The 104,607-nt window shown below is 40.2% G+C and carries 109 protein-coding genes, 3 tRNA genes, 1 other RNA gene and 3 pseudogenes; 98 read left to right on the top strand and 18 right to left on the bottom strand.

All coding sequences use genetic code 11. The features are described 5' to 3' along the window. The first annotated feature begins 295 nt into the window (after positions 1-295). The 4 genes from PCY14_RS05875 to PCY14_RS05860 all read left to right on the top strand — a co-directional run bounded on the left by PCY14_RS05875 (position 296) and on the right by PCY14_RS05860 (position 3,424). Positions 296-1,672: an amino acid permease gene (locus PCY14_RS05875; protein WP_021145795.1), complete on the top strand. Its 1,377-nt coding sequence runs from the start codon at positions 296-298 to the stop codon at positions 1,670-1,672. Positions 1,673-1,683: 11 nt separating this feature from the next. Then, entirely contained in the window at positions 1,684-2,634 is a 951-nt protein-coding gene (gene mmuM / locus PCY14_RS05870; RefSeq protein ID WP_021152167.1) for a homocysteine S-methyltransferase, read from the top strand. A gap of 111 nt (positions 2,635-2,745) precedes the next feature. Then, positions 2,746-3,000 carry a DUF1912 family protein gene (locus PCY14_RS05865; protein WP_002889075.1) on the top strand — a complete coding sequence of 85 codons (255 nt, stop codon included), beginning with the start codon at positions 2,746-2,748 and terminating at the stop codon, positions 2,998-3,000. A 73-nt stretch (positions 3,001-3,073) separates the two neighbouring features. Beyond that, a complete protein-coding gene (locus tag PCY14_RS05860; protein ID WP_021152166.1) occupies positions 3,074-3,424 on the top strand; it encodes a helix-hairpin-helix domain-containing protein in 351 nt (116 codons plus the stop codon). A gap of 121 nt (positions 3,425-3,545) precedes the next feature. On the opposite strand, the gene plsY is transcribed toward PCY14_RS05860, so the two are convergent. Continuing rightward, positions 3,546-4,187, bottom strand: a complete 642-nt coding sequence (plsY, locus tag PCY14_RS05855) for a glycerol-3-phosphate 1-O-acyltransferase PlsY (RefSeq protein WP_021145792.1) — start codon at positions 4,185-4,187, stop codon at positions 3,546-3,548. Positions 4,188-4,324: 137 nt separating this feature from the next. Here plsY and parE point away from each other — a divergent pair, with 137 nt between their 5' ends. From parE to PCY14_RS05785, 14 genes and pseudogenes are all read left to right on the top strand, one after another. Then, positions 4,325-6,274, top strand: coding sequence for a DNA topoisomerase IV subunit B (parE, locus tag PCY14_RS05850; protein WP_301363247.1), 1,950 nt, complete (start codon positions 4,325-4,327; stop codon positions 6,272-6,274). A gap of 155 nt (positions 6,275-6,429) precedes the next feature. Beyond that, positions 6,430-6,978, top strand: coding sequence for a hypothetical protein (locus PCY14_RS05845; protein ID WP_286643340.1), 549 nt, complete (start codon positions 6,430-6,432; stop codon positions 6,976-6,978). 623 nt (positions 6,979-7,601) lie between these two features. Further along, entirely contained in the window at positions 7,602-10,058 is a 2,457-nt protein-coding gene (gene parC, locus PCY14_RS05840; RefSeq protein WP_301363246.1) for a DNA topoisomerase IV subunit A, read from the top strand. 158 nt (positions 10,059-10,216) lie between these two features. Beyond that, positions 10,217-11,251: pseudogene (locus PCY14_RS05835) on the top strand (branched-chain amino acid aminotransferase); the annotation flags it as partial. Positions 11,252-11,369: 118 nt separating this feature from the next. Next, complete coding sequence (locus PCY14_RS05830) at positions 11,370-11,600, top strand: DUF2969 domain-containing protein (RefSeq protein ID WP_002889065.1); 231 nt, start codon at positions 11,370-11,372, stop codon at positions 11,598-11,600. 62 nt (positions 11,601-11,662) lie between these two features. Further along, positions 11,663-11,743 (top strand) — tRNA-Tyr (locus tag PCY14_RS05825). Between the two features lie 67 nt (positions 11,744-11,810). Next, a tRNA-Gln gene (locus PCY14_RS05820) sits at positions 11,811-11,882 on the top strand. A gap of 120 nt (positions 11,883-12,002) precedes the next feature. After that, positions 12,003-13,205, top strand: a complete 1,203-nt coding sequence (gene rpsA, locus PCY14_RS05815) for a 30S ribosomal protein S1 (RefSeq protein ID WP_002889064.1) — start codon at positions 12,003-12,005, stop codon at positions 13,203-13,205. A gap of 68 nt (positions 13,206-13,273) precedes the next feature. Then, positions 13,274-13,345: transfer RNA gene (locus tag PCY14_RS05810), tRNA-Arg, on the top strand. A 160-nt stretch (positions 13,346-13,505) separates the two neighbouring features. Beyond that, positions 13,506-13,855: a transfer-messenger RNA gene (gene ssrA, locus PCY14_RS05805) on the top strand. A 43-nt stretch (positions 13,856-13,898) separates the two neighbouring features. After that, on the top strand, positions 13,899-14,519 hold the full coding sequence (locus PCY14_RS05800) for a DUF3862 domain-containing protein (RefSeq protein WP_008534087.1): 621 nt from the start codon (positions 13,899-13,901) through the stop codon (positions 14,517-14,519). A 437-nt stretch (positions 14,520-14,956) separates the two neighbouring features. Further along, positions 14,957-15,283 carry a VTT domain-containing protein gene (locus PCY14_RS05795; RefSeq protein WP_239499715.1) on the top strand — a complete coding sequence of 109 codons (327 nt, stop codon included), beginning with the start codon at positions 14,957-14,959 and terminating at the stop codon, positions 15,281-15,283. Continuing rightward, positions 15,261-16,496 (top strand): aminoacyltransferase, encoded by a 1,236-nt coding sequence (locus PCY14_RS05790; RefSeq protein ID WP_060933875.1) that lies wholly within the window; start codon positions 15,261-15,263, stop codon positions 16,494-16,496. Before PCY14_RS05795 ends, PCY14_RS05790 begins: the two co-directional genes overlap by 23 nt. Before the next feature lie 98 nt (positions 16,497-16,594). Next, a complete protein-coding gene (locus PCY14_RS05785) occupies positions 16,595-17,557 on the top strand; it encodes a Gfo/Idh/MocA family protein (protein WP_293936873.1) in 963 nt (320 codons plus the stop codon). A gap of 46 nt (positions 17,558-17,603) precedes the next feature. Here PCY14_RS05785 and PCY14_RS05780 read toward each other — a convergent pair whose 3' ends face one another. From PCY14_RS05780 to PCY14_RS05770, 3 genes are all read right to left on the bottom strand, one after another. After that, the gene (locus tag PCY14_RS05780; protein WP_002889059.1) at positions 17,604-17,906 is read right to left on the bottom strand and encodes a DUF1827 family protein; all 303 of its coding nucleotides are present in this window, start codon (positions 17,904-17,906) and stop codon (positions 17,604-17,606) included. 9 nt (positions 17,907-17,915) lie between these two features. Continuing rightward, positions 17,916-18,374, bottom strand: coding sequence for an NUDIX hydrolase (locus PCY14_RS05775; RefSeq protein WP_002889057.1), 459 nt, complete (start codon positions 18,372-18,374; stop codon positions 17,916-17,918). A 282-nt stretch (positions 18,375-18,656) separates the two neighbouring features. Beyond that, on the bottom strand, positions 18,657-20,927 hold the full coding sequence (locus tag PCY14_RS05770; RefSeq protein WP_042767220.1) for an ATP-dependent Clp protease ATP-binding subunit: 2,271 nt from the start codon (positions 20,925-20,927) through the stop codon (positions 18,657-18,659). Positions 20,928-21,169: 242 nt separating this feature from the next. On the opposite strand from PCY14_RS05770, the gene argF reads away from it, so the two are divergent. From argF to PCY14_RS05650, 24 genes are all read left to right on the top strand, one after another. Beyond that, positions 21,170-22,150 (top strand): ornithine carbamoyltransferase, encoded by a 981-nt coding sequence (gene argF, locus PCY14_RS05765; protein WP_021145782.1) that lies wholly within the window; start codon positions 21,170-21,172, stop codon positions 22,148-22,150. Between the two features lie 68 nt (positions 22,151-22,218). Beyond that, entirely contained in the window at positions 22,219-22,449 is a 231-nt protein-coding gene (locus PCY14_RS05760) for a DUF1797 family protein (protein ID WP_002885970.1), read from the top strand. Positions 22,450-22,663: 214 nt separating this feature from the next. Beyond that, a complete protein-coding gene (locus PCY14_RS05755) occupies positions 22,664-23,344 on the top strand; it encodes an amino acid ABC transporter permease (protein WP_021145781.1) in 681 nt (226 codons plus the stop codon). Continuing rightward, positions 23,344-24,078, top strand: coding sequence for an amino acid ABC transporter ATP-binding protein (locus PCY14_RS05750; protein WP_002889049.1), 735 nt, complete (start codon positions 23,344-23,346; stop codon positions 24,076-24,078). Before PCY14_RS05755 ends, PCY14_RS05750 begins: the two co-directional genes overlap by 1 nt. Positions 24,079-24,238: 160 nt before the next feature. Beyond that, the gene (locus PCY14_RS05745) at positions 24,239-24,715 is read left to right on the top strand and encodes a ferrous iron transport protein A (RefSeq protein WP_021145779.1); all 477 of its coding nucleotides are present in this window, start codon (positions 24,239-24,241) and stop codon (positions 24,713-24,715) included. Further along, a complete protein-coding gene (feoB, locus tag PCY14_RS05740) occupies positions 24,712-26,844 on the top strand; it encodes a ferrous iron transport protein B (RefSeq protein WP_021152156.1) in 2,133 nt (710 codons plus the stop codon). The genes PCY14_RS05745 and feoB overlap by 4 nt, the downstream gene beginning before the upstream one ends. Before the next feature lie 11 nt (positions 26,845-26,855). Beyond that, positions 26,856-26,996 carry a FeoB-associated Cys-rich membrane protein gene (locus PCY14_RS05735; protein WP_021145777.1) on the top strand — a complete coding sequence of 47 codons (141 nt, stop codon included), beginning with the start codon at positions 26,856-26,858 and terminating at the stop codon, positions 26,994-26,996. Positions 26,997-27,143: 147 nt separating this feature from the next. Beyond that, positions 27,144-27,920 carry an alpha/beta hydrolase gene (locus tag PCY14_RS05730; RefSeq protein ID WP_021152155.1) on the top strand — a complete coding sequence of 259 codons (777 nt, stop codon included), beginning with the start codon at positions 27,144-27,146 and terminating at the stop codon, positions 27,918-27,920. 147 nt (positions 27,921-28,067) lie between these two features. Continuing rightward, positions 28,068-28,922 (top strand): bifunctional methylenetetrahydrofolate dehydrogenase/methenyltetrahydrofolate cyclohydrolase, encoded by an 855-nt coding sequence (locus PCY14_RS05725; RefSeq protein ID WP_008534097.1) that lies wholly within the window; start codon positions 28,068-28,070, stop codon positions 28,920-28,922. A gap of 3 nt (positions 28,923-28,925) precedes the next feature. After that, positions 28,926-29,762, top strand: coding sequence for an NAD(P)H-hydrate dehydratase (locus PCY14_RS05720; protein ID WP_293919601.1), 837 nt, complete (start codon positions 28,926-28,928; stop codon positions 29,760-29,762). Between the two features lie 121 nt (positions 29,763-29,883). After that, positions 29,884-31,998: a penicillin-binding protein PBP2B gene (gene pbp2b / locus PCY14_RS05715; RefSeq protein ID WP_021152152.1), complete on the top strand. Its 2,115-nt coding sequence runs from the start codon at positions 29,884-29,886 to the stop codon at positions 31,996-31,998. Positions 31,999-32,137: 139 nt separating this feature from the next. Continuing rightward, positions 32,138-32,734, top strand: a complete 597-nt coding sequence (gene recR, locus PCY14_RS05710; protein WP_008534102.1) for a recombination mediator RecR — start codon at positions 32,138-32,140, stop codon at positions 32,732-32,734. A gap of 372 nt (positions 32,735-33,106) precedes the next feature. Next, positions 33,107-33,604 (top strand): rRNA maturation RNase YbeY, encoded by a 498-nt coding sequence (ybeY, locus tag PCY14_RS05705; protein ID WP_002889029.1) that lies wholly within the window; start codon positions 33,107-33,109, stop codon positions 33,602-33,604. Further along, positions 33,585-33,989: a diacylglycerol kinase family protein gene (locus PCY14_RS05700; protein ID WP_002889028.1), complete on the top strand. Its 405-nt coding sequence runs from the start codon at positions 33,585-33,587 to the stop codon at positions 33,987-33,989. The genes ybeY and PCY14_RS05700 overlap by 20 nt, the downstream gene beginning before the upstream one ends. A 21-nt stretch (positions 33,990-34,010) precedes the next feature. Beyond that, positions 34,011-34,910, top strand: coding sequence for a GTPase Era (era, locus tag PCY14_RS05695; protein ID WP_008534103.1), 900 nt, complete (start codon positions 34,011-34,013; stop codon positions 34,908-34,910). A gap of 46 nt (positions 34,911-34,956) precedes the next feature. Then, positions 34,957-35,778, top strand: a complete 822-nt coding sequence (mutM, locus tag PCY14_RS05690) for a DNA-formamidopyrimidine glycosylase (protein WP_002889023.1) — start codon at positions 34,957-34,959, stop codon at positions 35,776-35,778. Further along, positions 35,775-36,368 (top strand): dephospho-CoA kinase, encoded by a 594-nt coding sequence (gene coaE, locus PCY14_RS05685; RefSeq protein ID WP_037613323.1) that lies wholly within the window; start codon positions 35,775-35,777, stop codon positions 36,366-36,368. Before mutM ends, coaE begins: the two co-directional genes overlap by 4 nt. A 98-nt stretch (positions 36,369-36,466) precedes the next feature. After that, the gene (locus PCY14_RS05680) at positions 36,467-37,642 is read left to right on the top strand and encodes a multidrug efflux MFS transporter (RefSeq protein ID WP_298820647.1); all 1,176 of its coding nucleotides are present in this window, start codon (positions 36,467-36,469) and stop codon (positions 37,640-37,642) included. Then, entirely contained in the window at positions 37,632-37,778 is a 147-nt protein-coding gene (gene rpmG / locus PCY14_RS05675) for a 50S ribosomal protein L33 (protein ID WP_002890443.1), read from the top strand. The genes PCY14_RS05680 and rpmG overlap by 11 nt, the downstream gene beginning before the upstream one ends. A gap of 45 nt (positions 37,779-37,823) precedes the next feature. Continuing rightward, positions 37,824-38,060, top strand: coding sequence for a preprotein translocase subunit SecG (gene secG / locus PCY14_RS05670; protein ID WP_002889016.1), 237 nt, complete (start codon positions 37,824-37,826; stop codon positions 38,058-38,060). Positions 38,061-38,117: 57 nt separating this feature from the next. Further along, a complete protein-coding gene (gene rnr, locus PCY14_RS05665) occupies positions 38,118-40,571 on the top strand; it encodes a ribonuclease R (protein ID WP_021145767.1) in 2,454 nt (817 codons plus the stop codon). Positions 40,572-40,592: 21 nt separating this feature from the next. After that, a complete protein-coding gene (smpB, locus tag PCY14_RS05660; RefSeq protein WP_301363245.1) occupies positions 40,593-41,057 on the top strand; it encodes an SsrA-binding protein SmpB in 465 nt (154 codons plus the stop codon). Between the two features lie 154 nt (positions 41,058-41,211). Beyond that, a complete protein-coding gene (locus PCY14_RS05655) occupies positions 41,212-42,618 on the top strand; it encodes a Cof-type HAD-IIB family hydrolase (RefSeq protein ID WP_301363244.1) in 1,407 nt (468 codons plus the stop codon). Between the two features lies 1 nt (position 42,619). Continuing rightward, positions 42,620-42,988, top strand: a complete 369-nt coding sequence (locus PCY14_RS05650; protein ID WP_008534113.1) for a S1 RNA-binding domain-containing protein — start codon at positions 42,620-42,622, stop codon at positions 42,986-42,988. Positions 42,989-43,086: 98 nt separating this feature from the next. Here PCY14_RS05650 and PCY14_RS05645 read toward each other — a convergent pair whose 3' ends face one another. Next, complete coding sequence (locus PCY14_RS05645; protein WP_301363243.1) at positions 43,087-44,172, bottom strand: Xaa-Pro peptidase family protein; 1,086 nt, start codon at positions 44,170-44,172, stop codon at positions 43,087-43,089. Between the two features lie 312 nt (positions 44,173-44,484). Here PCY14_RS05645 and ccpA point away from each other — a divergent pair, with 312 nt between their 5' ends. Genes ccpA through PCY14_RS05630 form a run of 3 tightly spaced genes read left to right on the top strand, consistent with a single transcriptional unit; the run spans position 44,485 to position 47,738 of the window. Further along, a complete protein-coding gene (ccpA, locus tag PCY14_RS05640) occupies positions 44,485-45,486 on the top strand; it encodes a catabolite control protein A (protein WP_293938651.1) in 1,002 nt (333 codons plus the stop codon). Positions 45,487-45,542: 56 nt separating this feature from the next. Further along, entirely contained in the window at positions 45,543-46,610 is a 1,068-nt protein-coding gene (locus PCY14_RS05635; RefSeq protein ID WP_301363242.1) for an MmcQ/YjbR family DNA-binding protein, read from the top strand. Between the two features lie 12 nt (positions 46,611-46,622). Beyond that, the gene (locus tag PCY14_RS05630; RefSeq protein ID WP_301363241.1) at positions 46,623-47,738 is read left to right on the top strand and encodes a glycerate kinase; all 1,116 of its coding nucleotides are present in this window, start codon (positions 46,623-46,625) and stop codon (positions 47,736-47,738) included. Between the two features lie 31 nt (positions 47,739-47,769). Here the strand turns inward: PCY14_RS05630 and PCY14_RS05625 are convergent, their stop codons facing one another. After that, the gene (locus PCY14_RS05625; RefSeq protein ID WP_021152143.1) at positions 47,770-48,225 is read right to left on the bottom strand and encodes a YueI family protein; all 456 of its coding nucleotides are present in this window, start codon (positions 48,223-48,225) and stop codon (positions 47,770-47,772) included. 206 nt (positions 48,226-48,431) lie between these two features. Between PCY14_RS05625 and eno the strand changes: the two genes are divergently transcribed. After that, positions 48,432-49,730, top strand: a complete 1,299-nt coding sequence (gene eno, locus PCY14_RS05620) for a surface-displayed alpha-enolase (protein ID WP_002889001.1) — start codon at positions 48,432-48,434, stop codon at positions 49,728-49,730. 182 nt (positions 49,731-49,912) lie between these two features. Here eno and PCY14_RS05615 read toward each other — a convergent pair. Together PCY14_RS05615 and PCY14_RS05610 are read right to left on the bottom strand one after the other, a co-directional pair. Then, positions 49,913-50,099 (bottom strand): annotated as a pseudogene (locus PCY14_RS05615) (hypothetical protein). 158 nt (positions 50,100-50,257) lie between these two features. Further along, complete coding sequence (locus PCY14_RS05610) at positions 50,258-52,438, bottom strand: LTA synthase family protein (RefSeq protein ID WP_021145751.1); 2,181 nt, start codon at positions 52,436-52,438, stop codon at positions 50,258-50,260. Between the two features lie 161 nt (positions 52,439-52,599). Here PCY14_RS05610 and PCY14_RS05605 point away from each other — a divergent pair, with 161 nt between their 5' ends. The 12 genes from PCY14_RS05605 (at position 52,600) to PCY14_RS05550 (ending at position 64,128) form a co-directional block, all read left to right on the top strand. Next, a complete protein-coding gene (locus PCY14_RS05605) occupies positions 52,600-53,763 on the top strand; it encodes a class I SAM-dependent rRNA methyltransferase (RefSeq protein ID WP_301363240.1) in 1,164 nt (387 codons plus the stop codon). Next, a complete protein-coding gene (gene aroD / locus PCY14_RS05600) occupies positions 53,760-54,437 on the top strand; it encodes a type I 3-dehydroquinate dehydratase (protein WP_021145748.1) in 678 nt (225 codons plus the stop codon). Before PCY14_RS05605 ends, aroD begins: the two co-directional genes overlap by 4 nt. Beyond that, positions 54,427-55,284, top strand: a complete 858-nt coding sequence (locus tag PCY14_RS05595) for a shikimate dehydrogenase (protein WP_301363239.1) — start codon at positions 54,427-54,429, stop codon at positions 55,282-55,284. The genes aroD and PCY14_RS05595 overlap by 11 nt, the downstream gene beginning before the upstream one ends. Before the next feature lie 12 nt (positions 55,285-55,296). Beyond that, the gene (gene aroB, locus PCY14_RS05590) at positions 55,297-56,364 is read left to right on the top strand and encodes a 3-dehydroquinate synthase (RefSeq protein WP_301363238.1); all 1,068 of its coding nucleotides are present in this window, start codon (positions 55,297-55,299) and stop codon (positions 56,362-56,364) included. After that, positions 56,365-57,531 (top strand): chorismate synthase, encoded by a 1,167-nt coding sequence (gene aroC, locus PCY14_RS05585; protein ID WP_301363237.1) that lies wholly within the window; start codon positions 56,365-56,367, stop codon positions 57,529-57,531. Positions 57,532-57,560: 29 nt separating this feature from the next. Beyond that, entirely contained in the window at positions 57,561-58,667 is a 1,107-nt protein-coding gene (locus tag PCY14_RS05580; protein WP_293911452.1) for a prephenate dehydrogenase, read from the top strand. 9 nt (positions 58,668-58,676) lie between these two features. Continuing rightward, entirely contained in the window at positions 58,677-59,015 is a 339-nt protein-coding gene (locus PCY14_RS05575; RefSeq protein WP_002890462.1) for a YlbF/YmcA family competence regulator, read from the top strand. A 54-nt stretch (positions 59,016-59,069) separates the two neighbouring features. Further along, positions 59,070-60,020 (top strand): L-lactate dehydrogenase, encoded by a 951-nt coding sequence (locus tag PCY14_RS05570; RefSeq protein ID WP_301363236.1) that lies wholly within the window; start codon positions 59,070-59,072, stop codon positions 60,018-60,020. A gap of 80 nt (positions 60,021-60,100) precedes the next feature. Continuing rightward, positions 60,101-61,384 (top strand): 3-phosphoshikimate 1-carboxyvinyltransferase, encoded by a 1,284-nt coding sequence (gene aroA, locus PCY14_RS05565; RefSeq protein ID WP_003093644.1) that lies wholly within the window; start codon positions 60,101-60,103, stop codon positions 61,382-61,384. Then, positions 61,377-61,868: a shikimate kinase gene (locus tag PCY14_RS05560; RefSeq protein WP_145516324.1), complete on the top strand. Its 492-nt coding sequence runs from the start codon at positions 61,377-61,379 to the stop codon at positions 61,866-61,868. Before aroA ends, PCY14_RS05560 begins: the two co-directional genes overlap by 8 nt. Then, complete coding sequence (pheA, locus tag PCY14_RS05555; RefSeq protein ID WP_021145736.1) at positions 61,859-62,683, top strand: prephenate dehydratase; 825 nt, start codon at positions 61,859-61,861, stop codon at positions 62,681-62,683. Before PCY14_RS05560 ends, pheA begins: the two co-directional genes overlap by 10 nt. Before the next feature lie 11 nt (positions 62,684-62,694). Then, entirely contained in the window at positions 62,695-64,128 is a 1,434-nt protein-coding gene (locus PCY14_RS05550; protein ID WP_145516320.1) for an LCP family protein, read from the top strand. A gap of 38 nt (positions 64,129-64,166) precedes the next feature. On the opposite strand, the gene PCY14_RS05545 is transcribed toward PCY14_RS05550, so the two are convergent. From PCY14_RS05545 to PCY14_RS05535, 3 genes are read right to left on the bottom strand one after another with little or no spacing between them, the layout of a single operon-like run. After that, entirely contained in the window at positions 64,167-65,081 is a 915-nt protein-coding gene (locus PCY14_RS05545; RefSeq protein ID WP_145516318.1) for an ethanolamine utilization protein EutJ, read from the bottom strand. Positions 65,082-65,097: 16 nt separating this feature from the next. Next, positions 65,098-66,162: an acyl-CoA dehydrogenase family protein gene (locus PCY14_RS05540; protein ID WP_021144467.1), complete on the bottom strand. Its 1,065-nt coding sequence runs from the start codon at positions 66,160-66,162 to the stop codon at positions 65,098-65,100. 39 nt (positions 66,163-66,201) lie between these two features. Continuing rightward, complete coding sequence (locus PCY14_RS05535) at positions 66,202-66,750, bottom strand: carboxymuconolactone decarboxylase family protein (protein WP_002888987.1); 549 nt, start codon at positions 66,748-66,750, stop codon at positions 66,202-66,204. A gap of 213 nt (positions 66,751-66,963) precedes the next feature. On the opposite strand from PCY14_RS05535, the gene rlmD reads away from it, so the two are divergent. The 6 genes from rlmD (at position 66,964) to PCY14_RS05505 (ending at position 71,082) form a co-directional block, all read left to right on the top strand. Further along, positions 66,964-68,325 carry a 23S rRNA (uracil(1939)-C(5))-methyltransferase RlmD gene (gene rlmD / locus PCY14_RS05530; protein WP_301363235.1) on the top strand — a complete coding sequence of 454 codons (1,362 nt, stop codon included), beginning with the start codon at positions 66,964-66,966 and terminating at the stop codon, positions 68,323-68,325. 275 nt (positions 68,326-68,600) lie between these two features. Then, positions 68,601-69,314, top strand: coding sequence for a pentapeptide repeat-containing protein (locus tag PCY14_RS05525; protein ID WP_197535062.1), 714 nt, complete (start codon positions 68,601-68,603; stop codon positions 69,312-69,314). A gap of 350 nt (positions 69,315-69,664) precedes the next feature. Further along, positions 69,665-70,144: a helix-turn-helix domain-containing protein gene (locus PCY14_RS05520; protein WP_014634157.1), complete on the top strand. Its 480-nt coding sequence runs from the start codon at positions 69,665-69,667 to the stop codon at positions 70,142-70,144. Between the two features lies 1 nt (position 70,145). Beyond that, positions 70,146-70,451 carry a hypothetical protein gene (locus PCY14_RS05515; protein ID WP_014634158.1) on the top strand — a complete coding sequence of 102 codons (306 nt, stop codon included), beginning with the start codon at positions 70,146-70,148 and terminating at the stop codon, positions 70,449-70,451. 67 nt (positions 70,452-70,518) lie between these two features. Beyond that, positions 70,519-70,728, top strand: coding sequence for a hypothetical protein (locus tag PCY14_RS05510; RefSeq protein WP_014634159.1), 210 nt, complete (start codon positions 70,519-70,521; stop codon positions 70,726-70,728). 222 nt (positions 70,729-70,950) lie between these two features. Next, on the top strand, positions 70,951-71,082 hold the full coding sequence (locus PCY14_RS05505) for a hypothetical protein (RefSeq protein WP_014634160.1): 132 nt from the start codon (positions 70,951-70,953) through the stop codon (positions 71,080-71,082). 236 nt (positions 71,083-71,318) lie between these two features. On the opposite strand, the gene PCY14_RS05500 is transcribed toward PCY14_RS05505, so the two are convergent. Next, a complete protein-coding gene (locus tag PCY14_RS05500; protein WP_014634162.1) occupies positions 71,319-71,672 on the bottom strand; it encodes a hypothetical protein in 354 nt (117 codons plus the stop codon). Between the two features lie 695 nt (positions 71,673-72,367). Here PCY14_RS05500 and PCY14_RS05495 point away from each other — a divergent pair. The 4 genes from PCY14_RS05495 to PCY14_RS05480 all read left to right on the top strand — a co-directional run bounded on the left by PCY14_RS05495 (position 72,368) and on the right by PCY14_RS05480 (position 74,664). Next, positions 72,368-72,610, top strand: a complete 243-nt coding sequence (locus PCY14_RS05495) for a hypothetical protein (protein WP_014634163.1) — start codon at positions 72,368-72,370, stop codon at positions 72,608-72,610. A 4-nt stretch (positions 72,611-72,614) separates the two neighbouring features. Further along, positions 72,615-73,232, top strand: a complete 618-nt coding sequence (locus PCY14_RS05490; RefSeq protein ID WP_014634164.1) for an SAP domain-containing protein — start codon at positions 72,615-72,617, stop codon at positions 73,230-73,232. A 205-nt stretch (positions 73,233-73,437) separates the two neighbouring features. After that, positions 73,438-74,211, top strand: a complete 774-nt coding sequence (locus PCY14_RS05485) for an alpha/beta hydrolase (protein ID WP_021145725.1) — start codon at positions 73,438-73,440, stop codon at positions 74,209-74,211. 12 nt (positions 74,212-74,223) lie between these two features. Continuing rightward, on the top strand, positions 74,224-74,664 hold the full coding sequence (locus PCY14_RS05480; RefSeq protein WP_004182871.1) for a GNAT family N-acetyltransferase: 441 nt from the start codon (positions 74,224-74,226) through the stop codon (positions 74,662-74,664). Positions 74,665-75,158: 494 nt separating this feature from the next. Here PCY14_RS05480 and PCY14_RS05475 read toward each other — a convergent pair whose 3' ends face one another. Both PCY14_RS05475 and PCY14_RS05470 read right to left on the bottom strand, forming a co-directional pair. Further along, positions 75,159-76,331: an MFS transporter gene (locus tag PCY14_RS05475; RefSeq protein ID WP_042767014.1), complete on the bottom strand. Its 1,173-nt coding sequence runs from the start codon at positions 76,329-76,331 to the stop codon at positions 75,159-75,161. A gap of 227 nt (positions 76,332-76,558) precedes the next feature. After that, positions 76,559-77,401 (bottom strand): DegV family protein, encoded by an 843-nt coding sequence (locus tag PCY14_RS05470; protein WP_021145723.1) that lies wholly within the window; start codon positions 77,399-77,401, stop codon positions 76,559-76,561. A 125-nt stretch (positions 77,402-77,526) separates the two neighbouring features. Here PCY14_RS05470 and PCY14_RS05465 point away from each other — a divergent pair, with 125 nt between their 5' ends. The 14 genes and pseudogenes from PCY14_RS05465 (at position 77,527) to PCY14_RS05400 (ending at position 88,873) form a co-directional block, all read left to right on the top strand. Then, entirely contained in the window at positions 77,527-78,096 is a 570-nt protein-coding gene (locus tag PCY14_RS05465) for a TetR/AcrR family transcriptional regulator (protein WP_021144459.1), read from the top strand. Between the two features lie 99 nt (positions 78,097-78,195). Further along, entirely contained in the window at positions 78,196-78,768 is a 573-nt protein-coding gene (locus PCY14_RS05460; RefSeq protein ID WP_021145721.1) for an HD domain-containing protein, read from the top strand. A gap of 49 nt (positions 78,769-78,817) precedes the next feature. Continuing rightward, the gene (locus PCY14_RS05455) at positions 78,818-79,642 is read left to right on the top strand and encodes a CPBP family intramembrane glutamic endopeptidase (RefSeq protein WP_021145720.1); all 825 of its coding nucleotides are present in this window, start codon (positions 78,818-78,820) and stop codon (positions 79,640-79,642) included. Between the two features lie 41 nt (positions 79,643-79,683). Further along, a pseudogene (locus PCY14_RS05450) lies at positions 79,684-80,320 on the top strand (copper homeostasis protein CutC). 127 nt (positions 80,321-80,447) lie between these two features. Then, on the top strand, positions 80,448-80,720 hold the full coding sequence (locus PCY14_RS05445; RefSeq protein ID WP_060934179.1) for a hypothetical protein: 273 nt from the start codon (positions 80,448-80,450) through the stop codon (positions 80,718-80,720). Between the two features lie 121 nt (positions 80,721-80,841). After that, on the top strand, positions 80,842-82,071 hold the full coding sequence (locus PCY14_RS05440) for a DUF4767 domain-containing protein (protein WP_301363234.1): 1,230 nt from the start codon (positions 80,842-80,844) through the stop codon (positions 82,069-82,071). Between the two features lie 137 nt (positions 82,072-82,208). After that, entirely contained in the window at positions 82,209-83,048 is an 840-nt protein-coding gene (locus PCY14_RS05435) for a DUF4300 family protein (RefSeq protein WP_145516308.1), read from the top strand. A 67-nt stretch (positions 83,049-83,115) separates the two neighbouring features. Further along, entirely contained in the window at positions 83,116-83,592 is a 477-nt protein-coding gene (gene pezA, locus PCY14_RS05430) for a type II toxin-antitoxin system antitoxin PezA (protein WP_021145714.1), read from the top strand. Then, entirely contained in the window at positions 83,592-84,365 is a 774-nt protein-coding gene (locus PCY14_RS05425; protein ID WP_301363233.1) for a zeta toxin family protein, read from the top strand. Before pezA ends, PCY14_RS05425 begins: the two co-directional genes overlap by 1 nt. A gap of 70 nt (positions 84,366-84,435) precedes the next feature. Then, positions 84,436-85,185, top strand: coding sequence for a CPBP family intramembrane glutamic endopeptidase (locus tag PCY14_RS05420; RefSeq protein ID WP_145516305.1), 750 nt, complete (start codon positions 84,436-84,438; stop codon positions 85,183-85,185). Positions 85,186-85,362: 177 nt separating this feature from the next. Beyond that, positions 85,363-86,406, top strand: a complete 1,044-nt coding sequence (locus PCY14_RS05415; RefSeq protein ID WP_021145710.1) for an iron ABC transporter permease — start codon at positions 85,363-85,365, stop codon at positions 86,404-86,406. A gap of 4 nt (positions 86,407-86,410) precedes the next feature. After that, positions 86,411-87,166 (top strand): ABC transporter ATP-binding protein, encoded by a 756-nt coding sequence (locus PCY14_RS05410; RefSeq protein WP_021145709.1) that lies wholly within the window; start codon positions 86,411-86,413, stop codon positions 87,164-87,166. A gap of 20 nt (positions 87,167-87,186) precedes the next feature. Continuing rightward, positions 87,187-88,203, top strand: coding sequence for an ABC transporter substrate-binding protein (locus tag PCY14_RS05405; protein ID WP_008534189.1), 1,017 nt, complete (start codon positions 87,187-87,189; stop codon positions 88,201-88,203). Next, a complete protein-coding gene (locus PCY14_RS05400; protein ID WP_060934184.1) occupies positions 88,184-88,873 on the top strand; it encodes an alpha/beta hydrolase-fold protein in 690 nt (229 codons plus the stop codon). Before PCY14_RS05405 ends, PCY14_RS05400 begins: the two co-directional genes overlap by 20 nt. 292 nt (positions 88,874-89,165) lie before the next feature. On the opposite strand, the gene PCY14_RS05395 is transcribed toward PCY14_RS05400, so the two are convergent. Both PCY14_RS05395 and PCY14_RS05390 read right to left on the bottom strand, forming a co-directional pair. Further along, positions 89,166-90,047, bottom strand: a complete 882-nt coding sequence (locus PCY14_RS05395; RefSeq protein WP_037603942.1) for a diacylglycerol kinase family protein — start codon at positions 90,045-90,047, stop codon at positions 89,166-89,168. Positions 90,048-90,150: 103 nt separating this feature from the next. Next, on the bottom strand, positions 90,151-91,176 hold the full coding sequence (locus PCY14_RS05390; RefSeq protein ID WP_060934185.1) for a DUF389 domain-containing protein: 1,026 nt from the start codon (positions 91,174-91,176) through the stop codon (positions 90,151-90,153). 703 nt (positions 91,177-91,879) lie between these two features. Between PCY14_RS05390 and PCY14_RS05385 the strand changes: the two genes are divergently transcribed. The 8 genes from PCY14_RS05385 to PCY14_RS05350 all read left to right on the top strand — a co-directional run bounded on the left by PCY14_RS05385 (position 91,880) and on the right by PCY14_RS05350 (position 99,380). Next, positions 91,880-92,119, top strand: a complete 240-nt coding sequence (locus PCY14_RS05385; protein ID WP_002890536.1) for a GlsB/YeaQ/YmgE family stress response membrane protein — start codon at positions 91,880-91,882, stop codon at positions 92,117-92,119. A gap of 256 nt (positions 92,120-92,375) precedes the next feature. Then, positions 92,376-92,579 carry a CsbD family protein gene (locus tag PCY14_RS05380; protein WP_004182825.1) on the top strand — a complete coding sequence of 68 codons (204 nt, stop codon included), beginning with the start codon at positions 92,376-92,378 and terminating at the stop codon, positions 92,577-92,579. A 570-nt stretch (positions 92,580-93,149) separates the two neighbouring features. Then, on the top strand, positions 93,150-94,490 hold the full coding sequence (lpdA, locus tag PCY14_RS05375) for a dihydrolipoyl dehydrogenase (protein ID WP_021145702.1): 1,341 nt from the start codon (positions 93,150-93,152) through the stop codon (positions 94,488-94,490). Positions 94,491-94,595: 105 nt separating this feature from the next. Continuing rightward, a complete protein-coding gene (locus PCY14_RS05370) occupies positions 94,596-95,669 on the top strand; it encodes a thiamine pyrophosphate-dependent dehydrogenase E1 component subunit alpha (protein WP_014634179.1) in 1,074 nt (357 codons plus the stop codon). A 16-nt stretch (positions 95,670-95,685) separates the two neighbouring features. Further along, complete coding sequence (locus tag PCY14_RS05365) at positions 95,686-96,717, top strand: alpha-ketoacid dehydrogenase subunit beta (protein WP_002890539.1); 1,032 nt, start codon at positions 95,686-95,688, stop codon at positions 96,715-96,717. A 10-nt stretch (positions 96,718-96,727) separates the two neighbouring features. Further along, on the top strand, positions 96,728-97,957 hold the full coding sequence (locus tag PCY14_RS05360; protein WP_021145701.1) for a dihydrolipoamide acetyltransferase family protein: 1,230 nt from the start codon (positions 96,728-96,730) through the stop codon (positions 97,955-97,957). A gap of 271 nt (positions 97,958-98,228) precedes the next feature. Beyond that, the gene (locus PCY14_RS05355; protein ID WP_021144443.1) at positions 98,229-98,540 is read left to right on the top strand and encodes a hypothetical protein; all 312 of its coding nucleotides are present in this window, start codon (positions 98,229-98,231) and stop codon (positions 98,538-98,540) included. A gap of 90 nt (positions 98,541-98,630) precedes the next feature. Next, complete coding sequence (locus tag PCY14_RS05350; protein ID WP_021144442.1) at positions 98,631-99,380, top strand: CPBP family intramembrane glutamic endopeptidase; 750 nt, start codon at positions 98,631-98,633, stop codon at positions 99,378-99,380. A 246-nt stretch (positions 99,381-99,626) separates the two neighbouring features. Here the strand turns inward: PCY14_RS05350 and PCY14_RS05345 are convergent, their stop codons facing one another. Then, positions 99,627-99,824 (bottom strand): hypothetical protein, encoded by a 198-nt coding sequence (locus tag PCY14_RS05345; protein WP_021144441.1) that lies wholly within the window; start codon positions 99,822-99,824, stop codon positions 99,627-99,629. A 99-nt stretch (positions 99,825-99,923) separates the two neighbouring features. Beyond that, complete coding sequence (locus PCY14_RS05340; RefSeq protein ID WP_021144440.1) at positions 99,924-100,343, bottom strand: SP_0198 family lipoprotein; 420 nt, start codon at positions 100,341-100,343, stop codon at positions 99,924-99,926. A 186-nt stretch (positions 100,344-100,529) separates the two neighbouring features. Here PCY14_RS05340 and PCY14_RS05335 point away from each other — a divergent pair, with 186 nt between their 5' ends. The 8 genes from PCY14_RS05335 (at position 100,530) to PCY14_RS05300 (ending at position 104,375) form a co-directional block, all read left to right on the top strand. Continuing rightward, positions 100,530-100,922 (top strand): YbgA family protein, encoded by a 393-nt coding sequence (locus PCY14_RS05335; protein ID WP_021145697.1) that lies wholly within the window; start codon positions 100,530-100,532, stop codon positions 100,920-100,922. Further along, positions 100,919-101,281 (top strand): TIGR02328 family protein, encoded by a 363-nt coding sequence (locus PCY14_RS05330; RefSeq protein WP_042767013.1) that lies wholly within the window; start codon positions 100,919-100,921, stop codon positions 101,279-101,281. Before PCY14_RS05335 ends, PCY14_RS05330 begins: the two co-directional genes overlap by 4 nt. A gap of 12 nt (positions 101,282-101,293) precedes the next feature. Next, entirely contained in the window at positions 101,294-101,737 is a 444-nt protein-coding gene (locus PCY14_RS05325) for a hypothetical protein (protein WP_021145695.1), read from the top strand. Next, entirely contained in the window at positions 101,721-102,038 is a 318-nt protein-coding gene (locus PCY14_RS05320) for a hypothetical protein (RefSeq protein ID WP_231087403.1), read from the top strand. The genes PCY14_RS05325 and PCY14_RS05320 overlap by 17 nt, the downstream gene beginning before the upstream one ends. A gap of 117 nt (positions 102,039-102,155) precedes the next feature. Then, complete coding sequence (locus PCY14_RS05315; RefSeq protein WP_231087404.1) at positions 102,156-102,755, top strand: CPBP family intramembrane glutamic endopeptidase; 600 nt, start codon at positions 102,156-102,158, stop codon at positions 102,753-102,755. A gap of 188 nt (positions 102,756-102,943) precedes the next feature. After that, complete coding sequence (locus tag PCY14_RS05310; protein ID WP_021145692.1) at positions 102,944-103,558, top strand: hypothetical protein; 615 nt, start codon at positions 102,944-102,946, stop codon at positions 103,556-103,558. Between the two features lie 143 nt (positions 103,559-103,701). Then, the gene (locus tag PCY14_RS05305; protein WP_060934186.1) at positions 103,702-103,995 is read left to right on the top strand and encodes a helix-turn-helix domain-containing protein; all 294 of its coding nucleotides are present in this window, start codon (positions 103,702-103,704) and stop codon (positions 103,993-103,995) included. 152 nt (positions 103,996-104,147) lie between these two features. Further along, positions 104,148-104,375 (top strand): hypothetical protein, encoded by a 228-nt coding sequence (locus PCY14_RS05300; protein WP_021145691.1) that lies wholly within the window; start codon positions 104,148-104,150, stop codon positions 104,373-104,375. The last annotated feature ends 232 nt before the right edge of the window (positions 104,376-104,607 follow it).

The raw sequence follows: 104,607 nt of genomic DNA, 5'->3' as shown, positions 1-104,607 counted from the left end.
AATTCCGATTAATTCTGTGGTATTCTTAATAAGTCTCATAAGTTCTTCCTAATGATGGTTTGGTTGCTTTTCATTATAGTTCTTATGGGACTTTTTGTCTGCATTCAAAAAGCTCTATAATCTCTATAGTGATTTTACCCACTACAGAAATTATAGAGCCGAATTGTAAGAAGAGCTCGGAGAATTCCGAGTTTTTTTTGTGATAGTTTGTGTCTATCTCTTTGATAGTTTCCACCTATTATCCAAGGAGATGATATTGTGATAAGCTTGTTTTATTACATTTTTGGAGGAATTTATGGAAAACCATAATTATGAAAATGAAGGTCAGTTCCAACGGAAGATGACTTCACGCCACCTCTTTATGCTATCGTTGGGTGGTGTCATTGGTACTGGTCTCTTCTTGAGCTCAGGCTATACGATTGCACAAGCGGGTCCCCTCGGTGCTATCCTATCTTATCTTGTGGGAGCTATCGTTGTTTACTTGGTCATGCTTTCATTGGGGGAGTTAGCAGTAGCTATGCCAGTGACGGGGTCCTTCCACACCTATGCTACTAAGTTTATTAGTCCGGGAACCGGCTTTACAGTAGCCTGGCTTTATTGGATTTGTTGGACGGTTGCCTTGGGAACAGAATTTTTGGGTGCTGCTATGTTGATGCAACGTTGGTTTCCATCAGTTCCGGCTTGGATTTTTGCAGCCTTCTTTGCCTTAGTGATTTTTGGTATTAATGCTTTGAGCGTGAGGTCTTTTGCGGAAGCGGAATCCTTCTTCTCGTCAATAAAAGTCATTGCTATCTTGGTCTTCATCATTCTCGGTCTTGGAGCAATGTTTGGTTTGGTGAGTTTTGATGGTCACCATGAGGCTATTATGTTTAAGCATTTGACGGCTAATGGTCTCTTTCCAAATGGTGGTCTTGCCATTGTGTCAGTCATGTTGGCGGTTAATTATGCCTTTTCGGGAACAGAGTTAATCGGTATTGCAGCTGGTGAGACAGATAATCCTAAAGAGGCTGTTCCACGTGCTATTAAAACGACCATTGGACGCTTGGTTATCTTCTTTGTTTTGACCATTGTGGTCTTGGCTTCGCTTCTTCCCATGAAAGAAGCAGGGGTATCCTCAGCCCCTTTCGTTGATGTTTTTGACAAGATGGGGATTCCATTTGCGGCAGACATCATGAACTTTGTTATCCTGACAGCTATTCTTTCTGCTGGGAATTCGGGACTCTACGCTTCAAGCCGTATGCTTTGGTCTTTGGCCAATGAGGGAATGCTCAATAAAAAGCTAGTGAAAATTAATAAGCATGGTGTTCCAATGACAGCTCTTTTGATTTCCATGGCCGGAGCAGTTTTATCACTCTTTTCAAGTATCTATGCTGCAGATACGGTTTATCTAGCTTTGGTATCAATCGCTGGTTTTGCAGTTGTAGTTGTTTGGCTTTCTATTCCTATGGCACAGCTTAATTTCCGTAAACAGTGGAAGCTAGAACATTCTGAAGACGAACTGGACTATAAAACACCGTTTAATCCTGTCCTTCCTTATATCACAATCGTTCTATTGGCTATTTCTGTGCTTGGGATTGCTTGGGATAGTTCACAACGTGCGGGGCTCTACTTTGGTATTCCCTTCATGATTTTCTGTTACCTTTATCACTACCTTCGCTTTAAAAAATGGTAAGGAGGTCTTTTATGGCTATATTTAAAGATTATTTGGAAAATAAATCCCCCCTCATTCTTCATGGTGCACTAGGAACAGAGATGGAGAGCTTGGGTTATGATATTTCAGGCAAGCTCTGGTCAGCCAAGTACCTTCTTGAAAAGCCAGAAGTTATTCAAGAAATTCACGAAACCTATATAGCTGCTGGGGCTGACTTGATTACCACATCATCTTATCAAGCGACCTTACCGGGCTTGATGGAGGCAGGGCTTACTGAAAGAGAAGCGGAGCAGGTTATTGCCCTAACGGTCCAGTTGGCAAAGGCTGCACGAGATAAGATATGGGCAACCTTGGATGAGACTGAGAAAGCCAAACGCCCCTATCCTTTGATTTCTGGAGATGTTGGTCCTTACGCAGCCTATTTGGCCAATGGTTCTGAGTATACTGGAGATTATGGTCAGGTTACCGTTGAAACACTTAAGGATTTTCATCGCCCTCGAATTCATGTTCTCCTAGATCAGGGTGTCGATTTGTTGGCTTTGGAAACCATTCCTAATCATCTGGAAGCACAAGCCTTGGTTGAGCTTTTGGCTGAAGAATTTCCTGAGGTAGAAGCTTATATCAGTTTTACCATTCAAGTTCCAGATGCCATCAGCGATGGGACTTCTCTAGATGAAATTGCCAAGCTTATTTCTCATTCTGATCAAATCTTGGCAGTGGGAATCAATTGCAGTTCGCCGATTCTTTATGAACAAGCTCTACCTGTTCTCAAGAAGGCAGACAAGGCCCTTATTACTTACCCTAATTCGGGTGAAGTTTATGATGGTGACAGTCAAACTTGGAAACCTAAAGACAAGGATGCCCTCACCCTGCTCGAACATAGTAAAGATTGGCATGCTCATTTTGGGGTTCAGATTTTAGGGGGGTGCTGTCGTACACGTCCAAATGACATCAAGGCCTTATATCAAGAATTTAGAACCTAGTCAAATTTCTAATTATTTGTTATAATATGTGATTGTAAGGCCAAACGGCCTACATACTATCTGTAAAAATAAATCCAGCGTTAAGCTGGTTTTTAAAATGAAGAGGAAAATATGACCTACGAACAAGAATTTCTAAAAGACTTTGAAGCATGGGTTGTTACCCAAGTTAAAGTAAACGAAAAGGCCTTAGCCGCTAGTAAGAAAATTTGGGAAGAAGATGGTGATGAACGTGCCCGTGACGCAAGTTTCCGTTATGAAGCTAAATTAGATGCCTACAATTTCCTAATTGGTAAGTTTACCAATTATCGTGCCGGTAAAGGTTTCCATGATATGCCAGAAGGCTTGTTCGGGGAACGTCACTATTAATAGAAAATGATAAAGAAATGAGCGACGACCTTCTATAGGAAGAAGTCGTCTTTCAAAATGGGAGAAAAAACACATGGCAAAAGTAAAAAATAAAAAGAAGGCTTTTAAACACCGTTTGAAAAAACAAGGACTTTTCAATAATCTGAAAGCCCCTGTTCCACCAGTAGCCCCACAAGCGGTTGCTGAAACGCAGCCAGTTGCTAAAGAGGAAGTGGTCGCTAAAGACCTTAGTCTTGAAGCCTTTTCAGAACTTCCAGAAGTGGAAGGCCTTCGTTCAAACCTTGTAGAGACTCTTTACAATGAAGGTTTGACGTCAGCAGCAGCCTTTGCAGGTGTGACTGAAGAAGAAGTCCTAGCCCTTAAAGGTGTAGGACCTGCAACTGTTAAAAAATTGAAAGAAAATGGTGTCAGCTTTAAAGCCTAATCCTTAAAAAGATCCGAGGTGAAAACTTCGGATCTTTATTGTTTGCCTTATTAGCTATTTTGGTGATTGTCAGAACAGAAAACCACTAGCTTTTTGCTAGTGGTTGATAGATCTGAATTATTTATTTCTTTGGATTTTGTTTGGTTAAATTAAGTCCAAAAGGGACCAAGTTTTCTTGATGCTTGCGAATACGGGCCATATTCTCCGTGTGACGGAAAGTAATCACTAAAGCCATGATGATAAGAACAGCACTAAAGATTGGATCATACCCATCTAGTAAAAAATGGATAGCCGGGAAAGTAGCCAAGGTAATCAGCCCTACAACTGCAGCAGTGACACTTGAAAATGAAATCATGCTGGTTAGATAGAGCGTTAAAGCAAAGACCAAGAGCAGGAAGACGCAGTAGAGGGGGGCAAAACCAAGAAGCACCCCAGCACTTGTTGCAACTGCCTTTCCACCCTTAAAACTAGCGAAGATTGGGAAAACATGTCCAATGATGGCAAAGAAACCAATGATTAGAGGAGATACAGCTGTGACACCCAACCAAACCGGTAGGAGCACTGCCAAAGTCCCCTTAAGCATGTCCACTAAGAAAGTGATTGTGCCAGCCGTCTTACCAAGAACACGGAAGGTATTAGTTGTTCCAGTATTTCCAGATCCGTGCTCCCGAAGATTCGTATGAAAGAAAACTTTTCCAATCCAGAGACCAGTCTGAATGGAACCCAGCAGGTAGGCGATAAGAATTAATAATAAGATTTTCATGAGATAATTATAGCATACAGCTTAGTAATTGACAAAGTTGGTCAGATTTAAGATAAGCTAACAGCTTTCTTGATTTCCTTTGCAAATTCTTCTGAAAACTTATAAAATAATAAGGATGAAAATTTTGGAGGTCACTCTTGGCTAAAAAAGAAATAAATGTAAATAATTATAATGATGATGCCATTCAGGTACTAGAAGGGTTGGATGCGGTTCGCAAGCGCCCTGGAATGTACATTGGCTCAACAGATGGAACAGGACTTCACCACTTAGTTTGGGAGATTGTCGACAATGCGGTCGATGAAGCTCTTTCTGGTTTTGGTGATGTTATCGCTGTTACCCTAAATAAGGATGGTTCCGTTTCTGTTTCTGACTCTGGACGTGGGATGCCGACAGGTATGCATGCCATGGGTAAACCCACAGTTGAAGTTATTTTCACCGTTCTCCACGCGGGTGGTAAATTTGGACAGGGTGGTTATAAGACTTCTGGAGGTCTTCACGGTGTGGGTTCTTCAGTTGTTAATGCGCTGTCTAGTTGGCTTGAGGTAGAAATTACCCGTGACGGTAGTGTCTATCGCCAACGTTTTGAAAATGGTGGTCACCCTGTAACAGGGCTTGAAAAGATTGGTAAAGCGCCTAAGTCTAAGACAGGTACAAAAGTTACTTTCATGCCTGATGCGAGCATCTTTTCAACGACTGACTTCAAATTTAACACCATCTCAGAGCGTCTCAAAGAATCAGCCTTTCTTCTTAAAAATGTCACTATGACATTGACAGACTTGCGTGGCGAAGAGGAAGTTCGTGAAGAATTCCACTATGAAAATGGGGTTCAAGACTTTGTGTCATACCTGAATGAGGACAAGGAAACGTTGACACCAGTTATCTATATTGATGGAGATCAGCAAGAATTTCACTTGGAATTAGCCCTTCAGTATAATGACGGTTACTCTGACAATATCCTTTCCTTTGTCAATAATGTCCGTACTAAGGACGGAGGGACCCACGAAACGGGCTTCAAGTCTGCCATTACCAAGGCCTTTAACGATTATGCCCGTAAGACAGGCCTTCTCAAAGAAAAAGATAAGAACCTTGAAGGGTCAGATTACCGTGAGGGCTTGTCAGCAGTTATCTCGCTCTTGGTTCCTGAAGAACACCTTCAGTTTGAAGGACAAACCAAGGATAAATTGGGATCTCCTTTAGCTCGTCCTATTGTGGATAGCATCGTTTCAGAGCATTTGACCTACTTCCTTATGGAAAATGGAGATTTGGCTTCGAACTTGGTGCGTAAGGCTATCAAGGCCCGTGATGCCCGTGAAGCTGCCAGAAAAGCTCGTGATGCTAGTCGAAATGGCAAGAAAAATAAAAAAGACAAGGGACTCTTGTCAGGGAAATTGACGCCAGCCCAGTCTAAAAATGCTAAGAAAAATGAGCTTTATCTGGTCGAAGGGGATTCTGCCGGCGGTTCAGCCAAACAAGGCCGTGATCGTAAATTTCAGGCCATTCTTCCTCTTCGAGGGAAGGTCCTCAACACTGAGAAAGCCAAAATGGCAGACATTCTCAAAAACGAAGAAATCAATACCATGATTTATACTATCGGTGCAGGAGTTGGAGCTGATTTTAACCTTGATGATATCAACTACGACAAGATTATCATCATGACCGATGCCGATACCGATGGGGCTCACATCCAAACCTTGCTTCTTACTTTCTTCTATCGTTATATGCGTCCACTGGTGGAAGCAGGACACGTTTATATCGCTCTGCCTCCTCTTTACAAGATGTCCAAAGGTAAAGGCAAGAAGGAAGTTGTCGAATACGCTTGGACGGACGGCGAACTTGAAGAACTTCGTCAAAAATTTGGTCGTGGCGCTCTTCTTCAACGTTACAAGGGGCTTGGTGAAATGAATGCTGACCAACTGTGGGAAACAACCATGGATCCAGAGACAAGAACCCTTATCCGAGTGACGATTGACGACCTTGCGCGTGCTGAACGTCGTGTCTCAGTCCTTATGGGAGATAAACCAGCACCACGCCGTCAATGGATTGAAGATAACGTTAAATTTACGCTTGAGGAAAGCGGCGTATTTTAGGTTGCAAGCCAGAAGGGAAAATTATAAGATAGAGTTAGGGAGAGCGCTTACTATCAATAGATACCTGAGTTTATAAAGAAATAAGTTAATTATTTTCTACATAGTTTATTAACTATTTGCAGTGTCATTGACTAGAAATCAATGGAGGTAGAAAAATGAATTTTAATGTTATCGATTACCTACTTTACCATGCAGATGTAGCTTTTCCTGCTATTATTCTTATGGTTATTGTTTCTACCATATACTTAATTTTTTATGGCATACGACCTATAAAAACACGCTTTTTTATCCTTTTTCTCTTATCTATAGTTTCCCTCCTAATCTTCGTGGTGGATAATCCCCTCTATTCTTATTTTGGTAGTACATTCTCAGGTTTATTATTTGTTTTTTACTATATGATGGTCTTTTCAGTGTTTTATGTGCCATTCTCGCTAATAGCTTTTATAAAAAGTCTTCTACATTTAATACGCTTTCAAACCAAATATTCAATCTTATTAGTTATTAATAGTTTCTTTGCCACATTACTGGCTTTCCTCAACCTGCTCTTTTTACAAGGGTCTTTGGGATTTCTCCCTGCTTCATCTATGTACCTTATTTTTCTTCTCCTAGCGATAATTGGTATTGTTCAAAATATAATAGGAGGAAAGGAAAATGAAAAAAATAAAGACTATATTGCTAAGTCAGGAAAAGACAGTGTGAGGTAGACCTATGTTATCTAAGGTATTAAGTTTTTTACTTTACTATCCTCAAGTGGTGTTTCCTGCATGTGGAGGGGCAATAGCTTATTTAAGCGTTTATAAAAAGAGACCACTAAAAACACACTTTTTGATCTTGCCTATACTAGTTGTGATAACCTTCCTTCTATCTTTGATAGATAATCCCTTCTCACAGAGGACCTACACGGGGTTGTTATTGACTTTCTACTATATCTATGTTTTTTCTCCCCTAAGTGTTGCTTGTAGTATCACATCACTTTTAAAAAGTATCTATCATTATAGGTTATTTCGTATCCCGCTAGCTACTGTTCTCGTAATCAACGCCTCTATAATGACTTGTTTAACACTTTTAAACTTTATCTTATTCTTTGGGGAACTTTCTACTTCATTGACTCTATCTTGTGTACTTTTCATTTTAATTGCGATAAGTACAGTGGTTCAATTTGTGATTGGTGAAATAGAAACTAGGAAGGTGAAAACCATTCTTCTACAGTTACAAAGTCAAGGAACAACATTGTAATTAGAGGTGTTGCAGTGAAGTAGGGGGTCTACTATTTGTCTTTTATATTATTTCAAATCATTACTTAAACTAAAAAATAAAGAGAAATCTTATGTCTAATATTCAAAACATGTCCCTTGAGGACATCATGGGGGAGCGTTTTGGTCGCTACTCCAAATACATTATTCAGGAGCGTGCGCTTCCTGATATTCGTGACGGTCTGAAACCCGTTCAACGTCGTATTCTTTATTCCATGAATAAGGATGGCAATACGTATGACAAGGGCTATCGTAAATCTGCCAAGTCTGTGGGTAACATTATGGGTAATTTCCACCCCCATGGTGACAGTTCCATTTATGATGCCATGGTTCGTATGTCTCAGGATTGGAAGAATCGTGAAATCTTGGTTGAAATGCACGGTAACAACGGTTCTATGGACGGTGATCCACCAGCGGCCATGCGTTATACAGAGGCACGCTTGTCAGAGATTGCGGGCTACCTTCTTCAAGATATCGATAAAAACACAGTCCCATGGGCTTGGAATTTTGATGATACAGAGAAGGAACCAACCGTTTTACCCGCCGCCTTTCCAAACCTCTTGGTTAATGGGGCTACAGGGATTTCTGCTGGTTATGCCACAGACATTCCACCGCATAATCTGGCAGAGGTCATTGATGCTGTTGTCTACATGATTGATCACCCATCTGCTAAACTGGATAAATTGATGGAATTCTTGCCTGGCCCAGATTTTCCAACAGGGGCTATCATCCAGGGCAAAGACGAGATTCGCAAGGCCTACGAAACCGGTAAGGGCCGTGTAGTTGTGCGTTCACGTACTGAAATCGAACAACTCAAAGGTGGCAAGGAACAAATCATCGTTACTGAGATTCCTTACGATGTCAATAAGGCTGTCTTGGTTAAAAAAATTGATGATGTTAGGGTCAATAACAAGGTTCCAGGCATTGCGGAAGTTCGTGATGAGTCTGACCGTACTGGTCTGCGTATTGCTATTGAACTTAAGAAGGATGCTGACAGCCAAACCATTCTTAACTACCTGTTGAAATATACGGATCTTCAGGTCAACTATAATTTCAACATGGTGGCCATTGACAATTTCACCCCACGTCAAGTGGGCTTGCAAAAGATTTTGTCTAGCTACATTGCCCACCGTCGCGATATTATCGTTGCTCGTTCAAAATTTGACAAGGATAAGGCTGAAAAACGTCTTCATATTGTGGAAGGACTCATCCGTGTCATCTCTATTTTGGATGAGGTTATTGCTCTTATCCGAGCTTCTGAAAATAAAGCTGATGCCAAGGAAAATCTTAAGGTCAGCTATGATTTTTCAGAAGAACAAGCTGAAGCTATCGTGACCTTGCAACTCTATCGTTTGACCAATACAGATATTGTCACTCTCCAAAATGAGGAAGCCGATTTACGTGAACAAATTGCGACCTTGGCTGCCATCATTGGAGACGAGCGCACCATGTTTAATGTCATGAAGCGTGAGCTCCGTGACATTAAGAAGAAATTTGGAAATGACCGTCGTTCAGAGTTGCAAGCAGAAACCAAGACCATTGAAATTGATACCGCAAGTTTGATTGTTGAGGAAGAAACCTATGTCAGCATCACTCGTGGTGGTTACGTCAAACGTACAAGCCCACGTTCTTTCAATGCTTCAACGATTGAAGAAGTTGGAAAACGTGATGATGATGACTTGATTCTGGTTCAGCAGGCTAAGACGACACAGCATCTCTTGATGTTCACTAACCAGGCCAATGTGATTTATCGTCCAATTCATGAGTTGCCGGATATTCGTTGGAAGGATTTGGGAGAGCATTTATCACAAACCATCACTAATTTATCTAAGGATGAAGAAGTGCTTTATGCTGAAATTCTGGATGATTTTGAAGCTGGTACTTATCTAGCAGCCACTAAACTTGGTCAGATTAAACGTTTCGAACGCAAGGAATTTACCCCATGGCGTACCTACAAGTCTAAGTCGGTTAAATACGCTAAACTTAAGGATGCTAGTGATTGTGTTGTCACAGTCACCCCAATTCAGATGGATGATGTCATGATTATCACGCAAAAAGGCTATGCCCTCCGCTTCAATGCTGACGAGGTACCAGTTGTTGGTGCCAAGGCAGCAGGTGTTAAGGCAATCAACCTTAAGGATGATGATACCGTTCAGGCCGTTTTTGTGGCAAATACCCAAAGTTTCTATCTTCTTACACAAAGAGCTAGTCTCAAACGGGTAGCTACAGCAGATATTCCACAGGCTAAGCGAGCTGGTCGAGGTCTCCAAGTTCTTCGTGAGCTTAAGACTAAACCGCACCGTGTCTTTACGGCTGGTCCAGTCTTTACAGAAAATTCTGGTGGTGAGATAGATCTTCTAGCAACACCAGCGGAAGAGGCCCCTCAGACCTTGCTTGTCACAGCTACGACTGGTGAAACAGCAGAAGTTGATTTGTCCCTTCTTAATCTTTCAGAGCGTACTAGCAATGGAAGTTTCATTGAAGGACTAGCAGACAAGGAAGTCTTCGCTGCCAAGATTATTGAAAAATAAAGATAAGAAAGCTTTGTTCTCTTATTTGAGAACAGAGTTTTTTTTTATCGTTCAATCCTCCCCAAAAACCTCTCAAAAAGAATTGTCAGAATTTTGCAACATAAACTTGAAATTTTCAATGAAAAGGACTATACTATAAAGCACATAGTAACAGAAAAGAGGACATACACATGACAGTTGATTTAGACTGGGAAAATTTAGGATTTAATTACCATAAACTTCCATTCCGTTATATTTCACATTACAAAGACGGAAAATGGGATGAAGGTCATTTGACTGAGGATGCGACTTTGCACATCTCAGAAGCATCCCCAGCTCTTCACTATGGTCAAGAAGCTTTCGAAGGACTCAAGGCTTACCGTACCAAAGATGGTTCAGTTCAATTGTTTCGTCCAGATGAAAATGCCAAACGTTTGCAACGTACAGCCGATCGTCTTTTGATGCCACAGGTTCCCGTTGACAAATTCGTAGATGCTTGTAAACAAGTAGTCCGTGCCAATGAAGAATATGTTCCACCATATGGAACAGGCGCAACACTCTATCTTCGCCCACTTTTGATTGGGGTAGGAGATATTATTGGTGTTCACCCTGCTGATGAATACGTCTTTACTATTTTTGCCATGCCAGTAGGGAACTATTTCAAAGGTGGTTTGGCTCCAACAAACTTCCTTATTCAAGACGAATACGACCGTGCTGCTCCACATGGTACGGGTGCTGCTAAAGTTGGTGGTAACTATGCAGCAAGTATGTTGCCAGGTAAGATTGCACATGACCGTAAATTCTCAGATGTTATCTATCTTGATCCTGCAACTCACACTAAAATTGAAGAGGTTGGTTCTGCAAACTTCTTCGGTATTACAGCTGATAACGAGTTCATCACTCCACTTAGCCCATCCATCTTGCCATCAATTACGAAATTCTCTTTGCTTTATTTGGCCGAAAAACGTTTTGGCATGAAAGCTATTCAAGGTGATGTTAAGATTGCTGAGTTGGACAAATTTGTTGAAGCTGGTGCCTGTGGTACAGCTGCTGTTATCTCACCAATTGGTGGTGTACAACACGGTGACGACTTCCATGTCTTCTATTCAGAAACAGAAGTAGGACCTGTTACACATAAACTTTATGATGAGTTGACTGGTATTCAATTTGGTGATGTTGAAGCGCCAGAAGGATGGATTTTCAAAGTTGACTAAATCATAAGAAATTAACGCTTATTTTAAGGCTTGCTCTTGCAAGCTTTTTTCTTTTTCGGTAAAATTAAAGAGATACATTAAGAAAGGATGACTTGAGCCAAGTCTCAAGTGTAAATCTATGAGCAAAAAAGACAAAAAAATTGAAATTCAAGTTAAAGATGCCAAAGTAACTGTTAACAAGGCAATCATTGAAGGGTTTGAGCTTGTTGTTGGTAAAAAAGTTATCGGCCAAATTGTAGAAATTGATGGTAAATTTGCCGTTGTTGATAAAGAAAACGTCGCAGGCTTCCACAAGAAAATGGATCAAGCAGTAGCTGCCATTATTGAAGCCTATAATCTTAATCATTAAAATCCAAAGTAAAGGCTTGCTTTGGTCAAGAAACTGTGATATACTATTTCTTGTTCTTAAAAGGAGAGATAGCGAAGAGGCTAAACGCGGCGGACTGTAAATCCGCTCCTTCGGGTTCGGGGGTTCGAATCCCTCTCTCTCCATATCTAAGAGACTGAGTCGAATAGTCGATGTCAAGTACTTAGATGTTTTTTTATGGCATTTTGCTATTGGGGTATAGCCAAGCGGTAAGGCAAGGGACTTTGACTCCCTCATGCGTTGGTTCGAATCCAGCTACCCCAGTCAAAGGTATCGGGTGCTTCGGCACCGCCTATGTCAACAATTGTCTTTGCGGGTACCTTGAAAAATATATTGTTATCAAGAGTCAGAATTGGCTGTCTCTTGTTGGAGGATCTTTTTAGAATGAACGAATTTGAAGAATTGCTAAACAGTGTTAGCGAAGTTAACACAGGTGACGTTGTAACAGCTGAAGTTATCTCAGTAGATAATGATCAAGCAAATGTTGTTATCGAAGGAACTGGTATCGAAGGTGTTTTGACACGTCGTGAATTGACAAACGACCGTGACGCAAACGTTGCAGACCTTGTTAAAGTTGGTGAAACACTTGAAGTGCTTGTTCTTCGTCAAGTTGTTGGTAAAGATACTGATACTGTAACTTACCTTGTATCTAAAAAACGCTTGGAAGCTCGCAAAGCTTGGGATAAACTTGTTGGTCGTGAAGAAGAAGTTGTTACTGTTAAAGGAACACGCGCTGTTAAAGGTGGACTTTCAGTTGAATTTGAAGGTCTTCGTGGATTTATTCCAGCTTCAATGATTGATACTCGTTTTGTTCGTAACACTGAACAATTTGTAGGTCAAGAATTTGACGCTAAAATCAAAGAAGTTGATCCAGCTGAAAACCGTTTCATCCTTTCACGTCGTGAAGTTGTTGAAGCCGAAGCTGCAGAAGCTCGTAAAGAAGTCTTCTCTAAACTTGAAGTTGGTTCAATCGTAACTGGTAAAGTTGCTCGTTTGACAAGCTTCGGTGCTTTCATCGACCTTGGTGGTGTTGATGGACTTGTTCACGTGACTGAATTGTCTCACGAACGTAACGTTTCACCTAAATCAGTTGTTTCTGTTGGTGACGAAGTTGATGTTAAAGTTCTTGCTATCGACGAAGAAGCAGGTCGTGTATCACTTTCACTTAAAGCAACAACACCTGGACCATGGGATGGCGTTGAACAAAAACTTGCTGCTGGAGATGTTATCGAAGGTAAAGTTAAACGCTTGACTGACTTCGGTGCTTTCGTTGAAGTATTGCCAGGTATCGATGGACTTGTTCACATCTCACAAATCTCACACAAACGTGTTGAAAATCCAAAAGATGTTCTTTCAGTAGGTCAAGATGTTACTGTTAAAGTTCTTGAAGTAAACGCTGATGCAGAACGTGTATCACTTTCTATCAAAGCTCTTGAAGAACGCCCAGCTAATGCTGAAGGTGAAAACAACGAAAAACGTCAATCACGTCCACGTCGTCCTAAACGTCAAGAAAAACGTGACTACGAACTTCCAGAAACTCAATCTGGATTCTCAATGGCGGATCTTTTCGGAGATATCGAATTGTAATATAGAAAAGAGGCATGGAAACATGTCTTTTTTTATATTTTAGAGTATGCTATAATAGTATACTGTTAGCACCCTTAGTGTAATGGATATCACGTAAGATTCCGGTTCTTGAGATAGGGGTTCGATTCCCTTAGGGTGCAAAAAGACAAGAGCGTTGAGAGATTTATTCTTTCAACGTTTTTTAATCTGAGTCATATTTAGGTGCCATAAGATTTGTAGACTTTGAGCTTATGGTGTTTACAGTAGGTAATATTTTGCTATTTATTAAAAATTTTGCTATAATACTCAATATCTCATATTGGGGTCGTTACGGATTCGACAGGCATTATGAGGCATATTCTGCGACTCGTGTGGCGACGTAAACGCTCAGTTAAATATAACTGCAAAAAATACAAATTCTTACGCTGTAGCAGCCTAAACACCTGCTCGCGTGACTTCTAGCAGATTGCTTATGTTTGCTTAGAGGTTTTATTGATTTATAAGCTACGTTTGACCATTGCCTAGCTGGTCGAAAAGAGATTTATAGGCTCGCATATAGAAGGCTTGAGTTATGTGTCGCCTATCTGTTAAATGAAAGACATAACCTATGGTTGTAGACGAATATGTTGGCAGGTGTTTGGACGTGGGTTCGACTCCCACCGGCTCCATAAATACTTGAGGCGTCAGCCTTTTATTTGTGTATAGGAATTTATTATGAAAAAACTTTTGTCTTTGGCCGTTTTAGGTCTTTCACTTTTTACCTTAGCTGCTTGTGGACATTCTTCGTCTAAGACTGAGACAAAGGGGTCTGTGGATAATGAAGCTTCAAAGATTCTAACAGTTAAACATGGCAATGTTCGTCAGAACTTTGATAAAATTTCCATGGCAAATGCCTCTCAGGAATTTTCAGGGGGATCAAATCTTGATACTTTGAAAGGTTTGTTTGGGGAACCGTCATCGACTAGCCAAGAGCAGGCAGGAGATGCTAAACTGGATGTCTACAATTGGCAGTTTGATAATGTCGTTGTTACGGCTAAACTTTTCAATAATAGTACTGTTGTTAAGTCACTCTCAAACTTTTCTTTTGTCCGTGATCCTAAAATCACCTTGAAAATGTATGAAAACCTTAAAAATGGAACGAGCTATGATGATGCCGTTAAAACACTTGGTACACCAGATGTTTATTCTATTGCAGTATCTTCTGATGCTACAATGACACAGGCTCTTTGGTCATCAAATCTTGTCGCTAAAAAGGGTGAAACAGGTAGTCTTACTCTTAACTTCAAGAATGGTGCCTTGGAAAACAAATCTCAAGCAAATTTGATTAACAAGTAATAATAGGAAATGATGCCTTTCTAAATCAATGAAGGCATTTTTTTGTTATAATAAAAAGAGTGATTAAAACGATGGAGATGCAATGACCCGAAAAAGGATTTTTTTGTCGGAATTACTGTATTAATTCTGCTATTTTTATTACTTCTCTTACATAACATTTTCCCTTTAATCAGGTTTTGGGCCAATGCTAATCATGACCAAGACTTCTTAAGAGAAGCTTTTAAGCAGGCAAATGTCCAGAATGCTCTTATCCTTATGGATCTTATGATTTTATCATCAGCTATTCTTGGAGTTTTAAGTTCGTTTTTTTGTATTTTCGTTGGTCTGCTTTACGGTCCCTTCTTGGGCATTCCTATGAATATCCTTGGGAATACTTTTGGAAATTTAACTAGTTTTGAAATCCTAAGAAGATTTGAAAAGCCCGGAGGTCTAAACGTATGGAGAAACTCCTAACTTATATTGAAAATTTTAAGCATCGCTTTATTGGTATTTCGCTAGCATTCTCTATTCCATTTATTCCATCAGCTTTGGTCAATTATGCTTGTGTTCAGATGAAATTACCCACAAGGACAAGGATTTTAGCGACACTAATTGGAGTGACGCCACTCTCCGTTGTTTATGCCGTCAGTGGGGATTTGTTGCTAAATAGTCGCCCAATTCGAATACCATTAGTGGCAATACTTGCCCTTTTGTTGTTTATCTCACTCGTAATTTACGTTATCCATTTTAGGAAGGAAAAAAATGAGCTTCATTCAAGTAACTAAGGAAGAATTTAACACACATGCTCAACAGGTTTCAGAGCGTTCTTTTATGCAAACAGAGGAAATGGCTAAGCTTCTTGAAAAACGTGGATTTAGCATTAGCTATGTCGCTTGGAAAGAAGGCAATCAGCTAGAAATCTCAGCAATTGTCTATAGTATGCCTATGACTGGTGGGCTTCGTATGGAAGTGAATTGTGGACCTATTCACTCCAATACGACTCATCTGAGCGACTTTTACCAAGGATTGAAGGACTACGCTAAAGCAAATGGTGCGCTTGAGCTGTTAATCAAACCTTATGATACTTATCAAACCTTTGATAGTAATGGGGAGCCAACTGGTGATGAGCAAAAGCAGCTGATTAGCCAATTGACTAACTTAGGTTATAGCTTTGATGGTCTGCAAACAGGTTATCCTGGTGGTGAGCCTGACTGGCATTATGTGAAGGATTTATCAGGGATTACAGAAAAAGCTTTGATTAAGTCTTTCAGCAAAAAAGGAAAACCATTAGTTAAAAAAGCTAAAACCTTTGGTATCAAGCTGAAAAAACTGAAGCGTGACGAGTTATCCATTTTTAAAGAAATCACTTCAGCGACTTCTGATCGTCGAGAATATAGTGATAAATCGCTGGATTACTACCAAGATTTTTATGATGCCTTTGGTGATAATGCTGATTTTATGGTTGCTACTTTGAATTTCCAAGATTACCTTGAACATTTAGAGAAGGATCAGGCTAAATTGGGAGCTAGAATTGTCAAATTGCAAGCTGATTTGGAAACTAATCCTAAGTCTGAGAAAAAACAAAACCAATTGCGAGAGCTATCAAGTCAGTTTGAAACTTTTGATGTTCGCAAGGGGGAAGCGACAGCCTTTATTGACAAGTACGGCCAGGAAGACATTGTTCTAGCCGGAAGTCTCTTCGTTTACACCCCTCAAGAAGCAGTCTATCTTTTTAGTGGCTCTTATCCTGAATTTAATAAGTTTTATGCTCCAGCACTCTTGCAAGAGTATGTGATGACACAGGCTATTAAACGTGGTATCAGTTTCTATAACTTCCTTGGTATCATGGGCATTTTTGATGGTTCAGATGGGGTTTTGCGTTTTAAACAAAACTTTAATGGTTATATCGTTCGTAAAATGGGAACTTTCCGTTATTATCCACAACCGTTTAAATATAAGGCCATTCAAGGAATTAAGAAACTGCTTGGACGTTCTTAAGATGTAGAGGGCTTCTATTGGAGTCCTCTTTCATTATAATTCTGTTTTTGGAATTACGACATATATAAGAGAGTTTAGAGGAAGAAGGAGGTAGGTTGATGAAACTTGCATTATTAGGGACAGGAATGATTGTTACAGAGGTTTTGCCTGTTTTGGCAACTATTGAGGGAATTGAGCTGGAGGCTATAATGTCGACACCACGATCACTTGATAAGGCTCAAGCTTTAGCTAAGCAATATGGTCTAACTCAGGCGACAAGTGACTATGAAGCAATCTTGTCCAATCCAGATGTTGATACCATTTATGTTGGAACACCTAATCATACCCACTATGACTATGCCAAACAAGCACTTCTAGCTGGCAAGCATGTCATCTGTGAGAAACCTTTTACCATGCATTTGGAAGAGTTTGAAGAGCTGACTAAGCTTGCCCAAGAAAAAAAGCTTCTCTTGATAGAAGCTATAACCAATCAATATCTAGCTAATTTCACAGCGATTAAGAATTCTCTAGCAGAAATCGGTGATATCAAGATTGTGAATATCAATTATTCTCAATATTCATCACGCTACGATGCCTTTAAACGTGGTGAGATTGCTCCTGCCTTTAACCCTGAAATGGGTGGGGGAGCGCTTAGAGATCTGAATATCTACAATATCCATCTTTTGGTCGGACTTTTTGGAAAGCCTATTCGTGTGGAATACCTACCTAATGTGGAGAGAGGAGTGGATACGTCAGGAATTCTAGTTTTGGACTATGGTAACTTTAAGGCTGTTGCCATTGGAGCTAAAGACTGTAGTGCTGACATTCGTTCAACCATTCAAGGAGATAAGGGAGCTATCACCATTTTGGGTGCAACCAACACTCTCCCTGAGATTGGCGTCACCCTCAATGGTCAGAAAGAGAGAGTCGTCAATCTCAATAGTCTACAACATCGTATGCATGATGAATTTGTGGCTTTTGAAAAGATGGTGGCGACCAAGGATTTTGACAGTGTTGCCAAGCAGTTGGAGCATAGTCGTCAGGTTATGCAAGTCTTGGATCAGGCCTCTAAAGTTTTGTAAGATACTAAAAAACAAGCAGTGGCATTAGCCATTGCTTGTTTTGGATTTATACAGTTGTTGGGAATGAAATCTCAATCAATTTTTCGGTGTGTACTGTTTGGAGTTTGTCCATCAAAACGATGTCTTTGTCAATTTTGCGTTTGAGGAAGAATTCACGGATGATTTCTAATTCGTTATCCTTAACAGCACGGTGTTTATTTGAAATCAATAGTTCGTAATGTTTAGGTGCTTGTGTAAAGACAACATCTGTATTTCCAGCAGAATAGGTTTCTACGAGGAAGGCATCTGTATTATCAAGTTGGTTTTGTACAAGTTCTTGGTGTGTTTGCGTCGTGTTAATAAGTTTCATAGTTACCTCCTAGGATTTGGCAGTTCTTGTATGGCTAGCTTTCCATTGTTCGATTCCCCACTTATGGCTGCCGCGTTTAAGCTTGGAAATCGCTTCATCAATTGGGAACCATGCCAGCTTGTTGAAATCTTCTAGAGGGTTACCAATTTCTGAAAAATCTACAACTTCATAAATGTAGGCTGGATTGTAAAAGTAAGTGTCACGGTGGCTTGAATAGAAGTATTCGTCAGCCTGTCCATAGTACTGTCCTAAAGTGGCTGTATACCCAAGTTCTTCAATTAACTCGCGTTTTAAGGCACTAAAGTGATCCTCGCCTGCTTCGATTTCTCCACCTGGGAGAAACCAAGCCCCGTTAGGAGCTTGAACTAAAATAATCTTCGTCTTGTCTTGGTTAGGAATCACAGCATAAACACCGTAACGTGTCTGATAATGAGCTCCCTCAACCTTATCACCAAATGTTGGATTCATAAGTTGCTCCTTAGGTTTATTTGCCTATATTATACTAAAAAAATCCTCATTTTCCTATTGATTTAGGCAGAATTACAGAGAATTTTGAAAATGGAAAATTGAAAAGTGTGAAAAAAGGAGTAAGATAGAAGAAATTTTAAATGACGTTTCTTCTGTCTTACTCCCCTTAGGGTCAAACAAGCCTAGAAGCCTGTTTGAGATAGTAGATATGGAAAATGTTACCCCATACCTTGAGTTTTTCTGATTTGAAAATTATAGCACCTTGTCCTACTTCTAGACGATTTAGTCAGATTCTTTGGTCGTTTCAGTTTCTTGTGCAGTTTTTTCAACTTTTTTAGCAGATTTAATAGTGATATGACCCTTGGATGTCATGACTGCCTTGAGATCTTTTTCATTTGGATTTTCAAGGTAGAAGTCGGTAATGGCATCCTCAATATAATCTTGGATGGTACGGCGAAGTGGTCGAGCACCCATCTTAGGGTCGTAACCAAGGTCAACCAATTTTTCTTTGACTTTTTCAGTCACACTAAAGTGGATACCGTTATTGGCCAAGCGCTGGTTGACGCTATCAAGCATGAGGTCCACAATAGTTAGGAGGTTTTCCTTACTGAGGGCAGAAAATTCAACAATACCGTCAAAACGGTTCATAAATTCAGGACTAAAGAAGTCTCCGAGTTGGTTCAACACAGAGTTAGTGCGATTCTCACGAGCAGCTCCAAAACCAACACTAGCTTCAACTTTACCAGTACCGGCATTTGATGTCATGATAATAATGGTATCTTTGAAGCTTACAGTGCGACCTTGTCCATCAGTCAAACGACCATCATCAAGAACTTGAAGGAACATGTGAAGCACGTCTGGGTGAGCTTTTTCAACCTCATCAAGAAGAATCAGTGAATAAGGATTACGGCGGACTTTTTCAGTTAACTGACCAGCTTCGTCATAACCTACATATCCTGGAGGGGCACCGACCAACTTAGCAACAGCGTGTTTCTCCATGTATTCGGACATGTCGAATCGAATCATACTATCTGCTGATCCAAAGAGTTCAATGGCCAATTGTTTAGAGAGCTCAGTTTTACCTACCCCAGTAGGACCTACGAAGAGGAAACTACCAATTGGGCGATTTGGTGCGCCAAGACCAACACGATTACGACGGATAGCTTTGGCAATCTTATCAACTGCGGCATCTTGTCCAATAACATGTGACTTAAGGTCATCAGCAAGGCTAAGAAGTTGTGATTGTTCTTTTTCTTTAAGGTCACCGACAGGAATGTTTGTTTTTTGTTCTACAATGGCTTCGATATGTTTTTCAGTGATGACAGGCATATCTTGGTCACTGATGGTTTGTTTTTGCATTTCCTTGTATTTGGCAATTTGATCACGGAAATAAGCAGCCTTTTCAAAGTCTTCGTCACGAGTGGCTTGAGCTTTGAGATTTTCCGCTTCAATCAAACGTTTATCAATATCTTTAGGATCAACAAAGTTAAGTGTCAAGTTCATCTTAGAACCAGCTTCATCAAGAAGGTCAATGGCCTTGTCTGGCAAGAAGCGGTCTTGAATGTATCGATTGGACAATTCTGCAGCTGCCCTGATAGCTTCGTCCGTATATTTGACATGGTGGTAGTCTTGGTATTTAGGTTGAATACCATGCAAAATTGTAATGGTTTCTTCAACGGTTGGTTCATCAACCTTAACCGGTTGCATACGGCGTTCGAGGGCAGCATCCTTTTCGATAATGCGATATTCGTTAAGGGTTGTTGCTCCGACAAGTTGAAGCTCGCCACGAGCAAGAGCAGGTTTTAGGATATTTCCAGCGTCCATATTGCCATCACCAGCATTACCAGCTCCTACAATTTCATGGATTTCATCGATAAAGAGGATAACATCCTGACGTTGACGAATTTCTTCCATAAGTTTTTGCATGCGTTCTTCGAATTGACCACGGATACCAGTACCTTGGACTAGGCTGACGACATCAAGACGGATAACTTGTTTGCCTTGGAGTTTTTGAGGTACACTACCATCAACGATTTTTTGAGCAAGACCTTCAACAACGGCTGTTTTACCAACACCAGGTTCACCAATAAGAACAGGGTTGTTCTTGGTACGTCGGTTAAGAATTTCTATAACACGAATGATTTCTTCATCACGACCAATGACAGGGTCAATATCTCCACGACGGGCAATGTCTGTGATATTAATTCCAAATTCCTCAAGTAAACCTTGTGGTTGTTGAGGCGCCTGTTGGCGAGGTCCTCCTGGACGTCCTGGCCCCTGTGTATTGCCACCGTTTCCTCGGTTTCCACCTTCCTGTGTTGGTGGTGTATTTGGAAGGTCTCCGTTTGAAGAACGGAAGTTGTTTAGGTCGCTGAAGAAATCATCAAAGAAGCTGGAACCCCCTGTTTGATTGAATTGATTGAGGGGGTTCTCTGGGTCAGATTTCATGATTTTATAACAATTTTGACAGAGGTCAACTTGTTGCTGATTACCATTTACGTTGGTATACAAATGGATACTAGCTTCATTTAGGTTACAGTTTTGGCAGAGCATATCAGTACCTCTTTCTATCTGGATTTGAAAGGACTCTTTTTTGAAGATAGCTTGGTCAAAAAAGGTCAAATCTATGTCTCCATTATAGCATGCAGTAGTAATATTGCAAGCAAAAAGCATTAGGGTTTGGCACTCTGTATAATCAAGTGCTAATTTTGAATTAAAATACAAAAATACTTGCATATTATACAAAAATAGACTATAATACCTTTTATATTATTCAGAATGAAAGTGAGAGCCCTATGACATTAGCAACATCCTTTTTGAAAGAAATTGACTTCACTAAACAGGAACTGGAAGAATTAATTGCGCTATCTCTTAAATTTAAAGAGTTGAAGAAAAATAGAATTCCTCATAAGTATCTAGAAGGGTTAAATATTGCCCTACTTTTCGAAAAGACATCAACAAGAACACGTTCAGCCTTTACTGTAGCTGGTCAGGATCTAGGGATGAATGTGACCTACCTTGGTGCAGGTGATATTCAGCTTGGTAAGAAGGAATCTGTAATTGATACAGCTAAGGTGCTTGGATCAATGTTTGACGGGATTGAGTACCGTGGTTTTAAACAAGAGGATGTTGAAGACTTGGCTAAATACTCTGGTGTTCCGGTCTGGAATGGTTTGACAGATACTTGGCATCCGACTCAGATGATTGCGGATTTCATGACCTTGAAGGAGCACTTTGGTAGTCTAGAGGGCTTGACCATTGCTTATATTGGAGATGGTCGTAATAATATGGCAAATTCACTTTTGGTGACATCGGCTATCTTGGGCGTTAATGTTAAGATTATCGCTCCAGAGGGTTTGCAGCCTGAGGATGATATTGTTGCCCTAGCTCATAAACATAATAATGGTGCTGATTTAACCATTACAGATGATATTTCAGAAGTTAAGGGAGTGGATATGCTCTACACTGATGTCTGGGTTTCTATGGGAGAAGAAGTGGACTTTAAATCTCGTATTGATTTGCTTCTACCTTATCAGATAAATGCAGACTTACTTGCCAAAACGGAAAATCCAGATGTCATCGTTATGCATTGCCTTCCAGCCTTCCATGACCTTAATACTCAAATTGGACAGGAAATGTATGACAAATATGGTTTGGCAGAGTTAGAAATTACAGATGAGGTCTTCCAAAAATACAGTGACATCATCTTCCAAGAAGCTGAGAACCGTATGCATTCTATCAAGGCTATCATGTACAATTCCTTGAAAAATATTTAAAATTCCCCCATTTTTTCCGTAAGTGTGATAAAATAAGTAAGAAATACACAATTAATAGGAGAAATAACATGGAATCACATTTGGTGAGAATCATTAACCGTCTTGAAATGATGGCGGCTGATGGTGGTAATTTAAAACGTAATTTTGAACGTGAAGGAGTGGTTGTTGCCGAAGTATCTTTCAGCAATGATCCAGAAAATGGTCCAGTTTTCACATTGCGTGACGTTGAAGCTCGTGAATCTTATTCATTTGATAGCATTGACTTGATTGCAATGGAAATCTACGACTTGCTTTACTAATCAATAACTTGAAACCGACTCTTTTTAGACTAGGGGTTTCAAAATCGTTAATGGGAGTGGGAAAGAGCATGTAAAATTGTTCTTACTCACTCTTTTTTGATTTTTATGTCTTTAAGCTACTTTTTATACTGAAATATCGCATTTATAAGAAAATACTTTATTATTATGCATCCTTCTGATATAATAATGAGGAATATTAATAAGGAGTATCTTGATGAACTTTTCATTTTTGCCACAGTTCTGGTCTTACTTTAACTATGGTGTCTTAGTAACAATTATGATTTCAGTCTGCGTGGTCTTCTTTGGGACCATTCTTGGGGTTTTGGTATCCCTGATTAAGCGTTCTGGAATCAAGCCATTAGAGTGGCTCGTAAGCCTTTATGTTTGGGTTTTCCGTGGAACGCCTATGGTTGTGCAAATCATGATTGCTTTCAACCTCATTCATATGAACCTTCCAACGGTTCAGTTCGGAATTTTGAACCTTGATTTGTCACGTATCGTTCCTGGTATTATCGTCCTTTCTTTAAATAGTGGTGCCTATATCTCTGAAAGTGTGCGTGCAGGGATTGAGTCTATTCCGAAAGGACAGGTCGAAGCAGCCTATTCACTTGGTATTCGTCCATGGAATACCATGCGTTATGTGGTCTTGCCTCAGGCTATTAAAAATATTTTGCCGGCCTTGGGTAACGAGTTCGTAACGATTATCAAAGATAGCTCGCTCTTGCAAACCATCGGCGTTATGGAATTGTGGAATGGTGCACAGACTGTTGCGACAACAACTTACTTGACCTTGACACCGCTTCTGTTCGCAGCCTTCTACTATTTGATTGTGACAACGGCTATGACAGCGCTTTTGAAACAAATGGAAAAACGACTTGGGGAGGGAAGTAAATAATGGCAAAAACAATTATTGAGATTAAAAATCTTCACAAGTATTTTGGTAAAAACGAAGTTCTCAAGGGGATTGATCTAGATATTAAAAAAGGTGAGGTAGTGGTTATCATTGGTCCTTCAGGATCTGGTAAATCAACCTTCCTACGCTCAATGAACTTGCTTGAAACGCCTACAAAAGGTGTAATTTCCTTTGAAGGTGTGGATATTACAGACAAGAATAACGATATTTTCAAAATGCGTGAAAAAATGGGAATGGTTTTCCAACAGTTTAACCTCTTCCCAAATATGACGGTTAAAGAAAATATTACCCTCTCTCCGATTAAAACTAAGGGAATTTCTAAAGCTGATGCTGAAGCTAAAGCCTTGGAACTTTTAGATAAGGTTGGCTTGAGAGAAAAGGCGGATGCTTATCCAAGTAGCCTATCAGGTGGTCAGCAGCAACGTATTGCGATTGCGCGTGGTTTGGCTATGGATCCAGATGTTCTCTTGTTTGACGAACCAACTTCTGCCCTTGACCCTGAGATGGTTGGTGAAGTACTTGCGGTTATGCAGGACCTTGCCAAGTCTGGGATGACTATGGCTATCGTTACGCATGAAATGGGCTTTGCCTATGAGGTGGCCGACCGTGTTATCTTCATGGATGGCGGTGTTATCGTAGAAGAAGGAACACCACAAGAGATTTTTGACCATACGAAAGAAGAACGTACAAAGGATTTCTTGAGTAAGGTATTGTAAGACTGAGATTAAATCTTGTTTGTGAAGGCTGGAATTATTCCAGTCTTTTTTGCTGTTTTACTTTTCTAGAATCATTCTTGTTTAGGGCGATTTTACGGAAACAATGGATAATTATGCTATAATGATGCCATACCAAAAATAATATAGAAGGTCAAGAAATATGCTTATATATGACACGGCCTTAAAAACCCCTTATAGGATTCTTGGAATTAACCTTCCTAAAGATAGTCTTTTGCACCTATCTAACTTAGGGTTAGCTCCTGGTGAAACCATTGAGGTGGTAACTAAGACCAAAAACAGTGCTATTATTATAGTGAAAGGGAGTCGCTTAGCCTTTGATGCATCGATTCTAGATAAGATTGATTTGACACCTGCTGAGGAAAATGAGGAGAAAATACCTCTTTCTGAACTACCAGTTGGGCGTTCTGCCATCGTCACTGATATTTTCGCAGCTAATGAAACCAAGCGTCGTCTCATGGATATGGGAATTACAAAGCGCACACGGCTTTTATTACGTAAAGTAGCTCCCTTAGGAGACCCTTTAGAAATTAGTTTGAGAGGCTATGAATTAACGCTACGCAAGTCGGAAGCGCAAATGATTAGTGTAGTCATGCTGGATGAGGGAGAGGAAAAATGATAGAAGTTGCTTTAATTGGTAATCCTAATAGTGGTAAGACTAGCTTATTCAACTTGATGACAGGGCATAATCAGCGTGTTGGTAACTGGCCAGGTGTTACAGTTGAACGAAAAAGTGGGCTGGTTAAAAAGCATAAAGATATCGAAATTCAGGATTTACCTGGGATTTACTCTATGTCACCCTATAGTCCTGAGGAAAAGGTGGCGCGTGACTATTTACTCAGCAAAAAGGCTGATAGCATCTTAAATGTGGTTGATGCGACAAACTTGGAACGTAACCTTTATCTGACAACACAGTTGATTGAAACAGGTATTCCTGTGACCTTGGCTCTTAACATGAGTGATGTTTTAGAAGCTCAGGGAAAAACAATTAATATCGATAAATTGTCTTATCATCTGGGTGTCCCGGTGGTTGCGACTAGCGCTCTCAAACAGACTGGTGTGGATAAGGTTGTGAAAAAGGCAGCTCATACGACGATCGCTAGTGTAGGAGACATCGCTTTTCCAATTTATGATGATAAATTAGAAGCTGCCATCTCACAAATTTTGGATGTTTTGGGAAATTCTGTGCCACAAAGGTCCGCACGTTTTTATGCCATTAAGCTCTTTGAACACGATGCTTTGGTTGAGGATGAACTAGATTTGTCAGCTTTCCAACGTAAAGAAATCAAAGACATCATACGTATCACTGAGGAAGTTTTCACAGAGGATGCCGAATCTATTGTCATTAATGAGCGTTACGCCTTTATTGAACGTGTTTGTAAGATGGCTCAGAGTCAGACAAAAGATTTTGCCTTAACCTTGTCAGACAAGATTGATAAATTAGTAACCAACCGTATTTTGGCTCTCCCAATTTTTGCGGTAGTTATGTATTCGGTCTATTATCTTTCTCTTCAGGGAAAGATGTGGACTGACTGGGCCAGTGATGTTCTCTTTGGCAAGTATGTTCCTGATTTGATTACCTCTGGGCTCACCTATCTTCATGTCCAAGATTGGCTTAAGTCTTTGATTGTTGATGGCGTTGTGGCTGGGATCGGGACGGTACTTGGCTTCCTTCCCCAAATCTTCGTGCTATTTATCTGCTTAGGTGTGCTTGAAGATATTGGTTATATGAGTCGTATCGCCTTTGTTATGGACCGTATTTTCCGTCGTTTCGGACTCTCAGGGAAATCTTTTATTCCGATGTTGATTTCAACAGGATGTGGTGTCCCAGCAGTTATGTCTAGCCGGACTATTGAAAATGAAAGAGATCGTCGGATTACTATTATGACGGCAACCTTTATGCCTTGCTCGGCTAAATTGGAAATTATCGCTTTGATTGCTGGGGCCTTCTTTCCTCACAATCCTCTGGTGGCTCCAAGTACTTATTTTATTGGGATGGCTGCCATCATTTTATCAGGTATTGCCCTTAAAAAGACGAGCTTTTTGGGTGGCTTGACCAGTCCTTTCATTATGGAGTTACCTTCTTATCATTGGCCTAAGGCTATGTCGGTCTTGCGTTATGCTTTTGGTAAGGCTATGAGTTTTGTGAAACGTGCAGGAACCATTATTTTCAGTTTGACTGTCCTGATTTGGTTCATGTCCAACTATAACTTTATGTTACAGACCGTTGATACAGAAGTGAGTATCTTAGCTACTTTAGGTAAAGGCTTGTCTTGGATTTTTACACCTCTGGGCTTTGGAAATTGGAAGGCAACGGTTGCTGCTCTCACAGGTTTAGCAGCCAAGGAGACCGTGGTGGCTACCTTCGGAATTCTCTATCATAACAGTAGTGAAGCTGGTTTGGCTACGGCCCTGCAAGCAGATTATTCAGCTCTAGCTGCTTATTCTTTCTTGATTTTTAACCTGCTTTGTGCACCATGTTTTGCAGCTATTGGGGCTATCAAACGTGAAATGGCTAATCTGAGATGGACGGTTGGAGCGATTGGTTTTCAAACAGGTTTGGCCTATTGTGTCAGCTTGATTCTATATCAATTTGGTCAAGTTCTCCTTTATGGTAAGCCGATAACTCCTTGGACACTTGTAGCAGTCTTGCTTTTAGTGACTATGATTTACTTCGTTGTTCGTAAACCGCGTCAAATTAAGGATAAGATTATTACCTTGGAAAATCTTCAAGAAGCTAATAGTTAGGAGAAGTTGTTATGTCTACATTTATTATTGCCTTTATTATTTTCGCTTTGGCTGGTTTAGGCATCCGTCACTATATCAAAGGAAAAGGATCTTGTGGTGATTGTGAGTGCTCTTGCGCGGTCAAAGAAGAAATGCATAAAGCTAATCATTAATAGAATATAAGAAAATGATCTCTTATTTGGATAAGAGGTCATTTTTACTTACAATTGTAAGGAATGTATAAAGATTGCCTAAGAGAAAGTGTGATATGATGACATTGAAAAAATCTAGCTTGATTTAACAAAGGAGAAATGAAAGGAATGGCATTGAACAGAGAGATTGTCCTAATTCACGGTACCTGGTGTGACGGTAATGTTTGGGGAGAATTCGCTTCAGGTTTGCGTCAAATGGGATATAAGGTGCATACTCCTAGCTTTCGTTATCATGATTTACCCTACCAAGATTGTCTAGCAAAGGTTGGGACAGTGACCTTGCAGAATTACCGAGATGATTTGGTGGACTTGATTGAAAGTCTAGATCAACCGCCACTTATTTTGGGACACTCTTTAGGATGTTTGGTGGCACAGATGGTTGCCGAAAAGACGGAAGTAGCTGGTATGATTCTTATGGGACCAGCACCTACGGCAGATATTTTTGCCTTTTACCCAACCATGCTGGCTTGTTTTGGTAAGCATTTTCTACGCTGGGGATTTTGGAAAAAGGCTATGCCTCCTTATAAAAAGGAGTTTTTCAAGTATTGTATGAATGAACAAGAAGAGTCCTTGAAAGAAGAAGTTTTTGCGACATTAGTTCCAGAATCAGGCAAGGTTTACACCCAGATGGCTCTTCCTTGGTTTGATAAAACGAAGGCAGCTTACGTGGACTTTAGCCAAATATCTTGTCCTGTTCTCGTGATTTCTGGAACCAGGGACAAGATGACTCACCCTAATATTGCAAGAAGAACGGCAAAGAACTACCATGATTCGGTGCTCATTTCACTAACTGGTGCTGATCATATGTATGAGAGTGGCAAATTCCAACAAAAGACCTTATGTGCCATTAAAGGATGGAGCCAGCAAAATAGTTTTGTCAATTAATAGCGAAAACGAATCAAAAAGTTGAAACAGTGTTTCGGCTTTTTTAGTACTCAAATGTGAACTGTTTTTTTGAAAATTTTGAAAATTAATTCACAAAGAGTCTTCCCTATGGTATAATTGAAAAAAAGTATGTATTGGAGAACACACATGGTGATAATGATGGACGGTAAAGCCCTAGCTCTTAAAATGCAAAATCAATTGCAAGAAAAGGTGGCTCGTCTTAAAGAAAGTGAATGGATTGTACCAGGATTGGTCGTTATTATGGTTGGCGACAACCCTGCTAGTCAGGTTTATGTCCGTAATAAGGAACGTGCGGCTATTAAGGCAGGTTTCCATAGCAAGACGGTCAATCTTTCAGAGAGAATAAGTGAAGAAGAATTGATTGAGGTCATTGAAAAGTACAATCAAGATCCGCTATTCCATGGTATCTTGGTACAATTACCACTACCTAACCATATCAATGAAATGCGTATTCTCTTGGCAATTGATCCTAAAAAGGATGTTGATGGATTCCACCCTATGAATACGGGGAATCTTTGGAATGGACGTCCTCAAATGGTGCCGTGTACTCCTGCAGGTATTATGGAAATTCTTCGTGAGTACAATGTTGAATTGGAAGGTAAGACAGCAGTTATTATTGGACGTAGTAATATCGTCGGCAAGCCCATGGCTCAGCTTCTTTTGGAAAAAAATGCCACAGTTACTTTGACCCACTCAAGAACACCACATTTGGCGAATGTTTGTAACAAGGCAGACGTTTTGATTGTGGCTATTGGACGTGCAAAATTTGTCACAGAAGACTTTGTCAAAGAAGGTGCCGTTGTCATTGATGTGGGAATTAACCGTGATGAAGAAGGCAAACTTTGTGGCGATGTTGATTTTGAAGGTGTGAAAGATAAAGTTGGCATGATTACGCCTGTTCCAGGTGGTGTAGGCCCTATGACTATTACCATGCTTATGGAACAGACCTATCAAGCTGCTCTTCGTAGTGCGAAAGGATAGCTTATGAAAGTAGATGGCGATTTAGCTAGGCAGGTGATTAGACCTCGTTTGAGAGAGTCTCATAAGGGATCTTACGGTCGTGTGCTTTTAATTGGTGGCCTCTATCCATATGGTGGTGCCATCATTATGGCTGCTATTGCCTGTGTCAATAGTGGGGCTGGCTTGGTTACGGTAGCGACTGATCGTGACAATATTCCAGCACTTCATGCCCATCTTCCTGAGGCTATGGCTTTTGATTTTGGAGAAAGGGACAGGCTTCTTGATAATCTTAGGGTTGCAAATGTGGTTTTAATCGGTTCAGGTTTAGGTGAGAGTGATGCAGCGAATCAAGTCTTGAATTTGGTCCTGGCAAATATCAGGCCAGATCAGAACGTGGTTGTTGATGGTTCAGCCCTTAACCTTCTTGCTAAGAAAAATAAGGCGGATTTGCCAGAGTGTCACCTCATTCTTACCCCTCATCAGAAAGAATGGGAACGTCTTTCTGGCTTAGCTATTTTGGAGCAGACTGTTTCTAATACACAGAAAGCTCTGGCGGACTTTCCAGCTGAAACCATACTAGTAGCTAAGAGCCACCGAACGTCTGTCTACCAGAGTAAAGAAGTAGCTCATTTAGAGGTTGGTGGTCCCTATCAGGCAACTGGGGGCATGGGAGATACCTTGGCCGGTATGGTAACGGGTTTTCTTGCTCAATTTGCTTCAAATGACCGCTATAAAGCTGTTACGGTTGCCAGCTGGCTTCACTCAGTCATTGCTGATGACCTCGCTAAAAATGCCTATGTGGTTTTGCCGACACGCATCAGTAAAGCCATTCCAAACTGGATGAGAAAATTGTCATTATAATCTAAAAAACATGTCTCAGATTGAGGCAAGTTTTTTTAGATTTCGACATTTTTTTAAGTTTGCCTAGGCTGATTTATGATAAAATAAAAGAGAATTTTTATGAGAACATAGAGGAAAAAAAGTGACATCATTTTCAAAAAAACTCAATCAAAATTGGAAAAAATGGCGCCAAAAACAAAAAGACAAACGAGCCAATAAACCTAAGAAGCCAGTTAATATCTCACGTCGTGTTTACTTGCTTTTTGGTGTCGTTCTTGTTCTTTTTTTATTACTTTTTGCACGCCTTGCTTATATGCAAATTTCTAACAAATCCTTTTATGCAAAGAAATTAGAGGATAATTCCAAGTATACTGTTAGAATTGCTAGCGAGCGAGGTCAAATTTTTGATGCCAAGGGGGTTGCTCTGACGACCAACCAAAGTAAGGACGTCATTACCTTTACACGTAGTAATCTGGTTTCATCTGATACCATGAAAAAGGTTGCAGAGAAGTTGGCAACCATGGTAACTCTTACTGAGACTAAGGTAACTGCCCGTCAAAAACGTGATTTTTACCTTGCGGATTCTGCAACCTATAAGCGTGTGGTCAATAATCTTCCAAATGACAAGAAAACAGACAAATTTGGTAACAAACTTGCCGAAGCCACTATTTACAATAATGCTGTTGATGCAGTGCCTGATGAAGCCGTTGATTATTCTGAGAATGAACTTAAGATTGTCTACATTTATTCTCAGATGAATGCTGTGTCTAATTTCTCAACAGTCACATTAAAGACAGGAGAATTAAGACCTGATCAGATTGCGATTGTAGCGGCTAAACAAAAGGAACTTAATGGTATCACGGTTGCTAAGGATTGGGAACGTCATACAGCTGATTCGGCCTTATCTCCTCTGATTGGTAAGGTTTCAAGCTCAGAAGCAGGCTTACCTCAGGAAGATGCCAAAGAATACCTTAAAAAAGGCTATGCCCTCAATGACCGTGTAGGAACCTCTTATCTAGAAAAAGAATATGAGGAAAAACTGCAAGGAAAACATACGGTTCGTGAAATTACTGTAGATAAAGAAGGAAAGGTCGACAGTGATAAAATCACGCAAAAAGGTAGCAAGGGTAACAACCTGCAGTTAACTATTGACCTTAATTTTCAAAAGGGTGTTGAAGACATCCTAAGTCAACAACTTTCTTCAGAAATTGCTGAGAATAAGGCGACTTATTCTGAGGGAATGTATGCGGTGGTACTAAATGCAGACACCGGTGCTGTACTTGCAATGGCAGGACAAAAGCATGAGAAAGGGGCACAAGATTTTAAGGCGGATGCCCTAGGAACGATTACGGATGTCTTCATTCCAGGATCTGTTGTTAAGGGGGCTACCTTGACGGCAGGTTGGCGTTCGGGTGTCATCTACGGTAACCAAGTTTTGACTGACCAGCCTATTAATATTGCTGGTTCAGCTCCTATTACATCTTGGTTTACGGATCAAGGTAGTCGTGCCATTACGGCTACTCAGGCCTTAGAGTATTCATCAAATACTTATATGGTTCAGATTGCAATCAAACTCCTCGGCCAACAATATTATCCAGGTATGGCTTTGTCAACGGATAATATGGATAAGGCTATGAAAACTCTCCGTGATACTTATGGCGAGTTTGGTATGGGAGTTTCGACTGGTCTTGATTTACCTGGAGAATCTGAAGGCTATATTTCCAAGAAATACAATGTTGCCAATGTGCTGACAGAAGCCTTTGGTCAGTATGACTCCTATACAACCATTCAACTAGCTCAATATGTTGCTTCAATTGCTAATGGTGGTAAACGTGTGGCTCCCCATATTGTTGGAGGCATTTACGATGCTGGTGCAAATGGTAGTCTAGGTACCCTCTCTTCAACGGTTGATACCCGTGTGCTCAATACCCTTTCTTTAGATTCTGAGCAACTTGGTCTTGTCCAACAAGGGTTCAATGACGTTGTCAATTCAGGTTCTAGCCTTGCAACAGGTAAAGGAATGGCAAGTTCTATCATTCCAATTAGTGGGAAAACAGGAACAGCCGAAACCTATGCGACAGATAGTTCTGGTAATTCTGTAACCACAGTTAATCTTAATGCTGTAGCTTATGCAACAGCCAAAGATGGAACCAAATTAGCTGTTGGAATTATGTACCCACATGCGCTTGACTGGAAGAGTAAGGCCCATCAAGGTGCAGTCAAGGCCATTATGGAACTTTACCAAAACACTCACTAAAGTCTAAAATCTCTTGTGCCTTGCATGAGAGATTTTTCTATGATATAGTGTTTGGGTGTTTGTCCTTGGGGCAGCGGTTATCATGTCATAAGATAAAAAGTTAGAAATAGATTAAGAATAAAAAGAAATGGAGGCCTTCATGCTTTATCCTACTCCGATTGCTAAACTGATTGATAGTTTTTCAAAACTCCCTGGAATTGGGGCTAAAACGGCGACACGATTGGCTTTTTATACCATTAGCATGTCTGATGAGGATGTCAATGATTTTGCTAAAAACCTTTTGGCTGCTAAGCGTGAATTGACTTATTGCTCAGTTTGTGGGCGTTTAACGGATGACGATCCCTGTAATATCTGTACCGATGAGACTAGAGACCGTACTAAGATTTTGGTTGTCGAGGACTCAAAAGATGTTTCAGCTATGGAAAAGATTCAGGAATATCATGGCCTTTACCATGTGCTTCAAGGTCTTATTTCACCTATGAACGGTATAGGGCCTGATGATATTAATTTGAAGAGTTTGATTACTCGTTTGATGGATAGTGAGGTTGAAGAAGTCATTATTGCAACCAATGCTACAGCCGATGGTGAAGCAACAGCCATGTATATTTCCCGTGTCCTCAAACCAGCCGGCATTAAGGTAACCCGTTTAGCACGTGGTTTGGCTGTTGGTTCTGACATTGAATATGCTGATGAGGTGACCTTGTTGCGAGCAATTGAGAATCGTACAGAACTTTAAAAAGTCATTTAACGATGGCTTTTTTTCGCTATTTGTCGGATTTTGATACTGAAAGTTTTTAATAGTAAGGTGCTGATGAAGAAATGTAGGGACAGAGAAGTTAAAGGATTCTTTGGAAAAACGGTTTTTCTCATGGTTTAAATCGATAAAGGCTTGCTATATCATATTCTTAATAAAAGAAGCAGACTATTAGGCTTAAGTCTGCTTTTTCTGTATCCTTGTGATATAATGAAGTGATTGATATTGGACCGGAGTTAATCTGGGGCGATATTAACTGTGATTAAGTATTTGTAATAAAAAGCTAATTTGTTAGTGAAAGGAAACGAACGGTTCTGTCCTAAAACTGGAATCAATCGTTCGGAAAGATATGCTATGTACGTTGAAATGATTGACGAGACTGGACAGGTCTCTGAAGAAATAAAAAAACAAACCTTGGAGTTGCTTGATTTTGCAGCGCAAAAACTTGGTAAGGAAGACAAGGAGATGGCAGTTACTTTTGTAACTAACGAACGTAGTCACGAATTGAATTTAGAGTATCGTGATACGGACCGCCCTACTGATGTGATTAGTTTGGAGTATAAGCCAGAGGTAGATATCACTTTTGATGAGGAAGATTTAGCGGAAAATCCAGAATTGGCTGAAATGATGGGAGAATTTGATAGTTATATCGGTGAACTCTTTATTTCCGTTGATAAGGCTCACGAACAGGCTGAAGAATATGGACATAGCTATGAGCGTGAGATGGGCTTCTTAGCTGTTCATGGCTTTCTTCACATCAATGGGTATGACCATTACACCCCTGAAGAAGAAGCGGAAATGTTTGGATTACAGGAAGAAATTTTAACTGCTTATGGACTTACGCGACAATAATCCACAGAAAAAGTGGAAAAATAGAGAATTTACAGCAAGTTTTGAGTTTGCTCTGACAGGTATAATTACGGCTATTAAAGAAGAACGTAACATGCGCAAGCATTTGGTTTCTGCTGTTTTAGTGGTACTAGCTGGCTTGATTTTTCGTGTATCTGCGATAGAATGGCTTTTTCTCCTGCAGGCGGTTTTTCTAGTAATTGCTCTTGAAATTGTCAATTCTGCCATTGAAAATGTGGTTGATCTGGCTAGTAATTATCACTTTTCTATGTTAGCCAAAAATGCTAAAGACATGGCAGCGGGAGCTGTCCTTGTCGTATCTTGTTACGCACTCATCACTGGTATGATTGTTTTCATACCTAAGATTTGGAACTTAATTTTTAACTAGAACTAAAGAGAAAGAAAGTAAATGACATTTAAATCAGGTTTTGTGGCCATTCTTGGCCGTCCTAATGTAGGAAAATCTACCTTTTTGAACCATGTTATGGGGCAAAAAATTGCAATCATGAGCGATAAAGCTCAAACAACCCGTAATAAAATTATGGGGATTTACACAACAGACAAGGAACAGATTGTCTTTATAGATACACCGGGTATCCACAAGCCTAAGACGGCTTTAGGGGATTTCATGGTAGAATCTGCTTATTCAACCCTTCGTGAAGTGGATACGGTCCTTTTTATGGTTCCAGCCGATGAACCTCGTGGTAAGGGTGATGATATGATTATCGAACGCCTTAAGCAAGCCAAGGTACCCGTTATTTTGGTGGTTAATAAGATTGACAAGGTCCATCCCGACCAACTCCTTGAGCAGATTGACGATTTCCGTACCCAAATGGATTTCAAGGAGATTATTCCAATCTCAGCCCTTCAAGGAAACAATGTCTCTCACCTTGTGGATGTTTTGAGTGACAATCTTGAAGAAGGTTTCCAATATTTTCCATCAGATCAGATTACAGATCACCCAGAACGTTTCTTGGTGTCTGAAATGATTCGTGAAAAAGTGTTACTCTTGACTCGTGAAGAAATTCCGCACTCAGTTGCTGTTGTTATTGATTCTATGAAGCGTGATGAAGAGACGGATAAGGTTCATATTCGTGCGACGATCATGGTTGAGCGTGATAGCCAAAAAGGTATTGTCATCGGTAAAAAAGGTGCCATGCTCAAGAAAATTGGTACCCTTGCTCGCAAAGATATTGAACTCATGCTTGGGGATAAGGTCTTTCTCGAAACTTGGGTTAAGGTTAAGAAAAATTGGCGTGATAAAAAACTTGATTTGGCCGATTTTGGTTATAACGAAAAAGAATACTAAGAAAAGCTGGGCACTTGCTCGGCTTTCTTGCTAGAAGGAGGAAGAGATGCCTGAGTTGCCTGAAGTAGAAACGGTTAGACGTGGTTTAGAAAGACTGGTCCTAGGGCGAACTATTTTGTCGGTTGAGGTCAAGGTCCCAAAGATGGTAAAAACGTCCTATCAAAGCTTTCTAAATGAATTACCTGGTCAAAGGATTCAAGCCATGCGACGTAGGGGAAAGTATCTCATTTTTGATTTTGGTCAGTTGATTATGATTTCCCACTTGCGTATGGAGGGGAAATACCTGCTGTTTACAGACCAAGTTCCTACCAACAAACACTTTCACTTATTTTTTAAGTTAGATGATAGCTCTACACTTGTCTATCAGGATGTTCGCAAGTTTGGAACTTTTGATTTACTATCTAAAAATCAAGAGGAAGCTTATTTTATGAAGAAAAAGCTTGGTCCTGAACCTACTAAGAAGGCCTTTAAATATGCATCGTTTGAGAGAGCTTTAATGCGTTCCGACAAGCCTATTAAGCCCTTACTCTTGGACCAGAAATTAGTGGCTGGACTAGGAAATATCTACGTTGATGAAGTGCTTTGGGCAGCCAAGGTTCATCCAGAGACGCCAGCAAGGGAACTCAGCAAGGCAGCCATGAAACGAGTTCACGATCAAACGATTGCCATATTACAGTTGGGGATTGAAAAAGGTGGTTCCACTATAAGGACCTATCGTAATGCCCTCGGTGAAGACGGGACCATGCAGGATTATTTGCAGGTTTACGGAAAGACAGGGCAACCTTGTCCACGTTGCGCAAGCACGATTGAGAAAATCAAGTTAGGAGGAAGAGGAACGCATTTGTGTCCTCATTGTCAAAAACGATGATTATAGGATTAACAGGAGGCATTGCTTCAGGAAAATCAACCGTTGTTGAAATGATTAAAGAGGCAGGTTACAAGGTCATTGATGCCGATCAACTGGTGCACGACATGCAGACCAAAGGGGGCAGGTTGTATCAAGCCTTGCTTGATTGGTTGGGAGAGGCTATCCTTCTTTCTGATGGAGAATTAAATCGTCCTAAGTTAGGGCAATTAATCTTTTCAAGTGAAGAGATGCGGCATCAATCTGATGAAATTCAGGGAAAAATTATCCGAGAAGAGTTGGCAGCCCAAAGAGATGGCTTGGCCAAGGAAGAGGACGTCTTTTTTATGGATATTCCCTTACTGATTGAAAATGATTATCAGGATTGGTTTGACCAGATTTGGTTGGTGGCGGTGTCTCCTGAGGTCCAGCGCCAACGCTTGATGAAAAGGAATCACTTAAGTGCTGAGGAAGCAGACATGCGTATTGCTAGTCAAATGCCTTTATCCGAAAAACTGCCGTATGCTAGTTTAGTTATTGATAACAACGGGAGCATTGATGATTTGAAGGAAAAGGTGAAGAGTGCCATCAAAGATTTAGCTAACCTCCTATAGTTAGCCATTGTGTTATAATGGATAGTGAATTTTAGAAAGAAGATGATGATTTGCGCCAAAAAGAGCTTAAAACCGCTGATTGGCAACGAAATCTTAAAATTGCTTGGATAGGAACTTTTTTTACTGGGGCTAGCTTTTCTATTGTCATGCCTTTCATGGCTCTCTATGTTGAAGAATTAGGGGTTAAAGGCGCTATGGTAGAATGGTATGCTGGTTTATCTGTCGCTCTGTCTGCCCTAGCTTCAGCCTTGGTTTCACCAGTTTGGGGACGCTTGGCGGACCGTTATGGCCGAAAACCCATGATGATAAGAGCCAGTATGGTTATGACCTTTACAATGGGAGGCTTAGCCTTTGTGCCTAATGTCTTCTGGATGCTTTTCTTGAGAATCTTGAATGGCTTGTTTGCAGGTTATGTGCCAAATGCAACAGCCTTGATTGCTAGTCAGGCTCCTCAGCAACGTTCTGGCTATGCCCTGGGGACCTTGTCCACGGGTCTCACGGCAGGTGTCTTGATTGGCCCCTTGCTAGGGGGTGCCTTATCTGAGGCCTTTGGAATGAGGGGGACCTTTTTATTGGTTGGACTCATTTTGTTTATTTGCTGCCTCTTGACTATCTTTGGTTTGCGCGAGGACTTCCAACCGATTGAAAAGGGAGAGATGATGAGTCTTTCGCAAGTATTTGCTAAAATTCCTAGCAAATCACTTTTAATTGGGCTCTTTGTGACTAGTATGATTATCCAAATTTCTGCCCAATCAATTGCCCCAATCTTGGCGCTTTACATTCGTTATTTGGGTCAAAGTGATAATATCCTCTTTTACTCAGGGTTAATTGTGTCCGCTATGGGCTTTTCAAGTCTTTTAAGCACTCCTTATTTAGGCCGACTGGGTGATTGCATTGGGAATCATCGTTTGCTCTTGATGGGGTTATTCTATAGTTTTCTCTTGTATTTCCTTTGTGGTTTTGCAGGTTCAGCCTTGCAACTGGGCCTTTTACGCTTTGCCTATGGTTTTGGTGTAGGTGCCCTGATGCCGAGTGTCAATTCTTTATTGACCAAGATGACCCCCAAAGAAGGAATTTCAAGAATATTTAGCTTTAATCAAAGTTTTTCATACATTGGACAAGTTTTAGGTCCTTTTGTGGGTTCAGCGGTTGCTACAGGACTGGGCTATCGTTGGGTTTTCTTTGTGACAGCAGCCATCGTCTTTGGAAATTTTGTTTGGTCCTTAATCATCTTTAGAAAATCGCTAGGAGTTAAGAATATAGGTGAGAGTTAAAATCAATTTAAAGTGTAGTGAGTGTGGGAGTATCAATTACCTCACAAGTAAAAATAAACAGAATCATCCTGAAAAAATTCAGGTTCCAAAATTCTGTCCAAAGGATAGAAAAGTAACCTTACATGTTGAATCTTAAAGGGTTCTATGGTAGAATAATAAGGACATTTTCGGAGGAATAACTATGTACGACTTATTATTAACGCTGCTCTTGGTGATGTCAGCTATTATTGTGATTGCAATTTTCATGCAGCCACAAAAAAACCCAAGTAGCAATGTCTTTGATGGTGGTGGGTCAGAAGCACTATTTGAACGTAGTAAACCACGTGGTTTCGAAGCCTTTATGCAACGCTTTACAGGAATCTTGGTTTTTCTATGGATTGTAGATGCAATCGTCCTTTCCATTCTCTCAAGTAAGTAATGAGCTGACTGAGGTTGGCTCATTTTTTGCGTTATAGTCACTAGAAAAAAGGAAATCATGAAAGAAACTATTATAAATTACTTGAAAGAGCATGGAAAATCCAGTGTTAATGACATTGCCCATGCTCTTAATCAGGCTGGGGGAGAAAAGTTTCCACAGCTCATCAAGGCTATTTCAGTCATGGAAAGTAAGGGCCAGCTGCGTTTTAACAAAGACGGTTCGGTGTCCTTGCGACCAAAGAAAGAGCATCCCAATCAAGTTACTGTCGAGGGTGTTTTTCGTGCCAATAAAAATGGTTTTGGCTTCCTACATGTTGATGACAATGAAGATGATATGTTCATCGGACGTAATGATGTTGGCCATGCCATTGACGGTGACACTGTTGCTGTAGTCATTAAAAAGCCAGCAGACCGTTTGCGTGGGACAGCAGCCGAAGCACGTGTTGTTGAAATTGTAGAACGCTCGCTCAAGACTGTTGTAGGGAAATTTATCCTTAGCGACGAGAAAGAACCTTATGCTGGTTACATTAAGTCTAAGAACCAAAAGATTCAGCAACCAATCTATATCAAGAAAGAACCGGTTGCCCTTGATGGGACTGAAATTATTAAGGTTGATATTGAAAAATACCCTAACCGTCACTACGATTATTTTGTAGGAAGTGTTCGTGATATTATTGGTCACCAGGGAGATACTGGTATTGATGTCTTGGAAGTCTTGGAATCAATGGATATTGTTTCAGAGTTTCCAGAGGATGTCATGGCTGAAGCAGAAGCTGTGCCAGATGCACCTAGTCAGGAAGACCTAGTTGGTCGTGTTGACCTTCGTCAAGAAGTGACTTTCACTATTGATGGAGCCGATGCCAAGGACTTGGACGATGCGGTCCATATCAAACGTTTACCCAATGGTAATTTTGAACTCGGTGTCCACATTGCCGATGTGTCCTACTATGTCACTGAAGGTTCAGCTCTTAACCGTGAGGCCGTAGCACGTGGGACTTCAGTTTATGTGACAGACCGCGTGGTTCCAATGTTGCCGGAGCGTCTGTCAAATGGTATTTGTTCACTAAATCCCAATGTTGATCGCTTGACTCAGTCAGCCATTATGGAGATTACTCCAAAAGGTAAGGTGGTTAATCATAAGATTTGTCAATCTGTTATTAACACAACCTTCCGTATGACCTATAGCGATGTCAATGACATGTTGGCTGGAAATCCAGAAAAAATTGAGCAGTTTAAGCCAATCATGGATTCTGTATCAGCTATGGCAGAACTCCATAAGATTTTAGAAGACATGCGTGAGCGTCGTGGTGCCCTTAACTTTGATACATCTGAAGCTCGTATCTTGGTTAATGAAAAGGGAATGCCAGTAGATATCGTGGTGCGTGAACGTGGAACAGCCGAGCGAATGATTGAATCCTTCATGTTGGCTGCCAATGAATGTGTAGCTGAGCACTTCGCTAAGGCTAAGTTGCCATTTATCTACCGTATCCACGAGGAACCAAAAGCTGAGAAATTGCAACGCTTCATGGATTATGCCTCTATCTTTGGTGTTCAAATCAAGGGAACTGCTAATAAGATGGATCAGCTAGACTTGCAAGAGTTCATGGCTCGAGTGCAGGGTAAACCTGGGGCGGAAGTCATGAACATGATGTTGCTTCGTTCAATGCAACAGGCCCGTTATTCAGAACACAACCACGGGCACTATGGCTTGGCAGCTCAATATTATACCCACTTTACTAGTCCAATCCGTCGTTACCCGGACCTCTTGGTTCATCGAATGATTCGTGAATACACCAACAATTTGTCTCAAGAAACACGTGAACATTTTGATGAGGTAATTCCTGAATTAGCGTCATCATCTTCAACACTTGAACGTCGTGCCATTGATGCTGAACGTGTCGTTGAAGCTATGAAAAAAGCAGAATACATGGAAGAGTATGTTGGACAAGAATTCGACGGTATTGTCGGAAGTGTGGTTAAATTCGGTATGTTTGTGGAATTGCCAAACACCATCGAAGGTTTGGTTCACATCACGACCTTGCCAGAATTTTACAATTACAATGAACGTACCATGACGCTTCAAGGAGAGAAAACAGGTAAGACTTTCCGTGTTGGACAACCTATCCGTGTTAAATTGACACGTGCGGACAAGGAAACTGGAGATATTGATTTTCAATACCTTCCAAGTGAGTATGATATCATCGAAAAAGTGGATCATAAGGCCCGTCAAGAACGTGAAGAAAAGGCTAAAGCCTTCCGTCACAGAGGCCCTCGTCGTGACCGTCAAAATGGGGATTTCAATCGTCGTGGTAAGGGTGGCGATAATCGTAACCGTCAAGATAATAATGGCCGTAAAGGGTCTTATGACGATAGACGTAAGTCATCTAAGAAGCCAGACAAACGTAAGAATCAAAACCGTCCTCATAATGATAATAAGGGACGTGAGAGTGGTCGTCGTAAGAAAAAAGGCAACAAACCTTTTTACAAGGATGTAGCTAAAAAACGAAAATAGGATGAGAATGGAGGGACTGCTATGCCAAAGGGTGAAGGCAATGTTGTTGCTCAGAATAAAAAGGCGAGACATGACTATAGTATCGTTGATACTATTGAAGCAGGAATCGTGCTAACAGGAACGGAAATTAAGTCTGTTCGTGCGGCTCGTATCCAACTTAAAGATGGCTATGCCCAAATCAAAAATGGTGAGGCCTGGTTAATCAATGTCCATATTGCTCCTTTTGAGCAAGGAAATATTTGGAACCAGGATCCAGACCGTATCCGAAAATTATTGCTTAAGAAAAAGCAAATCGTCAAACTTGCAAACGACCTTAAGGGAACAGGGATGACCTTGGTTCCTCTTAAGGTTTACCTAAAAAATGGTTTTGCCAAGGTCTTGCTTGGTATTGCCAAAGGGAAGCACGACTACGATAAACGTGAATCTATCAAACGCCGTGAACAAGAGCGTGATATCAAACGTGTTATTAAGAGCGTTAACCGTTAAGACAGCGATCATCTAGGACCATTCAAGTCTTAGATGATTTTTTGCTTTTTAGCTTTAAGAAATGATATAATGGGAATGCCGTATGGTCTTTTTGTTAGGGTGTCTTTTGATGAGCACCTAACGATAGACTTGATCTTATGTAAGGAGATTAGCAATGCCAGTAAATGCAAAAACAAAATACAAGGCAAAGAAAACTAAGATTGTTTTCTTTGATATTGATGATACGCTTCGTGTCAAGAAGACAGGTTACATTCCTGAATCTATAAAAGCTGTTTTCAAGGGTCTTAAAGAAAAAGGAATCTTGACAGGGATTGCGACAGGACGTGGCTATTATGGTGTGGTTGAGGAAATCCGTGACCTAGAGCCAGATTATTTTGTAACCATTAATGGAACCTATGTGATTAATCGAAAAAACGATGAAATTTACAATCATCCCCTTCCACGTGAGATTACAGAAGCCTTCGTTGCATGGTGCAAAGAGATTGGGATTGCCTGGGGGTTTGCAGGTAAGGATAAGCCAGTTGTTTCAGAGCGTTCAGATTTGATTGATAATGCTATGAAACCAGTCTATGGTCTTTGTGATGTGGAGCCAGACTTTCACTTGTCGAATGATGTTTACCATATGTGGACTTTTGCGGAAAATGATGGTGACCTTGAATTACCTGAAGAACTGGCATCCCATGTCCGTATGGTACCTTGGCACGAACACTCATCAGATGTGGTGGCCAATGGTATCTCAAAAGCTTCTGGTGTTGGTCATGTCTTGGAACATGAAAATCTTAAACCAGAAAATGCTATGATGTTTGGTGATGGTCCAAATGATATGGAAATCTTTGACTATGTTGGTCTTAAGATTGCCATGGGTAATGCCACACCAGAACTGAAAGAAAAAGCAGATTACGTTACAGGAACAGTAGAAGAAGATGGCATTTTCCATGCCTTGGAGGAACTCGGATTGGTAGAAAAAGAACTTCATTTCCCACAACTTGACTTGGATTCAGTAGAAGGGCCAGTCGCAACGATTAAAACAAATCACGGCGATTTGGTCATCAAACTTTTCCCTGACCATGCGCCACTAACCGTTACTAACTTTGTCAATTTGGCTAAAAGTGGTTACTATGATGGTGTAATCTTCCACCGTATCATCAAGAACTTTATGATTCAAGGTGGTGATCCAACTGGTACTGGTATGGGTGGTGAATCAAGCTTCGGTGGTAGCTTCCAGGATGAATTCTCTAAAGAACTCTACAACCTTCGTGGGGCGCTCTCTATGGCCAATGCTGGACCAGATACTAATGGTAGTCAATTCTTTATCGTTCAAACACCAGAAATTCCATATTCTAAAAAAGAATTGGAGCGAGGTGGTTGGCCAGCACCAATCGCTGAAGCTTATGCTGAAAATGGGGGAACACCTCACCTTGATCATCGCCACACAGTTTTTGGTCAATTGGTAGATGAAGCTTCTTATAAGGTACTTGATGAGATTGCGAGTGTCGAAGTTGGGGCTCAAGATAAGCCACTTGAAGATGTTGTCATTGAAACAGTCGAGGTAGCAGACTAAGATGAAAATTGGAGACAAGCTTAAGGGTGTTATCACAGGCATCAAGCCTTACGGAGCCTTTGTTTCCTTGGAAAATGGTACCACAGGCTTGATTCACATCTCAGAGATTAAGACAGGTTATATTGACAACATCTACAATACCCTAAAGGTAGACCAAGATGTCTTGGTTCAGGTCGTTGACTTTGATGAGTTTACACAAAAGGCCAGTCTTTCTTTGAGAACACTTGAAGAAGAAAAAAATAAAATTCCTCATCGCCACCGTTTCTCAGATAGTCGATTGAACTATGGTTTCAAGCCCTTAGCTGCAGCCATGCCAGAATGGATTGAAGAAGGCCTTGACTATCTTCGACAAGAACATGAGGAGAAATAGCAAAAGCTGACTCACGATGAGTCAGCTTTTTATATGGCTTTTGAATTTGAGTGCAAACGAAAAGGTCCTCAACTTAATTGAAGACCCTTGTGTTTTCATTAAACATCAAAATAGAGCAATTCTTTTGGTGTGTGTGTGAAGACTTCAAAGCCGTCTTTTGTAACATAACCACAGTCCTCGATACGGACACCGACTCTTTCAGGAATATAGATACCAGGTTCCACAGAGAAGCACATGCCTTCTTCGATGACCAAGTCATTGCCATCCATGATGGAAGGAAATTCGTGGACATCCATACCAAGACCGTGTCCCAGACGGTGGTTGAAGTATTCACCGTAACCAGCCTTTTCAATAACCTGACGAGCGGCAGCATCAATTTCACTGGCTGTTACACCTGGTTTGATAAAATCAAGGGCTGTCAATTGAGCTTCCAAACAGATATTGTAGATATCTTTCTTGAATTGGTCGGGTTGACCGACAGCTACGGTACGAGTCATATCTGAGACGTAGCCTTGACTGACAACACCCAAGTCAAAGAGAAGAAGGCTGTTGTTCTCAATACGGTTAGTTCCAGGAATACCATGAGGGTTTGCGGCATTATTACCTGTAAGAACCATGGTTTCAAAGGACATTTGATTAATACCGATTTTTTTCATACCAAATTCAATTTGGGCAATGATGTCAGTTTCAGTCACATCAAGAGAAATATTGTCGAAACCGATATTTACAGCTTTATCGGCATAATCACCGGCAACAATCATTTTTTGAATTTCATCAGCTGACTTGATAACGCGCATTTTTTGAATGAATGGTGTCAAGTTTTCAAAGCGACCATCAAAGACCGTTTGCAATCCTTGGAACTTAGTCACATTGAGATTGTCAAACTCTGCATAAATAATAGGGCTGTCTGTACTTGCTAGGCCAGCCTTGATTTTTTGCCATGGATTTTCAGAATCCACATAACCAAAGACTGGGAAGTCGAGTACAGCAGAGGCACGTGCAACCTCAAGAGCAGGAACAAAGAGGGCAGGCTCCCGATTTTCGTAGACGAAGAGGAACATTTGGCGTTCATGTGGATCACAATCAAAACCAGTAAGATAATTGACAGTTACAGGATCTGAAACAATAGCTAGCCCTGCTTTATTTTCATTCAAAAAATGACGAATGCGATCAAGTTTAGACATAGAAAAAACTCCTTTGTATTTCTTACACTCATTCTGTCACTTTTATAGGGAAAATGCAAGTTATTTTTTGGCTTTTCATTAAATCATTTTCTTTCATTGAGACTTTTTTAGGCTAGTTTTGTAAGCGATGGATAGTCTTGGAAACACGAAATGAGAGGTCTTTTTCTGAAATGGCTTTCTTCCTCGTAACCATAAAGAAGGAATCCCTTTCATTTTTTTGTAAAAAATCAGTCAAAATAATTGAAAGTGTTTTCAAAATTTGCTACAATTATCTTGGATAAGTGAGCGTTACGTTAGAAAGGATGTGTTTTTATGAATACTGATGAAACGATTACTATTTACGATGTTGCCCGCGAAGCTGGTGTGTCTATGGCAACGGTCTCTCGTGTTGTAAATGGAAATAAAAATGTAAAAGAAAACACTCGAAAAAAAGTGCTCGAAGTCATTGATCGCCTGGATTATCGTCCAAATGCAGTTGCGCGTGGCTTGGCGAGTAAGAAAACCACTACTGTAGGAGTTGTTATTCCAAATATTGCTAATAGCTATTTTGCGACTCTGGCAAAAGGTATTGATGACATCGCCTCTATGTACAAGTATAATATTGTTCTTGCTTCTAGTGATGAAAATGACGATCATGAAGTTGCAGTCATTAATTCTTTATTTGCTAAACAAGTGGATGGTATCATTTTCATGGGGTACCATCTGACAGAAAAAATCCGTGCAGAATTCTCTCGTACCCGTACACCAATCGTTTTAGCAGGTACGGTTGATCTTGAAAATCAATTACCAAGTGTTAACATTGATTATAAGGCTTCCGTTGAAGATGCTATTACACAGCTTGCTAAAAACAATGAAAAGGTTGCCTTTGTATCAGGACCACTGATTGATGATATTAATGGTAAGCTTCGTTTGGTTGGTTATAAGGCAGGACTTGAAAAAAATAATATGCGCTACAACGAGGGACTTGTCTTCGAAGCTAAGTATAGCTACAAAGATGGTTTTGATTTGGCACAACGTGTCTTGAATTCTGGGGCTACGGCTGCCTATGTGGGAGAAGACGAATTGGCTGCAGGCCTCCTAAATGGTCTCTTTGTAGCAGGTAAATCAGTTCCTGAAGATTTTGAAATCATTACCAGCAATGATTCACCGATTACAAGTTACACCCGTCCAAATCTAACAAGTATCAGTCTCCCTCTCTATGATTTAGGGGCAGTTAGCATGCGTATGTTGACTAAAATTATGAATAAGGAAGAACTAGAAGAAAAAGACGTTATTCTGAATCACGGTCTTACCTTACGTCAATCAACGAAATAAAAAAGGTGTTGGGGCATGATTTTGTCTCAACTTTTCCTTTGAAAAAAGGAGGAATAATGACTTTTGAGGATGCCTATTTTAAGAAGAAACGGTTAAACCCTGATAGCCTGGAGGCCTTCGGATTTAGGACCACTGATAAAGGATGGGAATTAAGAAAGCCACTCATTGACCAAGAACTTGAAGCTAGACTACTCATTGATGAAGAAGGTAATCTAAGAGGACAGGTTCTAGACATTGACCTTAATGAGCCTTATGATACCTTTCGTAGTCCCCAAGCAAGGGGAACCTATGTGGGTCAAGTCAGACAAGCCTATGGAATCCTCCTTTCGCAAGTGGCTGAATCCTGCTATGAGGATCAATTGTTTTCATCCCCACAGGCTAATCGTCTGGCAAACTTCTTGACTCAAGAATTTTTGGACCAGGCAGATCATCCATTTGAGAAATATCCAGACTATCTTTCATATCGAATTGTTGGTAAGTGGTACGCCTTGCTATTTCCTCTCAAAGGAGGAAAACTAGGGCTTGATAGTGAAAAGGCAGACCAGATTTATGATGTGGTTAATCTTAAGGTTGACCCCAAAGATATGGAACAACTCATGAAAATGGAAGGAATTTTTCCTAGTTATCACATGTCTAAGAAAAGTTGGATTAGTCTTGTCTTAGATGAAACGCTACCAGATGAGGTGGTTTTTAAGCTTGTTGCTAGGAGTCGTTCCCTAGTGGCTCCTAAACATCTTCGCAAAACTTCAGAGCCTCATTATTGGCTTATACCAGCTAATCTGAAATATTATGATATTGGAGCGGAATTTTCAGCAAATAAGGAGATTCTGTGGACCCAGAAAGCGAGTATGCAAAAGGGAGATTTCGTTGCCATCTATATTACGGCACCTACCAAAGCTATCCGTTATCTCTGTCAAGTCTTGGAGGCTAATATACCCAATCAGGGTTACCGTGAGGAGGAGAGTATTAAGGCATTGATGCGAATCAAACTGTTGCACACTTTTATGGATAAGGACTTTAACAGTGAGATTTTAAAGAACTTTGGAATTAAAACAGTTCGAGGACCACGCCATATGACGGATGAACTGGTCCAAGCTATGTCTCCTTACTTGAAAGGAAAATGAAAGGAGAAAATCATGCGAATTTTGATTGCACCTGATTCATTTAAGGAAAGTTTATCGGCAAAAGAGGTTGCCCTAGCTCTTAAATCTGGCTTTTCGAAAGCCTTACCTGATGCCGAATTTGACCTTGTCCCTATTGGTGACGGTGGTGAAGGAACCTTGGATGCTCTTGTTGAAAATTTAAATCTTGAAAAGAGAAGGATTAGGCTTCCCCATGCCTATACGAGTGATGGTTCGGTCACCTATGCTAGTGATGGACAGACTGCTATCTTTGAGATGGCCGAAATTTGTGGCTTGGAACAAATTCCTAAGGAAAAACGAAATCCTCTAGCTCTAACGACACAAGGCGTAGGTGAACTAATTGTTCATTTGGTTCAATCTGGCATCCGAGAGTTTATTATAGGCGTAGGTGGATCTGCTACCAATGATGGTGGTATTGGTATGGCATATGGATTGGGTTATCGTTTTTATGATTCTGAAGGACAGGAGCTTGAGCCAATAGGTGCTAATCTTAGCCTTATCAAAAGGGTATCGTCGCAAGGCAAGATTGATTTGTCAGCCACGACCATTCGTCTAATCACTGACGTAGATAACCCTTTGTGTGGACTAAATGGGGCCACCTATATTTTTGGTGGGCAAAAGGGGTTAGATCCTTTGCAATTTGAAAGGGTTGATCAGTCTATGAAACAATTCTACAAGGCCTTTGCTCCTGAAGTCTTACATCTTACTGGTTCAGGTGCCGGAGGGGGTATGGCTGCAGGTTTAGTGGCCTTTGCTGGTGCTGAAATTAAATCAGGTATTGACTTTGTACTTGATTGTGTTAATTTTAACCAACGGGTTAAGTCAGCCGATTTGGTCATCGTAGGAGAAGGGCGTATGGACAGACAGTCTCTATCTGGTAAGGCGCCAGTTGGTGTAGCTAAACGAACACCATCAGGTATCCCTGTCATCGCAATATGTGGTAGTCTGAAAGATGACTTACCGGATTTTCCAGTAGCTGGGATTTCAGCTGCATTCCCTATTATTGGACAAGTAGCAGCTTTAGACCAAGTCCTAGCTTCAGCCAAGGAGAATCTCTATCGAACAGGACTCAATATTGGCAACCTCATCAAGTTGAGTCAAACCTTGTGACATAAGAAAAAAGCCGACCTAGTGTCAGCTTTTATTTTCCAAAAAGTTTAGCAAAAAATCCTTTTTTGGTAATAGCTTGCTGTGTTTTTTGAGGAGCAAGAATATCGGGATGAATCTCCGAGAAGAGGACCTTATCAAGATTTTCTGCCTTATCACTATGCACGATGATTCCATATGGTGAGTGTGCTTTGGCTTCATCCACAATAGTAGCGGAAATATTGAGTGCTTGAGCAGTTTTAATATAGGTGAATTGTGTCTGGTCGGCTAGATTGGGTGAAAGCTTGAGACTTAGATGAGGGTAAGCTAATGAAAGATCTTTTAAAATCTTTGGAAATTTCTCCATTACAGTTTTCTTTTCAGCATTTTCCAATAGAATAGCTAAGACGACACGTTCTGCATAGGTTCCAAAATAGTGACGTAATTCATCAGGTTTTAAGCGCTTCTCACCACTAGCCCATTGGAGCACCTTTTTTTCAAGTGAAGTCATAGAGTTCTCCTGTTTATTTTCTTGCTAGTATTATACAATATTTTGAATTCCTTTTCATCAAGATCTTTTTCTGATATTTTCAAAATTAATTGAAAATATTAAAAAATAGAAAATCGCTAGAAAATTCTGGTTTTAATTTGCTTAACCCTTGATATTGTGGTACTATAAAGGTGTAAAAAAATTTAACTCATAAGGAGAGTATTGTAATGTCAATTATTACTGATGTTTACGCTCGCGAAGTCCTTGACTCACGCGGTAACCCAACACTTGAAGTAGAAGTTTACACTGAATCTGGTGCATTCGGACGCGGTATGGTTCCTTCAGGAGCTTCAACTGGTGAACACGAAGCAGTAGAACTTCGTGATGGTGACAAAGCTCGTTACGGTGGTCTTGGTACTCAAAAAGCAGTTGATAACGTAAACAACGTTATTGCTGAACACATCATCGGATTCGACGTACGTGATCAACAAGGTATTGACCGCGCCATGATCGCTCTTGACGGTACTCCAAACAAAGGTAAACTTGGTGCCAACGCTATTCTTGGTGTGTCTATCGCTGTAGCACGCGCAGCTGCTGACTACCTTGAAGTTCCACTTTACAGCTACCTTGGCGGATTCAACACTAAAGTTCTTCCAACTCCAATGATGAACATCATCAACGGTGGTTCTCACTCAGATGCTCCAATCGCTTTCCAAGAATTCATGATTGTACCTGCTGGTGCACCAACATTCAAAGAAGCTCTTCGTTGGGGTGCTGAAATCTTCCACACTCTTAAGAAAATCCTTAAAGAACGTGGTCTTGAAACAGCCGTAGGTGACGAAGGTGGTTTCGCACCAGCATTTGACGGTACTGAAGATGCTGTTGAAACTATCATCAAAGCTATCGAAACTGCTGGTTACAAACCAGGTGAAGATGTATTCCTTGGTTTCGACTGTGCATCATCTGAGTTCTACGAAAACGGTGTATATGACTACACTAAATTCGAAGGTGAAGGTGGAGCTAAACGTACTGCCGCAGAACAAATCGATTATATCGAAGAATTGGTTAACAAATACCCAATTATCACAATCGAAGATGCTATGGATGAAAACGACTGGGACGGTTGGAAAGCTCTTACTGAACGTCTTGGTGGTAAAGTTCAATTGGTTGGTGACGACTTCTTCGTAACTAACACAGCTTACCTTGAAAAAGGTATTGCAGAACACGCTGCTAACTCAATCCTTATCAAAGTTAACCAAATCGGTACTTTGACTGAAACTTTCGACGCTATCGAAATGGCGAAAGAAGCTGGATACACTGCAGTAGTATCACACCGTTCAGGTGAAACTGAAGATTCAACAATCGCAGACATCGCAGTTGCAACTAACGCTGGTCAAATCAAGACAGGTTCATTGTCACGTACTGACCGTATTGCTAAATACAATCAATTGCTTCGTATCGAAGATCAACTTGGTGAAGTTGCAGAATACCGTGGTTTGAAATCATTCTACAACTTGAAAAAATAAAACGTTGATTTAACAACGTTTCTAAGGACTCTAGGTTAAGCCTAGGGTTCTTTTTTTGCTATCTGAGGGTCAAGAAAGGGGCAAGGTTGACAACTCATAAAACGTCAGATATCCAACACTTTTCAATAAGTACTCTGAATAAAAAATCCCCTCAACCCTAATGTGATTGAGGGGATTTAGGCTTAGAATAAGCCTTTAATCTTGTCTAAAGCACCACTTAATCATTTCATTCCCAGAAACAAGAGCTTTTGCTTGGTCGAAGTACTCGCCTAAATTATCTTTATTGTCCTCGACAAATGTTTTGGCAGCTTCGAAATCTTTTTTCTCGATCATTTCTTTCACTTGGTTAAATAATTCCAATGGATTCATGTCTGTTCTCCTCTAAAAGTTTTCTTATAAATCCTATTTAATCATGCTTGTAGAAAACTAGCAAGAAATATGTTTGAGGGGATTATCTAAAGAATCAGCATTTCATCTAAGTGTTGGTAAACTAAAAAAGGCAGTCCCAATTGGACTGCCTTAATGGCCTATTCTTGTACAGTGGATGAGCTTTGTTCGGAAGAACTAGAACTTGAACCAGAATTTTCGGGTTCTGTTGGGTGAAGCTCTTTGTAAGACGGTGTCTTGAATAGGTCAGCTGTTGAGTGATTGCCTTTTTCTTTATAAAGGCTAGTCGATTTGTCTTTCAGTTTTTTATTGATTTCTCTTAGTTGTTCCATTTGTTTGGTATAAGAGATGGTGCTTGGGTCAGTATGTTTTAAGCCATTAGGTGTGTAGAAACGAAGGAGGTCACCGGTCTGGACAGCGTCACTCATAGAAAGCTGAGTTGCCACTGCCTTTCGAATGGCTTCGTTGTTTTTCCTTGTCGTCTCATCAGGATTGGTGATTTCCTCACCTGTTTGAGTGTTATAAAGTCTACCAGAATAGCTAGTGTATTGAGGAGTCACATACTGTCCAGATGTTCTAAATGCGACGGTTTGCTTATTATCAGGTGATAAGAGGTCTTGCCCCATCTGAATGTATGAGCTAGTGTCGACACCGAGAATATGAAGAAGTGTTGGTAGGGCATCCACTTCGCCACCAAAGGTGTTAGAGATGCCACCACCGGTATATCCAGGAATATGGATCATATAAGGGACACGTTGAAGCATAGCTTTGTCATAGTTAGACCATGTTTCAGAATTTTTTCCAAGAAGATCAGCTAGATTACTGCTTCGTGTATCAGAGATACCGTAGTGGTCACCGTACATCACAATAATGGAGTTATCATAAAGACCAGTAGCCTTGAGGTAATCGAAGAAGTCCTTGACAGCTGAGTCAAGGTAGTTAGCTGTTGCAAAATATCCGTTAACGGTTTCATCTTTTGTTTCAGCAAGTGGGAAACCTTGTTCCTTTTCATCGCCTGACAAGGAAGTGTATGGGTAATGGTTAGATACGGTTAGGTATTTAACGTAGAAAGGTTGTTGCATTTGTTCCAAGTATTTGATAGAACCTGGAAACATATACTTATCGTTTAGGCCATATTGGAAGGAGTTTTCCTCGGTTTTCTCAGTGAAGGCTGAGGAATCGAAGAAATAGTTATAACCCCACTGTTTGTAGGTGTTATTTCGATTCCAGAAGGAACCGGTGTTTCCATGGAATACAGCGGATGTATAACCACCTGTTTGAGCAAGAATAGATGGAGCAGCATAGGCAGTGTTTGTACCACCATAGTTTACCATATATGACCCTGTACTTAGTCCAAAGAGAGACGTTTCCATCAAGGTTTCGGCATCAGAGGTTTTCCCTGACTTGACTTGGTGGAAGAAGTTTGAAAAGGCAAGGGTCTCGTTTGAATGATAAATGGAATTGAGGAATGGGGTAACTTCATAAGACTTACCATCGACTTGGAGCTTGTAATCAATCAGGAACTGTTGGAAGCTTTCCAAGTGAATGACAATGACATTTTTTCCCTTGGCAATTCCGAAATACTTAGGATCTGGTGCAACGTAGTGTTCTTTGACATAGGCTTGAACCTTTTTCATATCCTCCGCTGTTGCAGAAGAACGAGCTTGCGAAGCCTGATAAGTCAGGTTACCAGAATAAGCGGTAAAGAAGGGAATACCCATAGCACGAACAATATAGTTGTTTGAGAAACCACGTGTTAGCAACTCACCCCGGTTAACTTCTGCTAAGAAAAGGTTAACGGATAGAAGGAGTGTCGCCAGTGCTGTAACGGCAAAACTAGCTCGTTTATTAAAGGGTTTACTGTCTGTTTGGAGTTTCTTTCTGAAACCAGCGTAAATGAAGAAAGGAATATCAATTAAGTAAAAGATATAACTTGGTTCAAAAAGGTTCTTGGCTGAGTCTCCAAGTCCTGCTGCTGAGCTGGAGCTCGCTAGTATGGTATTTACCGTGATGAAGTCCGTAAACTCTCCAAAGTAGACCACATTGGCAATGAGCAGAAGGTTAAGGATGACATAAATAGCAATCGTGATGCTATAAAAGAATCGTCGTTTCTTGAAGTAAAGCCCCAATCCTAGAAGCATTAACCCTAGCGGAATGGGATTAATCAGCGAAAGCATAACCTGATACTTGCTTTCCAACTCAAGATTAATATTGACGTAATAAGCGAATATGGTTTTTAGCCAGTAGAAAAAGAGCAACAAGAGGATGAATCCAAGTCTTGATGACACTCCTTTCCAAAAGGCGTCAATTAATTTTTTCAAAGCAATACTTCCTTTGATTCTGTATTATCCTAACTATTATACCAAATAACAAAATGACTCTCAAAAATTTACTGCCATCTGGTGTGATATTCCTTGACATATAATTGATAAAATCTAGTTATGAAACAGAAATACGAGGATTTTTTTGGTATAATAGTAACATGAGTATATTGACGGTAAGTCCCATTGCGGAGAAAAAAATCAAACAAGGAAAGCAATTGCTTTTAGCTGAAGATTTTCCAAATGTAAGTGAAAACAATCAGTTGATTTATCTTTATAACCAGTCTAAGACTTTTTTAGGAACGGGCTATTTGTCTAGCCAAAATAAAGGTATAGGTTGGTTTCTCTCTAATAAAAAGCAAAAATTGACTCTGGCTTATTTTCAGAGGCTTTTTGAACAGGCTAAGCTAAAACGCCAGACTTACTATGACAATGAGTTGACGACGGCTTTTCGTCTCTTTAATCAAGATGGAGATGACTTTGGTGGCCTCACCATTGATTTATATGGAGATTATGCCCTCTTTTCATGGTACAATGCCTTTGTTTATTCCTTGAAGGATGTTATTGTAGAGGCTTTTCAAACGGTCTTTCCTGAGGTTTTGGGAGGCTATGAAAAAATTCGTTTTAAGGGTCTTGATTTTGAATCGGAACATCTTTTTGGAAAAGAGGCGACTGATACTTTTACCATTTTGGAAAATGGAGTAACTTATGAAGTTTTCCTCAACGATGGGTTGATGACAGGGATTTTCCTTGATCAGCATGAAGTTCGCGATGGTTTAGTTAATGGTTTGGCTCTTGGCAAATCTGTCTTAAATATGTTTTCTTATACGGCAGCTTTTTCAGTTGCTGCTGCTATGGGAGGTGCAATTGAGACCACTTCAGTCGATTTAGCAAAGCGGTCACGTGAATTGTCCACAGCACATTTTAAGGCTAATGGTTTTAGTATGGACAATCATCGCCTCGTCGTAATGGATGTTTTTGATTATTTCAAATATGCCAAGAAAAAAGGTTTGACCTATGATTTTATCGTTATTGATCCACCAAGTTTTGCTCGTAACAAGAAACGCACCTTCTCAGCAAGTAAGGATTATCATAAGTTGATTGCGCAGAGTCTTGATATCCTGACAGAGCGTGGAACAATCATCGCAAGTACTAATGCAGCTAATATGACTGTGCAACAGTTTAAAAAGCAACTGCGTAAGGGTCTGGGTGATGTTTCGGCGGATTTTGTTAACCTGCAACAATTGCCAGCGGATTTCACCGTCAATCCTAATGATCCGGCATCAAACTATTTGAAAGTATATACAATAAGGGTAAATAAATGAAAATTGTAGTTCCAATTATGCCTACTAGCTTAGAGGAGGCACAAGCGCTTGAATTGTCTCGTTTTGCTGGGGCAGATATTATTGAATGGCGTGCAGATTTTTTGGATAAGGATAGTATTTTAACGGTTGCACCGGCCATTTTCGAGAAATTTGCCGGTTTTGAAATTATCTTTACCATTCGTACAACACGTGAAGGTGGAAACATTGAATTGACCGATGCAGAGTATGTGGCGCTTATCAATGATGTGTCTGCTATCTATTCGCCAGACTATATTGATTTTGAGTACTTTACACACAAGGCGGTCTTTGATCAGATGCTTGGGTATTCAAATTTGGTGTTGTCTTATCATAATTTCAACGAGACCCCAGAAAATCTTATGGAGCTCCTGTCTGAAATGACGAATTTGACGCCACGAGTCGTTAAGGTGGCTGTTATGCCACAACATGAGCAAGATGTTCTTGACCTTCTGAATTTCACACGTGGTTTTAAGGCCTACAATCCTAATCAGGAGTTTGCTACCATGTCAATGGGTAAACTTGGTCGTTTGTCTCGCTTGGCGGGTGATTTGGTAGGGTCATCATGGACCTTTGCTAGTCTTGATAATGCCAGTGCACCGGGCCAAGTTAGTTTGGCAGATATGCGAAAGGTTAGGGAGGTTTTGAATGCAGATTGATGGATATACACGCTTAGCTGCTGTCGTTGCCAATCCAATCAAACATTCCATTTCTCCTTTTATTCATAATTTAGCTTTTGAAAAGACACAAGTGAATGGTGTCTATCTTGCTTGGGAAATTCCAGAGTCAGATCTGGCTGAGACTGTTGAAAATATTAGACGTTATGATATGTTCGGTATCAATCTATCTATGCCCTATAAGCAGAAGGTTATTTCTTTTTTGGATGAGCTTAGTCCTGCAGCACAATTGATTGGTGCGGTTAATACGGTTGTTAATCGTGATGGCCATTTGATTGGTCATAATACAGATGGTTTTGGTTTTTTTGCCAGCCTCAAGAATTTCAGTCCTAAAGGTGCTCATCTAATGATTTTGGGTGCTGGTGGAGCAGCTAAGGCTATTGTGACGCAAGCTGTTCTTGACGGTGCCAAAAAGGTCAGTATCTATGTTCGTCCCCAGTCATTGGATAAGGCAAAAAACAGTTTTAAGACCTTGATGGACCAAACGGATGGTCACTTGGAATTTCATGCTTTAAGTGATGTTGACTATTTTCAAGAAGAACTAGGCCAGGCCGATTTATTGGTGAATGCGACAAGTGTAGGTATGGATGGAAAATCCTTGCCAATCGCCAAAGATACTATATTTCCTAAGGGGCTTTTGATTGCGGATATTATTTATCAGCCTTTTGAAACACCTTTCTTGGCCTTGGCTAGACAACAGGGACTGGAAGCCGTAAATGGTTTGGGCATGTTACTGCATCAAGCAGCAGGTGCCTTTAAACTATGGACGGGTAAGGACATGTCAACAGATGCTATTTGGCAGGAATTAGAAAAGATATACAATAGCTAGGAGGGGACAGCGATGAAACTAGAGGTAAATTTAACACATAACCCTTATGACATTATCATTGAAAAGGGAGCTCTTAAGATGGTAGGTCAATGGGTCAAGTCACTTTGGAAACCACAAAAGATTGCGCTTATTACAGACAACCATGTGGGTGGCTTATACGCTGAAAGAGTTAAGCTTAGCTTGGAGCATGAGGGCTTTGAGGTTGTCGTTTTTGATTTCCTAGAAGGTGAAGCAAGTAAAAATCTTAGGACTGCTAACAAGGCTTATGAATTTTTGATTAAGAATGGCATGACACGTAGTGATGGGATTGTCGCTCTTGGTGGTGGCGTTGTTGGCGACCTAGCAGGCTTTGTCGCTTCAACTTATATGCGTGGGATTCATTTTGTTCAGGTCCCAACTAGTCTAACTGCCCAGGTGGATTCATCTATTGGTGGTAAGACAGGTGTGAACACGCCTTTCGCTAAGAATATTGTGGGAACCTTTGCTCAACCTGATGGGGTCTTGATTGATCCTAATGTCCTTGAGACACTTGGTAAACGTGAATTGATTGAAGGTATGGGTGAGGTTGTCAAATACGGTTTGATTGACGATCCTGAACTTTGGCACCTCCTTGAGAGCATTGATGGTTCAGTTCACAGTATTTTAGAAAACTCAGAAACTATCATTTACCGTTCATGTAATGTGAAGCGTAAAATTGTCGTTGAAGACGAGTTTGAAGGTGGGGTTCGTATGTACCTCAACTTTGGTCATACGATTGGGCACGCTGTTGAACAAACCGCTGGTTACGGTAAGGTCATGCACGGTGAAGCGGTGGCTATCGGAATGGTTCAGATTTCACGTGTGGCTGAGGGAAAAGGACTAATGCCTCAGGGTATCACTCGTCAAATTGCCGAGATGTGTGCCAAATTTGGTTTGCCAGTAGATTATGAGCCATGGCGTGTTGAGGAGCTCTATACTGCTCTCACACATGATAAAAAGGCTCGTGGTAATAGCATTAAGACTGTTATCGTTCCAGAAATCGGTAAGACAGCTATCAATCAGATTCCTTTGGTTGAAATGAAAGAATACTTGGAGAAATAAATGAGATATTTAACAGCAGGTGAGTCTCACGGACCACGTCTAACAGCAATTATCGAGGGTGTTCCAGCTGGTCTTCCCTTGACGGCTGAAGATATCAATGGTGATTTGAAACGCCGCCAAGGTGGTTATGGTCGTGGTGGCCGTATGAAAATTGAGTCTGATAAGGTTGAAATTACTTCTGGTGTTCGTCATGGGAAAACTACAGGGGCTCCAATTACCCTCCATGTCATCAATAAGGACCATCAAAAATGGTTGGATATCATGGCTGTGGAAGACATTGAGGACTGTTTGAAAACCAAACGTAAAATCACTCACCCACGTCCTGGCCATGCTGACTTGGTTGGTGGTATGAAATACCGTTTCGATGATTTACGTAATTCTTTGGAACGTTCTAGTGCGCGTGAAACAACTATGCGTGTGGCGGTTGGTGCTGTCGCTAAACGTATCTTGGCTGAGCTTGATATTGAAATTGCTAACCATGTGGTGGTCTTTGGTGGTAAGGAAATTGATGTGCCTGAGAATTTGACGGTCGCTCAAATCAAGGAATTGGCTCAACAGTCAGATATTTCAGTTGTTAACCAAGAGCGTGAACAAGAAATTAAAGATTACATTGACCAAATCAAAAAAGAAGGTGATACCATTGGTGGTGTCGTTGAAACGGTCGTTGGGGGTGTCCCTGTGGGTCTTGGCTCTTATGTGCAATGGGATACAAAACTTGATGCCAAGATTGCCCAAGCAGTTGTTTCCATCAATGCCTTCAAGGGTGTCGAGTTTGGTCTTGGTTTCAAGGATGGCTACCTCAAGGGTTCTCAAGTCATGGATGAGATTCTTTGGAATGAAGAAGACGGCTATACGCGTCGCACCAACAACCTTGGTGGGTTTGAAGGTGGTATGACCAATGGCCAACCAATTGTAGTCCGTGGGGTTATGAAGCCAATTCCAACCCTCTACAAGCCATTGATGTCTGTGGATATCGAAACTCACGAGCCATATAAGGCAACTGTTGAACGTTCAGATCCTACGGCCTTACCGGCAGCGGGTGTCGTTATGGAATCGGTGGTTGCTACAGTCGTAGCCAATGAAATCTTGGAAAAATTTTCTTCTGATAATTTGGAAGAATTGAAAGAAGCGGTGGCACGTCACCGTGATTATGTGAAAAACTTTTAAGCAGCATCAATGAAAAGATGGGAGTAGTAATGAGTAAGAAAACGATTTATATCGCAGGCTTGGGTCTGATTGGAGGTTCTTTGGGTCTCGGAATTAAAAGAGATCATCCCGATTATGAGATTCTTGGATATAATCGCTCTGACTATTCTCGAAATATTGCGCTGGAGCGTGGGATTGTTGACCGAGCAACAAATGATTTCAAGGAGTTTGCTCCGTTGGCGGATGTGATTATCTTGGCTGTGCCTATCAAGCAAACAGTGTCCTACTTGAAAGAGTTGGCCAACTTGAACTTGAAAGATAATGTCATCATCACAGACGCCGGCTCAACCAAGCTTGATATTGTTGAGGCAGCTGAGCATTACCTAGCAGGAAAAAATGTTCAGTTTGTAGGTTCCCATCCTATGGCTGGTTCCCATAAATCAGGGGCTATTGCAGCCGACGTGACGCTTTTTGAAAATGCCTATTATATTTTCACACCGACAAGTCTGACAAGAGAGACAACTATCCCAGAGCTTAAGGACATCTTGTCTGGGCTTAAGTCACGTTTTGTGGAGATTGATGCGGCTGAACACGACCGTGTAACCAGTCAAATCAGTCACTTTCCCCACCTTTTAGCTTCTGGTCTTATGGAGCAGGCGGCTGATTATGCTCAGGCTCACGAGATGACTAATCACTTTGCGGCTGGGGGGTTCCGAGATATGACCCGTATTGCTGAGAGTGAACCTGGTATGTGGGCTTCCATTCTCATGACTAATGGGCCTGCCGTTTTGGATCGTATTGAAGATTTCAAAAAGCGTTTGGACCATGTGGCTGATTTGATTAAGGCTGAGGATGAAAATGCTATTTGGGAGTTCTTTGACAACGGTCGCAAGAAACGCAAAGAGATGGAAATCCACAAAAAGGGTGGCGTGGAAAGTGCCTTCGATATTTTTGTGGATGTTCCTGACCGTGAGGACGTTATCCTCAGCATTATGGAATTGTTGCGGGGAACGTCTTTGGTTAACCTTCGGATCAATGAAGAAAATCGTGAAGATATTCACGGTATCCTTCAAATTACTTTTAAAAATGAAAAAGATCGCACGCATGCTAAGACTGTTATTGAAGCCAATACAGACTATCATGTGGTGATCGCCTAGGAGAATACAATGACAAATATTTATGATTTAGCAAATGAGTTGGAACGTGGCATTCGTGCCCTTCCTGAGTACAAAACTTTGGTAGAGAAAAAAGAAGCCATTGCAGCTGATGCTGAAGCTAGTGCGCTTTTCAAAGAGTTCACTGACTTCCAAGAGGATTTCTATGCTAAAATGCAAGCTGGTACAATGCCAACTGCAGAAGAACAAGCAGCTGTTCAAGAATTGGGTCAAAAGGTAGAAGCTAATGCCCTTTTGAAAGAATACTTGGCTGCACAACAAGGTTTGTCTGTTTATTTGAACGATATTGAACGTATCATCTTCAAACCTTTGCAAGAATTGAATAGTTAATCAAAGAGGGTGTGTCAATTGACAGGCCCTTTTCTGCATTAAAGGAGGTAAATTATGGCTCGTAAAATTGGAATTATTGGAATGGGAAATGTTGGTGCTGCGGTAGCTCATGGGGCAATCGCTCAAGGATTAGCCGATAGTTATGTCTTTATTGATATCAATGATAAAAAGGCTGAAGCAGATGCTCAGGATTTTAAGGATGCCATGGCCAATCTGCCTAGCTATGCTAAGATTGTTGTCAATGATTATGCAGCCCTTGAAGATGCTGATGTGATTATTTCATCGCTTGGTAATATTCAGTTGCAGCATAATGCTGGTGAAGATCGTTTTGCTGAATTTCCATTTACCCGAGAAGCAGTCTATCAAGTTTCTCAAGAACTCAAAAAGTTGGATTTTAAAGGTGTCCTTGTGGTTATTTCAAATCCTGTTGATGCCGTATCAGCTCTCTATCAGGAATTCACAGGCTGGCCAAGAGAACGTGTGATTGGGACAGGGACTTTACTCGATACGGCGAGAATGAAGGCAGCGGTAGGAGATGATTTATCAGTCAATCCCAAATCAGTATCTGGCTACAATCTTGGCGAACATGGGAATTCCCAATTTACAGCATGGAGTCAAGTCAAGGTTAAAGGGCAAGACATTACAGAATTGACAAGCGAAGAAGAGCGACAAAATTTGTTCATGGCATCCATGAAGGGTGGCCACAAAGTCTTTTATGGTAAGGGGTATACGTCTTACGGCATTGCCAGTGCGGCTCTTCGTTTGGTGTCTATTATCCTTTCGGATGCTCAAGAAGAAGTGGCAGTATCAAGCTATCAAGAAGCATATCAAACCTATCTTGGCTATCCAGTCATCCTAGGGCGTCATGGGGTGGCTGCTCCAGTTCGCTTGTCTTTGTCGGCTGAGGAAAAAAATCTTTTGCAGGAGTCTGCTAACTTGATTCGGAACCGTGTTCAAGAGGCGGTTGCCTTCTTGAAAGAAAAGTATGGCAATACAAACGAGTGAATATTTTGACAATTCAGTCTATGGTTGGGCTTTCGATTATGGTATAATGAGAGTAACTATAAAATTTTCAGGAGTAACCTATGAAACTAGAAACCAAGGCCCAAGGTCTTCATGGCAGCTTGCGTATCCCTGGTGACAAGTCAATCAGTCACCGTTCGATTATGTTCGGAAGTCTTGCCAAAGGTGTGACAACTGTTCGTGATATTTTACGAGGTGAGGATGTCCTCTCAACTATGCAGGTCTTCCGTGATTTGGGTGTGACTATCGAGGATGATGGTGATGTGGTACGCATTCACGGTGTTGGTTTTGATGGTCTCAAGGCTCCTCAAAACAAATTGGACATGGGTAACTCTGGAACATCCATTCGCTTGATTTCAGGTGTGCTTGCAGGTCAAGATTTCGATGTAGAGATGTTTGGAGATGATTCCCTTTCAAAACGTCCGATGGACCGTGTGACCATTCCCTTGCGTCAGATGGGTGTAGAGGTTTCTGGTCAAACAGACCGTGATTTGCCACCATTGAAAATGCACGGTAGCAAGTCCCTTAAACCTATTCATTACCAATTGCCAGTGGCCTCTGCTCAGGTTAAATCTGCTCTTATTTTTGCAGCGCTTCAAGCTGATGGTGAATCTGTCATCATTGAAAAGGAAAAAACACGTAATCATACAGAGGATATGATTCAGCAGTTTGGTGGTCAGCTTCAAGTAGATGGCAAGGAAATTCGTATTTCTGGTGGCCAAAGCTTTACTGCTCAAGAAGTCGTGGTTCCAGGTGACATTTCTTCAGCGGCCTTTTGGTTGGTAGCGGGACTCGTGGTGCCTAACTCTAAGATTGTCTTGGAAAATGTCGGCATCAACGAGACACGTACGGGTATCATTGATGTGATCAAAGATATGGGTGGTAAGATTACCCTTTCAGATATTGACCAAGTTGCCAAATCTGCGACTATTACGGTTGAAACTTCAGAACTTAAAGGAACTGAAATTGGTGGCGATATCATTCCACGTTTGATTGATGAACTTCCGATTATCACACTCTTGGCGACGCAAGCCCAAGGTAAGACAGTGATTCGTGATGCTGAAGAACTCAAGGTCAAAGAGACCGACCGTATTCAGGTGGTGGCAGATGCCTTGAATGCTATGGGGGCTGATATTGTTCCAACAGAGGATGGTATGATTATCACTGGTAAGACCGCTCTTCATGGAGCAGAGGTCAATACCTTTGGTGACCACCGAATTGGTATGATGACAGCTATTGCTGCTCTCTTGGTTCAAGATGGTGAGGTTGACTTGCAACGTGCAGAAGCTATCAATACAAGTTACCCAAGCTTCTTTAGTGACTTGGAAGGATTGCTCAATGGCTAAAGTTTTATTGGGCTTTATGGGAGTTGGTAAGAGTTCCGTCGCCCCATACCTGGATGGTCGTTTCGTTGATATGGATCAGGTCATCGAGGAGAAAATCGGCATGTCCATTGCTGATTTTTTTGCAAAAGAAGGTGAAGCAGCCTTTCGTCAGATTGAGTCTGAGACTTTGGAAGAACTTCTCCAAGAGGGAGATGATGTCGTCATCTCTACTGGAGGTGGTGTCGTTGTAACGGAGCGTAATCGTCAGCTCTTGATCAAGAATCGTAAGCATAACGTTTGGCTCCACGCTTCTTTCGATGTGGTCTATGATCGCATTAAAAAGGATACTAAAAATCAACGTCCCCTCTTTCTCAACCATTCTAAAGAGGAATTCAAAGCCATTTACGATGGTCGCATGGCCCTCTATCAAGGTTTAGCAGACTTGGTTGTCACAGTCGATAACCGTACACCAGAAGAAGTAGCAAGGTTTATCAAATGTATGTAGGTTATTTGGGCCCGATCGGGTCGTTTACGCATAATGCAGCCTTAAAAGCTTTTCCTAAGGCTGACTTGGTTTCACTGGGAACCATTACTGAAGTTATCAAGTCTTATGAAGAAGGACGTGTGAATTATGCGGTTATTCCGGTAGAAAATTCTATCGAGGGCTCTGTTCATGAGAGTTTAGACTATCTTTTTCACCAGGCAGATATTCGTGCTGTGGCGGAGATTGTTCAGCCTATCAAGCAACAGTTGATGGCGGTTAAGGACCATGCACAGATTGAGAAAATCTTTTCACACCCTCAGGCAATTGCTCAAGGGAAGAAGTACATTAAACAGCACTTTCCCAAGGCTAAGATTGAAACAACAGCCAGTACAGCCTTTGCCGCTCGCTTTGTCGCTGAAAATCCTGATCAACCTTATGCAGCCATCGCACCTAGTGCTGCTGCTGAGGAATATGGTCTTGAAATTTTAGCCAAGGATATCCAAGAAATTGAGAAGAATTATACCCGTTTTTGGGTGCTTGGAAACTCTGTTCCTGAGATTCCTCTTCATCAGATTGATTGTAAATTAACGCTGGCCTTGACCTTGCCTGACAATATGCCGGGTGCGCTTTATAAAGCCCTGTCTACCTTTGCTTGGCGAGGCATTGACTTGACTAAGATTGAAAGTCGTCCTTTGAAGACTGTGCTTGGCGAATATTTCTTTATCATTGATTGTGATTATACACAGGAGAAGTTGGCTCAGTTTGCTCTTGAAGAGTTAACTGCAGTTGGAATTGGATATAAAATCTTGGGTGCTTACCAGGTATATGAAATTTAAAGGGAAATCTTATGACCAAATCTAACAATGGGCCGTTTACGCATCATGAACGGTTACGTTACAGCTATCTTTTAAAAAATCTTGCTTACCTCAATGGGCAGCAGGCTTCGGAATTCAATTATCTGCAAAGTAAGTTGGATGCTTATGAAGCGGAGCGCTCCTATGGAAGGTATCAGGAGCAAAGAGAGGATGACTATCAAGCCGCTTGGCGACAGTCTTATGACAATCGTCGGGAAAGCTATCAGGAGCCTGATTATGAGAATGTTCATCAGCTGACAGACGAAGGACTCCCCATTTATCGAGAGGAGGCCCCTCAAAGCAGACCTGAGCGAAAAAAAGTTCCTAAAAAACGACGTCCTATCTCAAAAACTGCTTCTAAACCAAGCCCTCAACCAGCTAAGAAGAAGCGACCAAAGAAAAAGCGAAGACTCAAGAAAGTCGTTAAGCTAGTGCTTAGTTGCTTAAGTCTTGGTGTTGTCTTTTTGGTGCTGGCTATGGCCTATCAATTTTACAAGGGGACAGACCTATCTGCGGCCGGAAATAACGGTAAATCTTACCAGCCTGCCTTAGTTGAGACCTTTAACGGCAAGGATACTAGAGATGGGGTTAATATCCTTATCCTTGGTTCGGACCAACGTGTGAGTCAGGAATCTACAGATGCTAGAACGGACTCCATCATGGTCATCAATGTGGGCAATAAGGAAGGTAAAATCAAGATGGTCAGCTTTATGCGTGATACCTTGGTTAATATTAAAGGCGCTTCAGAATCAGAGTATTCTCAAGACTTGAAACTCAATTCAGCCTTCAATATTGGTGAGCAAAATAACCATCAAGGGGCAGAACTCATACGTGAGACGCTCAAGCGGAATTTTGACATAGATATTAAGTATTACGCTATGGTTGACTTTGAGACCTTTGCGACGGGGATTGATACCTTATTTCCGAATGGTGTGGAAATCAATGCCAAATTCTCCACTGTTGATGGTAAAAAAGTGTCCTCAGTCAAAGTTCCAGATGATTTGAGAATGGACAAGAATGGTCATGTGCCAAATCAAACCATCAAAATTGGTGAACAAAATATGGATGGGCGCACCCTTCTGAACTATGCCCGTTTTCGTAAGGATGATGAAGGGGATTATGGCCGTACCAAGCGTCAACAACAAGTCATTCAAGCTATGATGAAGCAAGTTAAAAATCCGCTTAGTCTTTTTAAGGGACCTGAGGCTTTAGGGAAGGTTTACTCTCTGACCTCAACCAATATGAGCATGACAGAAATGTTGGATTTGGGTCTTTCAAATGCCAGTAGTTTCAAAAATGGTATCAGTTCTCAAACTATTCCATCAGATGGTGATTGGGTAGATAACTATGACCTCTACGGCGGTCAAGGTATTGAAATTGATTTTGACAGTTACCAGGCTAAGTTAAAGAAATTAGGATTTAGATAAGAAAAAAACAAGCTTGTTCAGTGTGAACAGGCTTGTTTTTAGTGTGCGTCCGCTACAAGAGCATGATACAAAAGCTTCAGAAAATGATAGAGCAAATATACCATAATGGCAAGAACTGGTAAGAACTCGGCTAGATAAATCAGATGGGTCATCGGATTCATGAGCTTAAGGCTAGTAGTAGCTGCCTTGAAAGCATTGGCGCTGTTAACCAAGGGGAAGCTAAAAGCTGCAAAGAGTGGGATAAAGCCTTTTTTGACCAGTCTTACGAAGAGATTAAGAGCATAGAAAAAGAATGCTTGCGAGAATAAGAGTAGGACAAGTAAAATAATAGTTGCAGGTCTTTGATTACTCTTGATTGAGCTGGTAATGAGAAGGGCCAGAGGTGCTGCTAAAATGGCAAGTATAGGTCGATAGAGGTGAGGAATGGCTATCTGTCTCATTCTCCACAAAACAAGTGGAAAGAGGGCTAAAGTCGCAAATCCCGTTACTCCCAGAATAAGTCCCTTGATGCTAGTTGGAAGACTAGCGGGTACTGTCATAAGACTGATAGCTGGGCCAACATAGACCACGAACCAGCTTGGATAAACTTGATTCAAAGAGAGTGGGCGTAAAAAACGCAGACTGAAAAAAATAATATAGGCAATATAAAGTCCAAGGAGTCCAATCCAAGTCACACTTAAGCCTGTCTGAGCTAGTGGGAGGCGGCTGGCAAATAGAAAGGCAGCCATAAAGAAACTAGCAAAGGCTGATGCAACGACTGGGTTTCGCAAATCTTCTCTTATTTGTTCAAATCCAAGAATCAAGCGTCCCAGTATAAGTATAAAACCTATACTGGCTAAACACCAAATACCCTGAGCAATCAGGGTATAGTGGCTTATTTGATTGGATAAACTAAAGAGGGCAAGAACTAGACTAGATAGGGCCAAGGGAATTTTCTTAAAAAATACCTTCATTGGTCCACCGGCCTTTCTAGCTAGCCGCAAGAATGTGACGAAGCTGAACCGCACTCGGAGATACAATTGGAAGGAAGACGCCTTCATTCCAACGACGGATAAAGCTTGACTCTGATTCTTTCAAATAGCCACGACCACCACTAGCTTGAAGTTCGAGGAGCAAGCTGTTGGCTACGACATCGACAATATCGATACGCAATTGGAAAAGTTCACGTGGTTTTTCAATGAAATAATCGGCATCATTAAGCCCTGCAAAGAGTTGCTCTTGGATAGCAAGAAGATTTTCACGTGTAGCTTCAAATTCTTCACGAAGAACGCTACGGTTACTGTTTAGACTAGCTTCAACCTCATCAAGAGAACGTTTAGCCAAACCAAAGGCAAGACCAAATTGGAAACCAAGGAAGTTTGGACGTGTTTTGGCAATATAGTCCGTACCTTCTTTTGAAAGGATCCAATTAGGATCTAACTTAACGTGATCGAAAGTAAGAGAGGCGGTGTTAGCACCCTGAAGGGAAACAAATTCCAAATCTTCAGAACGGCTGAGGCCCTCAGCTTCAGATGGAATAGTGATAATCCAAGGTTGGCTACCGTCTTTAAAGTCAGCAGCAAAAAGAGCAGCGAATTTATCAGAACGTAGGTTAGTTACCCAAGGCAAACGGCCATCGAGATAGTAGTCATCACCTTCTTGACTGATGGTAACATTCAATTCTTCAATATCAGACAAGAATTTGACCGCATTTGACAAGCCAGTTCCACCAGCACGCTCACCGGTATACAATTCTTTCAACCATGTTTCACGAGGGTAAGCATTGTCACTCGCAAGGATATACTCGATGAAAGTACGGTGCCCCCAAGAAATAAAGGAAGCTGTCAAAGAGTGTTGTGCCAATTCATCAAGTACATCAACGACTTGAGTAGGACCACCACCTAGGCCATCAAACTCAGCAGGTACGCCGATTTTAAAGACGTCGTTTTCAGCAATTTTTTCAAGAAGTTGGTCCGCAATGGGTCCAGACTCTTGGTCAATATGGTCAGCGTTGGTGTCCAACCAAGTAAGGAATTCTTTTGAAAAATGTGACATAGGCTTAGGTCCTCCTCTAGTTTATCCTTTGGTTTTGAATTAAGCGAATTCTTGAAGTTCAGGGTTAATCGGTGTTTGTGCGAGATTGTTAGCGTAGTTACACAAGCTAGCAAGGCTGACACCCAAGATAACGTCAAGGGCATTTTGAGCAGTGTAACCAGCTTCCAAGAAGTCATTGTAGGCTTCGTCACCAACAGCACCTTTGGTATTGATCACGGCAATAGTGAATTTAGCAAGGGTATCAAGTTTTGGATCGTCTTCGATTGGTGTACGGTTACGAAGGGCTTCCAAGAGTTGTGGTGTCATTTGGATTTGCTTGATTGAAAAGGCTGTGTGACCTGCCACACAGAAAGCACATCCGTTAGTAACAGCAGCTGTAATTTGAACAACCTCACGTTCAGTTGGTGTCAATGAATTGCGACGGTTGATTTCACCGACAGTACGGTAAGTTTCAAGCGCAGTTGGCGCATTAGCAAGGAGACCAATCAAGTTTGGAATGAATCCCCCATTAGCATCTTTGACTGTTTGAAGGACGTCTTTAACTTCTTCTGGTGCAGTTTCGATTGTATGAATGGTAATATCTGGCATGATTATTCTCCTTTATATAGAAACGACAGCCAGCCTAGTGGCTGAGTCGTGTAATTTTTTGTCATGTATCTATGATAGCACTGTTTGACTTTTCTGAAAAATCTATATTATTTATAGCCAGCCATAAATTTAATTTATATGTGCTATAATGGAGGGTAGCAAGTGGCTTTTTAGGCAACTCTAAAGCCCTATAAGAGTAAAGAAAGTTGAATTATGTTAAATAAAAACGCTATTGTAGAAGTTGAAATTGTCGATTTGACACATGAAGGAGCAGGCGTTGCCAAGGTGGACGGCTTTGTCTTTTTCGTGGATAATGCCCTTCCAGGCGAAGTCATCAAGATGCGTGTGCTTAAGCTCAAGAAAAATATCGGCTTTGGTAAGGTTGAGGAGTTTGTGACCCTTTCACCAAACCGTAATCAGGACATTGATGCAACCTATCTCCGTTCAGGGATTGCTGATTTTGGACATATGACCTACGAGGAGCAGCTCAAGTTCAAGCGTAAACAAGTTGTGGACAACCTCTATAAGACAGCAGGCATCTCAGACGTAGAGGTCACTGAAACATTGGGGATGGAGACGCCTTACGCCTACCGTAACAAGGCTCAGGTACCTGTTCGCCGTGTTAAAGGTCAGCTTGAAACAGGTTTCTACCGCAAGAATTCGCACGACTTGATTCCAATTGAAGATTTCCTTATCCAAGACAAGGAAATTGATAAACTCATTGTCTTTGTCCGTGACCTTCTCCGTCGCTATGACCTCAAACCATACGACGAGAAGGAGCAGACAGGTTTGATTCGTCACTTGGTGGTTCGTCGTGGCCATTATTCAGGTCAGATGATGTTGGTCTTTGTAACGACCAGACCAAAAGTCTTCCGTATTGACCAAGTCATTGCTAAAATTACAGAAGCTTTCCCAAGTGTCGTTTCTATCATCCAAAACATCAACGATAAGAACACTAACGCCATCTTTGGTAAGGAGTTCCGAACTCTTTATGGTCAAGACACCATCACAGACAGTATGTTGGGTAATGACTATGAGATTTCTGCCCAGTCTTTCTATCAGGTTAACACCGAGATGGCTGAAAAACTCTACCAAACAGCCATTGACTTCTCAGACCTAAACAGCGATAGCATTGTTATTGATGCCTACTCAGGAATCGGGACAATCGGTTTGTCATTTGCAAAACAGGTCAAGGAAGTCTACGGCGTTGAAGTCATCGAAACAGCCGTCGAAGATGCCAAGAAAAATGCAGAACGCAACGGCATTACTAACGCCCACTATGTGGCTGACTCAGCTGAAAATGCCATGGCCAAGTGGAGTAAGAATGGCATCAAACCAGACGTCATCATTGTGGATCCACCACGTAAGGGCTTGACTGAAAGCTTCATCAAAGCCAGCGTCGCCATGCAACCTGAGAAGATTACTTATGTCTCATGTAACCCAGCAACCATGGCGCGTGATATCAAACTCTACCAAGAGTTGGGCTATGAATTGAAGAAAGTACAGCCGGTGGATCTTTTTCCGCAAACGCATCATGTTGAGACGGTCTGTCTGATGTCTAGGAAAGAGAAATAAATAGCGAAAAGTAGCGTATTTACGGGCTTTTTTGAGATTTAGCAATAGCTCATGAAAGTCCGTATTTCTTATATGAAAACATATCTACTGTAAAATCAGTCAAAGGGTTTAGGCAGTGGATTAGATGTCAAAGGTTGTGGCAATAGGATAGATGTTATCTAGGTTGCAAACTCAATTTGAGTGAGTGATTTAGATGCTGTCTAATCCGGCAACTCAACTGTTGACACTATGGAAGGCAGTGGATTAGATACTATGGAAGGAGAAAAGGGTTATCCATGGGTAGAGCAAAGAAAAAAAGAGACGCCAAAAGAAGAAAGAATATGCATACCAGAAATTCTATACGAATTAAGATGGGAAAACCTATCTTCTTTACTCTGACGCATTGTAGCAAAAAATTGAAGGGTATTTCTAACAGATTTAATTATAAAGCAAACATGCATAATCTTTGTTTTGTGGATGCGAGCTTTTATAATGTAAAATATCAAGCTTCAATTATGACTGACTGTAATTATAGAAACGCTAATGTTATAGGAGTTGATTTCTTTAATTGCAACATGAGAGGGACTTCATTTAAAAACGCAAAGTTAAAGAATGTAGTGTTTTATAACTGTAATTTAAAGGGTACTGATTTCTCAGGAGCTACATTTGATGATGTTGCATTTATTTGTACTAATACGAATGAAGCTAAGAATATATACTCAAATACTCCCGGAATTATGGTATTACGTACATATAAAGCTTTGAATTTAAGTGAAAAAGTAAAAATACAGCTATTAAATTTGGGACATAATCAATCTGTGTTTAATGCCAGAGTGCTTCATGTTAATCAGAATAAGTTAAACCATTGGACACTTGGCTTAATTCATCAGAAATATGGGGATGATGGAATAGAAATGCTTTCCGATATTCTGTGCAAAAAAGAAGAATGGAATAATATGTATACGGTCTTTTCGTATATGCTGCTAATTGAAAAATGGGGTAAAAAATGATATAATATTTAAGTCCTGCTCCGGAACCAGTGATGGTGCATGCTAACATGTATAAATGAGGACACATAACATTAGCAAGTATTCGAGGAGGGATGTCTATGATTAGTAATATCTTAACTGTTTTATCTTTTTTAGTATTATTGTTGAGCGCTGTAATTGATTGTAACTTCCTATCCCGATTACTCGGGGTTTCGAGCAATATTTAAGTAATAATTTCCCTCTCAACCATTATGGCTGGGAGGGTTTTGTGTTATATGAGCTTGTTAATATAAAATTAACAATTTATTGCTACACGTTTGTAGTAATACTACATTTGTTGTGATATAATAATGCTACAAGGAGGAATTGCTATGGATACTTATAGCGTAAAAGAAATAGCTGATATGCTAAATACAAATCCAGAAACCGTCAGAAGATGGATTCGTTCAGGTAAGCTTGAAGCAATTCAAGAATCAAGAAAAGGCGGAAATGTAGTAACAAAATCTATGCTTGATGCTTTTCTGAAGGCCTCTCCTAAGTACGCAGGAATTGCAGGTGGGCTTTTAGCTTCACCGGTTGGATTAACTACAGCAACCGCTGCGATTGTAGGTGGACTTCTTGCTCAACAGCTTATTAAGAATGATGAAATCAAAAATACTCATGTAAATACATCAGAAATACGTAAGCTATTGTTAGCCAATATACAATCTTCTAAAGAAAACATTATTCGAAAGAAGAAAAGTATAAAGCATCTTCAAGAGGAAATTGAAGAAGAGCAGCAACGTATCGATGAAGCTGAAAAGCTCATAAAAGAACTTGATGAAAAGGTTCGAGGTCAAGAGGAGGAATAGTATGGCACAGAAATGGGATTATGCAGAATTATCAAAGGCAGCCAAGGCCGCTGGAGGCCCTGAAAAGTATGTTGAGTTGCTTGAGAAGGCAAGTAAAGATGCAGGCAAAATGGAGATGGCACCTTGGATTGGTGTTGCAGCAATCGGAGCATCGTTATTGACTGCAGCAACTATCAAAGTAGTTGATTATTTCAAATCTAAAAAGAAAAACAATGCTGATGAGATAGAAATGGCCAAGGAAGAAATCGTAAAGGGTATTAAAGAGTACGATGCTACTACACATCCAGAGGAAGCAGAGAGTAACTAAAATGTGTGTGTTCGAAAAAACATCATAATTAAGCAGCGGATAATCAGTGATGAAGGAGAGAAAATAAATGCTTGTATTGGGAATTAACAAAATTTTAAATTGGTGTCACATTACTTCTGGCGGACGAAATTACACATGTCCTACCAAACTGATTGATGGGAAATTATTTTTTCACTTCAAGAAAGAATGGTATAGTGTGGCTGAATTTGTTTCCGACCACGCAGAGGAGCTTGTTTCAGAAGGTAGCAAGGTTTTCTCTCGCCTTTTCAAAAAGTAAAAGGAGGTAACAGCTATGCGATGTGCAAATTGTGGAAATGAAGATGAGAATACTTTATGGGATGAGGGTGATACAATTTATTGTTCTCGATGTGCGCATAGAACAAGAACATCCGATGGCGAAGAAGACTTAGTTGAATGTCCTCATTGTCACGAGATGAGAGATAGCAAGGCTTATTATTGCAGACATTGCAATATGCCGTTTTAATTAAGGAGGATAAAAATGACAAGAGAAGAGCTTAAGGAACAGATTGATGAGCTTATGCAACAGTATGCCAATGAAGAAATTGATGGTGATACATATGCGCAAAAGATGATGGAATTAGTAACATCTGCTCAAAACGATAATGACTAAGTTTTGATGTCGAAATTAATATGAAGGGAGGCGGAATTATGCAGCAGTGTCCATTTTGTGATAAAGTATATGATGAATCTGAATATAGTCATTGTCCATATTGTTCAGGCGAATTAGAGGATGGCGATGATGAAGTTCGTCCATGCGCTGAATGCGGTGGTTGCTTACATTAGGATGGAGAAGCTTGGGAATGTTCAAACTGTGACTACACATAGGGAGCCTTTTTGCAGTTATGCTTATCTGTCAATATCGACCGATACACCGGATTTTAATTCTACGGTGCAGTGGTCAGGCCAGACTGTGATTTGTTTGAGCCAGCGCTTTACAAGGGCTTCGTCAAATTCCGTAAGGTCAGCAGTCTGTGCCTTGATGAAATCCTGTAAGTCGGTGATGTGACTTATCTGCTCATCGCTCTGAACAGTGTCCATCGTTGCTTGCTGGCGCTGTTCTCTAATTTCAAAAATCTGCTCGGCAATTTCATCGTAGACTTCTTTGGAATTAGTCTTTTTTACAAGCTCTTGCTGAAGTTCCATGAGCTTTTCGTCGATACTATCAACAGAGCTTTCTGCAGAAACTTGATATGTTTCCACTAACGATAAGGGTTTAGTTAGCGGATTGGATAAGGGCAGATTATGCCAATAGATATGTTTCCGCAAACAAGCGATATTTGGCTCAAATTACACAGATATGTTCCAATATGACGACATCGATCAGCAGGTATCGTGCTATACGGAATGCGTAACACTGCTTGTACGAGCTACGAAGTAGCGAAGTAAAAGCAGATGTACGTCCGAGGCAAGGCATACCCAAGAAAACAACCGAAGCGAAGTTTGATTGGTTGCGTGCTACTGCAAATTGAAGTCCTAACATTACTCATAAGGATTATAGCCACCAAGTAAATAAAGTATATAAAATAAAGGCTTATTCTAATGCTATCTTTAAACTGTATCGGTAGTTTGGAGTAAGTCTTGTTTTTAGGATAAATGAGATTGACTGGAAACATAGCCATAGACAAGAGTTGACACTAGGGAATGGATAACAAGAAAAAACTGGTTTGACTAGAAAAGCAATCAAGTATTATGAAGCAAAAGTTTGATAAAGATTATTATCAAAAATTACTTACAGCGAATGACAAGTATTTAGAGCTTAATGACTAAACATAAAGGCACCTGAGAAGATGTCTTTTTAGAAAGGCAAATGTCACAAAAGCATGATTGTCGAATGGGGATTTGAGGGGATTTCAAAAATATTAAATGGGGATTTGTGGTAAAATCATTATAGTGAAGTGATTCAAGGAATTAGAGATGCAAAATTTATAATTTGGGCAGCAGTTGCGTGGTTTTCCAATGAAGCTATTTATCAAGAGTTATTAGCGAAAAAGAAGCACGGATTATATAATTGGACACTAACAGCTAATTATAATGAAGAAACCTTAGCCACTGCACTTGATCATGAACTTGTCGTAAAGTTTGCTAAAGAGTTTATGGAATTTATTTTTAAGCAAAGAAAAATTAGATGTTTGAGGTAAGTAGTTGAGAGAAAATCGACCGGATTTTAGCAATATAAAATCATTTGAGGAATTTAACAGATACTATTGGTATCGAGAAGAGCTTTCGCAAATTTGTAAGTCTCTTGGATTAGAATACAGAAGAACAAAACAGGAGCTGAATTATATTATAGAACAATATTTCAAGGGGAATAGAATAGAAAAGTCTGTAAAGAAAGTAAAGAAAAAACAAGCCGAAGCGATAACATTAAATACGCCATTGCTTGAATGTGGCTTTTCATTTAATCAAAAATTTCGAGAGTATTTTTCGGTTGCAACAGGTGTTGAACCATTCAAATTTAATGCTGACATGGCTACAGCTTGGCGAAAAGTGAAAGCTGGAAATGACTTAAACTTTACAATTCAAGATATGCTGAAAGTATACTATGGCGAGTCAGACTATGCTAAGTATGATCACTCAGTTTGTCAATGGAATCAATTCCTAAAGGACTTTTGCTCAGACGAATTTAGCGACTTTTATTCTAATAAGTTAAAAGTTGCTGCTATTCTATGGAAAGAGGTCAGAGATTCAACAAATGAAAAAATCTATTCAAGGCAACTTCTGGATGAGTATAGATGCAAAATAGAGGAGTGTCAAAAATAAACAAATCCCAGTTTGTCGAGCTAATACCTTTTAACGATAACTTTATGATATCGTTAAAAGGTTTATAGATATGTTTCCATATACAGACAAGACTACATGGAATACTTAGTGTTCACTCGTGCCATGTTGAGGCGGTATCACTGCTTGTACGAGCTGATTAAACAAGGATGTAGCAAGTGAAAGTCCTAAAGTAAGGAGTTTAAACATGAAATTTCATGAATTTGGTGATAAGAATTTGCCTCCTATCTTACTGATACATGGTGGTGGCAGTTCTTGGTGGAATTATCTTCGTCAAGCACGAATCTTGTCAGAAGAATATCGTGTTATTTTACCCACTTTGAATGGCCACGGCGAGGAATATCAACTTGATTATGTTTCTACTGAAGATTCTGCTTTGGAGATTCTAGACTATATCAAAGCAAACTGTGGTGGGAAATTGTTTGCAATCGGTGGTGTTTCACTTGGTGGTCAAATTGCCATGGAGCTTTTGTCTTTAGACGGTGAAATTGCTGAGAAGGCCATCATAGACGGAAGCCTCTGTATTCCTCAACCAAGGTTAGCTAAAATCAGCATCTTTCTAGTGTCTCTATTTGGTAAATTGATGTTCAATAAATTCTCTTGTAAACTTCAGTTAAGCATGATGAACAAACTCTATCCTAAACTGGCTTATCCAGAGGAAATAAAAGCTTATTATTTGGAGGATCTGCCAAGGACGCCTGTCAAAACAATGGTGACCATTTACAAAGACTATATGGGGCGTTACAAACTGAAAGATAGGATTTCTGCTAGCAAAGCTCAGGTTTTGTATATCTATGGTGAAAAAGAATTAAACTGTGTGAAAGCATCGGCGAAATTATTTCAGCAGCTACATCCAAATACGATTTTGTATGAAGCAAAGGGCTATCATCATGGCTATTTATCAGCTTATCTGCCTCAAGATTGGGTTGATTTGGTTGAGCCTTTTTTAAAGAAGAAATAAGGAAAAATAAAGATGAATAGAATAGTAGACGATCAGATAACGCTTATTCCTTATTATAGAAATGATGACATCTCCCTTCTTTGGTATCAAGATAGTGAGGTTTGCAAACAAGTAGATAATACTGATCAGATTTACAATCTAACAAAACTTCATAAAATGTATGATTACCTAACTTCACATGGTTCTTGCTATTATATCCAATATGAAGGAGTGTTAGTTGGAGATGTGACACTCCTAGATAACTCGGAACTTTCTATAGTTATCAGCAAAGAGTATCAGAATTTACATATCGGAAGACGATGTGTTTCTGAAATGATACATCTGGCGAAAGAACAAAATATGGTAAAGGTCTCTGCACAAATATATCCTTTTAATACTCAAAGTCAAAGAATGTTTTTGGCTTTGGGATTTCAGAAAGTAGATGAAGAGCGGTATGAATATAAGTTGATATAGAACAGTTGTATATTTCCATATATATTAAGAATGTAATCTGCTGTTTATAAAATAATGTTCATGAAAAAAGAGATAAAGGGTACCTACTGATCCATGGACAAGAGTTTTGTTCAGAAATCTAAAAATGAAGAGAACACCAACAGATGATTTTTTGTTGGTGTTCTCTTTATGTGATTTTACAATTATTCTTTTTTGTTTACAACAAGTTAAACAGACAGTTTGTAGGAGGAATTCAAACTCAAAATTTTGTACAAGTTAATGAAAGCTTTTCCCCATTATAATCTGTCCACGCCATTATCAGTTTTTTGAGTTATCTCATCACGAATAAAAGAAAGATTAAAGTTGTACATGAGTAAAACTCTAATGCTTAGCCCTAGCTACTTTCTAAATGAAAATAGAATAAGCTTTTACTAAATCATTTATTCATTTGCCACACACAAATAACACCCCACAAGCTACAACTTGTGGGGCATTTTCTTATATTATTTTTTCACTTATAAAATAACATCTGTTTTTTCAACTTTATAGAGGGCTATTCCCATGATTAGGGTCAAGATGAGAAGAATTAAAACGGCAGGGGTCCAAGAGTTAAAGAGTTGTTTGCTTGAACCAAACAGGACTGGTCCAAGGGCCGCAAAGATATAGCCTCCAGTTTGGGCTAAACCTGATAGTTGGGCTGTTTTTTCAGGGGTGCTAGCCTTCATTGAAAAGGCAACCATCATGTAAGGGAATAGGACACTAGCTGAACTTCCGATTAAGAGGTTAAGGACCAACCAATACACAAAGCTGTCTGTATTGACTAGAAGCATGGCAACTCCGATGAATCCTGCTAGGACGGTAATCACTAGCATCAAATGGCGGTTACGATCAGAAAGTTTAGTGATTAGGCTAGGAACGATCATAGAGAATGGAATACTTGTCAGTGTGAAAACGGAAGCTAGAATTCCGGCATTGGCTTCGCCGACACCAGCTTGAGTGGCCATTGTTGGAAGCCAAGTGATAGTGGTGTAGAAGAAGAGTGACTGTAATCCACCGAAAATCATGATGGCCCAGACTTTGCCGCTCTTATACCAACTGCCTGAGTTTTCGCTAGTAGAAGTATCTTGTTCTAAATAATGATTGTGACGGACATTAGGAAGCCAAACCACAAGAGCCAAGGCACAGACTGCTGTCAATACCCAGACCAAGCCTTGCCATGAGGTTGCCTTAGTGATTGGAACGGCTACCGATGAAGCCACAGCTGTGGACAAGCCCATGGCTGTGATGTAGAGTGTGGTTAAGAATCCTAACTGATTTGGCTCATTAGCCTGAATTAGGCTTGGGAGAAGGACATTGATGAAGGCAATTCCAGCTCCGACTAAAAGCGTTCCCACATAAAGAAGAGGAAGGTTGATGGTACGAAGAGCAGAACCAAGTGTCATGACAATCAGAACTACGAGAAAGAGTCGCTCAATTCCAAAGCGTTTGGCCCAGCTGGCCGCAAAGGGTGAGAATATCGCAAAGGTCAAGAGAGGCAGACTTGTCAAGAGACCGAGAGAACTGACCTCAACGCCTAGACCAGAAGCAATGTCTGATAAGACAGTGGACATGGTTGTGAACGGGGCCCGCAAAACGATCCCTAGAAGAAGGATTCCAGGGATTAGAAAATGTGACTGTTTCTGTTTCATAAAGCATCTCCGTGTTTAAAGTTAATAAGGATATCTAAATTTATAAGAAATATGACACGAATGCGTCACTTCCATCTTAGCATAAATGATGGGGATAATGAAAGCGATTACGTTGGATTGTCAAGAAAGAATTTTTAGTTTTAAAATCCTATTCTACTGATTATCTGATAACATCATTTGATTTTAAAAAAGGCCGGACATTTTGTCCAGCTCTGTTCTATATTTACTTAAATTTCATACCCCATAAGGAGTCCGCCTTCTTCAGCATAAAAACTACAGAGTCCAGAAGTCGGAAGGACTTCGATGCTTGCTTGGGCAAATTTTTCACGAATCATTGCAGAGAATTGCTCGATAAATTTTTCATTGTTACGGTGGGCAATCGTAATATTCCCGCCAGTATAACCAGCCTTGATGAGTTCGTCAAAAGCTGCCTTGATAGCTTTCTTTTGCCCTCGAGCTTTTTGAAGTAACTCAAGGGTACCAGTTTTGCTAGCTTCTCCAACCATACGGATATTGAGGAGTCCGACAACAGTTCCTATCAATTTGCTCAGACGACCATTCTTGACCAAATTATCAACTTTGGCTAAAACAAAGAGCAACTTAGTCTTAGCTTGGTAAACTGTGATGCCATCAACGACTTGCTCAAAATCAAGGCCTTCAGTGACTAAGTGATTGAGTTTACGAACGATAAGGTCGACCTCGCCACCAGCTGACAGGCTATCAATCACGTGAATCTTAGTATCAGGATGCTCTTCCAGATAAATTTTCTTAGCGATTTCAGCACTATTGTAGCTACCAGAAAGGGTTCCAGTGATAGTGACGACGATGATATTGTCCGCTCCTTCAAAGGATTTCATATAGTCATCAGGACTTGGACAGGCAGATTTGGAAGCAGTTGTAGTCGCATACATCTCCTCCATCATTTGATCAATATTGAGTTGAGCATCATCTCTGTAAATGGTCTCGCCCACTTGGATAGTCAAAGGAACACTGACAAACTCCGTATCTGATGCCAGATTGTCCAAAGAACGGTAGTCACAGCCTGAATCCGCAATAATTTTCCATTTCATAGGTTACACCTCATATCTGCATAATGTACATTGACAAGTGTTTTGTCTTCTTTTACAATTTTATCATGAAGTGCATTGCTATCAAAGCAGATCTCATCAGGTGTGACAGATAGAAAGTGAATGTTATGGCAGAAAGAAAAATCTCAGAGAAATCTTTGGAAAATCTCAAACGATTTAACCAAGAAAACAAAGCAATTACACGAGAATCCATCGAAATTTCTCTCCTGCAATTGTTGGAGAAAAAAGACTTTAAAAAGATTACCATATCGGAACTGGTTGAGCGTGCGGGTGTATCTCGTGCTGCCTTTTATCGCAATTATGGTTCTAAGGAAGAGATTTTGAAATCTATTTTTGAGTCTAGCATTGCAAAGATTACTAAGTCCTTGGACGGCTATAATCTCAAGACGGATCTTTACCAAGTCTGGGTTTATCTCCTTAAGGAAGTCAAAAAAGAAGCCAAAATCATCAGTCTTGCCATTGATTATAATTTTGAGCAGGTATTGACCAAGGCAGTTTATGATTTTTTGGAAAAACGAAATGGTAGCTCATCAAATGGTGCTGGTAGCTACCTCAATTCCTTTTGGAGCTCAGCTATTGTCTCAGTGATTTCCAAATGGGTCAAGGATGGCATGAAGACCCCAGCTGAAAAGATTGCCAAGCTCGGCCTGCCCCTTTTTCCACAAAAGAAGAAGTAGTAATCGCTGAGAGGTGGTTTTTAAGTAAACTGCACCTCTCCATTACTAGTTCAAATGAATAGATAGAACTGTGCACAGATTATACAAAGGACAAGAACGATGATCGAAGAACGAATTCTTGCTGCTAAGCAGTATGTTAAAACCTTATTCGCTGATCGAGCGGATGGCCATGATGTGGCGCATACCCTCCGCGTCTACAGCAATGCTATGAGAATCGCACAAGCAGAAGGTCTATGTGATCTGGAGATAGTGGGCTTGTCAGCTCTTCTTCACGATGCTGATGATTATAAATTGTTTCAAACAGAGAATAATGCGAATGCTCGCATGTTTCTAGAAGAGATTGGTGCTCCTAAAAAGCAAATTGACCAGATTTGCCAGGTTATCAATGCTGTTTCTTTCAGCAAAAATCGCAGTAAACAACCAGAAACGTTAGAAGGCAAGATTGTCCAGGATGCAGACCGCCTGGATGCGATAGGAGCTGTAGGAATTGCTCGAACTTTTTCCTATGGTGGCTACAAAGGGAGACCCCTTACTGATACCGTCCAACATTTCCACGACAAGTTGCTCCTCTTAAAAGATGAAATGAACACGGAGACTGCCAAACAAATGGCAGAAAGTCGCCATCAATTTTTAATCACCTTTTTAAAAGAACTAGAGAAGGAATTGGACTGAGTGAAATATTGAAATTAACTTTTATAAAAGACTTATTTGAAAGGAAGATATGTTAAATCAACTAATAAAGAAACCTATTTTAAGTTGTTCAATTATATTTGTTATCTGCTCAGTAGCAAGGCTAATTGAATACTTCTATATTAGGACGGATGAAACCTTCTTATCTGAGAATTTTCTACATAAGCTTTTTGGAATTCTTCTACTGTGGGGAGTCCTTTCAATTTGTAAATTAAGATGGAAAGATATTGGTTTCAGTTCTGACGGAACCGTGAGTGGTATAGGGAAGGGCCTGCTCTTTGGTTTAGTGTGTTCCGTCTTTGCATATGCCATTGAAAGTCTTACTCTCTTTTTTCTTCATAGAAATGTTCACTTATCGTTTTACGCAAGTGGTTTTTCCTTAACAAACGAAAAAGTATCTCAAGCAGGAATCTTACTTATTCTCTCAAGTGTGTTGTTTAACCTGATAAACGTATGGATGGAAGAAGGAGTTTTTCGTGGCCTTTTCACAAAAATTCTTGAAGGGATTTCGTACCGCAAGAGTCTATTCTTTATAGCCTTTCTATTTGGAATATGGCACTTGGTAATGCCGTTAAGAGATTATTTTCAAGGAGAATCGTCACTCGTAAATCTCATCGCCATGGGCATTGGCTATGTTATCTTAGCGGGAATGATGAGTATCAAATGGTCCTTACTCTACAAAATGACAGGTTCCTTATGGTTTGGGTTAGGAGATCATTTTTTCAACAATCTTGCTTCGAATCTAGTTCATGTGGTTTCAAATTCTGAAGCAGATAGTTTGCAGATTGTGAGAATCCTTCTATGGCAATTGCTATCATTTGCTATAGTGTTATGGGGTTATCAAAAGAGAAACTGATAGTCAATCCCCTTGCTACTACAACTAATTGGAGGTTCAGTATGCCAATATATGAATTTTGTGCAGAGAATGTGACTTACTTAGAAAAAACTTTTCAAGCCGGTGCTCAACGCGTGGAGTTGTGTGATAATCTGGCTGTTGGAGGCACGACACCTTCTTATGGTGTCATAAAAGCGGCTGTTGAGCTGGCCAAGGATTATCAGGCTAAGGTGATTGTGATGATTCGTCCACGAGGGGGCCGACTTTGTCTATAGCCAGCAGGAATTAGCTATCATGCTAGAAGATATCAAGTGTGCGCGTGAATTGAGTGTTGACGGCTTTGCACTAGGTGCTCTAACTTCAGAAAGCCAACTCGATACAAAAGCTCTAAAGACCTTGTTAGATGCTAGTCGAGACCTAGAGGTCACTATGCATATGGCCTTTGACCAAATCCCTAAAGCAGCTCAGCCTAGTGCTATTCAGTGGCTCAAGGAAAATGGTGTGACGCGTCTTCTCACCCGTGCTGGAACTCCTGAGACTGCTCTAGACTTACGCTTGAAACGTTATGCAGAATTGGTTCAGCTAGCAGACGGTCAGTTGGATATTTTAGCAGGAGGTGGTATCTCCGTGGCTAATCGTGACCAATTTCTTGCCATACCTGGTCTTGAGCAAGTTCATGGAACACGTGTCGTCTTTTAGATTTACAATGGAACCAGCTTCTTGGCTCGGTCCCTTTTAGCTTTCTTGTGGACTGAAAAAGTCACTTTGCTTTTCTAGGCAATCTTTGGTAAGCTATTGCTATAGCAATAAAAAAATTGGGGGATGTATGTTAGATAATTTGTTAAAAAAGAATCAGATCTTGGGTGTCATTATTTATCCGTTAATCGGGTTAGGGGCTATTTGGCTTGGTCATTATTACTCACAGAGACTTTCACTATTGGAAAAAACGGGTGGTCAGATCAAGATTAATAGTTTTGTTTACGTTGCCTATCAATTAGGTGGGACCAAACTCGTTATGGTTTTCTTTATTCTTTTAGCGCTTTTCTTTTTCTATTTGGGCTATACTTATCTTAAGAGGCTAGGCCATACTCAGAAATAGTGACTAAGTCTATAATACTAACTGCAGCAACTTGCTTGCAGTTTTTTTCTTTTCCACCAAGTCAACTAGAATCCCTAATTTATGCTAAAATGGAATTATTACGCTTCAAAAAGGAGATGCAATGAAAGCAGAAGAATGGTTAACCTATTTTATGAAGATTTATGGACGTCGCCCAAAGATGACAGAGGTTGACGAGGCGATACAAAATGGCAGTCTCTTGGCCAATCGAGCAGAAGTTGAAGCCTTGTTGCCGACATCTAAAAAGGGCTTTTGGGAAAGCTTAAGTCAATTTGTGGTGACTCATAAGGTCGCAGCGTCAGTCCTTGCAATTTCTTGTATGACGCTTCTAGGTGGTGGAGCTATCTTTGCCTGGCATTCTCACAACTCACAAACTCAAAAGACACCATCCCTCGCGGTAGCTTCATCTAACAGTCAGACGTCTTCTTCAGACAAGTCTAAACAATCAAGTTCAAAAGCTTCTGAGTCATCTTCAAGCTCTAGTTCTCGAAGTAAGAGTTCCTCATCGGAGGCTAAAACGCCAGCTATGGATGTGGAGGCTATTCGAAAGGGAGATTTTTCGAGCATCGAAGGAGATTGGGTTTCTGACAGTGGTCATGTTGTGACGATTACAAAGTCTGGCCTCACAAAGTCTGAGGAGACGGGCAGCACTGATGGTAAGACTGTGATTAAGGATTTCAACGGTCAACCTATGTTCTATTTTGCGGACAATGGTCCAGGGCACGGAGTTAGTCCCTTTGTTCCAGTGCCAGCTAACCAAGCAGCACCCTCTCCGGACAATTCTGTCCAAGATAGGGATCGTTTGGTTCAAATTCCAGAATTTACAGGACCAGGAGTCGTTTACACGTCTTATTACAGAGTTGGGAGTAAGAGTCAAACCAGCCAAACCCAAACGACTGCTCTTTGGAATAGTGACAAGGCCGCCAAGCTTGAGAGTTACATGGTAGAGTTTGGTCACAAGATGAATCAAGAAAGTTATAAAAGACTAACCCCTAACGGAAGTGACGATTTCTATGGTGCCATGTCTTTTGCCAAAAATAACCGTATCACTGTAGGTGAAAAGACCGAACAAAATGCCCCTATGACCAACCAACAAAAGGTAGATGTTGCTTTTTCAGACGATGGTACAGGAACAGCTGACTATCTCATCGTGGACAGTTACGGTTATTCAGGTTCTGCCATGATTCTTTATCATTTCACCATCCATAATGGGCAACCGGTGGTCCTAGTTTCTCTGCAAAATCAAGGTAATCCTGAAAACATGTATTACATGTATCCAACCAATAATAAGGACATTCAAGAAGCCTTCGCCAATATTGTGAATGGCAAGTAAAGGTTTGACGGAAAGTCTCAAGCAAAAGTTTTTGTCTTCAATCTAAAGTCTTGGCGACAAGGCTTTTTTCTTGTGGAAAAGCATCTTGAGAAGGAGTAGTCCACAAAATCTGGTATAATGAAGCCAAGGAGGCGCCTATGAAACATCTAAAAAAACAGACGCTAATTCTTTTATCTATAGCTAGCCTATTCCTTGTCGGTTTAGCAGCTTTTACACATCTCTACAAAAAGGAGGAAAAGCCAAGTTACTCCAACCTTAATAGTAAGGTCAGTCTTAATGAGGTACGTTCCATTCTCTCGAAACATTTGGACAAGAGGAGTGTGGATAACTTTATCGATCTGGTCAAGGATTACAATAACACTGTGGGTTCTGTTGGTTTATCTGGGGATTTTGCGCCATTTACCAAAACAGACTATGATGTGGAAAAAATCAGTAGCCTGTGGACAGCCAAGCATGGTGACTTTATCGGTACTAACTGTCGTATCAACACCTACACGCTACTGAAAGGCAAAATCAAGATTCCACAAGTCAAAAGTGATACTGAGCTTCTTTTCCAAGATAAGGATGCAATTGACAAGGGCAAGCTCTTTGATGCCAAGGACCAGGCAAACTTTGACATTCTTTTTTCAAGGGTCAAGACTGAAGCTACGCAAGATGTCAAGGTTCACGCCAAGCATATGGAGGATTACTACAAACAGTTCACCTTTGATGACAAGGCACGCATGCTGTCGGTTGTTGTCCACGATAATCTGGATGGCAATTCCCTTTTTGTCGGTCACGTCGGCGTCTTGGTGCCTACGACGGATGGCTACTTATTTGTTGAAAAGTTGACCTTCGAAGAGCCCTACCAAGCCATTAAATTTTCTAGTAAGAAGGATTGCTACAAGTATCTGACAACCAAGTACAAGGACTATACCGGACCAGGTTTAGCCAAACCCTTTATCATGGACAATGACAAATGGGTAGATATGGACTAGGTTAACATTACGCACCAAATTTGGTGCGTTTTTATGTTATAATAATATTAAAGTAGAGGAGGACATGATGATTGGAGAAAATATTAAAGCTGTACGAAAGTCCAAACAATTGACACAGCCTGAGTTAGCTAACTTACTTGGTATTTCACGCAATAGTCTTAGTCGGTATGAAAATGGAACAAGTGCTATTTCAACAGAATTGTTGGACCGTATTTGTCAGACATTGAATGTTTCTTATGTTGATCTTGTAGGAGAAGAGAAGATGCTCACATCAGTTGAAGACTACCAGTTGACCATGAAGATTGAAGTGTTGAAAGAACGTGGAGCCGGTATTTTATCACAGCTTTATCGCTATCAAGATAATCAAGAAATTGCCTTTGATGATGAAACGAATCCATGGATTCTTATGAGTGACGATTTATCTGACTTGATTAATACTAAGATTTACTTAATTGAAAGTTTTGACGAAGTTGAACGTTATAGTGGTTATATGGACGGTATCGAACGTATGTTAAGGCTAGCGAGTCAACAGGTGGTAGCCTAATGACATTAGCCAACTACAGAGACGTAGACTTTCAAGGAGCTTTAAAAAGGACAATGCGTTCATTGACACGTGGAAAAACCAACTCGAAGCATCCAAAAGCCTTTTTGTTAGGTGGTCAAAGTGGTGCCGGAAAGACAACCATTCATCGTGTTAAACAAAGAGAATTTAAAGGCAACATCATCATCATTGATGGAGACAGCTTTCGCTCTTTGCATCCTAACTATCTTGAGTTGCAGGAAAAGTACGGCAAGGAAAGTGTTAACTACATGAAGGCTTTTGCTGGAAAGTTAGTTGAAGCTTTGATAGAAGAACTGAGCAAATTGGGGTACCACCTTCTGATTGAGGGTACATTGAGAACTGTAGATATTCCTAAAAAAACAGCCCAATTGTTGAGTTCTAGGGGATACCAAGTAGCACTTGCCTTGATAGCAACAAAGCCTGAACTCTCTTATCTTAGTACTAAGATTCGTTATGAAGAACTTTATGCTTTGGAACAAAGTCAAGCGAGAGCGACACCTAAGGCGCATCATGATGCGATTGTAGACCGTTTAGTGGAAAATCTTCAAGAGCTGGAAACTAGTGGTATTTTTGAGTACATCCAGATTTACCAACGAGATAGAAGATGTATTTATAATTCCTTGGAGGATGAGGGAACAGCATCGTCAGTTCTTCGCGAAAACTTATTTGGTGAGTGGTCACCTATTGAGAAGTCTATGCTTATCCAGGAAAAAGAAAGACTGAAAGAACTCGTTGAAAAAAATTCTAAAAAATGAGTTAGCATTATTTATTTCCTACCTCCTATAACAACCTGAACTGCCAAGAAAAAGGAAAAGGTATCAAGATATGAATAGAAAACAAGCCTTGTCGTTTTATCTGGCGGGCACCCTTGGACAAATCTTATTAGTCAGTCTTCTTGTTTGGTTACTAAGAGCAGGAGAAGTTAGGGTTGATTATGGGACTCCAATTGGCCTCTTTACCCTGATGTTAGGTGGGGTGTCCTCAGCCATTTGGGGAGGCTATGTTAGCATCCGCTATCATCACTCCAGTTTTAAACAGCTTGTCAGAGATTTTTTCCAAGTCAAACAAGCTCCTCTTAACTATCTCTTAGTCCTCATTTTTATAGGATTGGATTTTTTACCATTGGTTTTGAGTGGGAAAATGATTATTCCAACTTGGTATCTCCCCATAATTTTATTTGTAAAAGCCCTTGTCTTTGGTGGTATCGAAGAAATCGGTTGGCGCTATTTTTTCCAGCCTGCTTTGCAAGAAAAGTTGACCTATCTAGTGTCCACGCTCTTTACATTTTTGGCTTGGTCACTATGGCATATCCTTTATTTTTACATTGATGGGTCTCTGGCCACGATTCATTTATTGCCTTTCTTGCTAGGCTTATTAAGCAATTGTTTCATCTTATCCGCCATTTATACAAACACCAGAAGTCTTTGGCTTTGTGTGATGACACATGCGCTTATCAATGCTTTATCGCAACTGTCATCAGCGGAGAGCCTTTGGTTGTCCCTTGTGATTAAGGTGTTGATAATTCTTCTTGCCATGAAAATTGCTAGCAGCAGTATGGAGAAAGTGAAATCCTAAGCTGGCTTGATTTTCATTGCTTTAGTTAGTTATAAAGTTATAACTTTTAAGAGTAGTTCAATGACTGCTCTTTTTTCTATGTAATACTCAAATGACCTTGCCCATATTTTTGAGGCATGTTATACTAGAAAGGTATTGTCAAAATTTTCTGACATTACAGGTGGAAAGGAGGTGCTAATGCCTTTTAAAAAAACAAAACACCTTGTTTTTTCCCGCTACCTAAGCCTGCTCTGTTTGCTTCTAGCTTTACTAGTAGCGTCAGTTTTTATAGCAGTGTCTTTAGGGGCGGTCACTATAGATATAGGTGATACTTATGGTGTCATCTTCAGTAAATTGGGGCTTCCGATGGCCAGTCATAACATTGCCAAGCCACTTGAAGCTATTATCTGGAATATGCGAGTTCCTAGGGTTCTCCTAGGGTTAATAGTTGGTGCAGGCCTTTCCATGTCTGGGAGTGTCATGCAGTCAACCGTTAATAATCCGATTGCTGAGCCCTACATTTTGGGAATCTCGGCAGGGGCAACTTTTGGAGCAACCTTGGCCATCATTTTAGGTCTTAAGGCTGTGGTAGGCTTGGGTGCCTTTGTGGGGGCTATTCTAGCGACGGTTCTTGTCCTAATCATTGCCTCTATGCAGGGGAGAGTGACCACATCTGGCCTGATTTTATCTGGAACGGTTGTCAATGCCCTCTTTATTGCCTTTGCCAATTTTATAATCTCTCTTGGAGCGACAGCAGATAGTGTCATGACCATTAAGTTTTGGACCATGGGTTCATTGACAGGAACATCTTGGTCAGATTTGCTGCTTCCAGCACTAGTGGTTGGTTTGGCCTTTCTCTTTTTCTCAACTCAGTATCGTGTTTTTAATGCCATGATGATGGGAGATGAAGCAGCTTTGACTTTAGGGATTCCACTTAAACTCTATTGGTATCTTTATATTGCCATCGTTGCGATCATAACGGCCGTCTTGGTTGCTAGCTGTGGAATTATCGGCTTTGTCGGCTTGATTACCCCTCATATCGCTAGAAGTATAGTCGGGACTAATTATCGTAAGCTTTTTCCAGTGGCAACTCTCTTAGGTTCCTTGTTTGTGGTTTGGGCAGACGTTTTAGCTAGAATACTCGTTAAAAATGCAGAGCTACCTATCGGTATCTTTACTGCCTTAGTTGGCGCACCTTTCTTTATTTATATTGTGACTAAAAATCGTAGGAAGGTGGTTTAGACTTATGGATGTAAGGTGTAAGGATATTCATTATTCGATTGGAGAGAAAAAAATCCTAAACGGTGTCTCTCTAGAGGTTGAAGGTGGGCAATTCCAGACCATACTAGGACCAAATGGGAGTGGGAAATCAACCTTGCTCAAAACCATTTATCGCCAGTTGAAACCAGATAGCGGTCAGATTTTACTGGATGGAAAAAGCCTAAATCAGGTAAGCCTAAAAGAAACTGCAAAAGAAATGGCCGTTGTGACACAGTTTAACACCCTTCAATTTGATTGCACGGTGGAAGAAATTGTCATGCTTGGCCGAACGCCCCATCTTTCCTTTCTACAAAAAGAATCGGAGCGGGACCACTTGCTCGTCCAGGATGCCCTAGACAAGGTTGGTATGTCTGAAAAGAAGACACGCTATTATTCGTCCTTATCAGGTGGCGAAAAACAAAGAGTTATCCTAGCGCGTGCTTTGGCTCAGGAACCCAAACTCCTTTTATTGGATGAGCCTACCAACCATTTGGATATTAAGTATCAGTTGGATATGTTGGCCTTGGTCAAGGAACTCGGCATTAATGTTCTCGCAGTTCTCCACAATATTCAATTGGCCTGTCGTTTTTCAGATTATATTTACTTAATGAAAGGGGGTGAGATTGTTGCCCAAGGTGTCCCAAGGGATGCCGTAACCCCACAATCCTTGCAGGCGGTTTATGATGTTCAGAGTCGTATTACCTGGACGGATGACCAGCAGGCAATGATTCAGTATTTATAAGCCTAGGAAAGGAAGGCCTTATGAACAAGAAAACTTTTGGTATCGCATTAATCGCTGCAGCAGTCCTCACATTGACAGCATGCAGTTCTACATATAAAAACAGCACATCATCGTCATCATCAGCAAAAGAAACGGTGAAAAAGACCAACTCAGAAACCCAGTATCCCTTGACCGTCAAGACTTATGACGATAAAGGAACTGAGTTAGATCAAGTCTTCAAAAAGGCACCAGAAAAGGTTATCACCAACAACCTTTCATCAACGGAAATCTTGATTGAGCTTGGTTTAAAAGACAAGATTGTCGGTATGCTTAACCCTGACAATGAAGTAACCGATAAATATAAGGAAGACATTGCCTCAATCCCACATATCGGTGATAAGAAGACCATCTCTCAAGAAGCCATCTTGGCTTACGGACCTGATGCCCTTATTGGTCGTAACATGATGTTCTCAGACAAATCAATGGGAACCATCAGCACGTGGAACAGCAACGACATTCCCGTCTATACGCAAAAGGCTTCTGTTTCAACAACCAAACAAGATTTGAATAATATCATCGAAGATGTTAAAAATATTGGTGACATTTTCAACGTTCAAGACAAGGCAGACAAGTATGCAGGACAACTCCAAAAGCGTATCGACGCCGTTAAAAAGAAAAACAAGTCTTCTGACAAAGACTTGAAAAAAGCTCTTATTATGTGTGCCTACAACGATGAGACCTTTGGAACTTACAAATCTGCCCTTCAAGAAAGTATGCTTAATCAGCTTGGTTATACCAATGTTGCGACAGGAACATCAGATTTGACTTTGGAAAATCTTGTGTCAATGGAACCAGAATTGATTATCTATGTAACTAGTGACCGTAATAAGGCTATGGACAAGGATGCTAAAGACAAGATGGAAAAGAACGCTGTTCTTGAAAATGTACCAGCCGTTAAAAACAAGAAAATCATGACTATTTCTTATGATGAGCTTATGGATTACGGTCCATCTGTGATTGATTCTCTTGAGAAGGTTAATGACTTTGTTAATAAATAAAGACTTTGTCTGCCATGGCATTCGAGTGACGATTGCCCTTCCTGAGTCTTATGATGCTACTAAGACTTATCCAGCTGTTTTTCTGAACGATGGACAACTGGATTATCTGGGAAAACTAGCGGATTCTGTTATCCTGATAGGCCTTGAGCCCAAGCATCGCTTGGATGATTTTACACCTTGGTATGCTCAGGCTTTGAGACCTGGAAGTCCTGATTTTGGTGGCAAGCTAGCTAGCTATCATGACCATCTATTTGGCCATATTTTAAATAGCATCCAAGAGGAGTTTCGATTGGATGACAGTCGCATGGCTTACGGAGGCTACTCACTAGGTGGTTTGGCTGCTATCCACAGTCTTTATAGCAGTGATAAGATGCCTTTGATCTTCTCCATTTGTGGATCCTTCTGGTATCCAAATTTTGTAGATTACTGCAAAGTCCATCAGCTTCTTAATAAGTCTTGCTCGGTCTATTTATGTAACGGTTTGACCGAGGGGGCTAATCATAAGAATAGATTGGCCAAAGCTCCTAGTTATGCCAAAGAAGTGCATGAACTTATCAAAAAACAGTGCTTGTCTACTTATGCAGCATTTGACCCCTACGGTCATCATGACCATCTCCAAGAAAGATATGATGCTTTTTCGGACTGGTTGATTGAAGAGTGGAAACTCTGAAATGCTGCTATTGGTGATTGAGTAGGAAAGAGAGAAGAAAAGTAGTGAAGAAGATTCTGACGATGGAATCTCTTCACTACTTTTTGTTATGCTCGAAAACTACCATCACAGTTGATGCTTCCGAAAAGTTTTTAGACATGAATCAAAAAACGCCTTAACTCCGTATATTAAAAGTAATTTACTTACTTTTGACTTATATCCTAACTTCAAAAAGGACAAGACTATTATTGTTGCTGATGCAGTAACTTATATCATTTAAAACTTTTTTGTTGGAGAAGTAGAAGGGAAAAAACTATACTTTGGTGCCTGAGAACACTTCGATATGGTTCCCTAGTATTTTTATATCTACTGGAAGATTATCCGATTTGTCTCCATCAACATCTGACTCTAACTCAACCTCTGAAGAAATCCTAATATTACGCGCTTTGATATATTCGATATTATCGTTACCTACTAGATCCCCTTTTAACAAATCTGGGATAGTCGATAATTTAGAAATGATGGATGCATCTTTTAAAATCAAGATATTTCCATATCCATCTGTATTTTCATCAAATAGTTTTTTGTCTGCGTAGTAATTAGATAGAAGAACTAAGACCTGACTAGCTTCACCTTCATAATTGCCATTTTCGCTTTCAATACGAACATTAAATACATCGTCTTCCACAACGGACTTCATCGTATTGATTGCATATGCAAAGATACCGTACTTTGTTTTATCTTCAATATCAACGTTATGAATAGCTTCTGGTAAAGATCCAACACTAAAAATATAGCCAAAATAATTTTGATTAGCTTTTCCAACATCAATGGTTTTAGTAAAATTGAAATCAAGTTCTTCAATCGCTTGATCAATACTTTGGTTGATTTCTAATAGCTTAGTGATTAAATTACCAGTTCCACCAGGAATAATCCCAAGTTTTGGAATGTGATTTTTTTCAGCAATCCCTGAAATAACCTCATTTACAGTACCGTCTCCACCAAAAACAATTACTGCATCATATTTTTCTTTAGAGGCTTTTTCAGCAAATTGAGTTGCATCTTTGGCTTTTTGCGTAATCTTAGTTTCAACATAATCAAAATACTCTTTAGCCTTATTCTCCAAGCTCTCTTTATAATCTAATGCTGTTTCTCCTCCAGAAGTTGGATTAATAATTATCATTACTTTTTTCATTGATATTTTCTCCTATGGACTACTAGTGACAATACTTTTCAACGGTTTCTTATGCTTATCAAATTAATATCTCACATTACTTGTTGTTATTTGGGGATTCTTTTTACTTATCCTTTTCTATTTGTTGAAGATCATCATCGTTTTTATATTGAATGATGTAGTCGACTAATTCTTTTTCAGTTAATCTATCATTTGTTAATTGTGAAACCTGAATCGAGATATTTTTCAAACCATATTCATTTTGTTTGTTAATGATACTTTGTAACTCAGCTTTTGAAAGATATTTACCTGAAATAGTTAGCTTTAGTGTATTGTTTTCTTTACTATATTTCTTTTTCAAAATAGTATGGTTTTCAAATTGATCAGATAGATAATTATTGATAGACTCATTGATTAGCGTATCTCTAACTAAGGTAGTTGCAGAAGCTAAACTTGGAATAATAAGAACAAGCGAGACTAGAATTAATATTTTTCGCATTTTAGAGGCTTCACGATTATGTTTAACATAAGGATTTTTAACCATCATCACATTAGTGCCAATATATGTAGCAATCATAATAAAACTGCAGTTAATGGAGAACAAATATGACGCCCCTATTATATACTCAAGATTTCCTGTGGCAATAGAATACCCCACGGTACAAACGGGTGGCATAAGAGCAGTTGCAATGGCGACACCAGGAACAATGTTATTAGCTTCTTTCTTTCGTGCTCCAATAATGCCGGCTAATCCACCGACGAATGCTATTACAACGTCCCAAATTGTGGGCGAAGTTCTAGCAATAATTTCCGTACTTGCGTAAGAAATGGGCGAAAGTAAAAAATAAAGTGTAGAGGCTAAAAGGCTTACTGCAACTTGAATAAAAAGAACTTTAAACGATTTTTTGAGAAGTTTTGTATCTAATATTGCTAACGCAAAACCTACTCCAAGGATAGGTGTCATCAATGGAGAAATCAACATTGCCCCTATGATTGTTGGAATAGAATTCATATTCAAACCAATAGATGCAATCAATATCGCACACAATAAAGTGGTTAAGTCACTTTTTGATAAATCTAAATCCTCATAGATTTTGTCCCTAAATTCTATTAGAGAATAAAGTTTACCATCCTTCAAAACTTTTTCCATAACAGTACTTCCTTTTTGTTACTATAGTCAACTTTTTAAGCTCACTCTTTGACGACGTATCTAAATCATTGGCCATTATTATTGTAACTTCTTTACCTGGGTGTGTTTTATATTCTACTTTCAATTTGTAATCAATTCACTACTCCATATTAATTTTAAACTCCTACTGAAAGTGATGTAGTGTTTGGTGTATTATTTATACTATTTTGTTAGATACTTACTATTTAAAGAAAAATGTGTAAGGGTTTACATGTCTCAATTATACATTTTATTTTTACTTTCGTCACTCGAACATCTTAGGGCTATTTTCTTTTGTGGCTAAAATGCTAATCAATCAATCATATGAATGTAGCAGTTTAATCAAACTTTTTATTCATAAATCAATCCATTTAGAGGAAGCCCTAATAATAGTAGAAGCCTGTGTAGATTTTTAACAAAAAAATGAGATAAGTGAAATTGTAAAACTATGCAAGCGATTGCAAAGGCCAATGATGGTTTTCATGTCTATTTTTGTGTAAGCGCAAACATTTTCATTGACTTATCAATTTGATTAACTTATACTGTTATTAACAGGTATATACTAACATTAATCTTATGATTGTTAAGATTAATATAAAAAATGTTTTAGCTAAAATATAACTCTTTAGATGGTTTGATTTTCCAAACAATCTAACTTTCCTCTATTTAGAAAGGGGGAGACATTATGCTTTGGGCTATTATTGTCGGAGGCTTTATAGGTTTTATTGCTGGTGGAATCACTAAAAAGGGAGGTTCCATGGGAATAATTGCCAATATCTTTGCAGGTTTAATTGGTTCATCTGTTGGACAGTCACTCTTCGGTTCTTGGGGACCTAGACTAGCTGGAATGGCCTTAGTTCCATCAATTTTAGGGGCAGTTATTGTTGTTGCAGTAGTATCATTTTTCTTAGGGAAAAAAGAATAATTTTCAATATTTCGACAGGAAGACTCCAATCAACTAGCAAACTTGGTGCTGATAAATTAAAAAAGTGGTAAACATGGACTAGCTAATGGTTTATCAGCAAATAAAGATAACGTTAGTGAGGGTGTTCAAGCTGTTTATGACTCGACTTCAACACAAAAGCTATAATTTAACTTATCTTTTTATACTCAAAAATTTGAATGTATTGTTTAAGAGCGTTCATATTTAAAAATCTTTATGTCCAAAGGAGGATAAAATTATGTCAGTAGAAGAAAAACTTAACCAAGCTAAAGGCGCTATTAAAGAAGGTTTCGGAAAAGTAACTGGTGATAAAAAAACAGAAAAAGAGGGTGCTGCTGAAAAAGCAGTCTCAAAAGTGAAAGAAGTTGCCGAAGATGCCAAAGATGCTGTTGAAGGAGCTATCGAAGGTGTGAAAAATATGATTAAAAAGGACGATAAATAATTAAATAGTCAATTGATTTTTCACATAAAAGCTACAAAAGCTACTCTACAAAAAAATAGAGTTGTCATATTCTACTCCTAATTACTCACTTATAAGATTACTTTCAAAATAACTACAAATCGATATTCTTATAATATTATTCAGTTGAAAAATCAACTTTCTTTAGATTAATTCAAATTCCTTTTTAACTCCATATACATATTCTTTCTAATAGTAAAAGCACTCTAATTTCTATAGTTTTATCCAAGCTATAGACGCTAGAGTGCTTTTTATAATATTTTGAAGAATTATTTAATGATCGGGGGAGATTTGTATTTTTCTAGTTCTTATACAAATCAGCAAAATATAAGTGCTAACATCATCCCGATTAGAGAATGGCATACGTTTGCATTGCTTGTGAATGTTTTCACCACCAAAACATCACATTTTCAGTGAATTACTTGATTTTCATAAGTATTAGTTTTATAATTAAAGTATAGAAAGCGCTTTCAAAAAAACATCTCCGAGTTTTTGTCCTACTTGAAGTGATTAGGCTAACAGCCTACTTCCATTCTAGAAAGGAGTATTGTTTTGAGTCAATGTGATATTCTCATTATAGGGGCAGGTCCTGGTGGTTATGTTGCTGCTGAAGAAGCTGCCCGTTTAGGTAAAAAGGTAACTGTCATTGAGAAAAACTCCATAGGTGGCACCTGTTTGAACGTTGGCTGTATCCCATCCAAAGCCTATCTTGAACATGCTCATTGGCTATTAGCTGCTAAAGAAGCCTCTCAGTATGGAGTAACTGTTTTAAATGATAATCTTGATTTTCCAAAGCTTGTTGCTCGCAAAGATCAAGTCGTAGCAACACTGCAGTCTGGTATTCAATCAAGTTTTAAACAATTAGGTATCACCTATATTGCAGGTGAGGCATCTTATATTTCTGATAAAACCTTCCAAGTTAATGGTGAAAGAGTCTCAGGTAAGTCTGTTATTTTGGCGACGGGGAGTTATCCATTTATTCCTCCTATTCCTGGTATTAACGATGTTGACTATTTGACAACAGATAGCTTTTTCAACTTAAAGGAACTTCCTCAACGTTTGGTTATCATTGGTGGGGGTATTATTTCCGTTGAGTTAGCTTTTGCTATGGCTCCACTAGGTGTGGATGTGACAGTAATAGAGGTTGCACCAACAATTTTGGCAACTGAAGATGACGAGGCACGTTCCATTATTAGAGAAAAGATGGAACAACTTGGAATTACTATACTGGAAGGAGTTAGCATAGATAGGGTTAAAGAAAATGCTGTAATTCTAGCAGATGGCAAGTCCTACTCTTATGATAACTTACTTGTAGCAACAGGACGTAAGCCAAATATTGAGTTAGCCCAAATGATGGGCTTGGAGCTGACTGAAAAAGGTTTTATAAAGGTAGATAGTTATTACGAGTCATCTCAATCAGGTGTTTATGCGATTGGGGATTTGATTCCTGGATATATGTTAGCTCATGTTGCTAGTAGCGAGGGAATCAAAGCTGTTCGAGCCATTTGTCGTCAGGCTGAGGAACCGGTGGATAATTCAAGTGTTCCACGGTCACTCTTTACAACGCCAGAGATTGCTTCCTTTGGCTTGTCAGAAGAGGAGGCGGTTCAACAAGGATACGATATATCAGTTGGTCAACTTCCTTATGTTTATAATGGTCGAGCAATTGCGTCTAATTCAGCAAAAGGTTTTGTTAAAATTGTCTCTGAAAAACGCTATCACCTACTATTAGGTGCCGTTATCGTTGGCCCACATGCAACTGATATTTTACAATCCTTGATTGTCTTGAAAGATGCTGAAGGAACACTTGATCAGCTTGATAAGACTATTTTTGCACATCCAACAATTTCTGAGTTGGTTCAGGAAGTTGCAAGACTGATTTTAAGGTCCTAAGCTCGATGGATAGGTTTAGCGTAGTCATTTTCATTTTTTCAAATTTATATATCTGTCAATAATATTTGTTTTTTATAAAGTTCTCTCATAGAAGGAGGAAACAATATGACACATTATCAAGAATTGCCACAAGCCCTAATGAAAGAAAAACATCAGGGACAAACCTTAACCAAGGAAGAAGTTAAGGTTCAAACTGCCCATGATCTTGGTGTGGAAAATGTTTCAAAAGAAGAGGCTAAATCCATGTATAAGACTATGTGGGATATTCGAAATTTTGAAGAAAATGCACGACATTTCTTTTCAATCGGTCAAATTCCAGGATTTGTTCACCTTTACTCAGGTGAGGAAGCTATTGCGACTGGGGTATGTGCTAACTTGACTGATAAAGACTACATTACTAGCACACATCGAGGACATGGACACTGTGTGGCTAAAGGTGGAGACCTTAAAAAAATGATGGCTGAAATCTTTGGTAAGTCTACTGGGCTTGGTAAAGGTAAAGGTGGCTCTATGCATATCGCTGACTTGGATAAAGGAATCCTTGGTGCTAATGGTATGGTAGGCGGAGGCTTTGGTCTTGCGACTGGGGCTGCTATGCGCAACAAATATCTAAAGACTGATGATGTTGCTGTATGTTTCTTTGGTGATGGTGCTGCCAATGAAGGTAATTTTCATGAGTGCTTAAACATGGCCTCTATTTGGAATCTACCTGTGGTATTTGTAAATGAAAACAACCTTTTTGCAGAATCAACACCACAATGGTATTCATCAGGTTCTCCAACAATTGCTGAACGTGCACAAGCTTACAATATGCCTGGAGTTCGCGTTAATGGTAAGGACTTATTTGCTGTTTATCAAGTGGCTAAAGAGGCCATTGAACGTGCACGTCGTGGAGATGGTCCAACGTTAATTGAAGCTATTACTTATCGTAACCATGGCCATTTCGAAGGAGATGAGCAAAAATACAAAGCACCAGATGGAATCGAAAAAGAATGGGCAGATGTGGATGCCTTGGAAGTATTTCGTGACCTGGTAACTGAAAAGGGTATCCTTAGCCAAGATGAATTGGATGAGATTGTTGCCCAATCACAAAAAGATGTTGAAGATGCAATCCACTTTGCTCAAGAGAGCCCAATTCCAAAAGAAGAAGCTCTCTACGAAGACGTATTTGCAGACTGATTGAGGAGGATTCATAATGACTAGAGAAACATTATTTATGAAAGCCATCAATGAAGGGCTCGATCAAGCCATGGAAAGAGACGAGCGAGTTGTTCTCCTAGGAGAGGATATCTCAGGTGGTGTTAATGTTGAACACTTAGAAAATAATAACGAGGATGCCTGGGGCGGTGTCATGGGGATTACACGAGGATTGATGCCGAAATATGGCAGGGAACGTGTTATTGATACTCCGATTTCTGAGCACGGCTATTTATCAGCTTCGGTGGGGATGGCGCTTACGGGACTAAGACCTGTACCAGAGTTAATGTTTAATGATTTTATTGGATTCTGTTTTGATGCCCTATTAGGACAGGCTTCTAAGATGCGTTACATGTTTGGCGGTAAAGCTAAAGTTCCGATGGTTGTTCGTACTATGCACGGGGCAGGAGCTTCAGCTGCTGCGCAACACTCTGGATCCTATTACGGTTTATTTGGATCGATTCCTGGTATTAAGGTGGTCGTTCCTGCTACCCCTTATGATGCCAAAGGATTACTCCTAGCATCAATAGAGGATGATAATGTAGTTATCTTTTCTGAAGACAAGACTTTATATGGATTAAAAGGGGAAGTGCCAGAAGAATACTACACTGTACCAATTGGTAAGGCTGCCGTTCGTAGAGAGGGTAAGGATTTAACAATTGTGACAATTGGTAAGATGTTGTATGTAGCCTATGAGGTCGCCGACCGCTTGGCAAAAGACAACATTTCTGTAGAAGTGATTGATCTTCGTACAGTTGCTCCATGGGATGAAGAAACAGTGTTAAATTCCGTGAAGAAAACTGGTCGTTTAATTATTGTGGATGAGGCAAATCCACATAACAATACTGCAACTGACATTGCATCTGTCGTTTCAGATAAAGCTTTTGATTATCTTGATGGACCAGTGAAATGTGTTTGTGCACCAAATACTCCTGTTCCATTTGCGACAAACTTAGAACAAGCCTATATCCCTGATGCGGATAAGGTTTTGAAAGTAGCTGATGAATTGATTCAGGACTTGAAAGGATAGGAGGGCGCTTATGGCAACAGAAATTTTAATGCCCAAGCTCGGCCTAACCATGACTGAAGGACTCATTCAAAAGTGGTTGGTCCAAGTTGGTGATACAGTAACAAGTGGTCAGCCTTTATTGGAAATTAGTTCTGAAAAATTGACTAGTGAAGTCGAATCCCCTGCTTCTGGGGTTGTTCTAGACATTGTGCATGGTGAAGGTGTTACAGTTAAATGTAAGGAAGTCGTTGGATGGGTTGGTCAGGAAGGAGAGGATGTAGGGACCCAAGAGGCTCCTGCACAAGAGGAAGCTCCAACTGAAGTCGCTAAAGATTCAACACCGTCTAGTCCTAAATCTACTACAGCACCTATAGCTCGTACTGGTGGGGAACGCATTTTTATTACACCGGTGGCTCGTAAGATGGCTGCTGAGAAAGGCTATGATATCTCCCTTATTAAAGGGACAGGTGGAAATGGTCGTATTACAAGACGTGATGTAGAAGCTTATCAACCAAGTCTTGTTGCTGATAAGGTTGTAGAACCTCTACCACAAGCTATGACCTCAGGCCAATACGGTGAGGGACTAGAAGGCATGCGTAAGATTATTGCCGAACGTATGATGAACAGTCTTCATTCTTCTGCTCAAGTGACACTCCATCGTAAGGCTGATTTAACTGAGCTTTTGAAATTCCGTAAAGAACTTAAGGCCAAGGTCCATACTCCACTTGAAAATGGTGAACTAGGTATCACAACTCTATTAACTAAAGCAGTAACCAAAGCTTTGAGAGATTTTCCAGCTTTGAATGCTTGGTATGGCGGCGGAATTCATCAGATTCAAGAACGCATTCATATTGGTATGGCAACAGCTTTGGATGATGGTTTGGTTGTCCCTGTGATTCGAGACGCAGACCGTATGACTTTAGCAGATCTTGGTCAAAGCATTAAGACTCTGGCTAATCAAGCTCGAAAAGGTACACTTCCATCTGACCTATATAGTGGTTCTACTTTCTCAATTACGAACCTAGGAGGGCCAGGTGTAGAATACTTCACACCAATCCTTAACTCCCCAGAGGTGGCAATTCTTGGAGTAGGAGCAACTCAACAAGCTTTAGCATTTAATGAGGAGGGAGAGGTTGTTCAAAAAGACTATCTTCCATTGAGTCTGAGCTTCGACCATCAAATCATCGATGGCTTTCCAGCAGCTGAATTTTTAGCAAGAGTTGTTTCTTATCTTGAAGATCCTTATCTCCTTATTTTCTAGTGGATTTAAATTTTGAAAGGTTAAGATTATCAACTAATAGACATACTATAGGTTAAAATATAAAGTTTTTTGCTAACCTTGTTTAGCTCAATAGCTAGCGTAAAGCTTACACAAAGAGAAGACTAACTTAGTCTTCTCTTTTCGTGTTGCTAGGGGGGAGAGCTTTTCTTAAGTCAAGTGGGAATTTGTCTATCAATTTCCTAATTAATCAGTTGTATATTCTCATACAAGGGTGTAAAATCTTCTATATAAAGATAAAGAGGAGCAAGGTATGGAATTAAAAGATTTTACAGAACAAGAACAAGAACAAATCGAAAAAGGGTTGAGTACAGCTGAGATTTCTGACAAGGAAGCGGCTAAGAAGTTGCTCGCTCTCGTACCTCAAGAATGGATTAAACGCATTCCTTTCTTTGTCAGAGGGCATGCGACGACCAAGACGGTAGAGCGTGTAGCCAAGCAATATCCTGAACTCTACGCAGTAGCCAAACGCCAAGGGGACCTTCCTGAAAAAGAAGGCCAAGAGCTTCGTAAAATCATGACAGCCATCTTTGAAGAAAAAATGAACAAACACAAGATTAAGTAAGATTTATAAAGATTGTGAACAATGCCATCTTTGGGTTGATGCAGATTAGGGTGCGATTTATCTGATTTATCATACCGTTACGGAGGAAAAATGAGCAAATTTATTTCAAAACAATCAGTCGCTATCTGGTATGCACTGACTGCCCTCCTTGCTACATTTATAGTAGGGCAAGTTACCCTTTGGTGTTTCCCAGATGGAAAGAGCACAGGTGACTCTCTACTGTTTATCCTAATGAACTGTATTCCCCTGATTATGGCGGCTATCTTTTCTCTTGGGTTGAGTGAAGTCAAATCCTTGGGCGATTTTTTCAAAAAGGTCTTTCTTCAAAAAGAAAGTCCCCTGTCCTGGATTCTAGCTATCTTCATTCCAGTCATCTATTATGGGATTTCAATCCTGCTCATTAATGTTCGCTTTACTGGGAACTCCCTCTTAGCCTTCTTCCTATATCTCCCCTGGACCTTTTTATATGGCGGTCTAGAAGAAGTCGGTTGGCGTTGGTTTTTACAAGATCATCTTTACTTTAGTAAGCACTTTATATCTAAAATGATGGTTCTTTCCATTGTCTGGTTCCTCTGGCATATCCCTATCTATCAACTTCCTTGGATTACAGCAGGTTCGTCCAACTATCTCATCTTTTACCTGATGATTTTAGGGAATACCTTTCTTTTGGGAGCTCTCAAAGAGTACTCGAAAGGAGCTGTTCCTTGTATCCTAGCTCATATGCTGATCGATAGTCTGGCTGTCCTTATGCTGGTTCAGAGTTCACTCACTCAGATTATCCTTCTGGTTATTTTCGAAATCCTAGTATCCTCTTGGCTAGTGGCTATGAGAAAATCATAGAAATAGACTTTAACCTCTCACTGAATTTCGGTGGGAGCTTTTCTTTCCTATTTGTTGAGATAATGACATAGTGTCATTTTTAGGAGGTGACTCGTTTGGCTTCATCATCTAAAGACTGAAAAAGAAGGCCAAGAGCTACGTAAAATCATGACAGCTATCTTTGAAGAAAAAATGGATAAACACAAGATTAAGTAATGTTGTATGAAAAGAGGTATAAGTCCGTAAACTTATACCTCTTTCTTATCTTTACTTCTTATTTGATTTGGATAGATTAATGGCAACCATTGTCGCACACAAGAAAAAGGCTGCTAGTAACCCTTTTGTAGAAGTAGTCATGAAAGGTTTATCAAAGACATAATAGTTATAGACAGCAAATCCCAGTCCAATAAGAGTTACAATAATCGACACAACAAATAGAGTCACCCATAATCTTCTTTGAGTCATCGTCAACCTCCTCTTTGTATCCGTTTTCTTTCTGCCTATAGTATAACATAAAAAACCTTAGCTAAATTCCAGAGAGTAGTTTGGCTAAGGTTTTTCATTTTATTTCATCAAGACAACCGTATCATTTGGATCATGGTCGTCATCTTCAATAGTCAGTTGATTACCATCGAGTTTATAGTATTTGGTGTCGTCACCGATTGTCAGACTTTGATTGTCAGAGTTAACTGTTACAGGCTTGCTTTCCTTCTCGCCATCTGCCTCGTCCTCTTCCCAAGTTCCAGTATTTCCAGAGATGGTAAGAGTAATGCGATCATTTTCGTCAGTCCCTTTATAGGTGCCATCTAGCCCTTCAGTTTGTTTAGAGGCTTCAGAACTTTGTGAAGATGAAACCTTACTTGAACTTTGTTGGGTGCTAGCAGAGCTTTCAGGTGTTTGAGCTTTCTGGTTTGAGCAGGCTGCTAAAAGACCAAGAACTGCCATAGAGGCAAGAGAAAGTGTGAGTTTTTTGGACAATGTCATAGGCTTGTCTCCTTTCTTTGATAACTCAAGTATAGCAAACGTTTTCAAACGAACCAAGCAAAATCTCCTTTCTGAAAATGTTTGGACTATTTTTGAAAGTTAAATCGATACTGACTTGGAGGATGGTCTATGCTCCCCATTTAAACTATGCTATACTGTTAAGAAAGCAATAAAGGAAGGTCTCTAATGACAACAAGCAATCCCCGCCGCCAGTGCGAGCGACTTTGGGCAGCAAATAAATATCTGGTGCTCAGCCATTCCAACAAGATTTACCTAGAAATCCGTACTTATCTAAAGCAAGATGAGGTTCGTTTGGATCAGGTTCAGGCCTACATTGATCAAGCCCTGGACCTTCCTGAAAATCCAGGTCAGGTCGTTAATGCCTTCCAACATATCTGGGGCTATTTTAAGAAAAAAGCAACTGCCAGTGAGAAGGAGATGTTTATGGCCCAATTGGATAGCTATGCGGCAGGTCGTATTCCCCAGATTCATTTGGTGACATCCGTCAGAGAGCTCCTCACCAAGTACCCTAATCGCTATCTTGAGGAGTCAACTCTGATTAATGGAGGTAGCAAATGAGACTATGGCATCAAGCCTTGATTTCAAAACTACCCCGTCAGCAATTATTAGGGCAACACCGAGAATGTTGTGCCCTTCGTGGCAAGGGATGGCAACGTAAACATGCTACGGTTAATTATGTTTTTGACTATTCCCCCTACCGCTTGTTTAAATACCATGAGCTCATTATGCAAGAAATGACAGAACGGGGCTATCGTGTCAGCCCCGAATGGTTTGAAAAAGAGTATCGAGGAAAGCAACTGCCAGCCTACGACAGGCTTGAAGAGGAAAATTTACCGCCTATTATTTATCCAGAGCATAATGCTATCTATTTACAGGAATGTCTGGATAATCTGAAGCAAAAAGGCATCATTATTTAAAGGAGAAAAAAGATGGATTTATTTTATTGGTTAACGGTTCTTAGGAAGAAATCAGAAGGTCTAGTCATGCGTATTTCGACAGCAGATGAGGTGAACTATGATACGATTGCAGGCCCAAGAGAAAGTGACATCTGGGATGCTCTTGTGCAACTTCCTGTATCCTATGATAGTCTTTATTTTACCTATGGCGGTAAAGAGTCCCCTCGTTTCATCTTTGTAGAGTACGAGAATGGCAAGTATCGCTTAGAGCACGACACAGCAGACTTAGATACTGGTATGACTAATGTGGCTCGTGTGTCTCAAGACCTGGCTAGAGATATAATCTACCATTTTGCTAAAGAGCATACCGTCGAGATTGATGAGCATTGGGAGCAAGAGAAGGTAAGGCAGTCTGATGGCATCCCTTACTCTAGAAAGCAGACCCAGACGACGAAAAGCCTTGTGGCTAATCATTGAAATCATTTGTCTGGTTCATGTTGCAATCATTGTCCCTCGTGATCGGGTATTTACTCCCGAAAAATGGGCCCATACCCCAGATTCCATGCGTCACAAGTTGATGTGGAGTTTTCAACGCCAGTATCAGCTTGAAGGAATGGTGCGAAAAGAAGTGGAGAAGCTTTTGGGTCAGGGTGATGATGTTCAAGGAAGTGTTGAGTACAAGCTGGAAGACGATTGGCTTGGTGGCTGGCGTGTTTACCATATCGAGTATAAGCAAGACCGTGTGATTCGTGCCAAAGAAACCTGGCAAGACTGGTGAAGAAATGGCTTTCTTATTTTCTTAAAAATAGTATAATCAAGGCGTCAAGGTAATCGTTTTCAAAAGGTCAAAACTATCTTTTGATTAGAAATGGAGGACAAACTCATTACCCTGTTTATGTCTAAACTGGTGAACGGTATTTTGGAACTAATCATCGTTTCTTTCACTCCTTTTATGACTTGGTTGATTTGGAGGAGGAAAAAGGTCGGCTTCTTTGACTGGATTGGTTTAAAGAAGGTTCAGACAAAAAATATCAGTCAGCTACTCCAAATTATCTTGGGTATGGCCCTAGTTTTCCTTCTTTTTTCGGTAGTGCTTTTCAGTTGGTTTGACCCTAGCAAAACAGCCACAGCAGATTTTTCTGGAAAGGGAATTGGAGCTCTCCCTGCCATTCTAGCTTACGCTATCTTAGGCACTGCCTTACCAGAAGAAATCTTTTTTAGAGGTTTTCTTTTGAAAAGATTGCAAGGAAAACTAGGATTTCTAGGAGCAAATCTCATCCAGTCATTATTATTTGGTCTGATTCATGCGCTTATGTTTATCCAACTAATAGGCTTTCTAAAAGCTGTTATGATTTTTGCTTTTATCAGTCTCATAGCTTACGTCTTTGGTGCTATCAATGAGAAAAAAGCAGGTGGCTCTATTCTTCCAAGTGTCTTTATCCAGGCTTTTGCAAATACTGCTGCAGGTCTCTGCTTAGCGATATCACTCCTTTAGAGGAGTAGGGATGAGCCTATGAGAGCAGATAATTATTTGATACTGCTCATCACTTTTATTTCTTTTGAACTGTGAACTAGCTTGAGCATTAAGAAAATATGAGAGAATTTCCAGTTCTTACTCGCTTTTTTCCCCTTATTACAGTACAATAGACCTCAAAAGTGAAAATTTGAAACGAGGTATTCCCTATGTGGAAATGGTTTAAACGACTCATTGTCCTCGTCATTGTGCTCTTTATTGCAGTGGCGGCCCTTCTCATTCCGGACAAGATTGACAGTCAAGACCAATTAAAAAATGTATCAACACAAACGACTTTAGCTGACCTAGCTAAAGCAGGTATTGGAGGGGCGTCCCTATCATCAGGCGGTCTTTCTACCGAAATTAATCTCGATAGTAACCAACTGCGTCAGGTGCTTAAAGCAAGCCTTTCGGATTCTAAGGACGAGACACTACAAAATAGCACCGTAGATTTGGGAGATTCCTATCTGACAGTTAAGGTACCAGTTTCCATTGGCCCAGTCGGATCAACATTTAGCCTTGATTTTACAGTTAGTACTAACAAGGAAGTCATCCTACTAGACTTAGCAGGTGCTCACCTAGGTCGCCTTCCAGTCCCTAAATCACTGGTTCTACCTTACCTCAAGAAGAGCATCGCTCAATCTAATAGTGGTATCCGCATGGTTAACGATCAGATTCAGCTTAAACTCCCTGACATCGGCTACGAGATTGACCAAGCCTCAGTTGCTAACGGTAAGATGAAAGTCAAACTCAACATTCCAATTTCCTTGCCAACCAGTTGGTAATTTACAACCATTTGTTCAAAAATGAAATCCAAGACCAAGTCCAAGTTGACTTGGTTTTTTGCAGTTTGAAATTGATTTTTGTAATTGTTATAATACTAAAAGTAACAATGTTCGTAATAATCTTAAATAGACTGGAGAAAGTTATGTTGGGACAAGACTTTGGTCACCGATTAAGAGAATTAAGATTAGCACAGGGTCTAACAAAGGAGACATTTTGTGATGATAAGAAGGTTCTATCTGTTCGTCAATTAACAAGAATAGAGAGTGGAAAATCGCAACCTAAACTAGAAACATTAGACCACTTGGCTAAACGCTTGAATATATCCGTGTCTGAACTTCTTGGAGAAAAAACATCTGTATTGCAGATGCCAGTAATGTTGCTGGCACTTCTCAACAGGAAGTTGCGTCAACCAATCCTACTGAAGGAACAGCTGTAGGAAATCAGGGAGCTACAACAGAACAACCAGCTACTCCAGCTGCTCCAGCTGAACAAGCATCAACTACCACTGCAGTTGATACTACAGCAATTGCCAATGGTGATTTCTCTAGTGTTGCTGGTACCTATCAAAATGACTTAGGAGATACAATTATGGTTTCCCCATCTGGTAGTGTGACTCGTGTTACTGCCGAAGACGGTTATAGTGACACAAGTAGTCAGCTACATAATGGTTTTGCTCAAGATGGCAGTTATGTAGCAGGATTTGCTCACAATGATGGACCAACCAGTGACCCAATTTTCTTTGATAGTAATGGACAAGTTCGTTTTGGTTCTGATGCGATATATGGTAGAATGCATGTTTACAACAAATTAGACTAATGGCATTGTTCCCCCCAGTACGTAATACTAAAATAGTAAAAGTAATAGAAGGAGCACACTTAAAAAATTCGAAACTATTGATTCAACTTAAAAAGCCAGTTCAACTGATACGTACCGTGTCAAGTAGACAATTGAAATAAATAAAATGTGAGGAACCAGGTTGCTTTGGGTTAAGCAGTCTGGTTTTTCTTATCGGCAATAGTTTTCCAGTAATCTCTATATTTTTTAGATT

This window comes from Streptococcus sp. SV2 (assembly GCF_030440175.1).
GTDB lineage: Bacteria > Bacillota > Bacilli > Lactobacillales > Streptococcaceae > Streptococcus > Streptococcus raffinosi.
The sequence above is the reverse complement of the archived record's forward strand: the minus strand, read 5'-3'. Positions and strand labels throughout refer to the sequence as shown.

Bases quoted from the DNA above. Each gene is read 5' to 3' on its own strand.
- PCY14_RS05550 (WP_145516320.1), top strand. From the start codon at position 62,695: ATGACCAAATCTAACAATGGGCCGTTTACGCATCATGAACGGTTACGT.
- PCY14_RS05345 (WP_021144441.1), bottom strand. From the start codon at position 99,824: ATGACTCAAAGAAGATTATGGGTGACTCTATTTGTTGTGTCGATTATT.
- PCY14_RS05395 (WP_037603942.1), bottom strand. From the start codon at position 90,047: ATGAAAAAAGTAATGATAATTATTAATCCAACTTCTGGAGGAGAAACA.
- PCY14_RS05860 (WP_021152166.1), top strand. From the start codon at position 3,074: ATGGCAAAAGTAAAAAATAAAAAGAAGGCTTTTAAACACCGTTTGAAA.
- PCY14_RS05435 (WP_145516308.1), top strand. From the start codon at position 82,209: ATGAAACATCTAAAAAAACAGACGCTAATTCTTTTATCTATAGCTAGC.
- era (WP_008534103.1), top strand. From the start codon at position 34,011: ATGACATTTAAATCAGGTTTTGTGGCCATTCTTGGCCGTCCTAATGTA.
- PCY14_RS05745 (WP_021145779.1), top strand. From the start codon at position 24,239: ATGCTTATATATGACACGGCCTTAAAAACCCCTTATAGGATTCTTGGA.
- PCY14_RS05865 (WP_002889075.1), top strand. From the start codon at position 2,746: ATGACCTACGAACAAGAATTTCTAAAAGACTTTGAAGCATGGGTTGTT.
- PCY14_RS05365 (WP_002890539.1), top strand. From the start codon at position 95,686: ATGACTAGAGAAACATTATTTATGAAAGCCATCAATGAAGGGCTCGAT.
- PCY14_RS05650 (WP_008534113.1), top strand. From the start codon at position 42,620: ATGAAAATTGGAGACAAGCTTAAGGGTGTTATCACAGGCATCAAGCCT.
- PCY14_RS05770 (WP_042767220.1), bottom strand. From the start codon at position 20,927: ATGCTCTGCCAAAACTGTAACCTAAATGAAGCTAGTATCCATTTGTAT.
- PCY14_RS05605 (WP_301363240.1), top strand. From the start codon at position 52,600: ATGAGTATATTGACGGTAAGTCCCATTGCGGAGAAAAAAATCAAACAA.
- feoB (WP_021152156.1), top strand. From the start codon at position 24,712: ATGATAGAAGTTGCTTTAATTGGTAATCCTAATAGTGGTAAGACTAGC.
- PCY14_RS05750 (WP_002889049.1), top strand. From the start codon at position 23,344: ATGGCAAAAACAATTATTGAGATTAAAAATCTTCACAAGTATTTTGGT.
- PCY14_RS05370 (WP_014634179.1), top strand. From the start codon at position 94,596: ATGACACATTATCAAGAATTGCCACAAGCCCTAATGAAAGAAAAACAT.
- aroD (WP_021145748.1), top strand. From the start codon at position 53,760: ATGAAAATTGTAGTTCCAATTATGCCTACTAGCTTAGAGGAGGCACAA.
- pezA (WP_021145714.1), top strand. From the start codon at position 83,116: ATGATTGGAGAAAATATTAAAGCTGTACGAAAGTCCAAACAATTGACA.
- PCY14_RS05330 (WP_042767013.1), top strand. From the start codon at position 100,919: ATGAGACTATGGCATCAAGCCTTGATTTCAAAACTACCCCGTCAGCAA.
- PCY14_RS05760 (WP_002885970.1), top strand. From the start codon at position 22,219: ATGGAATCACATTTGGTGAGAATCATTAACCGTCTTGAAATGATGGCG.
- PCY14_RS05595 (WP_301363239.1), top strand. From the start codon at position 54,427: ATGCAGATTGATGGATATACACGCTTAGCTGCTGTCGTTGCCAATCCA.
- PCY14_RS05780 (WP_002889059.1), bottom strand. From the start codon at position 17,906: ATGAAACTTATTAACACGACGCAAACACACCAAGAACTTGTACAAAAC.
- PCY14_RS05560 (WP_145516324.1), top strand. From the start codon at position 61,377: ATGGCTAAAGTTTTATTGGGCTTTATGGGAGTTGGTAAGAGTTCCGTC.
- plsY (WP_021145792.1), bottom strand. From the start codon at position 4,187: ATGAAAATCTTATTATTAATTCTTATCGCCTACCTGCTGGGTTCCATT.
- PCY14_RS05635 (WP_301363242.1), top strand. From the start codon at position 45,543: ATGACTTTTGAGGATGCCTATTTTAAGAAGAAACGGTTAAACCCTGAT.
- PCY14_RS05525 (WP_197535062.1), top strand. From the start codon at position 68,601: ATGGGTAGAGCAAAGAAAAAAAGAGACGCCAAAAGAAGAAAGAATATG.
- aroA (WP_003093644.1), top strand. From the start codon at position 60,101: ATGAAACTAGAAACCAAGGCCCAAGGTCTTCATGGCAGCTTGCGTATC.
- eno (WP_002889001.1), top strand. From the start codon at position 48,432: ATGTCAATTATTACTGATGTTTACGCTCGCGAAGTCCTTGACTCACGC.
- PCY14_RS05580 (WP_293911452.1), top strand. From the start codon at position 57,561: ATGAGTAAGAAAACGATTTATATCGCAGGCTTGGGTCTGATTGGAGGT.
- PCY14_RS05730 (WP_021152155.1), top strand. From the start codon at position 27,144: ATGGCATTGAACAGAGAGATTGTCCTAATTCACGGTACCTGGTGTGAC.
- PCY14_RS05845 (WP_286643340.1), top strand. From the start codon at position 6,430: ATGAATTTTAATGTTATCGATTACCTACTTTACCATGCAGATGTAGCT.
- PCY14_RS05510 (WP_014634159.1), top strand. From the start codon at position 70,519: ATGCTTGTATTGGGAATTAACAAAATTTTAAATTGGTGTCACATTACT.
- PCY14_RS05475 (WP_042767014.1), bottom strand. From the start codon at position 76,331: ATGAAACAGAAACAGTCACATTTTCTAATCCCTGGAATCCTTCTTCTA.
- PCY14_RS05390 (WP_060934185.1), bottom strand. From the start codon at position 91,176: ATGGAAAAAGTTTTGAAGGATGGTAAACTTTATTCTCTAATAGAATTT.
- PCY14_RS05575 (WP_002890462.1), top strand. From the start codon at position 58,677: ATGACAAATATTTATGATTTAGCAAATGAGTTGGAACGTGGCATTCGT.
- PCY14_RS05340 (WP_021144440.1), bottom strand. From the start codon at position 100,343: ATGACATTGTCCAAAAAACTCACACTTTCTCTTGCCTCTATGGCAGTT.
- PCY14_RS05440 (WP_301363234.1), top strand. From the start codon at position 80,842: ATGAAAGCAGAAGAATGGTTAACCTATTTTATGAAGATTTATGGACGT.
- PCY14_RS05700 (WP_002889028.1), top strand. From the start codon at position 33,585: ATGGACTTACGCGACAATAATCCACAGAAAAAGTGGAAAAATAGAGAA.
- PCY14_RS05425 (WP_301363233.1), top strand. From the start codon at position 83,592: ATGACATTAGCCAACTACAGAGACGTAGACTTTCAAGGAGCTTTAAAA.
- rpsA (WP_002889064.1), top strand. From the start codon at position 12,003: ATGAACGAATTTGAAGAATTGCTAAACAGTGTTAGCGAAGTTAACACA.
- PCY14_RS05725 (WP_008534097.1), top strand. From the start codon at position 28,068: ATGGTGATAATGATGGACGGTAAAGCCCTAGCTCTTAAAATGCAAAAT.
- secG (WP_002889016.1), top strand. From the start codon at position 37,824: ATGTACGACTTATTATTAACGCTGCTCTTGGTGATGTCAGCTATTATT.
- PCY14_RS05535 (WP_002888987.1), bottom strand. From the start codon at position 66,750: ATGCCAGATATTACCATTCATACAATCGAAACTGCACCAGAAGAAGTT.
- PCY14_RS05790 (WP_060933875.1), top strand. From the start codon at position 15,261: ATGAGCTTCATTCAAGTAACTAAGGAAGAATTTAACACACATGCTCAA.
- PCY14_RS05875 (WP_021145795.1), top strand. From the start codon at position 296: ATGGAAAACCATAATTATGAAAATGAAGGTCAGTTCCAACGGAAGATG.
- PCY14_RS05625 (WP_021152143.1), bottom strand. From the start codon at position 48,225: ATGACTTCACTTGAAAAAAAGGTGCTCCAATGGGCTAGTGGTGAGAAG.
- recR (WP_008534102.1), top strand. From the start codon at position 32,138: ATGCTTTATCCTACTCCGATTGCTAAACTGATTGATAGTTTTTCAAAA.
- PCY14_RS05465 (WP_021144459.1), top strand. From the start codon at position 77,527: ATGGCAGAAAGAAAAATCTCAGAGAAATCTTTGGAAAATCTCAAACGA.
- PCY14_RS05400 (WP_060934184.1), top strand. From the start codon at position 88,184: ATGACTTTGTTAATAAATAAAGACTTTGTCTGCCATGGCATTCGAGTG.
- aroC (WP_301363237.1), top strand. From the start codon at position 56,365: ATGAGATATTTAACAGCAGGTGAGTCTCACGGACCACGTCTAACAGCA.
- PCY14_RS05455 (WP_021145720.1), top strand. From the start codon at position 78,818: ATGTTAAATCAACTAATAAAGAAACCTATTTTAAGTTGTTCAATTATA.
- PCY14_RS05795 (WP_239499715.1), top strand. From the start codon at position 14,957: ATGGAGAAACTCCTAACTTATATTGAAAATTTTAAGCATCGCTTTATT.
- ybeY (WP_002889029.1), top strand. From the start codon at position 33,107: ATGTACGTTGAAATGATTGACGAGACTGGACAGGTCTCTGAAGAAATA.
- PCY14_RS05310 (WP_021145692.1), top strand. From the start codon at position 102,944: ATGTGGAAATGGTTTAAACGACTCATTGTCCTCGTCATTGTGCTCTTT.
- smpB (WP_301363245.1), top strand. From the start codon at position 40,593: ATGCCAAAGGGTGAAGGCAATGTTGTTGCTCAGAATAAAAAGGCGAGA.
- PCY14_RS05720 (WP_293919601.1), top strand. From the start codon at position 28,926: ATGAAAGTAGATGGCGATTTAGCTAGGCAGGTGATTAGACCTCGTTTG.
- rnr (WP_021145767.1), top strand. From the start codon at position 38,118: ATGAAAGAAACTATTATAAATTACTTGAAAGAGCATGGAAAATCCAGT.
- PCY14_RS05480 (WP_004182871.1), top strand. From the start codon at position 74,224: ATGAATAGAATAGTAGACGATCAGATAACGCTTATTCCTTATTATAGA.
- PCY14_RS05325 (WP_021145695.1), top strand. From the start codon at position 101,294: ATGGATTTATTTTATTGGTTAACGGTTCTTAGGAAGAAATCAGAAGGT.
- PCY14_RS05305 (WP_060934186.1), top strand. From the start codon at position 103,702: ATGTTGGGACAAGACTTTGGTCACCGATTAAGAGAATTAAGATTAGCA.
- mmuM (WP_021152167.1), top strand. From the start codon at position 1,684: ATGGCTATATTTAAAGATTATTTGGAAAATAAATCCCCCCTCATTCTT.
- PCY14_RS05335 (WP_021145697.1), top strand. From the start codon at position 100,530: ATGACAACAAGCAATCCCCGCCGCCAGTGCGAGCGACTTTGGGCAGCA.
- PCY14_RS05405 (WP_008534189.1), top strand. From the start codon at position 87,187: ATGAACAAGAAAACTTTTGGTATCGCATTAATCGCTGCAGCAGTCCTC.
- PCY14_RS05755 (WP_021145781.1), top strand. From the start codon at position 22,664: ATGAACTTTTCATTTTTGCCACAGTTCTGGTCTTACTTTAACTATGGT.
- PCY14_RS05800 (WP_008534087.1), top strand. From the start codon at position 13,899: ATGAAAAAACTTTTGTCTTTGGCCGTTTTAGGTCTTTCACTTTTTACC.
- PCY14_RS05460 (WP_021145721.1), top strand. From the start codon at position 78,196: ATGATCGAAGAACGAATTCTTGCTGCTAAGCAGTATGTTAAAACCTTA.
- PCY14_RS05350 (WP_021144442.1), top strand. From the start codon at position 98,631: ATGAGCAAATTTATTTCAAAACAATCAGTCGCTATCTGGTATGCACTG.
- PCY14_RS05315 (WP_231087404.1), top strand. From the start codon at position 102,156: ATGTCTAAACTGGTGAACGGTATTTTGGAACTAATCATCGTTTCTTTC.
- coaE (WP_037613323.1), top strand. From the start codon at position 35,775: ATGATTATAGGATTAACAGGAGGCATTGCTTCAGGAAAATCAACCGTT.
- PCY14_RS05570 (WP_301363236.1), top strand. From the start codon at position 59,070: ATGGCTCGTAAAATTGGAATTATTGGAATGGGAAATGTTGGTGCTGCG.
- PCY14_RS05355 (WP_021144443.1), top strand. From the start codon at position 98,229: ATGGAATTAAAAGATTTTACAGAACAAGAACAAGAACAAATCGAAAAA.
- parC (WP_301363246.1), top strand. From the start codon at position 7,602: ATGTCTAATATTCAAAACATGTCCCTTGAGGACATCATGGGGGAGCGT.
- PCY14_RS05520 (WP_014634157.1), top strand. From the start codon at position 69,665: ATGGATACTTATAGCGTAAAAGAAATAGCTGATATGCTAAATACAAAT.
- mutM (WP_002889023.1), top strand. From the start codon at position 34,957: ATGCCTGAGTTGCCTGAAGTAGAAACGGTTAGACGTGGTTTAGAAAGA.
- PCY14_RS05505 (WP_014634160.1), top strand. From the start codon at position 70,951: ATGACAAGAGAAGAGCTTAAGGAACAGATTGATGAGCTTATGCAACAG.
- argF (WP_021145782.1), top strand. From the start codon at position 21,170: ATGACATTAGCAACATCCTTTTTGAAAGAAATTGACTTCACTAAACAG.
- PCY14_RS05785 (WP_293936873.1), top strand. From the start codon at position 16,595: ATGAAACTTGCATTATTAGGGACAGGAATGATTGTTACAGAGGTTTTG.
- PCY14_RS05655 (WP_301363244.1), top strand. From the start codon at position 41,212: ATGCCAGTAAATGCAAAAACAAAATACAAGGCAAAGAAAACTAAGATT.
- PCY14_RS05540 (WP_021144467.1), bottom strand. From the start codon at position 66,162: ATGTCACATTTTTCAAAAGAATTCCTTACTTGGTTGGACACCAACGCT.
- PCY14_RS05830 (WP_002889065.1), top strand. From the start codon at position 11,370: ATGAGCAAAAAAGACAAAAAAATTGAAATTCAAGTTAAAGATGCCAAA.
- PCY14_RS05360 (WP_021145701.1), top strand. From the start codon at position 96,728: ATGGCAACAGAAATTTTAATGCCCAAGCTCGGCCTAACCATGACTGAA.
- ccpA (WP_293938651.1), top strand. From the start codon at position 44,485: ATGAATACTGATGAAACGATTACTATTTACGATGTTGCCCGCGAAGCT.
- PCY14_RS05420 (WP_145516305.1), top strand. From the start codon at position 84,436: ATGAATAGAAAACAAGCCTTGTCGTTTTATCTGGCGGGCACCCTTGGA.
- pheA (WP_021145736.1), top strand. From the start codon at position 61,859: ATGTATGTAGGTTATTTGGGCCCGATCGGGTCGTTTACGCATAATGCA.
- PCY14_RS05385 (WP_002890536.1), top strand. From the start codon at position 91,880: ATGCTTTGGGCTATTATTGTCGGAGGCTTTATAGGTTTTATTGCTGGT.
- PCY14_RS05515 (WP_014634158.1), top strand. From the start codon at position 70,146: ATGGCACAGAAATGGGATTATGCAGAATTATCAAAGGCAGCCAAGGCC.
- PCY14_RS05300 (WP_021145691.1), top strand. From the start codon at position 104,148: ATGGTTTCCCCATCTGGTAGTGTGACTCGTGTTACTGCCGAAGACGGT.
- aroB (WP_301363238.1), top strand. From the start codon at position 55,297: ATGAAACTAGAGGTAAATTTAACACATAACCCTTATGACATTATCATT.
- PCY14_RS05645 (WP_301363243.1), bottom strand. From the start codon at position 44,172: ATGTCTAAACTTGATCGCATTCGTCATTTTTTGAATGAAAATAAAGCA.
- PCY14_RS05415 (WP_021145710.1), top strand. From the start codon at position 85,363: ATGCCTTTTAAAAAAACAAAACACCTTGTTTTTTCCCGCTACCTAAGC.
- PCY14_RS05485 (WP_021145725.1), top strand. From the start codon at position 73,438: ATGAAATTTCATGAATTTGGTGATAAGAATTTGCCTCCTATCTTACTG.
- PCY14_RS05545 (WP_145516318.1), bottom strand. From the start codon at position 65,081: ATGAAGGTATTTTTTAAGAAAATTCCCTTGGCCCTATCTAGTCTAGTT.
- PCY14_RS05380 (WP_004182825.1), top strand. From the start codon at position 92,376: ATGTCAGTAGAAGAAAAACTTAACCAAGCTAAAGGCGCTATTAAAGAA.
- PCY14_RS05630 (WP_301363241.1), top strand. From the start codon at position 46,623: ATGCGAATTTTGATTGCACCTGATTCATTTAAGGAAAGTTTATCGGCA.
- rlmD (WP_301363235.1), top strand. From the start codon at position 66,964: ATGTTAAATAAAAACGCTATTGTAGAAGTTGAAATTGTCGATTTGACA.
- PCY14_RS05410 (WP_021145709.1), top strand. From the start codon at position 86,411: ATGGATGTAAGGTGTAAGGATATTCATTATTCGATTGGAGAGAAAAAA.
- PCY14_RS05735 (WP_021145777.1), top strand. From the start codon at position 26,856: ATGTCTACATTTATTATTGCCTTTATTATTTTCGCTTTGGCTGGTTTA.
- PCY14_RS05445 (WP_060934179.1), top strand. From the start codon at position 80,448: ATGTTAGATAATTTGTTAAAAAAGAATCAGATCTTGGGTGTCATTATT.
- PCY14_RS05470 (WP_021145723.1), bottom strand. From the start codon at position 77,401: ATGAAATGGAAAATTATTGCGGATTCAGGCTGTGACTACCGTTCTTTG.
- PCY14_RS05775 (WP_002889057.1), bottom strand. From the start codon at position 18,374: ATGAATCCAACATTTGGTGATAAGGTTGAGGGAGCTCATTATCAGACA.